Annotated in this window: 106 protein-coding genes, 1 pseudogene and 3 riboswitches (2 of these 110 cut by a window edge); of the genes and pseudogenes, 62 read left to right on the top strand and 45 right to left on the bottom strand. The window is 73.2% G+C overall.

Features of this window, described 5'->3' with window-relative positions; translation table 11 throughout:
* On the top strand, positions 1-23 hold the 3' end of the coding sequence (locus ACSSS0_RS12445; RefSeq protein ID WP_487228215.1) for an orotate phosphoribosyltransferase. The gene continues 559 nt to the left of window position 1, outside the view; 23 of the gene's 582 nt are visible here — the last part of the coding sequence; its start codon lies beyond the left edge, outside the window; it ends in the stop codon at positions 21-23.
* 141 nt (positions 24-164) lie between these two features.
* On the opposite strand, the gene ACSSS0_RS12440 is transcribed toward ACSSS0_RS12445, so the two are convergent.
* The 4 genes from ACSSS0_RS12440 to ACSSS0_RS12425 form a co-directional block, all read right to left on the bottom strand.
* Complete coding sequence (locus tag ACSSS0_RS12440; RefSeq protein ID WP_487228214.1) at positions 165-896, bottom strand: glycosyltransferase family 2 protein; 732 nt, start codon at positions 894-896, stop codon at positions 165-167.
* Between the two features lie 14 nt (positions 897-910).
* Positions 911-1723: a DUF5926 family protein gene (locus tag ACSSS0_RS12435; protein ID WP_487228213.1), complete on the bottom strand. Its 813-nt coding sequence runs from the start codon at positions 1721-1723 to the stop codon at positions 911-913.
* A 100-nt stretch (positions 1724-1823) separates the two neighbouring features.
* Positions 1824-3278, bottom strand: a complete 1455-nt coding sequence (locus ACSSS0_RS12430) for an LLM class flavin-dependent oxidoreductase (protein WP_487228212.1) — start codon at positions 3276-3278, stop codon at positions 1824-1826.
* 20 nt (positions 3279-3298) lie between these two features.
* On the bottom strand, positions 3299-3733 hold the full coding sequence (locus ACSSS0_RS12425; RefSeq protein ID WP_435987624.1) for an ATP-binding protein: 435 nt from the start codon (positions 3731-3733) through the stop codon (positions 3299-3301).
* A 396-nt stretch (positions 3734-4129) separates the two neighbouring features.
* Here ACSSS0_RS12425 and ACSSS0_RS12420 point away from each other — a divergent pair, with 396 nt between their 5' ends.
* Positions 4130-4840: a PadR family transcriptional regulator gene (locus ACSSS0_RS12420; protein WP_487228211.1), complete on the top strand. Its 711-nt coding sequence runs from the start codon at positions 4130-4132 to the stop codon at positions 4838-4840.
* A 45-nt stretch (positions 4841-4885) separates the two neighbouring features.
* Here the strand turns inward: ACSSS0_RS12420 and ACSSS0_RS12415 are convergent, their stop codons facing one another.
* Positions 4886-5392 carry a nitroreductase family deazaflavin-dependent oxidoreductase gene (locus tag ACSSS0_RS12415; protein WP_487228210.1) on the bottom strand — a complete coding sequence of 169 codons (507 nt, stop codon included), beginning with the start codon at positions 5390-5392 and terminating at the stop codon, positions 4886-4888.
* Between the two features lie 56 nt (positions 5393-5448).
* Between ACSSS0_RS12415 and ACSSS0_RS12410 the strand changes: the two genes are divergently transcribed.
* Both ACSSS0_RS12410 and cobF read left to right on the top strand, forming a co-directional pair.
* Positions 5449-6963, top strand: a complete 1515-nt coding sequence (locus ACSSS0_RS12410) for a cobyric acid synthase (protein ID WP_487228209.1) — start codon at positions 5449-5451, stop codon at positions 6961-6963.
* Positions 6960-8336: a precorrin-6A synthase (deacetylating) gene (cobF, locus tag ACSSS0_RS12405; protein WP_487228208.1), complete on the top strand. Its 1377-nt coding sequence runs from the start codon at positions 6960-6962 to the stop codon at positions 8334-8336. The genes ACSSS0_RS12410 and cobF overlap by 4 nt, the downstream gene beginning before the upstream one ends.
* Before the next feature lie 5 nt (positions 8337-8341).
* On the opposite strand, the gene ACSSS0_RS12400 is transcribed toward cobF, so the two are convergent.
* The gene (locus tag ACSSS0_RS12400) at positions 8342-8917 is read right to left on the bottom strand and encodes a dienelactone hydrolase family protein (protein ID WP_487228207.1); all 576 of its coding nucleotides are present in this window, start codon (positions 8915-8917) and stop codon (positions 8342-8344) included.
* A 61-nt stretch (positions 8918-8978) separates the two neighbouring features.
* Here ACSSS0_RS12400 and ACSSS0_RS12395 point away from each other — a divergent pair, with 61 nt between their 5' ends.
* From ACSSS0_RS12395 to ACSSS0_RS12380, 4 genes are all read left to right on the top strand, one after another.
* Positions 8979-9572, top strand: coding sequence for a helix-turn-helix domain-containing protein (locus tag ACSSS0_RS12395; RefSeq protein WP_435987630.1), 594 nt, complete (start codon positions 8979-8981; stop codon positions 9570-9572).
* Entirely contained in the window at positions 9569-9940 is a 372-nt protein-coding gene (locus ACSSS0_RS12390; protein WP_435987631.1) for a VOC family protein, read from the top strand. The genes ACSSS0_RS12395 and ACSSS0_RS12390 overlap by 4 nt, the downstream gene beginning before the upstream one ends.
* A 67-nt stretch (positions 9941-10007) precedes the next feature.
* Positions 10008-10499 carry a DUF2510 domain-containing protein gene (locus ACSSS0_RS12385; RefSeq protein ID WP_487228206.1) on the top strand — a complete coding sequence of 164 codons (492 nt, stop codon included), beginning with the start codon at positions 10008-10010 and terminating at the stop codon, positions 10497-10499.
* Between the two features lie 44 nt (positions 10500-10543).
* On the top strand, positions 10544-10684 hold the full coding sequence (locus ACSSS0_RS12380; protein ID WP_157610656.1) for a hypothetical protein: 141 nt from the start codon (positions 10544-10546) through the stop codon (positions 10682-10684).
* A 77-nt stretch (positions 10685-10761) separates the two neighbouring features.
* Here ACSSS0_RS12380 and cobN read toward each other — a convergent pair whose 3' ends face one another.
* The gene (cobN, locus tag ACSSS0_RS12375) at positions 10762-14421 is read right to left on the bottom strand and encodes a cobaltochelatase subunit CobN (RefSeq protein ID WP_487228205.1); all 3660 of its coding nucleotides are present in this window, start codon (positions 14419-14421) and stop codon (positions 10762-10764) included.
* A gap of 41 nt (positions 14422-14462) precedes the next feature.
* A riboswitch (cobalamin riboswitch) is annotated at positions 14463-14606 on the bottom strand.
* 20 nt (positions 14607-14626) lie between these two features.
* Here cobN and ACSSS0_RS12370 point away from each other — a divergent pair.
* From ACSSS0_RS12370 to ACSSS0_RS12330, 9 genes are all read left to right on the top strand, one after another.
* Positions 14627-15769, top strand: a complete 1143-nt coding sequence (locus ACSSS0_RS12370; RefSeq protein WP_487228204.1) for a precorrin-3B synthase — start codon at positions 14627-14629, stop codon at positions 15767-15769.
* On the top strand, positions 15760-16428 hold the full coding sequence (locus tag ACSSS0_RS12365) for a precorrin-8X methylmutase (RefSeq protein ID WP_487228203.1): 669 nt from the start codon (positions 15760-15762) through the stop codon (positions 16426-16428). The genes ACSSS0_RS12370 and ACSSS0_RS12365 overlap by 10 nt, the downstream gene beginning before the upstream one ends.
* Positions 16425-17954, top strand: coding sequence for a precorrin-2 C(20)-methyltransferase (locus ACSSS0_RS12360; RefSeq protein ID WP_487228202.1), 1530 nt, complete (start codon positions 16425-16427; stop codon positions 17952-17954). Before ACSSS0_RS12365 ends, ACSSS0_RS12360 begins: the two co-directional genes overlap by 4 nt.
* 285 nt (positions 17955-18239) lie before the next feature.
* Complete coding sequence (locus tag ACSSS0_RS12355; protein ID WP_487228201.1) at positions 18240-19871, top strand: DUF6056 family protein; 1632 nt, start codon at positions 18240-18242, stop codon at positions 19869-19871.
* Between the two features lie 53 nt (positions 19872-19924).
* A complete protein-coding gene (locus ACSSS0_RS12350; protein WP_487228200.1) occupies positions 19925-20350 on the top strand; it encodes a hypothetical protein in 426 nt (141 codons plus the stop codon).
* A gap of 36 nt (positions 20351-20386) precedes the next feature.
* Positions 20387-20812 carry a hypothetical protein gene (locus tag ACSSS0_RS12345; RefSeq protein ID WP_487228199.1) on the top strand — a complete coding sequence of 142 codons (426 nt, stop codon included), beginning with the start codon at positions 20387-20389 and terminating at the stop codon, positions 20810-20812.
* 9 nt (positions 20813-20821) lie between these two features.
* A complete protein-coding gene (locus tag ACSSS0_RS12340) occupies positions 20822-21040 on the top strand; it encodes a hypothetical protein (protein ID WP_487228198.1) in 219 nt (72 codons plus the stop codon).
* A gap of 158 nt (positions 21041-21198) precedes the next feature.
* Complete coding sequence (glsA, locus tag ACSSS0_RS12335) at positions 21199-22224, top strand: glutaminase A (protein ID WP_487228197.1); 1026 nt, start codon at positions 21199-21201, stop codon at positions 22222-22224.
* Positions 22225-22302: 78 nt separating this feature from the next.
* The gene (locus tag ACSSS0_RS12330; RefSeq protein WP_487228196.1) at positions 22303-22593 is read left to right on the top strand and encodes a DUF1905 domain-containing protein; all 291 of its coding nucleotides are present in this window, start codon (positions 22303-22305) and stop codon (positions 22591-22593) included.
* A gap of 9 nt (positions 22594-22602) precedes the next feature.
* Here ACSSS0_RS12330 and ACSSS0_RS12325 read toward each other — a convergent pair whose 3' ends face one another.
* The 5 genes from ACSSS0_RS12325 to cbiE all read right to left on the bottom strand — a co-directional run bounded on the left by ACSSS0_RS12325 (position 22603) and on the right by cbiE (position 26255).
* Positions 22603-23010, bottom strand: a complete 408-nt coding sequence (locus ACSSS0_RS12325; protein WP_487228195.1) for a hypothetical protein — start codon at positions 23008-23010, stop codon at positions 22603-22605.
* Entirely contained in the window at positions 23007-23759 is a 753-nt protein-coding gene (locus ACSSS0_RS12320) for a CbtA family protein (RefSeq protein WP_487228194.1), read from the bottom strand. The genes ACSSS0_RS12325 and ACSSS0_RS12320 overlap by 4 nt, the downstream gene beginning before the upstream one ends.
* Before the next feature lie 22 nt (positions 23760-23781).
* A complete protein-coding gene (locus tag ACSSS0_RS12315) occupies positions 23782-23988 on the bottom strand; it encodes a CbtB domain-containing protein (protein ID WP_487228193.1) in 207 nt (68 codons plus the stop codon).
* Positions 23989-24018: 30 nt separating this feature from the next.
* Positions 24019-24216, bottom strand: a riboswitch (cobalamin riboswitch).
* 30 nt (positions 24217-24246) lie between these two features.
* Entirely contained in the window at positions 24247-25029 is a 783-nt protein-coding gene (locus tag ACSSS0_RS12310) for a cobalt-precorrin-4/precorrin-4 C(11)-methyltransferase (protein WP_487228192.1), read from the bottom strand.
* Positions 25026-26255, bottom strand: a complete 1230-nt coding sequence (gene cbiE / locus ACSSS0_RS12305; RefSeq protein ID WP_487228191.1) for a precorrin-6y C5,15-methyltransferase (decarboxylating) subunit CbiE — start codon at positions 26253-26255, stop codon at positions 25026-25028. The genes ACSSS0_RS12310 and cbiE overlap by 4 nt, the downstream gene beginning before the upstream one ends.
* Before the next feature lie 143 nt (positions 26256-26398).
* On the opposite strand from cbiE, the gene ACSSS0_RS12300 reads away from it, so the two are divergent.
* The 8 genes from ACSSS0_RS12300 (at position 26399) to ACSSS0_RS12265 (ending at position 35080) form a co-directional block, all read left to right on the top strand.
* Complete coding sequence (locus ACSSS0_RS12300) at positions 26399-26908, top strand: hypothetical protein (RefSeq protein WP_487228190.1); 510 nt, start codon at positions 26399-26401, stop codon at positions 26906-26908.
* Positions 26905-27645 (top strand): hypothetical protein, encoded by a 741-nt coding sequence (locus ACSSS0_RS12295; RefSeq protein WP_487228189.1) that lies wholly within the window; start codon positions 26905-26907, stop codon positions 27643-27645. Before ACSSS0_RS12300 ends, ACSSS0_RS12295 begins: the two co-directional genes overlap by 4 nt.
* 30 nt (positions 27646-27675) lie before the next feature.
* A riboswitch (cobalamin riboswitch) is annotated at positions 27676-27796 on the top strand.
* A gap of 57 nt (positions 27797-27853) precedes the next feature.
* On the top strand, positions 27854-29947 hold the full coding sequence (locus ACSSS0_RS12290) for a magnesium chelatase subunit D family protein (protein WP_487228188.1): 2094 nt from the start codon (positions 27854-27856) through the stop codon (positions 29945-29947).
* The gene (cobO, locus tag ACSSS0_RS12285; RefSeq protein WP_435987652.1) at positions 29947-30558 is read left to right on the top strand and encodes a cob(I)yrinic acid a,c-diamide adenosyltransferase; all 612 of its coding nucleotides are present in this window, start codon (positions 29947-29949) and stop codon (positions 30556-30558) included. Before ACSSS0_RS12290 ends, cobO begins: the two co-directional genes overlap by 1 nt.
* A complete protein-coding gene (locus ACSSS0_RS12280) occupies positions 30555-32072 on the top strand; it encodes a cobyrinic acid a,c-diamide synthase CobB (protein ID WP_487228187.1) in 1518 nt (505 codons plus the stop codon). The genes cobO and ACSSS0_RS12280 overlap by 4 nt, the downstream gene beginning before the upstream one ends.
* Positions 32069-33130, top strand: coding sequence for an Rv2231c family histidinol phosphate aminotransferase CobC (cobC, locus tag ACSSS0_RS12275; RefSeq protein ID WP_487228186.1), 1062 nt, complete (start codon positions 32069-32071; stop codon positions 33128-33130). Before ACSSS0_RS12280 ends, cobC begins: the two co-directional genes overlap by 4 nt.
* Positions 33120-34130, top strand: a complete 1011-nt coding sequence (gene cobA, locus ACSSS0_RS12270; protein WP_487228185.1) for a uroporphyrinogen-III C-methyltransferase — start codon at positions 33120-33122, stop codon at positions 34128-34130. The genes cobC and cobA overlap by 11 nt, the downstream gene beginning before the upstream one ends.
* Positions 34127-35080, top strand: a complete 954-nt coding sequence (locus tag ACSSS0_RS12265) for a cobalamin biosynthesis protein (protein ID WP_487228184.1) — start codon at positions 34127-34129, stop codon at positions 35078-35080. Before cobA ends, ACSSS0_RS12265 begins: the two co-directional genes overlap by 4 nt.
* Positions 35081-35147: 67 nt before the next feature.
* Here ACSSS0_RS12265 and ACSSS0_RS12260 read toward each other — a convergent pair whose 3' ends face one another.
* Genes ACSSS0_RS12260 through ACSSS0_RS12240 form a run of 5 tightly spaced genes read right to left on the bottom strand, consistent with a single transcriptional unit; the run spans position 35148 to position 39571 of the window.
* Positions 35148-35582: an MOSC domain-containing protein gene (locus ACSSS0_RS12260; protein WP_487228183.1), complete on the bottom strand. Its 435-nt coding sequence runs from the start codon at positions 35580-35582 to the stop codon at positions 35148-35150.
* 10 nt (positions 35583-35592) lie between these two features.
* Positions 35593-37377, bottom strand: coding sequence for a SulP family inorganic anion transporter (locus ACSSS0_RS12255; RefSeq protein ID WP_487228182.1), 1785 nt, complete (start codon positions 37375-37377; stop codon positions 35593-35595).
* A gap of 29 nt (positions 37378-37406) precedes the next feature.
* Positions 37407-38174, bottom strand: coding sequence for a cobalt-precorrin-6A reductase (locus tag ACSSS0_RS12250; RefSeq protein WP_487228181.1), 768 nt, complete (start codon positions 38172-38174; stop codon positions 37407-37409).
* Between the two features lie 2 nt (positions 38175-38176).
* Positions 38177-39112: a MerR family transcriptional regulator gene (locus ACSSS0_RS12245; RefSeq protein ID WP_435987660.1), complete on the bottom strand. Its 936-nt coding sequence runs from the start codon at positions 39110-39112 to the stop codon at positions 38177-38179.
* A gap of 3 nt (positions 39113-39115) precedes the next feature.
* A complete protein-coding gene (locus ACSSS0_RS12240; RefSeq protein ID WP_435987661.1) occupies positions 39116-39571 on the bottom strand; it encodes an SRPBCC family protein in 456 nt (151 codons plus the stop codon).
* Between the two features lie 159 nt (positions 39572-39730).
* Here ACSSS0_RS12240 and ACSSS0_RS12235 point away from each other — a divergent pair, with 159 nt between their 5' ends.
* The 6 genes from ACSSS0_RS12235 to ACSSS0_RS12210 are packed head-to-tail and all read left to right on the top strand — an operon-like array spanning position 39731 to position 46580.
* Entirely contained in the window at positions 39731-41005 is a 1275-nt protein-coding gene (locus tag ACSSS0_RS12235; RefSeq protein WP_487228180.1) for an NAD(P)/FAD-dependent oxidoreductase, read from the top strand.
* The gene (locus ACSSS0_RS12230; protein WP_435987663.1) at positions 41002-41757 is read left to right on the top strand and encodes a DUF1365 domain-containing protein; all 756 of its coding nucleotides are present in this window, start codon (positions 41002-41004) and stop codon (positions 41755-41757) included. Before ACSSS0_RS12235 ends, ACSSS0_RS12230 begins: the two co-directional genes overlap by 4 nt.
* On the top strand, positions 41754-43043 hold the full coding sequence (locus tag ACSSS0_RS12225; protein ID WP_435987664.1) for a class I SAM-dependent methyltransferase: 1290 nt from the start codon (positions 41754-41756) through the stop codon (positions 43041-43043). The genes ACSSS0_RS12230 and ACSSS0_RS12225 overlap by 4 nt, the downstream gene beginning before the upstream one ends.
* Complete coding sequence (locus ACSSS0_RS12220; RefSeq protein ID WP_487228179.1) at positions 43043-44401, top strand: cryptochrome/photolyase family protein; 1359 nt, start codon at positions 43043-43045, stop codon at positions 44399-44401. Before ACSSS0_RS12225 ends, ACSSS0_RS12220 begins: the two co-directional genes overlap by 1 nt.
* Positions 44402-44428: 27 nt before the next feature.
* The gene (locus ACSSS0_RS12215) at positions 44429-45148 is read left to right on the top strand and encodes a CPBP family intramembrane glutamic endopeptidase (protein WP_435987666.1); all 720 of its coding nucleotides are present in this window, start codon (positions 44429-44431) and stop codon (positions 45146-45148) included.
* 4 nt (positions 45149-45152) lie between these two features.
* Complete coding sequence (locus ACSSS0_RS12210) at positions 45153-46580, top strand: tryptophan-rich sensory protein (protein WP_487228178.1); 1428 nt, start codon at positions 45153-45155, stop codon at positions 46578-46580.
* Positions 46581-46601: 21 nt separating this feature from the next.
* Here the strand turns inward: ACSSS0_RS12210 and ACSSS0_RS12205 are convergent, their stop codons facing one another.
* Entirely contained in the window at positions 46602-47831 is a 1230-nt protein-coding gene (locus tag ACSSS0_RS12205; RefSeq protein WP_487228177.1) for a lipase family protein, read from the bottom strand.
* Between the two features lie 171 nt (positions 47832-48002).
* The gene (locus ACSSS0_RS12200) at positions 48003-48965 is read right to left on the bottom strand and encodes a GlxA family transcriptional regulator (RefSeq protein ID WP_435987669.1); all 963 of its coding nucleotides are present in this window, start codon (positions 48963-48965) and stop codon (positions 48003-48005) included.
* Between the two features lie 91 nt (positions 48966-49056).
* On the opposite strand from ACSSS0_RS12200, the gene ACSSS0_RS12195 reads away from it, so the two are divergent.
* Positions 49057-49227, top strand: coding sequence for a hypothetical protein (locus ACSSS0_RS12195; RefSeq protein ID WP_435987670.1), 171 nt, complete (start codon positions 49057-49059; stop codon positions 49225-49227).
* Positions 49228-49248: 21 nt separating this feature from the next.
* Here ACSSS0_RS12195 and ACSSS0_RS12190 read toward each other — a convergent pair whose 3' ends face one another.
* Entirely contained in the window at positions 49249-50094 is an 846-nt protein-coding gene (locus ACSSS0_RS12190) for a PHP domain-containing protein (protein WP_487228176.1), read from the bottom strand.
* Positions 50095-50166: 72 nt separating this feature from the next.
* Between ACSSS0_RS12190 and ACSSS0_RS12185 the strand changes: the two genes are divergently transcribed.
* Positions 50167-50559, top strand: coding sequence for a VOC family protein (locus tag ACSSS0_RS12185; protein ID WP_487228175.1), 393 nt, complete (start codon positions 50167-50169; stop codon positions 50557-50559).
* Positions 50560-50585: 26 nt separating this feature from the next.
* On the opposite strand, the gene ACSSS0_RS12180 is transcribed toward ACSSS0_RS12185, so the two are convergent.
* From ACSSS0_RS12180 to ACSSS0_RS12170, 3 genes and pseudogenes are all read right to left on the bottom strand, one after another.
* Positions 50586-52043: an HNH endonuclease signature motif containing protein gene (locus tag ACSSS0_RS12180; RefSeq protein ID WP_487228174.1), complete on the bottom strand. Its 1458-nt coding sequence runs from the start codon at positions 52041-52043 to the stop codon at positions 50586-50588.
* Positions 52044-52106: 63 nt separating this feature from the next.
* Positions 52107-53062: pseudogene (locus ACSSS0_RS12175) on the bottom strand (IS1595 family transposase).
* A gap of 117 nt (positions 53063-53179) precedes the next feature.
* Positions 53180-54112, bottom strand: coding sequence for a DMT family transporter (locus ACSSS0_RS12170; RefSeq protein ID WP_487228173.1), 933 nt, complete (start codon positions 54110-54112; stop codon positions 53180-53182).
* 178 nt (positions 54113-54290) lie between these two features.
* On the opposite strand from ACSSS0_RS12170, the gene ACSSS0_RS12165 reads away from it, so the two are divergent.
* Together ACSSS0_RS12165 and ACSSS0_RS12160 are read left to right on the top strand one after the other, a co-directional pair.
* The gene (locus ACSSS0_RS12165; protein ID WP_435987676.1) at positions 54291-54788 is read left to right on the top strand and encodes a cysteine dioxygenase; all 498 of its coding nucleotides are present in this window, start codon (positions 54291-54293) and stop codon (positions 54786-54788) included.
* Positions 54785-55231, top strand: coding sequence for a rhodanese-like domain-containing protein (locus ACSSS0_RS12160; RefSeq protein WP_487228172.1), 447 nt, complete (start codon positions 54785-54787; stop codon positions 55229-55231). The genes ACSSS0_RS12165 and ACSSS0_RS12160 overlap by 4 nt, the downstream gene beginning before the upstream one ends.
* Here the strand turns inward: ACSSS0_RS12160 and ACSSS0_RS12155 are convergent.
* Positions 55131-56075 carry a LysR family transcriptional regulator ArgP gene (locus ACSSS0_RS12155; protein WP_487228171.1) on the bottom strand — a complete coding sequence of 315 codons (945 nt, stop codon included), beginning with the start codon at positions 56073-56075 and terminating at the stop codon, positions 55131-55133. The genes ACSSS0_RS12160 and ACSSS0_RS12155 overlap by 101 nt on opposite strands.
* A gap of 70 nt (positions 56076-56145) precedes the next feature.
* Between ACSSS0_RS12155 and ACSSS0_RS12150 the strand changes: the two genes are divergently transcribed.
* From ACSSS0_RS12150 to ACSSS0_RS12140, 3 genes are all read left to right on the top strand, one after another.
* Positions 56146-56742, top strand: coding sequence for a LysE/ArgO family amino acid transporter (locus tag ACSSS0_RS12150; RefSeq protein WP_487228170.1), 597 nt, complete (start codon positions 56146-56148; stop codon positions 56740-56742).
* Between the two features lie 145 nt (positions 56743-56887).
* Complete coding sequence (locus tag ACSSS0_RS12145) at positions 56888-57046, top strand: hypothetical protein (RefSeq protein ID WP_487228169.1); 159 nt, start codon at positions 56888-56890, stop codon at positions 57044-57046.
* A 38-nt stretch (positions 57047-57084) separates the two neighbouring features.
* Positions 57085-60057: a helix-turn-helix transcriptional regulator gene (locus tag ACSSS0_RS12140; protein WP_487228168.1), complete on the top strand. Its 2973-nt coding sequence runs from the start codon at positions 57085-57087 to the stop codon at positions 60055-60057.
* Positions 60058-60063: 6 nt separating this feature from the next.
* On the opposite strand, the gene ACSSS0_RS12135 is transcribed toward ACSSS0_RS12140, so the two are convergent.
* Positions 60064-61272, bottom strand: a complete 1209-nt coding sequence (locus ACSSS0_RS12135; RefSeq protein WP_435987682.1) for an MFS transporter — start codon at positions 61270-61272, stop codon at positions 60064-60066.
* A gap of 58 nt (positions 61273-61330) precedes the next feature.
* On the opposite strand from ACSSS0_RS12135, the gene ACSSS0_RS12130 reads away from it, so the two are divergent.
* The 5 genes from ACSSS0_RS12130 (at position 61331) to ACSSS0_RS12110 (ending at position 65235) form a co-directional block, all read left to right on the top strand.
* A complete protein-coding gene (locus ACSSS0_RS12130) occupies positions 61331-62320 on the top strand; it encodes an ArsR/SmtB family transcription factor (RefSeq protein ID WP_487228167.1) in 990 nt (329 codons plus the stop codon).
* A 98-nt stretch (positions 62321-62418) separates the two neighbouring features.
* Complete coding sequence (locus ACSSS0_RS12125; protein WP_487228166.1) at positions 62419-63417, top strand: peptidoglycan-binding protein; 999 nt, start codon at positions 62419-62421, stop codon at positions 63415-63417.
* A gap of 80 nt (positions 63418-63497) precedes the next feature.
* A complete protein-coding gene (locus tag ACSSS0_RS12120) occupies positions 63498-63818 on the top strand; it encodes a DUF2853 family protein (RefSeq protein WP_435987685.1) in 321 nt (106 codons plus the stop codon).
* Between the two features lie 86 nt (positions 63819-63904).
* Positions 63905-64909, top strand: coding sequence for a hypothetical protein (locus ACSSS0_RS12115; RefSeq protein WP_487228165.1), 1005 nt, complete (start codon positions 63905-63907; stop codon positions 64907-64909).
* Positions 64910-64992: 83 nt separating this feature from the next.
* Positions 64993-65235, top strand: a complete 243-nt coding sequence (locus ACSSS0_RS12110; RefSeq protein WP_487228164.1) for a hypothetical protein — start codon at positions 64993-64995, stop codon at positions 65233-65235.
* Here the strand turns inward: ACSSS0_RS12110 and ACSSS0_RS12105 are convergent.
* The gene (locus ACSSS0_RS12105; protein WP_487228163.1) at positions 65232-66176 is read right to left on the bottom strand and encodes a hypothetical protein; all 945 of its coding nucleotides are present in this window, start codon (positions 66174-66176) and stop codon (positions 65232-65234) included. The two genes, ACSSS0_RS12110 and ACSSS0_RS12105, sit on opposite strands and share 4 nt — an antisense overlap.
* 162 nt (positions 66177-66338) lie before the next feature.
* On the opposite strand from ACSSS0_RS12105, the gene ACSSS0_RS12100 reads away from it, so the two are divergent.
* Together ACSSS0_RS12100 and ACSSS0_RS12095 are read left to right on the top strand one after the other, a co-directional pair.
* Entirely contained in the window at positions 66339-67007 is a 669-nt protein-coding gene (locus ACSSS0_RS12100; protein ID WP_487228162.1) for a cobalamin B12-binding domain-containing protein, read from the top strand.
* 102 nt (positions 67008-67109) lie between these two features.
* A complete protein-coding gene (locus ACSSS0_RS12095) occupies positions 67110-67286 on the top strand; it encodes a hypothetical protein (RefSeq protein WP_487228161.1) in 177 nt (58 codons plus the stop codon).
* Here the strand turns inward: ACSSS0_RS12095 and ACSSS0_RS12090 are convergent.
* The gene (locus ACSSS0_RS12090) at positions 67270-68199 is read right to left on the bottom strand and encodes a LysR family transcriptional regulator (RefSeq protein WP_487228160.1); all 930 of its coding nucleotides are present in this window, start codon (positions 68197-68199) and stop codon (positions 67270-67272) included. The two genes, ACSSS0_RS12095 and ACSSS0_RS12090, sit on opposite strands and share 17 nt — an antisense overlap.
* Before the next feature lie 71 nt (positions 68200-68270).
* Here ACSSS0_RS12090 and ACSSS0_RS12085 point away from each other — a divergent pair, with 71 nt between their 5' ends.
* On the top strand, positions 68271-69560 hold the full coding sequence (locus ACSSS0_RS12085) for an MFS transporter (protein WP_487228159.1): 1290 nt from the start codon (positions 68271-68273) through the stop codon (positions 69558-69560).
* Complete coding sequence (locus ACSSS0_RS12080) at positions 69529-71724, top strand: acyltransferase family protein (protein ID WP_487228158.1); 2196 nt, start codon at positions 69529-69531, stop codon at positions 71722-71724. The genes ACSSS0_RS12085 and ACSSS0_RS12080 overlap by 32 nt, the downstream gene beginning before the upstream one ends.
* Here the strand turns inward: ACSSS0_RS12080 and ACSSS0_RS12075 are convergent.
* The gene (locus ACSSS0_RS12075) at positions 71714-72406 is read right to left on the bottom strand and encodes an SDR family NAD(P)-dependent oxidoreductase (protein WP_487228157.1); all 693 of its coding nucleotides are present in this window, start codon (positions 72404-72406) and stop codon (positions 71714-71716) included. The genes ACSSS0_RS12080 and ACSSS0_RS12075 overlap by 11 nt on opposite strands.
* Before the next feature lie 160 nt (positions 72407-72566).
* Between ACSSS0_RS12075 and ACSSS0_RS12070 the strand changes: the two genes are divergently transcribed.
* Complete coding sequence (locus tag ACSSS0_RS12070; protein WP_487228156.1) at positions 72567-72827, top strand: MerR family DNA-binding transcriptional regulator; 261 nt, start codon at positions 72567-72569, stop codon at positions 72825-72827.
* A gap of 104 nt (positions 72828-72931) precedes the next feature.
* Here ACSSS0_RS12070 and ACSSS0_RS12065 read toward each other — a convergent pair whose 3' ends face one another.
* Positions 72932-74254, bottom strand: coding sequence for an LVIVD repeat-containing protein (locus tag ACSSS0_RS12065; RefSeq protein ID WP_435987696.1), 1323 nt, complete (start codon positions 74252-74254; stop codon positions 72932-72934).
* Positions 74255-74430: 176 nt separating this feature from the next.
* Here ACSSS0_RS12065 and ACSSS0_RS12060 point away from each other — a divergent pair, with 176 nt between their 5' ends.
* From ACSSS0_RS12060 to ACSSS0_RS12040, 5 genes are read left to right on the top strand one after another with little or no spacing between them, the layout of a single operon-like run.
* The gene (locus tag ACSSS0_RS12060; protein ID WP_487228155.1) at positions 74431-75738 is read left to right on the top strand and encodes an SWIM zinc finger family protein; all 1308 of its coding nucleotides are present in this window, start codon (positions 74431-74433) and stop codon (positions 75736-75738) included.
* Positions 75735-77273, top strand: a complete 1539-nt coding sequence (locus ACSSS0_RS12055; RefSeq protein ID WP_487228154.1) for a DUF5691 domain-containing protein — start codon at positions 75735-75737, stop codon at positions 77271-77273. The genes ACSSS0_RS12060 and ACSSS0_RS12055 overlap by 4 nt, the downstream gene beginning before the upstream one ends.
* Entirely contained in the window at positions 77270-78367 is a 1098-nt protein-coding gene (locus tag ACSSS0_RS12050; RefSeq protein WP_487228153.1) for an ATP-binding protein, read from the top strand. The genes ACSSS0_RS12055 and ACSSS0_RS12050 overlap by 4 nt, the downstream gene beginning before the upstream one ends.
* 4 nt (positions 78368-78371) lie before the next feature.
* Entirely contained in the window at positions 78372-80612 is a 2241-nt protein-coding gene (locus ACSSS0_RS12045; protein WP_487228152.1) for a DUF5682 family protein, read from the top strand.
* Positions 80609-81775, top strand: a complete 1167-nt coding sequence (locus tag ACSSS0_RS12040; protein WP_487228151.1) for a VWA domain-containing protein — start codon at positions 80609-80611, stop codon at positions 81773-81775. The genes ACSSS0_RS12045 and ACSSS0_RS12040 overlap by 4 nt, the downstream gene beginning before the upstream one ends.
* Here the strand turns inward: ACSSS0_RS12040 and ACSSS0_RS12035 are convergent.
* The gene (locus ACSSS0_RS12035; RefSeq protein ID WP_487228150.1) at positions 81768-82181 is read right to left on the bottom strand and encodes a RidA family protein; all 414 of its coding nucleotides are present in this window, start codon (positions 82179-82181) and stop codon (positions 81768-81770) included. The genes ACSSS0_RS12040 and ACSSS0_RS12035 overlap by 8 nt on opposite strands.
* Positions 82182-82246: 65 nt before the next feature.
* Here ACSSS0_RS12035 and ACSSS0_RS12030 point away from each other — a divergent pair, with 65 nt between their 5' ends.
* Positions 82247-82882, top strand: a complete 636-nt coding sequence (locus ACSSS0_RS12030; RefSeq protein ID WP_487228149.1) for a uridine kinase family protein — start codon at positions 82247-82249, stop codon at positions 82880-82882.
* Here the strand turns inward: ACSSS0_RS12030 and ACSSS0_RS12025 are convergent.
* Together ACSSS0_RS12025 and ACSSS0_RS12020 are read right to left on the bottom strand one after the other, a co-directional pair.
* Positions 82877-83686 (bottom strand): alpha/beta hydrolase, encoded by an 810-nt coding sequence (locus tag ACSSS0_RS12025; RefSeq protein WP_487228148.1) that lies wholly within the window; start codon positions 83684-83686, stop codon positions 82877-82879. The genes ACSSS0_RS12030 and ACSSS0_RS12025 overlap by 6 nt on opposite strands.
* A gap of 237 nt (positions 83687-83923) precedes the next feature.
* Entirely contained in the window at positions 83924-84532 is a 609-nt protein-coding gene (locus tag ACSSS0_RS12020) for a thymidine kinase (protein WP_435987705.1), read from the bottom strand.
* Between the two features lie 165 nt (positions 84533-84697).
* Between ACSSS0_RS12020 and ACSSS0_RS12015 the strand changes: the two genes are divergently transcribed.
* The 3 genes from ACSSS0_RS12015 to ACSSS0_RS12005 all read left to right on the top strand — a co-directional run bounded on the left by ACSSS0_RS12015 (position 84698) and on the right by ACSSS0_RS12005 (position 93685).
* Positions 84698-86773, top strand: coding sequence for an FG-GAP-like repeat-containing protein (locus ACSSS0_RS12015; protein ID WP_487228147.1), 2076 nt, complete (start codon positions 84698-84700; stop codon positions 86771-86773).
* A 360-nt stretch (positions 86774-87133) separates the two neighbouring features.
* Entirely contained in the window at positions 87134-88036 is a 903-nt protein-coding gene (locus ACSSS0_RS12010) for an aminoglycoside phosphotransferase family protein (RefSeq protein ID WP_487228146.1), read from the top strand.
* A gap of 111 nt (positions 88037-88147) precedes the next feature.
* On the top strand, positions 88148-93685 hold the full coding sequence (locus ACSSS0_RS12005; protein ID WP_487228145.1) for an ATP-binding protein: 5538 nt from the start codon (positions 88148-88150) through the stop codon (positions 93683-93685).
* Between the two features lie 315 nt (positions 93686-94000).
* Here the strand turns inward: ACSSS0_RS12005 and ACSSS0_RS12000 are convergent, their stop codons facing one another.
* The 5 genes from ACSSS0_RS12000 to ACSSS0_RS11980 form a co-directional block, all read right to left on the bottom strand.
* Entirely contained in the window at positions 94001-94702 is a 702-nt protein-coding gene (locus ACSSS0_RS12000) for a hypothetical protein (RefSeq protein ID WP_487228144.1), read from the bottom strand.
* Between the two features lie 244 nt (positions 94703-94946).
* Positions 94947-95513, bottom strand: a complete 567-nt coding sequence (locus ACSSS0_RS11995) for an RNA polymerase sigma factor (RefSeq protein ID WP_487228143.1) — start codon at positions 95511-95513, stop codon at positions 94947-94949.
* A gap of 51 nt (positions 95514-95564) precedes the next feature.
* On the bottom strand, positions 95565-95891 hold the full coding sequence (locus ACSSS0_RS11990; RefSeq protein ID WP_487228142.1) for a DUF6510 family protein: 327 nt from the start codon (positions 95889-95891) through the stop codon (positions 95565-95567).
* A 13-nt stretch (positions 95892-95904) separates the two neighbouring features.
* Positions 95905-96660 carry a ferredoxin reductase gene (locus ACSSS0_RS11985; protein WP_487228141.1) on the bottom strand — a complete coding sequence of 252 codons (756 nt, stop codon included), beginning with the start codon at positions 96658-96660 and terminating at the stop codon, positions 95905-95907.
* Positions 96630-97229: a sulfite oxidase-like oxidoreductase gene (locus tag ACSSS0_RS11980; protein ID WP_487228140.1), complete on the bottom strand. Its 600-nt coding sequence runs from the start codon at positions 97227-97229 to the stop codon at positions 96630-96632. The genes ACSSS0_RS11985 and ACSSS0_RS11980 overlap by 31 nt, the downstream gene beginning before the upstream one ends.
* Before the next feature lie 117 nt (positions 97230-97346).
* Here ACSSS0_RS11980 and ACSSS0_RS11975 point away from each other — a divergent pair, with 117 nt between their 5' ends.
* Positions 97347-98150: an enoyl-CoA hydratase/isomerase family protein gene (locus tag ACSSS0_RS11975; RefSeq protein WP_487228139.1), complete on the top strand. Its 804-nt coding sequence runs from the start codon at positions 97347-97349 to the stop codon at positions 98148-98150.
* Positions 98147-99685: an acyl-CoA synthetase gene (locus ACSSS0_RS11970; RefSeq protein ID WP_487228138.1), complete on the top strand. Its 1539-nt coding sequence runs from the start codon at positions 98147-98149 to the stop codon at positions 99683-99685. Before ACSSS0_RS11975 ends, ACSSS0_RS11970 begins: the two co-directional genes overlap by 4 nt.
* A 14-nt stretch (positions 99686-99699) precedes the next feature.
* Here the strand turns inward: ACSSS0_RS11970 and ACSSS0_RS11965 are convergent, their stop codons facing one another.
* The 3 genes from ACSSS0_RS11965 to ACSSS0_RS11955 form a co-directional block, all read right to left on the bottom strand.
* On the bottom strand, positions 99700-100674 hold the full coding sequence (locus ACSSS0_RS11965; protein WP_487228137.1) for a YdcF family protein: 975 nt from the start codon (positions 100672-100674) through the stop codon (positions 99700-99702).
* Positions 100675-100740: 66 nt separating this feature from the next.
* The gene (locus tag ACSSS0_RS11960; RefSeq protein WP_487228136.1) at positions 100741-102756 is read right to left on the bottom strand and encodes an acyltransferase family protein; all 2016 of its coding nucleotides are present in this window, start codon (positions 102754-102756) and stop codon (positions 100741-100743) included.
* Between the two features lie 352 nt (positions 102757-103108).
* Positions 103109-103873: an HNH endonuclease family protein gene (locus ACSSS0_RS11955; protein WP_487228135.1), complete on the bottom strand. Its 765-nt coding sequence runs from the start codon at positions 103871-103873 to the stop codon at positions 103109-103111.
* Between the two features lie 147 nt (positions 103874-104020).
* Here ACSSS0_RS11955 and ACSSS0_RS11950 point away from each other — a divergent pair, with 147 nt between their 5' ends.
* On the top strand, positions 104021-104758 hold the full coding sequence (locus ACSSS0_RS11950; RefSeq protein WP_487228134.1) for a metal-dependent hydrolase: 738 nt from the start codon (positions 104021-104023) through the stop codon (positions 104756-104758).
* 49 nt (positions 104759-104807) lie between these two features.
* Here the strand turns inward: ACSSS0_RS11950 and ACSSS0_RS11945 are convergent, their stop codons facing one another.
* Together ACSSS0_RS11945 and ACSSS0_RS11940 are read right to left on the bottom strand one after the other, a co-directional pair.
* Positions 104808-105677 (bottom strand): peptidase inhibitor family I36 protein, encoded by an 870-nt coding sequence (locus tag ACSSS0_RS11945; protein ID WP_487228133.1) that lies wholly within the window; start codon positions 105675-105677, stop codon positions 104808-104810.
* 175 nt (positions 105678-105852) lie between these two features.
* Positions 105853-106770, bottom strand: a complete 918-nt coding sequence (locus ACSSS0_RS11940; protein ID WP_487228132.1) for a class I SAM-dependent methyltransferase — start codon at positions 106768-106770, stop codon at positions 105853-105855.
* A 48-nt stretch (positions 106771-106818) separates the two neighbouring features.
* Between ACSSS0_RS11940 and ACSSS0_RS11935 the strand changes: the two genes are divergently transcribed.
* The gene (locus ACSSS0_RS11935) at positions 106819-107403 is read left to right on the top strand and encodes a helix-turn-helix domain-containing protein (RefSeq protein ID WP_435987723.1); all 585 of its coding nucleotides are present in this window, start codon (positions 106819-106821) and stop codon (positions 107401-107403) included.
* A gap of 13 nt (positions 107404-107416) precedes the next feature.
* Here ACSSS0_RS11935 and ACSSS0_RS11930 read toward each other — a convergent pair whose 3' ends face one another.
* Both ACSSS0_RS11930 and ACSSS0_RS11925 read right to left on the bottom strand, forming a co-directional pair.
* Positions 107417-108373, bottom strand: coding sequence for an IS481 family transposase (locus ACSSS0_RS11930; RefSeq protein ID WP_487228131.1), 957 nt, complete (start codon positions 108371-108373; stop codon positions 107417-107419).
* A gap of 121 nt (positions 108374-108494) precedes the next feature.
* Entirely contained in the window at positions 108495-109763 is a 1269-nt protein-coding gene (locus ACSSS0_RS11925) for an ATP-binding protein (protein ID WP_487228130.1), read from the bottom strand.
* A 204-nt stretch (positions 109764-109967) separates the two neighbouring features.
* On the opposite strand from ACSSS0_RS11925, the gene ACSSS0_RS11920 reads away from it, so the two are divergent.
* Positions 109968-110459 (top strand): CHRD domain-containing protein, encoded by a 492-nt coding sequence (locus ACSSS0_RS11920; RefSeq protein ID WP_487228129.1) that lies wholly within the window; start codon positions 109968-109970, stop codon positions 110457-110459.
* 158 nt (positions 110460-110617) lie between these two features.
* On the opposite strand, the gene pdxY is transcribed toward ACSSS0_RS11920, so the two are convergent.
* Positions 110618-111384: the 3' portion of a pyridoxal kinase PdxY gene (gene pdxY / locus ACSSS0_RS11915; protein WP_487228128.1), read on the bottom strand. The gene runs 82 nt beyond the window's last position; only the last 767 of its 849 coding nucleotides appear in the window; its start codon lies beyond the right edge, outside the window; the stop codon is at positions 110618-110620.

Below are 111384 nucleotides of genomic sequence, written 5' to 3'. Positions count from 1 at the left end.
CCCGGGCGGTCGCGCGCCGCTGAGCCGCGACGACGGCCTTCCGCCCGGCCGACTGCTCCCCGACGGGATGACAGACGCGGTATGCCGTGTCGCTCGTGACGTCTCGGAGCAGTCGAGCGGGAGGCGCGCCCCCAGGCGGCAGGCCGGTGGCCGGCGGGGTGCTGTCAGCCGGGGCCGAGGCGGCGACGCAGCCGGCGGACGCCGAGCGCGAGCGCGACGTCGCGGTACTGCCCGGCTCGGTGCACCTGCGCTCGCCAGTCGGTGCCGGTGACCCGGTGCTGCAGGTCGCAGGGCACCTCGAGGATGGTGAGGCCGGCGTCGAGCACGTCGACGGTCATGCCGACCTCGACGCCCCATCCGCGGGCGAAGGGCGTGGCCGCGGCGATGGCGGCCGGCGAGAGGCAGCGCATGCCCGACAGCGGCTGCTTCGGCGACCACCCGGTGAGCTCCTCGATCCCGCGTCGGGCCAGGCCGACGACGAGCCCGTGTCCGCCGGCGCTGCCCTTCTGCTCCGGCAGGGTCGCGATCGTGAGGTCGGCCTCGCCGCGCGCGACGGGTCCGACGAGGGCGCCGACGGCCTGGGCCGACGCCTCGAGGTCGGCGTCGACGAAGAGGACCGAGGTGCTGGCGTCGAGGCGCCCGACGCGGCGCAGGCCGGAGACACGACCGAGCCCGCTCATCATCGCGTCGGCCTTGCCGTGGTTGCGGACGTGGCGCACGACCTCGGCGCCCTCGCGGGCGGCGATGACGGCGGTCCCGTCGGTCGAGCCGTCGTCGACGACGACGACCGCCGAGACGCCCGGGATGGTGCGGACGCCGCGGATCGTCTCGGCGATCCGCGCCGACTCGTCCTTGGCCGGGATGACGACGGCGACGGACAGCGGAGGCGTCATCATCGTCACCCGTCCTCTCAGCGCAGGGTGACCTGGCGGTTGGTGAGGCCGGCCTTGGCGCCGCGCTCGGCCGCGGTGAGCGGCTCCGTCGAGGCGGCCGCGGCGTCGATCTTCGTCTTCATCGCCGCGACGGCGTCCTCGAAGTCGGCGGCGGCGGAGCCGGGGTCGACCTCCCACACCGGGATGAGCAGACCGCTCGAGCGGAAGCAGCCGAGCAGGCGGCCGTCCTCGCCGAGGTGGCTCTCGCCGGCGGCGTGGAGGCGCGCGAGGGCACCGGTCGCGGTGTCCTCGTCGAAGGGCAGCACCCAGCGGACGTAGGTGCGCTCACCGATGCGGCACCAGAAGGCGGAGGGCGCGGCGAGCTTGACGGTCGGGATGGCCGACTCGTTGGCGCGCTCGAGCGACTCCTTGCCGTCGGCGTCGAGGTCGGCGTCGGCCACCCAGAAGTCGAAGCCCTCGTGCAGCTGCATCTCGAAGGCACCGTCGGTGTCGAGGATGTCCTGCAGGCGCGGCGTGTCGGCCATCGACACGGGCAGCGTCGTCACGGGCGAACCGGCCTCGGCGACGGATGCGAGCGCGATGGCCTGGGCGATGTCGCGGCTCGTGTCGCCGCTCGCGTTGCCGGACTGGATGCCGACGAGCACCTCACCGCTCTCGCGGTGCAGGCCCGGCCAGGCCAGGGGCAGCACGGTCGCGATCGTCACCTCGTCGGGCGCGCCCTCGGGGGCCTTGCCCTTCGCGAAGCGCACCGTGGCGGTCGCGGCCGGGACGATCTCGCGCATCGCGACCCAGTCGGTCTCGTTGGGCAGGCCCTCGAAGGGGCGGGCCACGAACGGGGCCGGAAGCGGACGTGCGGAACGGTCTGCGCGCTCGCTGCGCGGTCGACGTGATGCCTTACCCATGCGCGCCACCCTAGTGGCCGGGCCGGGGTCATCCGAACGCGGTCGCGAGCGGGGCGAGGGCCAGCACGTCGTCGGGACCGCCGAGCCCGACCGGTGCGACGAAGGCGGTCGTGATGCCGAGGTCGGCGAGGCCCGCGAGCCGGGCTGCGTGCTCGGTCGCCGTGCCGGCGTGGTGCCGGGCCGCGAAGGCCGCTGCGGGGGTGCGGCCGCGGTGTCGCTCGACGCGGGCCCAGACGTCGTCGCGGTCCCGTCCGACGAGCGGCAGGTCGAGGACCGTCGCGTGCACGGTCGCCGGGTCCCGGCCGGTCTGCCCCACGAGGGCCAGATAGCGCACCAGCTTGGCGAGTCCCACGTCGTCGGACGGGACGTTGCACCCGTCGCCGAGCCGGGCCGCGATGCGCAGCGTCCGGTCGCCGCCACCACCCACGATGACCGGGATGTCGCCGACCGGCCGAGGGTACGACGTCGTCTCGGGCAGCGAGACCCGCTGTCCGGCATACGGCTTGGTGCCGGGCGCCCAGAGCGCCTTCATCGTCTCGATGCCCTGCTCCAACGCGTCGAGTCGCGCTCGCGCAGAAGGGAACCCGAGGCCGTATGCCGCGTGCTCGCGTTCCCACCATCCCGCACCGACCCCGACGAAGGCCCTTCCACCCGTGAGTGCCGACAGCGTCGCCGCGGCCTTGGCGGTGACGCCCGGGGCGCGGAAGGTGACGGGCGTGACGAGGGTGCCGAGCTGCAGACGGGTCGTCGAAGCCGCCAGGGCGCCGAGAGTCACCCACGGCTCCGGGATCGGGTCCCACGCGCGGCCCACCTGCGGGATCTGGATGAGGTGGTCCATGAGAGCGAGGCCGGCGAGCCCGGCCTCCTCGGCGGCGGCAGCCATCTCGCGCAGCCACGTGAGCAGGTCACCTTCGGCGGGGAAGCGCGAGAGCTGGAGCACGACGCCGTGCAGACCCGAAGGCTCGGCGGATGCCACTGGCGCGCGGGCGGGTTCGGCCGTTGGACGGTCTGCATCCTGCCCCTCCGGCGCGACCCTCACGACCTGCCAACCCTCGCCCTCGAGCAGGTCGACCGTCGCCGCGACAGCGGCGAGCTGGCTCGTGAGGACGCGCGCCGGGACGGGGCGGTCCCGGGCCGCGTTGCGCGCACGGCATACGGCCGCGGTGGTGTCGATCACGACGGCGACGGCCGGGAGTCCCGCGGCCAGCGCGGCGTCCCGCCAGGCGCGGCGGCGGGCAGTGTCGGTGCCGAGGGTGTCGACGACGGTCGTCAGGCGTCGCCCGAGGCGGGCGGCGACGACCTGCTCGAGCAGCGCGAAGGCATCGGAGGAGGCGTCGAGGTCGTGCTCGCCGCTGCCGACGACGGCTCGCAGCGCATCGGACGAGACCACCTCGGCGGCGCGGTAGTGCGAGGCCGCCCACGTCGACTTGCCCGAGCCGGAGGCGCCGACGAGCACGACGAGCGCCGGGTCGGGGAGGGACACGGCGCGGACAGCCCGTCGGCTCAGTGCGAGCGGCGGCGCGAGGGGCCGCCGAGCGAGGCCCAGACGGTGCGGCCGTGGGGCTCCTCGATGACGCCCCACTCGTGCGCGAGCGAGCGGACGATGCGCAGCCCCCGGCCACCGGGGGCCCACATGGTCGGCGGGGCGGGGCGCGGGGCGGTCGGGCCGCCACCGTCGGAGACCTCGACCTCCACGACGTTGTTCTTGACCTTCCAGTGGATGCGGATCGCACCGTCGGAGAGGGGTTTTGCGTGGCGGATGGCGTTGGCGACGAGCTCACTGACGACGATCTCGGCCTCGTCGATGACCTCCGGCGAGACCTCGCGGGCCACGAGGTCCTCGACGAGCTCCTTGCGGATCCGGGGAGCCGCGGATGGGGCCCACTGGATGCGGACCGTGCGCTTCTCGCCCAGCGGAACGGCTGGGACGTTGCTCATGGATCTCCTCGCGATCGCGTTGGCTCGTCGGGCGTCCACGGTGATGTGGGACGCCGAGCCGCTCCCCTGTGTGCTCGCCACGTCAGTCCTCCTCACGGGCGATTCGCATGCCCCCGTCGTCGAACGCTAACGAAACCAGCGCCGTACCTCAATGAAGTGTGAGTTTTTCCCGTGGCGCTGACCTGCTGATTCGTCCGTATCCAGCTATCTAGCGAATGTCGTAGAGGCCCGGATACGGCCGAAGCCGTGGACTCGCGCTTCGGGAGCTCGCACACCCACCCACGCCCTTACCCACTCGAGGGCGTCTGCTACAGAGGCTTGCACGGTGAACAGTCGCGATATATCGTCGACCTATCGCGACTGTTCGTGAGTCGCGTTCGAAGAAGGAGAATCACCATGCACGGACACCACCACCACCGACGTGAGTCCGGCTGGGACGGCAGCTGGGGCGGCAGCTGGGGCGGCCAGGGCAACGGCCCCGGCTTCGGACCCGGTCGAGGCCCCTGGGGCGGTCCCGGAGGACCTGGCCCCGGCGGCCGTGGCCGACCCGGCCCACCCCCGTGGGTCGCCGACCTCGTCCGCCACTTCGGCGGACCCGGCTTCGGCGCCGAGTTCGGCGGACGCCGCGGACCCCGCGCCCGACGCGGCGACGTCCGCGCCGCCATCCTCGACGTCCTCGCGGGCGACGAGATGAACGGCTACCAGCTCATCCAGCAGATCTCCGAGCGCACCGGCGGCGCGTGGAAGCCGAGCCCCGGCTCGGTCTACCCGACCGTCCAGCAGCTCGAGGACGAAGGCCTCGTCGAGGGCCGCGACGTCGAGGGGCGGCGGCTGCTGCGCCTCACCGACGCGGGTCGCACCTACGTCGAGGAGAACGCCGAGGAGATGGCCGCTACCTGGCGGCCCTTCGAGGAGTCCACCGAGGAGGAGGCGCCCCGGCCGTCCGGCGGCACCAACGACCTCATGCCCCTCGTCGGCCAGGTCATGGGCGGCATGTGGCAGGTCGTCACGACCGGCACGTCGCAGCAGCGGGCGGAGGCGGCGGAGATCCTCACGGAGACCCGGCGCAAGCTCTACCGCCTGCTCGCCGACGGCGACCCGGAGTAGGCCGAAGCGGCACTCGGGACGCCCGACCCTGCACCCCGAGCGCGTTCAGTCGCGCTCGGGGTGCAGCACGAAGAAGCCGAGGTCGCGCCCACCCGCGCGCTCCTCGTATGCCGTGTAGCCGCGATAGAAGTCGAGCGCCGCCTCGCGCACGCGCTCCTTCTCGGGCCCCTGCACCTGCTCGGCCCGGACGCGGTGCGTGACGCCGTCGACCTCGAGCGAGGCCTGCGGGTGGGCGCGGAGGTTGAAGTACCACGCCGGCGGCTTCACCGAGCCGTAGTGCGAGGCGATGACGCCCCAGCCGTCGTCGAGGGGCACGACGAGCAGCGGCACGGTGCGCGGCTGTCCCGAGCGGGCACCGGTCGTCGTCAGCATCCCGACGGGCACGGCGGCGAGCCACTGGCTCGGCGCGGTGCGCCCGGGCGCGACCCGGCGGGCCAGCAGGTCGAGGCGGTGCAGCGTGCGCCTCGAGAGCCAGGCGCCGGGCCTGGACGCGACGACGCGCCGCAGGGCCCGCTGGGCGCCGTTGGCCTCGTCGTGGTGGCGCAGCTCCATGCCTGCAGCGTAGGACCCGTCGGTGTCGGGCGGTCCTCGTCCGGCAGGATGGTCAGGTGCCCTCGCCCGCCGCCTCCGGCCTCCTCGTCGCCGGCACGTCGTCCGACGCCGGCAAGTCCGTCATCGTCGCCGGCCTGTGCCGCGCCCTCGCACGCCGCGGCGTGCGGGTCGCCCCGTTCAAGGCGCAGAACATGTCGAACAACTCGATGGTCTGTCTCGACGGCGGAGAGATCGGCCGGGCGCAGTGGCTCCAGGCCGTCGCGGCCCGGGTCGAGCCGACGACGGCGATGAACCCCGTCCTGCTCAAGCCCGGCACCGACCGCCGGTCGTTCATCGTCGTGCGCGGTGAGCCGGCCGGGACGCTGGAGGCGGGGCAGTATGCCGCCGGGCGGGCCCACCTGGCCGACGCCGCCTTCGCGGCCTACCGCGAGCTCGCCGACGCCTACGAGCTCGTTGTGTGCGAGGGCGCGGGCTCCCCCGCCGAGATCAACCTCCGCTCGGGCGACTACGTCAACATGGGGCTGGCGCGCGAGTTCGGCCTGCCGGTCGTCGTCGTCGGCGACATCGACCGCGGCGGCATCCTCGCCTCGCTCTACGGCACGTGGGCGCTCCTCGACGAGGACGACCGCGCACTCCTGAAGTCCTTCGTCATCAATAAGTTCCGCGGCGACGTGTCGGTGCTGGAGCCGGGACTCGACAGCATCACCGACCGCACCGGCGTGCCGTTCCACGGGGTCATCCCGTGGCTCCTCGACGTGTGGCTCGACAGCGAGGACACCCTCGAGGTCGGTCACTGGCGGGCCTCGACCGCACTGTCGGCGACCTCGCGGGACCGGCTCAAGGTGGCCGTCATCCGGCTGCCCCGCATCTCGAACGCCACCGACGTCGACGCCCTTGCTGCCGAGCCCGGCGTCGACGTCCTCGTGACGATCGACCCGGCCGTCGCCGACGCGGCAGACCTCCTCGTCCTGCCCGGATCCCGTTCGACCGCAAGCGATCTCGAGTGGCTGCGCGAGCGCGGCCTTGCCGAGGTCGTCGACCGCCGCGTCGCGGCCGGACGCCCCGTGCTCGGCGTGTGCGGCGGCTACCAGATGCTCGGGCACGAGATCGAGGACGACATCGAGGGCCGCGTCGGGGTCGTGCCGGGCCTCGGACACCTGCCCGTGCGCGTCGAGTTCGGCGCGTCGAAGGTGCTCGCGCGGCCCGCCGGGGCCTGGGGCGACCACGCCGTGGACACGGCCTACGAGATCCACCACGGCATCGCACGACGCCTGCCCCTCGACGACGTGCGAGCGACGGATCCCGCTGTGGCACAGGGCTTCCTGGACGGTTGGAACGTCGGCCAGGTGTGGGGCACGATGTGGCACGGTGCCTTCGAGAGCGACACTTTCCGTCGTGCCTGGCTCGCGGAGGTCGCCCGCGCGGCAGGATCGGAGTGGCAGCCGCACGCCGACGCCCCGGGCTTCGCGGAGCGACGGGAGCGGATGCTCGACACCCTCGCCGACGCCCTCGAGGAGCACGTCGACATCGACGGCCTCCTCTCCTTCACCCGGATCGGAGCGACCCCGTGATCGAGCGCATCCGCGTCATCGGGATCGGCATGGGCGACCCCGGTCACGTGACCGGGGAGGCGGCCCGTGCCCTCGCCACCGTCGACATCTTCCTCGTCGCCGACAAGGGCGACGTGAAGTCCGACCTCGTCGCCGCCCGGCAGGCCGTGTGCGACGCCCTCATCCCGGCCGACCACGCGTACCGCGTCGTGGAGGTCACCGACCCGCGACGCGGGCCGGACGCCGAACGCGACGCGACGGCATACGACCGCGGGGTGCGGGACTGGCACGCGGCACGGGTCGACGCGTACGCGGAGGTCATCGACGGGCTCGACGCCGGTGAGACGACCGTCGGCTTCCTCGTGTGGGGCGACCCGGCGTTCTACGACTCGACGATCCGGGTCGTCGACGCGCTCGTCGAGCGGTACGCCGCAGCCGGGATCACCGTCGAGCACGACGTCATCGCCGGGATCAGCGCGCCGCAGCTGCTCGCTGCGCGCCACCGGATCCCGCTCAACCGCATCGGCGCCCCGATCCACATCACGACCGGCCGGCGGCTCGTCGACGAGTACGACCCGGCGCTCGGCGACGTCGTCGTCATGCTCGACGGGCACCTCGCCTGCGCGGAGCTCGCCGGCGTCTTCCCCGACCTCGAGCTCTGGTGGGGCGCCTACCTCGGCACGCCCGACGAGCTGCTCGTGCACGGCCGTCTGGCCGACGTCGTCGACGGGGTGCGCCGGCTGCGTGCCGAGGCCCGCGAGCGCCACGGCTGGGTCATGGACACCTACCTGCTGCGGCCGCCCGTGGACATGCCGGCGGGGCCGGGACCGAGCGCCTTCCCGGAGACGGCGCCGATGGGCGACGGGGTGGTGACGGTGCGGCCGATCACCGCTGCCGACTGGGAGACCGTGCGGGACGAGCACAACAACGAGGAGTCGCTGCGCTGGGACTTCGCGGGCCGGCCGCTGACCGACGACGAGGCGCGACGCAGGACGGCCTCGGCCGCGATCGAGTGGCGCCGCGGACGGGCGGCGCGCTTCGTCATCGTCGACGCCGCCTCCGGTGAGGGCGCGGGCGTCATCGGCATCATGCGGATGGGCCCGCCCGGCACCGGCCTCGTCGGCTACGGCGTGCTGCCCGCCTTCCGCGGGCGCGGCTTCACGACCCGGGCCCTGCGGCTCGTGTCGCGGTGGGCGCTCGAGGAGACGGGGCTCGCCCGGCTCGAGCTCGGGCACAAGGTCGGCAACGAGGCCTCCGGCCGGGTGGCCGCGAAGGCCGGCTTCCGGGCCGAGGGACGGCTCAGCGGTCGCCTGCCCAACCCGGACGGCACCCGGTCCGACGAGATCTACTTCGCCTTGACGCGCGAGGCCCTCCGGGCCGAAGCCCGGAACTGACCTCCTCAGACCCGGGCGAGGAAGTCGAGGACGCGCTGCTGCACGAGGGCGGCGGCCTCGGGGTCGTAGGCCGTCGAGCTCGCGTCGGCGAAGAGGTGGCCGCAGCCGGCATACGTGAAGAGCTCGCCGTCCTCGGCCGCCGCGACGACGGCACGGGCCGCGTCGACGTCACCCTCGTCCATGAAGAACTCGTCGGCCTCGCCGCCGTGGATCTGGACGGGGACGCCCGCGGGCCAGTCGGGCGCGAACTCGCCGAGCGGGATCGCCGAGTCGAGCAGGATCGCGCCGCGGGCACCCGGTCGGGTCTGGGCGAGCCGCTGCGCGGCCATGACCCCGAGGGAGAAGCCGGCGTAGACGAGGTCGTCGGGCAGGCCGTCGGCCGCGGCCACTCCCTGCTCCTGGAGGGCTCCGAAGCCGATCGACCGCGCCTTGGCCATCCCCTCGTCGAGGGTCGCGAAGCTCTCCCCTCCGTAGAGGTCGGGCGTGTGGACGGTGTGGCCCGCGGCGCGCAGGGCGTCGGCGAAGGCGAGGAAGCCCGGGGTCTGGCCCTGGGCGTGGTGGAGGAGGAGGACGTCGGCCATGCTTGCTCCTGTGCTCGATGGTTTCCCTGCTGTTGATCCAACAATCTAGACTGATCCAACAATGTCGATCAATAGCCCGCAGCTGCCTGACTACGAGCTCCCCGACGCGGTGGAGCTGACGACACCTGCCCAGCTGCGGGCGATCGCCGACCCGCTGCGCTCCTCGCTCCTCGACCTCGTGCTCGAGCGGGCGGCCACCGTGGCCGAGCTGGCCGCCGCCGTCGGTAGGCCCAAGAGCACCGTCGCCCACCACGTCGGCGTGCTCGTCGACGCCGGGATGTTGCGGGTCGTGCGGACCCGCCGCGTGCGTGCCATCGACGAGCGCTACTACGGACGCACCGGGCGCACCATCACCATCGGCGTCGCCCGCCACCCCGGCGACCCGACGGTCCCCGTCTGCGTCAACGGTCTCTCGGTCGCCGCTGCCGAGTCGGTGCCTGCCCACGAGGACGACACGCTCTACTCGACACTTCGGCACGTCCGGATCCCCAGGGAGAGCGCGTCGGAGTTCTGGCGCCGCGTCGAGGGGCTCGTGCGCGAGTTCACCGCCCTGCCGCGCTCCGGCGACACGGTCTACGGCCTCGCCGTCGGCCTCTACCCCACCGACCAGCCCGTCCTTCCCGAGGCGGCGCCGACCGACGAGGAGAAGTCATGACGGACCGGCCACGCCCCCTTCGGGTCAGCGCCGTGTCGCTCGACTGCGCCGACCATGGGGCGCTCGCGGCGTTCTACGCAGAGCTCTTCGACGGCACCGTGCTCTGGTCGCACGACGGCGCCTCCGCCGTCGACGTCGGCGGCCTGGTCCTCGTGGCCCAGGCGGTCGGAGACCATCACGAGCCGACGTGGCCCGACCACTCGATCGTGCACCTCGACGTCACCGTCGACGTCGAGGACCTCGACGCCCAGACCCAGCGCGCCGTGCGCCTCGGGGCACGCCGTGCGGACCCGCAGCCCGACGACCGCTGGCGCGTGCTGCTCGACCCCGCCGGCCACCCGTTCTGCCTGACGCCCTTCGCTCCCTGACAAAACGCGCAGACGTGGGCGCGTCCCGACATACGCTCGGACTCTCACGATGCTGAGGAGCTCGAGCATGAACGAGGGACCTTCCGCTCCCCCCGGCTGGTACCCGGCCGGTGAGGGCGAGCGCTACTGGGACGGTCGCGCCTGGACACCCCACACCCGCCCGCCCATGGACCCGCCGGTGGCGGCGACGGACGCCCACGGGCTGCCCCACAGCACGGCGAACGCGCCCTGGGGACACGCCGACTGGCCGCCCCCGTCGCCCCCGTCGCGCCCGTCCGGTCCGGCCGCCCCGGCCGGCACACCGGTCTACTACACGCAGGTCGCCCCGAAGAACCCGGCCGTCGCCGTCCTCGCGTCCTTCTTCATGCCCGGTCTCGGCAGCATGATCAACGGTGATGTCGCCAAGGGGGTCGGGATCCTCATCGGCTACTTCGTGAGCTGGCTGTTCGTGATCGTCCTCGTCGGGATCGTCGGGGTGCTCGGCTTCTGGGTCTGGGGCATGGTCGACGCCTACCAGGGCGCACGGCGCTGGAACGCCGCCCACGGCATACTCAGCTAGCGCGATTCGCTGCCGCAACGGCGCCGCCGGAGGAGACTCGGAGGATGGCGCGACGAAACCTCAAGTGCCTCATCCTCGGCCACCGCTACACGCGGTTGAAGCTGAAGGGACGCACGATCCTGACCTGCAAGCGGTGTGGCGACGTCGACGTCGTCGAGCACGACATGCGCGGCCTGCAGTTCTGACCCCCGACGCTCGGGACCGCCCGACGCGGGCACGGCCGACGTCCCCGCCGGGCCCGCCGCAGGTCGAGCCGGCCACGTCAGTCCTCGAGGTCGCCCTCGACGTCGAGGTAGACCTGCTGCAGGTCCGCGAGGAGCCCGGGGTCCGGCTCCTCCCAGAGCCCGCGATCGACGGCCTCGTGGAGCCGCTCGATCATCCCGTGCAGCGCCCACGGGTTCGCGTGTTGGAGGAAGTCGCGGTTCTCCTTGTCGAGCACGTACGTCTGGGCGAGCTGCTCGTACATCCAGTCCGTCACGACGCCGGCCGTCGCGTCGAAGCCGTAGAGGTAGTCGACGGTTGCCGCGAGCTCGAAGGCGCCCTTGTAGCCGTGCCGCCGCATCGCCGCGATCCAGCGCGGGTTGACGACGCGCGCGCGGAAGACGCGCGCCGTCTCCTCGGTGAGGCTGCGGGTGCGCACCGAGTCCGGCGTCGTCGAGTCGCCGACGTACGCCCTCGGCTCGCGCCCGGTGAGCGCGCGCACCGTCGCGACCATGCCGCCGTGGTACTGGAAGTAGTCGTCGCTGTCGGCGATGTCGTGCTCGCGCGTGTCGATGTTCTTCGCGGCGACGTCCATCCGCGCGTACGTGCGCTCCATGTCGGCCCGAGCAGGTATGCCGTCCAGCTCGCGCCCGTAGGCGAAGCCGCCCCACGTCGCGTACACCTCCGCGAGGTCGGCGTCCGAGCGCCAGTTGCCCGACTCGATGAGCGGGAGGATGCCGGCGCCGTAGGAGCCGGGCTTGCTGCCGAAGATCCGGGTCGTTGCGCGGCGGGCGTCGCCGTGCTCGGCGAGGTCGCCCGCGACGTGCGCCCGGAGGTAGTTGTCGTCGGGTGTCTCGTCGAGGTCGGCGACGAGCTGCACGGCGTCGTCGAGCATCGCGATGACGTGCGGGAAGGCGTCGCGGAAGAAGCCGGAGATGCGGACCGTGACGTCGATGCGCGGGCGTCCGAGCTCGGCGAGCGGGATCGCGTCGAGGCCGACGACCCGGCGCGACATCTCGTCCCAGCGGGGCCGCACGCCGAGGAGCGCGAGCACCTCGGCGATGTCGTCGCCCGACGTGCGCATCGCCGACGTGCCCCACACCGAGAGGCCGACCGAGCGCGGCCACTCGCCCGTGTCGGCGCGGTGCCGGGCGAGCAGGTCGTCGGCGAGGTGCTGCCCCGTCTCCCAGGCGAGTCGGCTCGGGATCGCCTTGGGGTCGACGGAGTAGAAGTTGCGGCCGGTCGGCAGCACGTTGACGAGGCCACGCAGGGGCGACCCCGACGGACCGGCCGGCACGTAGCCGCCGTCGAGCGCATGGAGCACCGCGTCGATCTCGCCCGTCGTGGCGCGCAGCCGCGGGACGACCTCTCGGCACGCGAAGGCCAGCGAACGGCATACGCCATCGGTGTCGACCTGCGGGTCGGGACCCAGCCGGTCGCGCACGATGCCGGGCACGGCGGCCTCGTCCCAGCCGGCCTCGGCGAGAGCGGCGACGAGCGCGCTCGCCTGCTCCTCGGCATCGTCCACGGACGAGCGCTCGGCATGCCCCTCACTCAGGCCGAGCGCCGTCCGCAGTCCAGGCACCGCGCCGACCGCGCCGGCGAACACCTGGTTGGCCCGCAGGATCGCGAGCACGAGGTTGGCGAGGCCCTCCCCCGTGGGGGCCTCGCCAAGGACGTGGAGGCCGTCCCGGATCTGGACGTCCTTGACCTCGCAGAGCCAGCCGTCGACGTGCATGACGAACTCGTCGAACTCGTCGTCGCCGGGGCGCTCGTCGAGACCGAGGTCGTGGTGCATCTGCGCGGACTGGATGAGGGTCCAGATCTCGGCCCGCAGCGCCGGCGCCTTCGCCGGGTCCATGACGGACACGTTGCCGTACTCGTCGAGGAGCTGCTCGAGTCGGGCGATGTCGCCGTAGGACTCGGCGCGCGCCATCGGCGGCACGAGGTGGTCGACGATCGTCGCGTGGGCGCGGCGCTTGGCCTGGCTGCCCTCGCCGGGGTCGTTGACGAGGAAGGGGTAGACGAGGGGGATCCCGCCGATCGTCGCGTCGGGCCCGCACGCTGCGGACAGCGCGAGGTTCTTGCCGGGAAGCCACTCGAGGTTGCCGTGCTTGCCCATGTGGACGACGGCGTGGGCACCGAACTCCCTTGCGAGCCAGTCGTAGACGGCGAGGTAGTGGTGGGTCGGCGGCAGGTCTGGGTCGTGGTAGATCGCGATCGGGTTCTCGCCGAAGCCGCGCGGGGGCTGGACGAGGACGACGACGTTGCCGGCGCGGATGCTCGCCGCGACGAGCTCGCCGTCGGGGTCGGTGTGGCGGTCGACGAAGACCTGGCCGGGCGCCTCGCCCCAGTGCTTCGCGACGGCGGTGCGCAGCTCGTCGGGCAGCGCGTCGAAGTGCTCGCGGTAGCGGGCGGCCGGGATGCGCACCGGCTGGCCGCTCAGCTGCTCCTGGGTCAGCCAGTCCTCGTCCTGCCCACCGGCCTCGACGAGCGCGTGGATGAGGGCGTTGCCCGCGGTCGTGTCGGGCGTCTCGCCGTCGACGGGCTCGAGCGGTCCGGTGCCGGGGATGTCGCCCGGCTCGCCGAGGTCGTAGCCGGCGTCGCGCATGGCCCGCAGCAGCCGGATGATCGAGACGGGGGTGTCGAGGCCGACGGCGTTGCCGATGCGCGAGTGCTTCGACGGGTACGCCGAGAGGACGATCGCGATGCGCCGCTCGGCGGGCGGGGTGTGGCGCAGGCGGGCGTGGTTGACGGCCAGCGTCGCGAGGCGCGCGCAGCGCTCTGGGTCGGGCACGTAGTGCGGCAGGCCGTCGGCGTCGGTCTCCTTGAAGGAGAAGACCCCTCCGATGATGCGACCGTCGAACTCCGGCACGGCGACCTGTGTCGCCACGTCGAGCGGGCTCATCCCGTCGTCGCTCGCGTCCCACTGGTCGCGGCTCCACGTCAGGCAGAGGCCCTGGATGATCGGCACGTCGAGAGCCGCCAGCGCCTGCACGTCCCAGGCCTCGTCGTCCTCGCCGGCACTCGCCGTGCCCGGCTTCGTGCCGCCCGCCGCAAGGACGGTCGTGACGAGCACGTCGTATGCCGTGAGGTGCTCGAGCAGGTCGGCCGGGGCGTCGCGCAGCGAGGACACGTGCACGGGGACTCCGACGCCGCCGGCGGCGTCGACGGCGTCGGCGAGGGCGTGGACGTACGCGACGTTCTCGGCGGCGAACTGGGCGCGGTAGAAGAGGATCCCGACGCGAGGACGGGAGTGGCCGCTGACCGCCGGCTCGGAGTCGGGTTCGGGACGGTCGAGGACTCCCCACGTCGGCAGGGCGACGGGCGGCTCGAAGCCCTCGCCCGTCATGAGGAGCGTGTCGCCGAGGAAGGCGTGCAGCTCCCGGAGGTTGGCGGCGCCGCCCTCGGCGAGGTAGCGATGGGCCTCGGCGACGACGCCGGGCGCGACCGTCGAGAGCTCCATGAGCGCGGCGTGCGGCGTCTGCTCACCACCGAGCACGACCATCGGCGTGTCCGTGGCCCGGATCCGGCGGAAGCCCTCGCAGAGGTCCTGGGGGCCGCCGAGGATGCGCGCCACGACGATGTCGGCGGCCTCGATGGCCTCGGCCATCGAGGTGTGGCCGGGCCGTGACGGGTTGGCCAGCAGGTAGTCGGCGCCGCTCCCGCGGGCACACAGCAGGTCGGTGTCAGACGTCGAGAGCAGCGCGATGCGCGTCACTGGAACTCCTCGGCGGGGTGTCCACGCCCCGCGGTCGAAAGGAAAGAGAAGCGCTGTCGGCAGTTCCTGACTCACCGCCTCCCTTTCGGGTGGCGGCTCACAGTGGCGGGACCGTCCCGGATTCTCACCGGGTTCCTGGGTCGACGACGCTGGGCCCACCATAGCCCGAGACGGCCGTCTTGCACTCGCGGGGCTCGGGCCTAGCATGTGCCGCGTGACCGCCCCGTCGAGCCGAGAGCACCGGGCAGGCGACGCCTGTCCCGGTGTGAGCCGACCCTTCGTGGCGGTCGACGGCTCGATCGTGCGGCTCCGTCCTGCTGGTCAGCCGGTGCGCATCGACGCACTGTCCACCCTCATGGATGTCGTTGCGGGACAATCGGATCCGTCCATCCAGCTGACCTCTCGCGGAGCACTTCAGCTGCGCGGGCTCCCCGACCCGCTGACGCCGCGGATCCATGAGTCGATCCGGGCGACCGGGCTCGTCCCATCGGCGAGCCATGAGCTCGTGCGCAACGTCGTCGCGTCACCGCTCTCGGGCCTCGACGGCGCCGGGCACTGTGACCTGCGTCCCGTGACCCGCACCCTCGACGCCGCGCTGTGCGCCGATCCGGACCTCGCCCATCTCGGCGGTCGCTTCCTCTTCGTCCTCGACGACGGGCGTGGTGACGTCGTGGGCGAGTCCTTCGACCTCGGCCTGATGGCCACCGGCCCGGGTCGCGGCGTCGTGCTGGCCGGGGGCACGGACCGGGGCTGGGAGGTGCCGCTGGCAGCCGCGGTGCCTCGGCTGGTCGCGCTCGCTCACGAGTTCGTCCGGCAGTCTGGCGGCGACGAAACCGTCTGGCACGTCAGCGATCTCGCGGCGCCGCTCGGACCCGAGCCCACGGTCGGGCTCGGCCTGCCGCGTCGACCGGAGCGACCCCTCGGGGCCGTCGGCGACCACGCCGTCGTCGCCGTGCCCCTGGGTCTGCTTCGACCCGACCACGTCGCCACGCTCGCGCAGGTCACGGATCGCGTGCTCGTCACCCCCTGGCGCTCGCTTGTCATCGAGAACGCCGCTGCGGCGCTGGCCGAGCTCGAAGCGGCCGGCCTCGTGACCCGCGCCGACTCCCCCTGGACGCGACTGCACGCCTGCACCGGCCTCCCCGGCTGCGCACGGTCCGCCCTGGACACCCGAGCCCTGGCCCGCGACCTCGCCCCCGTGCTTCCCGGCGGGCACCTCCCCGTGCACGTGAGCGGGTGCGAGCGCCGCTGCGGCACGCCCGCGACGGCATACGTCGACGTGCTGGCCCCACGCTCCACCGATGACGCCTTGTCCACCATCGCCCAGCAGGAGTCCTCATGGACGTGACCACCGAGACACGGCAGGCGCCGACGCGGCGCTACGACTACGTGACGGACGGGGAGGAGATCTACCGACGGTCGTTCGCGACGATCCGGGCCGAGGCCCGCCTCGACCACCTGCCCGAGGACGCCCGAGTCGTGGCCGTGCGGATGGTCCACGCGAGTGGCGACGTCGACCTCACCGAGCACATCGCCGTGCACCCCCGGCTCGTCACGGCCGCGCGGACAGCGCTGCGGGCCGGCGCCCCGATCCTCACCGACGCGCACATGATCGCCTCCGGGATCACGCGTGCCCGCCTGCCTTGGGACAACGAGGTCATCTGCACGCTGCGCGACGAGCGGGTGCCCGCACTCGCGAAGACCTGGGGCACCACTCGATCCGCGGCCGCCGTCTCGCTCTGGGGCGACCGCCTCCAGGGCGCCGTCGTCGCGATCGGCAACGCACCCACGGCCCTCTTCCACCTCCTCGAGACCATCGCCGACGGCGGACCGCGCCCGGCTGCCATCGTCGGGATCCCGGTCGGCTTCATCGGCTCCGCGGAGTCGAAGGTCGCCCTGGCCGATAACCCCTTCGACATCCCGTGGCTCGTCGTCCACGGTCGGCGTGGCGGCTCCGCCCTCGCGGCGTCCGCTGTCAACGCGCTCGCCCGCGAGGAGGAGCTGTGACCGGCTGGCTCCGTGGCGTCGGCGTCGGGCCGGGCGATCCCGAGCTCGTCACGGTCAAGGCTGCGCGGCTCATCGGCGAGGCCGACGTCGTCGCCTTCCACAGCGGTCCGCGGGGCGACTCGATCGCGCGCCGCATCGCTGCCTCGTACTTCCGTGAGGGAGTCGTCGAGGAGCTTCTCGCCTACCCCGTCACCACGGGCACGACGGAGCACCCCCTCGGCTACCACGGCCTCATGGCCGACTTCTACGACGAGTCGGCCGATCGCCTTGCAGGACATCTGGACTCGGGTCGCAACGTCGTCGTCCTGGCCGAGGGCGACCCGCTCTTCTACGGCACGTACATGTACCTCCACGACCGTCTCGCCGACCGTTACGACACCGCGGTCATCCCGGGCGTCACGTCGGTCAGTGGGTCGGCGGCCGCCGTCGCAACCGGACTGTGCCGGCACGAGGACGTGCTGACGATCCTGCCGGGGACGCTCCCGGTGCCGGAGCTCGCACGGCGGCTCGCCGACACCGAGGCCGCCGTCGTCATGAAGCTCGGTCGCACGTTCGAGAACGTCCGGGAGGCCCTGCGCCAGGCCGGTCGCCTCGACGAGGCGCGCTACGTCGAGCGGGCCAGCTCCGAGGCCGAGCGCGTGCTCCCCGTCGCCGACGTCGACGCGTCGACCGTGCCGTACATGTCGATGGTCGTCGTCCCCGGTCGCGACCTGCGCGCCGATGCCGCCGGCCGTGCGGTGACCTCAGTCACCGTCGATACTGCTGTCCCGCAAGGAGACCCGGAGGCGGATGTCCGCGGCGAGGTCGTCGTCATCGGTCTGGGCCCGGGTCCCGACCGCTGGCTCACCCCGGAGGCGTCAGCCGCTCTCGCCGAGGTCGGTCACGTCGTCGGCTACGCGCCCTACGTCAACCGCGTCCCTCAGCGCGAAGGTCTGACGCGCCATGCGTCAGGCAACACCGTCGAGGTCGACCGCGCCCGGGACGCGCTGGAGCTGGCCCGCAAGGGCGAGCGCGTCGCCGTCGTCTCGGGCGGCGACGCCGGCGTCTTCGGGATGGCCTCCGCCGTCTTCGAGGCCGCCGAGACGTACGGCTACGCCGACGTGCCCGTCCGCGTCCTGCCCGGCGTCACCGCCGCGCAGGCCGTCGCCGCGCGTGCCGGCGCACCGCTGGGCGGCGACTTCGCGATCATGTCACTCTCCGACCGGCTCAAGCCGTGGGCCGTCATCGAGAAGCGTCTGCGGGCGGCGGCGTCGGCCGACCTCGTCGTCGCCCTCTACAACCCCGCCTCACGCAGCCGGACCGAGCAGGTGTCCCGCGCCCGCGAGGTCTTCCTCGAGGAGCGCGACCCCGCGACCGTCGTCGTCGTCGGACGTGACGTCGGCCGAGCCGAGGAGTCGCTCACGGTGACGACCCTCGCCGAGCTCGACCCGGCAACGATCGACATGAAGTGCCTCATCATCGTGTGCGCCTCCGGGACCCGCGTCACCGACACCGGCCAGGTGTGGACACCGCGATACGTCAGCTGACCTCCAGACGTCGAGCCGCTCCAGACGGCCTTTCCTGCCGATGACCGGATTGTTCGCGAGCTACAGCGCGATTCAGCTGCGTTCGTATGCCCAGGGCGATGGAACACACAGGCACGACTTGCGTGACATCGCGCTCGGCACGGCTGGGGCGGCGGTGTCGCTGGTGACGCAGACAGATCGCTGGTCATCTCGACGCTGAGGCGTTCACGGGCCGCCGCACGTCGCCGAGGAGTAGCATGTCTGCCGGTTCATCCGTCACGTCGTGCTCCTGCCGCAAGTCCGTCGATGGGTACCGATCTGATGAGTCCTTCTGCCTTCCCCGAGGCCGAGCACGCCACAGAAACGTCGGTCGCCCACGACGAGCGGCCATCAGGCCGAGGCCGGCGGCGGCCGTGGCTCTGGGCGCTGCTGATGCTTCCGCCCGCCGTCGTCGCTGTGCACCTGCTCGCGCTGGGCGCGTTCGCAGGCCCGGCCGTTCGCCTGGCGGCGGACGACTGGTGCGCGGCGGCACGGATCCGCCACTACGGCTCACTGGGGTTCATCGACTACTACTACTTCAAGGTGAACGGGCGGCTGGCCTACCACGTGGGCCAGGTTCTGGTCTTCGCGGACGGGCTCCGTGGCGCACGCGTGCTGCCGTTCGTCCTGATCATCACGCTGACGCTCGGGATCTTCACCGTGTTGTTCCTGACCCTGCGCCACCTTCGATGGCGATGGCCCGCGGCGGCGGCTGGGCTCCTGGCGGTCGTCGTGTCGGCGCTCACGTTCTTCGCCGGCAACGAGGTGTACCAGATCCTCTTCTGGCCCGCTGCCACCGTCACGCACACGCTCCCGGTGATCCTGGGCATCTGGAACGTCATCATCCTCATGCTCGCGGCACGCAGCCCGCGGCGGTGGGTGCGAGTCACGGCTGTCGTGCTCGCGTCGCTCATGGGCTTCGTGATCGGATCCCTCGGCGAGGCCTTCTTCGTGGTCAGCAGCGTCTATGCGGGGACGGCCCTGCTGCTTGCCCTGCTGGCCAGGCGCGACCGCCGGGCGCGCTTGCCGATCACATGGCTCGCCGTCTGGCTCGTGGGCATGCTCGCCGGATTCGCCGTCCTGTACTTCTCGCCCGGCCAGCGCCTCCGGACCACAGTGGCGTACACGCACGAACAGCCGTCGTTGTTGTCGGCCCGCGGCCTCTCGGAGGCCGTTCACGGATGGCTCGGCTCGTGGGAGATCATCCTCTCCCAGCCCGCCTACTACGCCGCGATCGTCGCCGGGCTCCTGGTCGGTCTGCTCGCCAGCAGCACTGCTCTGCGCCGGACGTCTCTGCCGTTCGCCGGCGGCTCGTGGACCCTTCCGCGCAAGCTCCTCGTGGTCGTACTGCCAGCCGTCCTGGTGGTGATCGCATCGTTCGGCGTCATCGCGGGATTGCGACATGGCTACGGGCCCAACGGCTGGACGTACCAGCGCGCCTGGACGAGCTTCCTGATCCCCGCCATCGTGACGGCCGCCCTCTACGGTGCCGCGGCCGGTTACTGGCTGGGCCGCCGCGTCAGCGGCTGGCAGTGGAGAGTGGCGGTTCCGGCCATGGCGGCGCTACTCGGAGTGTCGGCCCTGTCCAGCACGGTGTTGCTGGGGTCCATCGTGCCGCGGAACACCGCGCTCGTGCACGAGATGACCGACCGCGCGAAGGCCTGGGACAAGAACACCGCAGCCGTAGTGCAACAAATCCGCGAGGGCAAGCGCATCGTGCGTTTCACGCCTACTCCCATCGCCAAGTCGACCGAGCCGTTCCGCTACACCACCTCGCCCGACTGGGCCGGCAACTGCGCCGCCGTCTACTACGGCGTCGACCGACTGATCCCTTCCGAGGAATGGCTGTCGACCCCGGCCTCGGACGCCTGGCGGGAGAAGCACCCCGGGACGAGATGAACCCGACGGCTCATCTGTTGCGGTGCCGCAGTTACTGCGCCTAGGGTGGGTGGATGAGCGACGAAGCACGACGGTCTCTCCCGGCCGAGACGGAGCAGTCCCTGCGTACGACGATCGACGCCGCGCGCCAGGCGCTCGACCGTGCGGACGCCTCCCGCCCCCTCGACGCGCTGCCGCTTCTGCGGGCCGCCCAGGAGCACCTGACGTCCGCTGTCGACGAGGCGATGGCGGCGGTCCTCGTGGCCGAGGGCGGCACCATCCGGACTGCTGGTGCCCTGGCCGGCCTGTCGGAGAACGCCGTCGGGCCGCGCCTGGCCCGCACGAGCCTGCTCGGCGCCTACGGCTCCGAGGCCGGACGTGTCACTGCCGCCGGTGTCGAGCGTGCCCGCTACGACCTCGAGGAAGGACGCCACCGGCCCGCGCCCGAGGCGTCGGATCCCCCGATCCGCTTCCGCGCCCGCCGCAGCAGCAGCACCTGAGGACCACCAGCCCAGCCCGACCACGAAGGAGACGCCATGACAGACCCGAACCTCACGCACCTCTACTTCCTGCTCGACCGCAGCGGGTCGATGCAGTCGATCAAGGACGACACGGAGGGCGGCTTCGACGCGTTCATCGCCGAGCAGCGCAGCCAGCCCGGCGACTGCAGGGTCACCCTGGCGCAGTTCGACGACCGGTACGAGGAGGTCTACCAGGACGTACCCGTGGCCGACGTGCCGCCGCTCACCCTGTCACCACGCGGGTCCACCGCACTGCTCGACTCCATCGGACGCCTCCTGGGCGAGGCGGGCGGCCGCCTCGCCGCCCTGCCCGAGCACGAGCGGCCCGGCGTCGTCATCGTCGGCATCATGACCGACGGCCACGAGAACTCCTCGCGCGAGCTCACCCACGCCCAGGTCAAGGCGCTCATCGAGCGGCAGACCTCCGAGTACGCGTGGTAGTTCCTCTACATGGGCGCCGACCAGGACGCCATCGAGGTCGGGTCGAGCCTCGGCGTCGCGGCCGCACACTCGATGACCTACGGCCGAGGCCGGGTCGCCGCAGCCATGGCCGCCACCTCGCGCAACATCGGGCTGACCCGTTCGGCCGTCGCCGCCGGCGCCTCCGCCAAGGAGGCAGCCGTCCACCTGGCCTTCGACGACGAGCAGCGTCGAGCCGCCACCGAGTGACACGTCGGGGGATCACCGGGAGGCACGCCAGACCGGATCGCCCTCCGCGGTCCTGCAGTCTTTCGTACGAGCTCTCGCACCCGGGCCGGAGATCTGAAGGCCCTGGCGGCGCCCCAGGCGTGTCATAGGCTTCGCACATCCAGCGTTGGAGGCGCGCCATGAGCAAGCTGTCGATGCACGAGCAGCTGCCGTTCGACGAGGAGGCGGCCAGGTCGTCGATCTCGACCGGTGAGCTGCCGGAACCGGACGACGTCAGGGCCGCGGTCACCGAGGCGTACGAGCGGTACCGGGCAAACCGCGAGGGTGCCGTGGCCGACTACATCCCGGTCCTGGCCGAGGCGTCGCCGGACTGGTTCGGCATCTCGGTGGTGGGAGCTCGAGGAAGGTCGTTCGAGATCGGAGACGTCGAGACGACGTTCTCGATCCAGAGCGTGTCGAAGCCGTTCGTGTTCGCGCTGGTCTGCGAGGCGGTCGGAGGCGTCGACGCGCGCCGCCTGCTCGGGGTCAACAGCACCGGTTTCCCTTTCGACTCGCTGGTGGCGGTCGAGCTCAACCTGGACAGGACGATGAACCCGTTGGTCAACGCGGGCGCGATGGCGGCCACGAGTCTGGTGCCGGGGAGCACGGCGGCGGAGAAGTGGGACCGGATCAGGGACGGCCTCTCGCGCTTCGCCGGCCGTGAGCTGAGCCTGAACGAGAGGGTCTACGCCTCGGAGTCCGCCACCAACCTGCGCAACCAAGGCATCGCCCACCTGCTGCAGAGCTACGGCCGTCTCTACTTCGACCCCGACGAGGCCACCGACGTCTACACCCGCCAGTGCTCTCTCGACGTCAACGTCCACGACCTCGCGGTCATGGCGTCCACGCTCGCCAACGGTGGCGTGAACCCGGTGACCGGAGAGACGGTCGTCGGGCGCGGCGTGTGTCGGCGTGTTCTGGCGGTGATGGCGACAGCCGGCCTGTACGAGCTGTCCGGCGACTGGCTCTACGAGGTCGGGGTCCCCGGCAAGAGCGGGGTGAGCGGCGGCATCGTCACCGTCGCACCCGGCAAGGGTGGCCTGGCCACGTTCTCCCCTCCCCTGGACGTGGCGGGCAACAGCGTGCGCGGTCAGCTGGTCACCAAGTACCTGGCGGAACAGCTGGGACTCAACCTCTTCGCCTCGGTGACGGTCTCGAAGGACTAGGGCGCCCGGTCTGGCGGGTCCGGCACGAGGCGCGGTCGGTGTCGCGAACCACCCGCTGATCGGTGCCATCCTGTGGCCATGGAGCTGGAGTTCACGGCCGAGGTCTGGGAGTGGCGGGGCCCGTCGCCCTACTACTTCGTCACCGTGCCCGAGGACGAGTCCCAGGCCCTCCACGACGTCGCCCACATCAGCTACGGCTGGGGCATGATCCCGGTCACGGCTCGCATCGGGCGCACGCGCTGGGCGACGTCGCTGTGGCCGAAGGACGGTGGCTACGTCGTCCCCCTCAAGGTCGCCGTCCGCCGCGCCGAGGACGTCCAGGAGGGCGACACCGTCGAGGTCGGACTGGACGTCCGCGCCGACTCGTGACGGGCCGCGTCAGACCGCCGTCCACGTCAGTGACAGGCCGCTCGGGGCGAACACCTGCTCCTCCAGCCCCGCGGGCACGTCCGCGACGCCCGGGCCACCGAGCGCGACCCACCCGGTGATCGCGTCGACCGCCTCGTCGTCGAGCACGGCGCGCACCCACACGGGTCGCCCACCAGCCCGGCGGCCCTGCACCGACGGTGTCACGACGACGACGTTCGACTCGTCGCACGCCAGCAGGCACGCGCTCCGCAGCACGCGGGCACTCCCCCGGGTGCCGACCTCGAGCCGGGCCAGGAGCCCGTCGTGGTCGACCCCGGGGTGCTTGCGTTCCGTGCCGCAGCAGCAGTCACGGCACACACGGACGATGCACGAGCCCGCGGGATCACTGTCAGCAGAGGCGTTCTCGTATGCCGTCACGCCGCCACGGGCGCGAGCGCAGGCTTGGGCGCGGCGACCCGTTCGAGGAGCAGTCCGAAGGCGAGGCCGAGGGTCAGCCACATCGTCGCGAGCTGCGCCAGCGACGCGAGCCGGAAGTCCCAGAGCAGCGCCGCGGGCACGTCGGCCGGCACCGCGTCGGGCGAGCCCGGCACGAGGACCAGCACGAGCACGACGAGCACCACGGTGGCGACGACGTCGACGGCCCACCGCGTGGACGCCACCGTGCCCCGCGCCGCGAGGCGCTGGTCGAGCACCGGCACGAGCAGCGCGATCGCGATACCGAGGAGGAGGACGACGGCGTACAGCATCGTGCGCTGCCCGACCGTCTCCGGATCGCCGACGGCCGGCGGGTTCGACGGGATCTTCAGTGCCGGAAGGAGACTCACGGACGCGAAGCCGATCGCGGCGAGCACCATCGAGCGACCGAAGTCACCCCGGCCGGGGAGCCGCTCACGCATCCTGGCGAAGACGACGGCGAAGATGACCCCGACGGCGACCCCGACGAGGACCGCCGTGACGGCACCGCCGACGACCTGCGCGGCCCGGGACACGAGCGGCTCCTCGCCGCCGTGCGTCGGCAGGCCCGTGGGTGCGGACTGCCCGCCATGGAGCGAGCGGGCATCCTCGACCGCGAGGGCGCGGCGGATGACCGGCTCGACGACGAGCCAGATGACGACGGCGGCCGCGAGGCCCGCGGACACGCCGGCAAGGACCCCGCGCCGAAGCACGGAGCCGAAGCTCAGGCCCACCTCAGTGGCAGGGGACGCCGAGAGCGTGACGCGCGTCGTGCGTCAGCTCGTGGAGCATCTGCGCAGCGGGCGCGCTGAGCAGCGCACCGTTCTCCTGCGAGACGAAGTAGAGCGCGAAGACCGCGAACGCGAGAAGGGCCCACGCCCAGACGGGGACGCGGACGCGGGTGGACGGGGAGACGGCAGACGCCGATGCAGCAGTGGTCATGGCAGATTGACCCTTTCGTTCCATGCCTCGTGGACAGATCGCGCCGCAGCCGGTCTCCTGGCTTCCAGATCGTCACGCCTCCCCAGCCTTCCCAGCGACTCAGCGTCGGACTCGCGTCAACCTGAGGTCACCAGTGGCGAATGGTGGGGACTTGCTCCTTGGTCACAGTGGCGAGGACCACGTCGGAATCACACCGACTTCCCGTGCACTGCGGCACTCGCATCCTGACACAGCCCGTCCGGGCACGCCACGGGGACCCTAGGCGCCCGGCGTGTTTCGCGTGTCTCGCGTCGCCCCGCTGATCCGCGTGCCGTAGAGGTGCGACTCGACGAAGTCGTCGGTGTCCCGGGCCGCGAGCGCGCGGCCCACGAGGATGACGGCGGCCTGGCGCAGGCCGGCCGCCTCGACCTGGTCGGCGATGTCGGTCAGCGTGCCGCGCAGCACGAGCTGGTCGGGCTGCTCGGCGTTGGCGACGACGACCACGGGGCAGTCGTCGCCGTAGTCGCCGACGAGCGAGGCCATCAGCTCACGCGTGCGGCGGATCGCGAGGTGCAGCACGAGCGTGGCCCGTGAGCGGGCGAAGTGGGCGAGCGACTCGGTCTCGGGCATCTGCGTCGAGTCGCGGTGCGCCCGGGTCAGCACGACCGACTGGGCGACCTCGGGCACCGTCAGCTCGCGGCCGATGAGGGCTGCCGCAGCGGCATACGCGGGCACGCCGGGGGTCACGTCCCACGGCACGCCCGCGCCGTCGAGCCGTCGGGTCTGCTCGGCGACGGCGGAGTAGAGCGACGGGTCGCCGGAGCACAGCCGCGCCACGTCGTGACCGGCTTCGTGGGCGCGGACACAGTGCTCGGTGATGGCGCCGAGGTCGAGGTGCTGGGTGTCGACGAGCTCGGCCCCTTCGGGGCAGTGCGCGAGCACCTCGGAGCCGATGTAGGTGCCCGCGTAGAGACACACCTGCGACTCACCGACGAGCCGCACCGCACGGAGCGTCAGCAGGTCGGCGGCTCCCGGGCCGGCACCGATGAAGTGGACCGTCATGAGTGGGTCTCCGAATCCGTTGGTGGCACAGGCTTCTCCACCGACCACTGCACGATCGACCGTGCCGGCTTCCAGCCGTGGAGCGATCCGATGGTGTCGAGGTCCTCGACGGCGATCCGGGTCATCGAGCCACCGAGTCTCGCCCGCACGTCGTGGAGCAGCACCTCGGTCTCGACGGTGACGCCGTGGACGACGAGCCGTCCCCCCGGCGCGAGGGCGTCCCAGCAGGCGTCGAGCAGCGGGCCGGTGGCCCCACCGCCCACGAAGACGGCGTCCGGCCGGGGCAATGAGGCGACGACGTCGAGCGACGCCGCCTCGACGACCTGCACCCCGGGCACCCCGAGCGCGCGCGCGTTGCGCCGCGCCCGCTCGGCCCGCTCCGGGTCGCGTTCGACGGCGTGGACCTCGTTGCGGGGGTGATGCCGCGCGAACTCGATCCCGACCGACCCGGCGCCGGCACCGAGGTCCCACATGACGTCCCCGGGCTGCGGCGCCAGGTGGGCCAGCGCGGCCGCGCGCACGACGCGCTTCGTCAGCTGCCCGTCGTGGTCGTATGCCGTCTCGCCGAGTCCCGGCACGAGCGACCTCGCGCTCCGGGCCGGGTGGGGGTCGCACTCGATGCAGACGAGGTGCAACCGAGGGGCGGGACGGCCGTCCCACGATGCGGCCACGCCCTCGGTGCGGGACTCGTCCGGGGAGCCGAGGTCACCGAGCACCGTGAGGCGGCTGCCGGCATACCCCTCCTCGACGAGCAGGGAGGCGATGCGGGCGGGGGCGTCGTCGCCCGACGTCAGCACGACGAGCCGGGCCCGCGGCGCCAGGTCGCGGCGGAGCCGGTCGACGTCGCGCCCCACGAGGGTGACGACGTCGGAATCCTCTGCGGCCCAAGACATCCGGGCTCGGGCGAGGGCGACCGACGAGACGGCCGGATGGATCCGCACCGCGTCCGCACCGAGCTCGCGCACGAGGGTCGACCCGATGCCCGAGACGAGCGGGTCCCCGCTCGCGAGCACGACGACGCGACCCGTGCCGGCGTCGTCCAGCACCTGCCGCAGGGCCGGGAGCAGCGGCGACGGCCAGGGCACGAGGCGACGGCCGGGACGGGCATCGAGCATGGCGAGATGGCGTTCGCCGCCGACGACGACCTCGGCCTCGTCGACGAGCCGGCGGCCGTCCGGGCCGAGGGACTCCAGCCCGGACGCACCCACGCCGACCACCTCGATCACAGCGGCGACCCTAGCGCGACGATCCGAGGACATTCGTTATGACCGTTCCGGCCCGATACGCCCCGTCTCGGCCCCATGATGTCTATCGCACGTCGTCGGGGGACGGCTGGCAACCAGATGGCGACGCAGGGGAGGACACCCAGATGACTGACGTCCACCGGGGGGCGGGGCAGGACCCGACGCCCCGACTCACCACGATGAGCACGCGCGGGGGCAGCGTGTCGTTCGCCGTGCCCGAGCACTGGGACGCGATCGAGCTCTCGCCGGACGGAGACGTCGTCGCCGCCGTCGAGCCGGACGACTCCGACCGCTTCCGGACCAACGTCGTCCTCACGTTCGCCGAGGTTCAGGGCTCGCTCGCCGACTGGCAGCGCACGACGCAGCAGCGGGAGTCGCAGGAGCTCGACGGCTACCTCCTCCTCGACCACGAGCACGTCACGGTCGGCGGCCGTGCCGGGCTGCGCCGTCTCACGACCCACTCGACCCCGGCCCACGAGTCCGTGACCACCGAGTCGTGGACGACCCTCGTCGACGGCACGGGCGTCACCCTCACCACGCGGGTCGGCACCCTGCGACTCGGCCAGCTGGGCCCCGTCCTCGACGCCGTCGCGGCGAGCCTCGTCATGCGCACCGACGGCCTGGTGCCCGCATGAGCGTGACGTTCGACGCCACGACCACCCGACTGCGCCTCGACGCCGACGCCTTCATCACGCTCGTCGAGTACGCGACCGACCCCGAGGGTGCGTGCGAGGACGTCGTGGAGCGCCTCAGCGACGCCGGTGCCGTGGCCGACGGGGCGCCGCACCCCGTCCTGCGCAACGCGCTGGCCGCGGTCACGACCTCGCTCGGCTCGCTCCAGGTGCTCGTCACCGGACCCGACGGCGTCCGCCTCCACCAGGCCTGGGTGGCCTTCGTCAGCGCGATGCTCACCGACCTCGCCGACGGCACCTACGACTTCGCGGCCGTGAGCACCGAGTTCGTGCCGACGACCATCGCGCAGCTGACGAGGCTTCAGGCGCGCCCGCGCCTCGACGCGACGTCGGCCGTCGTCGACGAGTCCCTGCTCGACGACCTCGCCTCGAACTCCGCGTCAGCCCGCACCGCCGGCAGCGAGGCCCTCGCCGACCTGCTCGCCCCGTGGCCCCCGGCCTCCGCCGCCGTGCGTGCCGGTCGGTGGCAGCTCTCGGTCGTCGACATCGCCTTCCGGGCCCGGCAGCGCACCGTCGTGCGACGGCTCGCGTGGGTCGACGTGGACGCCGGCCTGCTCCGGGTCGAGGCCGACGAGCACGGGCCGACCCTGGTGCCGACGACGTCGACCGCCCTGTGGCGGGCCATCGTCTCGATCCTGCCGACCGACGCCGAGACGGACGCCGAGGCGCAGTCGGCCTGAGCCACCGGGCGCCGCACCCCGGCGACGTGGCAGACTGCCGCTGGCGACTGGGAGAGGAATCCGGTGCGAATCCGGAGCGGTCCCGCCACTGTGAACCTCCGACCACGCGGTCGGCGGAAGCCAGGGCATCTCCCGTCGCTGGTCGCGTCCGCCGGGCGCGTCCGGTCCACCGACGCGGGCGCGGCACCCGCAGGAGGCACGCAGTCACATGCGCGACGGCTCGAACGACGTCCCCAACGACGTCTCGGACAACCCCGACCAGCACGGGTCCCCACCCGGCACCTTCCCCTTCTCGGCCGTCGTCGGCTCCGACGACCTGGCCCTCGCCCTCGTCCTCACGGCCGTCTCGCCCGAGGTGGGCGGCGTGCTCGTGCGCGGTGAGAAGGGCACGGCCAAGTCGACGATGGTGCGCGGCCTCGCCGCCGTGCTCCCCCGCCAGCAGGTCGTCGCCGGCTGCCGCTTCGGCTGCGCACCGGGCGACGGAGCCGGGTGCCCCGACGGACCGCACGACCCGGACGCCGAGGCCGGCACCCGCGCGGCCCGCCTCGTCGAGCTGCCGATCGGCGCCACCGAGGACCGCGTCGTCGGATCGCTCGACCTCGAGCGGGCGCTGGGACGCGGCGAGACGGCATACCAGCCGGGCCTGCTCGCGGCCGCGAACCGCGGCATCCTCTACGTCGACGAGGTCAACCTCCTCCACGACCACCTCGTCGACCTGCTGCTCGACGCGGCGGCCATGGGGCGCAACACCGTCGAGCGCGACGGCGTCTCGGTCTCGCACGCCGCACGGATCGTGCTCGTCGGCACGATGAACCCCGAGGAGGGTGAGCTCCGCCCACAGCTGCTCGACCGCTTCGGGCTGACCGTCGAGGTCGCGGCGCCGCGGGAGCCTGCGCTGCGTGCCGAGGTCGTACGCCGCCGACTGGCCTTCGACGCCGCGCCGGGTGCGTTCGCGGCCCGGTTCGAGGACGATCAGGAGGCGCTGCGTGAGCGGATCGCCGACGCGCGGTCGCGGGTCGGCGCGGTCGTCCTGACCGACCAGGTGCTGACGAAGATCGCGACCGTGTGCGCTGCGTTCGAGGTCGACGGCCTGCGCGCCGACATCGTCACGGCGCGCGCCGCCGTCGCCCACGCGGCCTGGTCAGGCCGCACCGTGGTCACGGTGGCCGACGTGCGGGCGGCCGCACGTCTGGCCCTGCCGCACCGCCGGCGCCGCAACCCGTTCGACTCCCCCGGCCTCGACGAGGACCTCCTCGACGAGCTCCTCGGCGACGACGAGCCGGATCCCGAGCCCGACCCGGACCCGGGTGACGGCGGCGAACCGGAGCCCGGTGGTGACGAACCCGCCCGCGACGACGGCGAGGCGCGTCCGAGCACGTCGCCGGAGACGGCACGGACCGACGGGCAGGAGTCGCCACGAGAGCCCCGGCCCCAGCGCGCCGAGGTCGAGCCGGGACCCAGCGAGAGCGGGGTTCCCGCGGCTTCGGCGGTGAGCGCTGCCGACGAGCCCTACCGCGCAAAGCTGTTGCGCGCCAAGGGGATCGGTCAGGGTGACCCCGGCCGACGGTCGGTCGCCCTGACGAGCACCGGGCGCCGCGTCGGCTCGACGAACAGCCACACCGGGCCGGTCCACGTGCCCGCGACGATCCGCGCGGCCGCCGCTCGCGGCACCACCGGCGACCGGTCGGGACGCCTGCGCGTGCTCCCCGGTGACCTGCGCCGCGCGGTCCTGCAGGGCCGCGAGTCCAACCTCGTGCTGCTCTGCGTCGACGCCTCCGGGTCGATGGCCGCCCGCAAGCGCATGGAGGCCGTGAAGTCGGCCGTCCTGTCGCTGCTCCTCGACGCCTACCAGCGGCGAGACAAGGTCGGCCTCGTGACCTTCCGCGGGTCCGGCGCCGAGCTCACCCTCCCGCCGACCGGCTCCGTCGACATCGCGGCCCGCCGGCTGCGCGACCTGCCCCACGGCGGACGGACGCCGCTCGCGGAAGGCCTCGGGACGGCATACGACACGTTGCGCGTCGAGCGCCTGCGCGACCCGAACCGGCGCGCCCTCCTCGTCGTCGTCACGGACGGCCGGGCGACGAGCGGTCCGGACGCGCTGGGCCGGGCCGCGCGGGTCGCCACGCAGCTGCGACACGAGGGCGTGGAGAGCGTCGTCCTCGACTGCGAGTCGGGGCGCTTCCGGATGGCCCTGGCGGCCCGGCTCGCCGAGCACCTCGGCGCCGAGCACCTGCCCGTCGGCGAGCTCGCCGCATCGGCCATCGTCGGCGCCGCCCACGCCTCCCGCGAGCGGGCCGCCTGATGCGCGGGCAGCCGACGACCGTCCCCGAGGACGGCCTGACGACGCGCCAGCGCCGCAACCGCCCCCTGCTCATCGTCAACACCGGCGACGGCAAGGGGAAGTCGACCGCCGCCTTCGGCCTCGCCCTCCGCGGCTGGAACCAGGGCTGGTCGGTCGGGGTGTTCCAGTTCGTCAAGAGCGCGAAGTGGCGCATCGGCGAGCAGACCGCCGTCGAGACCCTCGCCGAGCTGCACCGCGAGACCGGCAGGGGCGGTCCGATGGAGTGGCACAAGATGGGCGCCGGCTGGTCCTGGACGCGCAAGGAGGGCACTGAGGACGACCACGCCGAGGCGGCCCGCGAGGGGTGGGCCGAGATCAAGCGTCGGCTCGCCGCCGAGACGCACGCCGTCTACGTCCTCGACGAGTTCACCTACCCGATGGCCTGGGGGTGGATCGACGTCGACGACGTCGTCGCGACCCTGCGCGACCGTCCGGGCCACCAGCACGTCGTCATCACCGGGCGTCGCTGCCCCCAGGCCGTCCTCGACCTCGCCGACCTCGTGACCGAGATGACGAAGGTCAAGCACCCGTTCGACGCGGGCCAGAAGGGACAGCGAGGGATCGAGTGGTGAGCGCCTTCAGCAGCGCGGTCGACGCGGCCGTCAGCTCGGCGGTCGGCACCGCCCTCGGGCGGCTCCCGGCCCAGCCCGACGGGCCCGGTGCCACCGCCCTCCCGCGCCTCGTCGTCGCCGCCCCCGGCTCGGGCCACGGCAAGACGACCCTCGCGACCGGGCTCATGGCCGCCCTGCGCGCCCGGGGCCTCGGCGTCTCGGGGTTCAAGGTGGGGCCGGACTTCATCGACCCCGGCTACCACGCGCTCGCCACGGGTCGACCGGGGCGCAACCTCGACCCCTTCCTCTGCGGACAGGACCAGGTGGCGCCGCTGCTCGTGCACGGCGCGGCCGCGAGCGGACCGACCGACGTCGCCGTCGTCGAGGGCGTCATGGGGCTCTTCGACGGGCGCATCGGCGGCGACGGCTACGCGTCGACGGCGCACGTCGCGACCCTGACGCGTACGCCGGTGGTGCTCGCCCTCGACGTCAGCCACATGACGCGCACCGCTGCGGCGATCGTCCACGGCCTGGCGACCTTCGAGCCCGGCGTCCACGTGGCTGGCGTCGTGCTCAACAAGGCCGCGTCGGGTCGGCACATGCGCGAGGTCTGGTCGGCGCTCGAGGCCACCGGGGTCCCGGTCCTCGGCGTGCTGCCGCGCGACGCCGGCATCGAGGCGCCCTCACGACACCTCGGGCTCGTGCCCGCCGCCGAGCGCGAGGAGGCGGCCCGCTCGGTGCGGCTGCTCGCCGAACGCGTGGCCGAGCACGTCGACCTCGACGCGGTGCTGTCGATCGCCCGGTCCGCTCCCGACCTCGAGGTGCCCGGATGGGACCCCACCACCGCCCTCGGCGAGGCTGCGCGTCCGACCCCCGGTGGACGGCGTCCTGTCGTGGCCGTCGCGGGCGGGCGCGCCTTCACCTTCCGCTACGCGGAGACCGACGAGCTGCTCCGGGCCGCGGGTCTCGAGCCGGTCGTCTTCGACCCGCTCCACGCGCGGTCGCTGCCCGCGGGCACGGCCGGGCTCTACCTCGGCGGCGGCTTCCCCGAGGTCCATGCCGAGGACCTGTCGGCGAACTCCCTTCTGCGGCAGGACATCCTGGACGCCGTGCGTGCGGGACTGCCGACCGTGGCCGAGTGCGCCGGGATGCTCTACCTCTCCGAGTCCGTCGACGGCCACGAGATGGTCGGCGCCATCCCGGCGGTCGGGTCGATGGGGCCGCGCCTGACGCTCGGCTACCGCACCGCGATCGCTCCCGGCGACTCGGTGCTCGGGGTGGCCGGCACCCGCGTGACGGGGCACGAGTTCCACCGGACCACCGTCGCCGGCGACCACGGGTCCCGCACCGCGGCCTGGCTGCTCGACGGCACCCCCGACGGCTTCGCCCTCGACCCCGCCGGGACCGGCCGCCCGACCCTCCACGCCTCCTACCTTCACACCCACTGGGCGGGACACCCCCGGCTCGCCGGGCGCTTCGCCGATGCTGTCCACGCGTATGCCGTCACGGCCGCCGCGCGCAGGAGGGCGTCGTGAGCGGGCGCGTCGACCTGCACCACCACGGCGACCGTGACGCAGCCCCCGGACTGGTCGACCTCGCCGTCAACGTCCGGCTGCCTGCACCGCCGCCGTGGCTCGCCGACGTCATCGCGGACTCGCTGCGCGACCTCGGCCGCTACCCCGACCCCGCCCCGGCGGTCCTGGCCATCGCGGCGCGACACCGCGTCGACCCGGCGTGCGTGCTCCCGACCGCAGGCGGGGCCGAGGCGTTCACGCTCGTCGCCCGGGCCGTCGCCGGCACCCGCCCGGTCGTCGTGCACCCGCAGTTCACCGAGCCCGAGGCCGCCCTCGCCGCTGCCGGCCGCCCGGTCGAGCGGTGCGTGCTGCGGCACGAGGACGGCTTCCGTCTCGACCCGGCCGCCTTCTCGCCGTCGGGCGAGCACGCCGAGGCCGACCTCGTCGTCGTCGGCAACCCGACGAACCCGACCGGCGTCCTGCACCCGGCCGGCGACCTGCGGGCGCTGCGCCGAAGCGGGCGTGTCCTCGTCGTCGACGAGGCGTTCATGGATGCCGTGCCGGGTGAGCCCGAGTCGCTCGTCGGCCGGGACCTCGAGGGTCTGCTCGTCATCCGGTCGCTGACGAAGACGTGGGGGCTGGCCGGCTTGCGCGCCGGCTACGTCGTGGGAGATCCCGACCTCGTCGCAGCCCTGCGCGGCGTGCAGCCGCCGTGGTCCGTCTCGAGCCCGGCGGTCGCCGCCACGGTCGCGTGCCTGTCGGAGCGCGCCGTCGCCGAGGCGGAGGCCGCGGCCGTGGCGTTCGCCGCCGACCGCGCGACCCTCGTGCGCGAGCTGGCCGCCGTCGGTCTCAGCACCGCGGCCCCCTCGTCCGCCCCCTTCGTCCTCGTCGACACGAGCCCGCTGGGCGACTCCTCGGTCCGTGAGGACCTCGCCCGGCTCGGTGTCGCCGTGCGGCGGGGCGAGACGTTCCCCGGCCTCGGGCCGACGTGGATCAGGCTCGCCGTCCGCGACCCCGAGACCTCCCGCACCGTCGCGGCGGCGCTCGACGACCTGAGGAGACTGCGCCATGTCGCCTGAGCTGAGCTTCTCCGGCCTCTCGGTCCTCGTCGCGCGTGTCGCCGCGCACTCGGTCGCGACGGTCCACGCGCTGCTGCGCGATGGCGCCCGCGTGACCGTCGCCGCCGCGCTCGACGACCTGCCCACGTCGCTGCGCGACCTCGCCGAGCGCGGCCTCGTCACGCTCGACCCCCGGGCCGACCCGACGGCCTTCGACGTCGTGCTCCGCGGCGACCCGACGACGTCCCCGGCCCCGGAGCCGGACCCCGTCGTCGCAGAGGGCCACCCGGTGGTCGGGACGGTGACGCTCCTCGGGGGTGGCCTCGGCGACCCCGGCCTGCTGACGGTCGCCGGGATCGAGGCGATCCGACGGGCCGACGTCATCGTCCACGACCGGCTCGCGCCGCTCAGCGCACTGCGCCACGCACGGGACGACGTGCACGTCATCGACGTCGGCAAGATCCCGCGCGGCGACTTCACACCCCAGGAGCGCATCAACGACCTGCTCGTCGAGCACGCCCTCGCGGGCCGGAACGTGCTGCGCTTCAAAGGCGGCGACAACTTCGTCTTCGGCCGCGGCGGAGAGGAGGCCGAGGCCTGCACGGCCCGGGGCATCCCCGTCGTCGTCATCCCGGGCATCTCGTCGAGCATCGCCGCACCCGCCCTCGCCGGCATCCCCGTCACGCACCGCAGCCTCGTGCAGGGCTTCACCGTCGTCAGCGCACACGTGCCCCCGGGCGACCCGCGCAGCACGCTCGACTGGGGGGCCATCGCGCGGAGCCGCACGACGATCGTCGTGCTCATGGGCGTCGCGACGCTCGGAGCGGTCGCCGAGACCCTCGTCGCGGAGGGCCTGTCCCCGTCGACGCCGGCTGCGGTCGTCGCGGACGCCGGACTGCCGAGCATGCGCACGGCCCGGGCCCCGCTCTCGCAGATCGACGCCACGGCCAGACGTCAGGGGCTGGGGGCGCCGGCCGTCGTCGTCATCGGCGACGTCGCCGCGCTCGACGTCCTGCGATGAGCCGCGCCCTCGGTCTGGTCCTCGGCTGGGCGCTCGACCAGGCGCTCGGCGACCCCCGCCGCTGGCACCCTGTGGCCGGGTTCGGCTCGGCCGCAACGGCGCTCGAGCGGAGGACGTATGCCGTCCGGCGCGCCCACGGGGTCGCCCACGTGGCGATGCTCGTGGGCGCCACGGCGGGCCTCGGCGTCCTGGCGGAGCGGTCGACCCGGCGCGGCAGCGTCGCCCGCACCCTCGTGACCGCCGCGGCGACGTGGGCCGTGCTCGGCGGTCGGTCACTGACCCGGGAGGCGTCGACCATCGACGCCCAGCTGGCTCGCGATGACCTCGAGGCCGCCCGCGTGCAGGTGCGCAACCTCGTCGGCCGGGACACGACGCGGCTCGACGCCGACGGGATCGCCCGCGCGTGCATCGAGTCGCTCGCCGAGAACTCGTCCGACGCCGTCGTCGCGCCGCTCCTGTGGGGCGGCCTCCTCGGCGTCCCCGGCCTGCTCGGCTACCGCGCCGTCAACACCCTCGACGCGATGGTCGGCCACCGCACCGACCGCTACAACGAGTTCGGCTGGGCCGCGGCGAGGCTCGACGACGTCGTGAACTGGGTGCCTGCTCGCGTGGCCGCCGCGCTGACTCTCGCGAGCGCCGGGTCGAGGGAGCGGGCCACTCGGGGCTGGGTCGCCGTCCGTCGCGACGCCCCGGCCCACCCGAGCCCGAACGGTGGCGTCGTCGAGGCGGCCTTCGCCGGCGTGCTCGGGGCCCGGCTCGGCGGCTCGAACGTCTACGACGGGGAGATCGAGGACCGCGGCACCCTGGGCACCGGCCCGGTGGCGAGGGCCCACGACATCGCCCCGGCCGCCCGCCTCGCGCGACGCGTGAGTGTCGGCTCCCTCGTAGTCGCCGTCGCGACAGCGGCCGCCACGACAACGCGCCATCTGGTGCGCCGTCGCGGGGCCTGACGCCTGCCGACCGCGACAACCCGCAACGTGGCGTGTTGTTGCGGCCTGGCGCACACCGGGACCGCCCTCAGGGGCCGAGGTCGACCTCGTCGCCGACGCTGATCGTCCCCGACGTCAGCAGCCGGAAGACCGTCCCCGCCCGGGCGTGCAGGGCCCGCGCTGCTCCCGGGCCGAGGTTGTCGTCGAGGAGGCGGCACGGTGCCGCGATGCGCACGACCTCGAGCTCGACGTCGCCGATCGTCATGCGGTCGCCCGGTCTCGTCGGGATCGTGCCGCCGGAGATCGTCAGGTTGCGTCGCGTCAGCCTCGGGTCGACCGGACGCCCGAGGTCGGCGGCGGCGGCCTCGAGGTCGGGCAGCGACTGGATCGTCACGTGGCGGTGCCTGCTGCCGTGGTAGCGGTCACCGACGAGCCCGGCGCCCGCCTCCGCCTCGACGCTCTGCACCGAGCGCGTCGGCAGCCGGCGCCCCTTGGCGACGTGGATCATGACGACGGTCTCCATGCCGTCAAGGCTAGGTGTCCGGCTCCGGCTGGGCCGGCACGGGTGGGATGCGCAGCCCGGGCGGCCCCGAGCCGTGCTCGCGCTCGTACCACGCGGCATACGCGGCGACGGCGGTCGGCAGGGTCGGGAAGATGAGGTCGGCCCCGACCTTCTCGACGAAGCCGCCCGCCTCGAGCGAGAGCCGCATGTCCTCCTTGACCCGCGCCATGGCGAAGCGGATCTCCCGGTCCGCGAGCGTGGAGCGCAGGGTCTCGAGGGCGTCGACGGCCGTGAGGTCGATCTCGGTGTTGGCCTCGGCGTTGAGCAGGAACCACTCGACCCGGCCGTGCCGCGTCGCCTCGTCGACGACCTGGAGCGCACGGCTGGCGAAGTCGTCGGAGTTGGCGAAGAAGAGCGGCGAGTCGTAGCGGTAGACGACGAGCCCGGGCACCTGGACGGCGTTCGGGTGGTCGTCGATGTCGTGCATGCCCGCGACGTCGGGGACGTAGCCGAGCACGCCGTCGTGCGGGTGGACGATGCGGCGCAGCAGGTCGAGCACCGACAGCGCGATCGCGACTCCGATGCCGGGCAGCACCCCGAAGAGGAGGACGGCGGCCGTCGTCGCGAGGGCCAGCACGAGCTCGCTGCGCCGGAACGCGCCGATGCGCCGCATCTCCGCGATGTCGACGAGGCGGATCGCCGCGTAGACGACGACGGCGCCGAGGGCCGCGGTCGGGAAGGCGGCGATGACCGGCCCGAGCCACAGCAGGGTCGCGACGACGAGGAGGAGCGAGACGAGCGAGTGCAGCTGGGTGCGGGCGCCCATCGAGTCGGCGATGACGGTGCGGCTCCCGCTCGAGCTGATCGGGAAGCCCTGCAGCAGCCCGGTCGCGACGTTGGCACCGCCGAGCGCGAGGAACTCCTGGTCGCTGTCGATGGTCTCGCGGTGGCGCCCCGCGAAGGCCCGCCCGGTCAGCACGTTGTCGGAGTAGGCGACGACCGCGACGCCGAGGGCCGCCGGGAGCAGGGCCCACACGTCCACGTCGGAGACGCTGGGCACCCGGAACGCCGGCAGCCCCTGGGGCACGGGACCGACGAGCGTGATCCCGTAGCGGTCGGCGAGGTCGAGCACGGCGACGACCACCGCCGACCCGAGCATCGCGATGAGCGGCCCCGGCCAGCGCGGCGCGAAGCGCTGGAACGCGAGGAGCACCAGGAGCACGCCGACCGAGAGCAGCAGGGTGGGCACGTGGACGTCCCCGAGGTGCGTGACGGCATACCTCACTTCCTGGAGGAAGGAGTCCCCCTCCACCTCGAGCCCGGTCACCTTCCCGATCTGGCTGACGATCATCAGCGCAGCGATGCCGGCCATGTAGCCGACGAGCACGGGCTTGGAGAGCAGGTCGGAGAGGAAGCCGAGCCGCGTCGCGAAGCCGACGATGCAGATGAGGCCGACGGCGATCGCCATGAGCGCAGCCATCTCCTGCCGCATCGCCATGCCGCCGCCGGCCGTCACGAGCGCACCGACCCCGGCCGCGGTCATGAGCGCGGTCGTCGACTCCGGCCCGACGGACAGCTGCCGCGACGACCCGAGCACCGCGTAGACGAGCAGCCCCGGTCCCACGGCCCACAGCCCGCTCACGGCGGGCAGCCCGGCCACCTCGGCGTAGGCGAGCACCTGCGGCACGAGGTAGGCGGCGACCGTGATCCCGCCGAGAACGTCGCCGCGCAGCCACACCCGGTCGTAGCAGCGCAGCACCGCGACACCCGGGAGCAGCCGCTCCCAGCGCGCCCGGTGCTCCAGGTCCGCCGTCACGTCACGAACGTACGCGAGGGCGTATGCCGTCAGGCCGGTTTCGCGGCGATCGTGGGCTTCGCGCCCATAGCGCCCACCGCGCTCAGGACCTCCCCCACCGACTCGACGACGGTGACGCCGTCGGGGACCGGCGGACGGCGCACGACGACGACGGGCACTCCGAGGTCGTGGGCGGCGGTGAGCTTGGCCTCGGTCAGGGCGCCACCGGAGTCCTTGGTGAGGAGCACGTCGACGGCGCGGCTCTCGAGGAGGTCGCGCTCGGCGGCGTAGGAGTAGGGCCCGCGGGCCCGCAGCACCTCCCAGGACGAGGGCACGTCCCAGTCGGGTGGGTCGACGACGCGGGCGAGGACGTAGCGGTCGTCCCAGGCAGCGAAGGACTCGAGCTGCTGGCGTCCGGTCGTGAGGAAGGGCCTGACCCCGAGCGCCTCGGCCGCGACCCGCGCGGCCTCGACGTCGTCGACCCAGGTGAGCTCCCCCGCGAGCGGGTGGCGCGACCACCCCGGCCGCTGGAGCCGGACGAGCGGCACCCCGACCGTGGCGCAGGCGGCGACCGCGTTGCCGGTGATCTGCGCGGCGAAGGGGTGGGTCGCGTCGACGACGAGGTCGTAGCCGTGCGACACGAGGTGGTCGGCCAGGCCGTCGACACCGCCGAACCCACCGGTGCGCACCTCGCCGACCGGCAGGGCCGGCGCGCTGACCCGACCCGCGAGGCTCGACACGACGGTGTCACCGCGCTCGACGAGGCGGCCCGCGAGATCGCGCGCCTCCCCCGTGCCCCCGAGGACGAGGACGCGCACGGTCAGGCGGGGATGCGCAGTCGGCGCGTCATCTCGCCCACGGCGACGGTGATCGAGTGGCCGAGGTGCACGCAGGAGCCGTTGATCTCGTTCTGCTGACTGCCACCGAGCCCGATGACGACCTCCGGGTGGACGCGGGCCACGGTGTCGACGATCTCCTGCGCGGCCGTGATGTCGATGTCGCGCGGCACGGCCATGACCATGCCCGTGGCACCGCGGGCCTCGATGGCCCGCAGCCAGTCCTCGACGGGCAGGTCGGCGCCGACGTAGACCGTCGCGAAGCCGGCGCGCCGCGCGGCCACGGCAAAGGCGAGCAGGCCCAGCTCGTGGCGGGCGCCGGGCGGCAGGCCGATGAGCAGGGTCGGGCCGTCGACCCGACCCGACGCGGCCTCGTAGGCGGCCGCGAGACGGCGCTGGACGGCATACGACACGAGGTGCTCACCGGCGACGGTGAGGCGGCCGTGCGCCCACTCCTCGCCGACGAGCTGGAGGGTCGGCATGAGCCAGTCGTCGACGACGTGCTCGAAGGTGCCGAGGGCGAAGCGGGCGTCGAGGACGGCCGTCGCCGACGCGGAGTCGAGCCGCTCGGCCGCCCGGACGAAGGCCTCGGCGTCCTCGGACTGGTAGCGGCCGCCGGGGCGCAGCGGCGCGACGCGGGAGCTGCGGCTCTCGCGGTCGGCGCGACCGAAGGGGGCCTCACGGCCGGCCGGGTCGCGGCTCGAGAGCCGTCGGGTCGTCTCGGCGGCGGCCTCGCGCGCCGACCAGCCCTCGTTGACGAGGGAGTTCATGATCGCGAGGGCGCGCACGTCCTCGGGGCCGTAGAGGCGGTAGCCACCGTCGGAGCGCTGCGGGCTGACGACGCCGTAGCGTCGCTCCCAGGCGCGCAGTGTGGCGACGCTGATCCCGGTCAGCTCCGCGGCACGTTTGATGGTGTACACCGGCTACCCCAACCTGCTCAAGGCGTCTCGCATGCCCCGCTCGGCCTCGTCGCCGAGCTTCTTGAAGGCCGGCGCGAGCAGCGGGGCGGCGAGCTTGGCGATGCCCTTGAACTCGAAGTCGGCGCGGTAGGTGACCGTCGTGCCCTCACCGGTGGTGGCTCCCGAGCCGGTCACGGTGCGCACGAAGGTCATCGTGTCCTTGGCGACGACCGTCGCGTTCTCACCTCGCAGCGCGAACCGCTCGCCGGGGACGTGCTCGATGACCATGTAGTCGAGCTCGGTCTCGCGGCCGAGGAACTTCGACACGTTGTGGTAGCGGGTGCCGAGTCCGCCGTCGCCCGACACGCGCTCGGTGCGGACGGTCCCCGGGTCCCACTCCGTCGTGTTCGTGAAGTCGCTGAGGTAGGCGAAGACGCGGTCGACCGGGTGTGCCACCGTGACGCTGCGCTCGATCTCCATGCGTTCTCCAACCTTTGACAGACCTTGAACAGCCACTCTACGGTGTGGACGAAGGATGGACAACGCACGACGCGGCCACCATCACTTCGAACCCTCTCGAACCATCCGGTCGGGGCTCCGCGCCGAACCACACGGGACCACATCAGCCAGGAGGCCTCGGTGACTCGACCGAACCACACGACCCGACCCACGGCAGCCGTCATCGGCGCCGGCGTGTCCGGTCTCACCGCCGCGCACGTGCTCAGCGCCACCCACGACGTCACGCTCTACGAGAGCGACGCGCGCTTCGGGGGCCACGCGCACACCCACGACGTGGCGGGACGCGACGGCAGCCTGCGCATCGACAGCGGTTTCATCGTCCACAACGAGAAGACCTACCCGCACCTGCTCCGCCTCTTCCGCGACCTCGAGGTGCCGACCCAGCCGACCGAGATGAGCATGAGCATCACGTGCGAGGGCTGTGGCCTGTCGTATGCCGGAGGGCGCGGCCCCAAGGGGATGTTCGCCCAGAAGCGCCGCCTCGCCGACCCGCGCTTCGTCAAGATGCTCAGCGACGTCCCGCGCTTCCACAAGGCCGCGCAGGCACTGCTCGCCGACGAGTCCCAGGACCCGACGTGGGGCGAGTTCCTCACGGCACACGGCTTCTCGACGTACTTCCGGCGCCACTTCGCCATCCCGCTCGTGGCCTGCGTCTGGTCGTGCGGCGACCTCGACGCCTCGTCCTACCCGGCGCGGCACCTCTTCCGGTTCCTCGACCACCACGGCATGCTGACGGTGACGGGGTCGCCCACGTGGCGCACCGTCACCGGCGGGTCGGCGACCTACGTCGACCGGCTCGTCGAGCGTCTGCCCGACGTGCGCAAGGAGAGCCCGGTGACCGCCGTGACGAGGCACGACGACGGTGTCGACGTGCTCGTGCGCGACGGCCAGACCGCGACCTTCGACCGCGCCGTCGTCGCCACGCACGCCGACCAGGCCCTCGACCTGCTCGCCGACGCGACGCCCGACGAGAAGCGCGACCTCTCGGCGATCCGCTACTCGCGCAACGAGACCTGGCTGCACCGCGACTCCTCGGTCCTGCCGAAGCCGCGCCAGGCCAAGGCCTCCTGGAACTACCGCATGCACGCGTGCGACGCCCCGGCCCCCGACGTCACCGTCAGCTACTGGATGAACCGCCTCCACGGCATCACCGACGCCGACGACCACGTCGTGACGCTCAACCCGGCCGGCAGCATCGACGAGTCGCTCGTGACGGCGCGGATGTCCTACGACCACCCGATCTTCACGCGTGAGGCCGTCGAGGCCGCCTCGCGCTTGCGCGAGGCGGGCGGCGAGCGCCTGGCGTTCGCGGGGGCGCACCTCGGCTGGGGCTTCCACGAGGACGGGTGCCGCTCCGGCGTGGAAGCCGCAGAGTCCTTCGGGGTGCGCTGGTGACGGCCGTCCTGACGCCTCCGGAGGTGCCGGCGCTCGTCGACGGCACCGTCGCCCACTCGCGCCGGACGCCGCTGCACCACAGCTTCACCCACGGCCACTACCAGTGGCTCGTCGACATCGACGACCTGCCCCGGCTCCCTTGGCCCACAAGGCTCCTCGCGCGCTTCGACGTCCGCGACCACCTCGACGGCGGCCGGCTCGGCGGCGGCATCCGCGGTGACGTCGAGCGTTTCCTCGCAGCGCGCGGCGTGACACTCGCCGCCGACGACCGTGTCCTCATGCTCGCCAACGCGCGGGTGCTCGGCCACACGTTCGACCCCCTGTCGGTCTTCTGGTGCCTGCGCCCCGACGGCTCGCTCCTCGCCGTTGTCTTCGAGGTGCACAACACGTACGGCGAGCGCCACGCGTACCTCCTCGACGTCCACGACGACGGCACGGCAACCGTCGACAAGGCCTTCTACGTCTCCCCCTTCAACGACACGAGCGGGGAGTATGCCGTCCGCCTCGTCCTCGAGCCCGGCGCCGTCAGCGTCACGGTGGCGCTCGACCGTGACGGCGAGCGCATCATGACCGCCGTCACGCGCGGCACACCGGAGCCGGCCACGACCCGTGCGCTGCTCCGCCTCGTGCGCCGTCACGGCCTCGTCACGCAGAGGGTCACGACCCTCATCCGGGTACACGGCATACGCCTGTGGTTGCGCCGTCTGCCCGTCATGCCCCGCCCCCGACACCCCGAGGAGGCCGTCCGATGACCGCCCAGTCCCCCGCCGCGCTCCAGAACATGGCCCAGCCGCTGTGCCTGCGCCGACCCACCCTGCGCGTGCTGTGCGTGCGCGCCCGCCTGGCCCGGAGCATCCTCGCCCAGGTCGCCAAGCGGGTGCCGGTCGACGTCGTCATGCCGGACGGCTCGCTCCTCGGCGGTGGCACGCGCCGCACCGACCGTCCCGGGCTGGAGATCGTGCGACCGACCGCGGTCTTCGAGCGGCTCGCCCACCACCCGAAGATCGGCATCGGCGAGGCCTACATGGCCGGTGACTGGAAGGCGGCCGAGGGCACCGACCTCGCCGAGCTGCTCATGCCGTTCGCCGAGCGCATGACCACGGCCGTCCCCGAGGGCTGGCTGCGCCTGCGCGGCTTCGTCGACCGTCGCATCCCGAGCATCCAGAACAACTCGCTGCTCGGCTCGCGACGCAACATCGAGGCGCACTACGACCTGTCCAACGACCTCTTCGCGACCTTCCTCGACGAGACGATGAGCTACAGCTCGGCGATCTTCGACGAGGACCAGCCGCTGCGCACGCAGTCCTTCGAGGAGGCGCAGCTGCGCAAGGTGCACGCCATCCTCGACATGGCCAAGGTCGGCCAGGACACCCGCGTCCTCGAGATCGGCACCGGCTGGGGCACGCTCGCGCTCGAGGCCGCCCGCCGTGGCGCCACCGTGACGAGCGTGACGCTCTCCAAGGAGCAGGCGGCGCTCGCCCGTCAGCGCGTGGCCGACGCCGGGTTCACCGACACGGTCGACATCCGGATCCAGGACTACCGCGAGGTCGAGGGTGTCTACGACGCCGTCGTCAGCGTCGAGATGATCGAGGCCGTCGGCGAGGAGTACTGGGAGACCTACTTCCGCACCATCGACGAGCGTCTCGCCCCGGGCGGCATCGCAGCCGTCCAGGCCATCCTCATGTCGCACGAGCGGCTCATGGCCACGAAGCACTCCTACGGCTGGATCCAGAAGCACATCTTCCCCGGGGGCCTCATCCCGAGCCTGCAGGCGATGAGCGAGACGACCGACGCCGCGACGACGCTGCGCATGTCGGCCGTCGAGGCGTTCGGCACCGACTACGCCGAGACGCTGCGGCGCTGGCGCGAGACCTTCCAGGCCCGCTGGCCCGAGGTGCACGCGCTGGGCTTCGACGAGACCTTCCGCCGCAAGTGGGAGTTCTACCTCGCCTACTGCGAGGCGGGTTTCGCGACCGGCTACCTCGACGTGGCCCAGGTGCGCTTCGAGCGGGAGGGCGCCGCGGCCGCGGCCTCGTGATGGCCCCGTCGACGACGTCGATCCTGTGGTTCCGCCGCGACCTGCGGCTGAACGACCACCCGGCACTGCTCGCGGCGGTCGACGCCGCGAGCCACGTGCTGCCCGTCTTCGTCCTCGACCCGCGCCTGCTCGAGACCGACACGCCCCGGACCCGGCGGCTGCTCGCCTCCCTCGCCTCGTTGTCGAAGGACACCCGTGGGGCGCTCGTCGTCCGACGCGGTGACCCCGTCGACGTCATCCCCGAGCTCGCCGCGCAGGTCGGCGCGCAGCAGGTGCACGTCTCGCGCGAGACGACGCCCTACGGCCGCCGCCGCGACGACGCCGTCGAGAAGGCCCTCGCCGACGACGGGCGCGAGCTCGTCGCGACCGGCACGCCGTATGCCGTCGGGCCGGGTCGCATCGTCAACCAGTCGGGCTCGCCCTACAAGGTCTTCACCCCGTTCTCCAAGGCGTGGCACCAGCACGGCCGCCCCGCCCCTGCGGCCCGGCCGAAGCGCATCCCGTGGCTGCGCGACGACGTCCACAGCGACGCCCTGCCGAAGGTGCCGCCGATGGAGGCCGGCGAGGCCGCCGCGCTCAAGCGGTGGGAGCGCTTCCTCCACGACGGGCTGACGGCATACGACCGGGAGCGGGACCGGCCCGACCTCGACACCACCTCCCGGCTGTCGGCGCCCCTCAAGTACGGCGAGATCCACCCGCGCACGATGCTCGCCGACATCGCGGCGCACTCAGCGGGGCGGTCGCAGGCCGCGAGCACCTACGTCACCGAGCTGATCTGGCGCGAGTTCTACGCCGACGTGCTGTGGCACCACCCCGACTCGGCCTGGCACGACCTGCGGCCCGAGCTCGCGAAGCTGCCCTACGACTCGGGCGACGAGACCGACCGGCTCGTCGACGCGTGGCGCGAGGGGCGCACCGGCTACCCGATCGTCGACGCCGGCATGCGCCAGCTCCTCGCCGAGGGCTGGATGCACAACCGGGTCCGGATGATCACGGCGAGCTTCCTCACCAAGGACCTCCACGTCTGGTGGCCGGTCGGGGCGCAGCACTTCCTCGACCACCTCGTCGACGGGGACATCGCCTCCAACAACCACGGCTGGCAGTGGGTCGCCGGCACGGGGACCGACGCGTCTCCCTACTTCCGCGTCTTCAACCCGGTGACGCAGGGCAGGAAGTTCGACCCCGACGGGGAGTACGTCCGGCGCTGGGTGCCGGAGCTCGCCCACCTGACGGGTGGCGCGGCGCACGAGCCGTGGAAGCATGACAACGGGTACGACCATGAGTATCCCCAGCGGGTCGTCGACCACGACGACGAGCGCAAGGAGACCCTGGCCCGCTACGAGCGCGCCCGACGCTAGCCGTCCGACGAGCCGAGGAGACGAGAGATGCGGGGCCCCGTGACCGAGCTGCGCGCGTTCGTCAACGCCGCGCTCATCGAGAAGGTGGAGCGCGACCACCGCGACCCCGACGACGTCTTCCGGCGCCGTCAGGTCGTCGTCGCGCTCACCTTCGTCGTGGGCACGGCGGTGCTGGCGTGGGCGCTGCGGATCACGCCGGGCGACCCGCTCTTCTACGTCGCCACCCTCGCCCTCGCGGCGGTGTGGCTCGTCGGCGCCCTGCTGTCCGGTCCCCTCCACGCGGGGATGGGGCACACGCGTCGCGGCGAGAAGGCCCGGCCCATCGTCCAGTCCCTCGTGCTCGGGGTGCTGCTCCTCGTCCTCTTCCTCGTCGGTGCGCTCGTCGTCGCGCGGATCCCCGTGCTGCGCGAGCCGGTCGACCAGCTGCTCGACCACGCCCGCTTCGGGGCCTTCACGGCCGTGCTCGCCATCACCTTCGTCAACGGCGTCGTCGAGGAGCTCTACTTCCGCGGCGCCCTCTACGCCGCCTTGCCCCGCCACCAGGTGACCCTGACGACGGTGCTCTACGCCCTGACCACCGTCGGCAGCGGCATCCCGCTGCTCGTCCTGGCCGCTGCCGTCATCGGTCTCGTGACCGCCCTGCAGCGCCGCGTCACCGGTGGCTTCCTCGGGCCGATCATCACGCACGTCGTGTGGTCGACCGGGATGCTTCTGCTCCTCCCACCCGCCCTCGAGCTCACCAGGTGACCCCATGACTCCCACCCCGAACGCCTCCACCACCGACAGCACCCGGCGACGCGCTCTCGTCACCGGCGCCTCCGGCTACGTCGGCGGGCAGGTCGTGCCGCGGCTGCTCGACGAGGGCTGGACCGTGCGGGTGCTGACCCGCCGCCGGGCCTCGATGGACGACAAGCCGTGGGTCGACCGGGTCGAGGTCGCCGAGGGAGACGTCGCCTCCGCCGACGACATGCGCCGCGCGCTCGAGGACGTCGACGCGGCGTGGTACCTCGTGCACTCGATGGACGACCAGCCCGACTTCCAGGAGCGCGACCGCGAGGCGGCGACTCACTTCTCGGAGGCGGCGAAGGAGGCCGGGGTCTCGCGCATCGTCTACCTCGGCGGCCTCCACCCGGACGACGAGGTGCTTTCGCCGCACCTCGCCTCACGCGTCGAGGTCGGGCGCATCCTGCTCGACTCGGGCGTGCCGACCGCGGTGCTCCAGGCAGCCGTCGTGCTCGGTGACGGGTCGGCGTCCTTCGACATGCTGCGCTACCTCACGACCCGCCTGCCGGCGATGGTCGCGCCGAAGTGGCTCGACAACAAGATCCAGCCGATCGCCATCGACGACGTCGTGACCCTGCTCGTCGGCGCCGGCAGCCTGCCGCCCGAGGTCAACCGCACCTTCGACATCGGCGGTCCCGAGGTGCTGACCTACCGCGAGATGATCGCCCGCTTCTCCGACGCGACGGGACGCCGTCGACCGGTCGTCGTGACCGTGCCGGTGCTGACCCCGCGTCTCGCGAGCCACTGGGTCGGTCTCGTCACGCCGATCTCGGCGGGCCTGGCCAAGCCCCTCGTCGGCAGCCTCGTCCACGAGGTCGTCGCCAAGGAGAACGACATCCGCGACCACGTCGACGTGCCCGGCGGCTTCATCGACTTCGACACGGCGGTGCGGTCGGCGATGCGCACGGCCAAGCCCGACACGGCGATGCGCAACCTCGCCCTGACGAGCGCCGCGACGGTCGCGAGCGCGGTCGCGGGTTCGCTTGCCACGCAGCCCGACTCACGCTGGTACCGCTCGCTCGACCTGCCGGACTGGCAGCCCCCGACGCTCGCCTTCCCCGTGGTGTGGACCGCGCTCTACGCGGACATCGCGGCGACGTCGGCGACGGCGCTCAACGCGTACGACAAGGCCGGTGACACCGAGGGGCGCAACGCCTACCTCAAGGCCTTCGGGACCAATCTCGCCCTCAACACGGCGTGGAGCGTCCTCTTCTGGCGCGTGCGCAAGCCGTGGGTGGCGGCCGCGGAGGCCGCCCTGCTCACGGCGAGCTCGGCCGACCTCGCCCGCCGCGCCGGCACGGTGAGCAAGGGGGCCGGGATCGCCCTGTCGCCGTATGCCGTGTGGTGCGGATTCGCGACCGCGCTCTCGACCGCGATCGCCCGCCGCAACCGCTGAGCCCGGCTGCCCGAACGCGACTCAGAGCCACCAGCAGTCGGAGACCTGCGGGAGACCGGCGACGCGCGCCTCGAGGAAGGCGTACTGCTTCGCGAACGACGGCACCGCCCCACCGACGTGGGTCGGGGTGATGTTGGCCGAGAAGGCGACGTTCGCGCCGCGGGCGCACCAGTCGTGGGCGAGACCGCGCCCGACGGCATACGGGATGACGTCGTCGAGGACGGAGTGGGTGACGAGCACCGGGACGGCGGGCCGGAGGCGGCCGATGCGCTGCTCGGCGATGATCGAGCGGAAGGGCTCGGCGGCGGCGAGCTCGGTGAGGGTGCGGCCGTCCTTGGTCAGGTCGCTCGAGCGGGTGAACGCGTGCAGGGCGATCGACTCGCCGACGCACTCGCCCTTGACGGCGGCGATGACCGATGTGCCGCGGGCGCTGAGGAACGCGTCGAGGTCGAGGCCGTAGGCGGCGGACTGGCCGGCGACGGCGTAGAGGGCGAAGGCGGAGTAGAGGCTGCCGTCGAGGTGGTCCGCGACGGCGCCGAGCTCGGCAGGGACGGCACCCGCGACCGCGCCGGTGAGCTTCAGCTCGGGGGCGTAGGTGGGTGCGAGCTCGACGGCTGCGGCACTCGCACCGCCACCCTGGCTGTAGCCGGCGAGCATCACCGGGCCGGCGCCCGGCAGGCCCGTGCCGGGGAGGCGCTGGGCGGCGCGGACCATGTCGAGGACGGCGTGCGCCTGGGCCTCGCGGACCATGTACGTGTGGGTGCCGGGCGTGCCCAGGCCCTCGTAGTCGGTCATGGCGACGGCGTAACCGCGGGTCAGCAGGCCCGAGATGAAGGCCCCTTCGTACTCCGAGCCGGCCGCGAGCTGGCGGCTCGGCGCGCACTGGTCGCCCATGCCCTGGGTGCCGGCGGCGTAGCCGATGACGGGGCGCTGTCCGGGGCCGAACCACGGGACCGGCGGCACGAGGACCGTGCCCGTGACGGCGAGCGGGGCACCGCTGCGGTCGCGGGTGGCGTACATGACGCGGGTGGCGCGCGCCGTCGAGGGGACGGCCCTGAGGGGGTCGAGGTAGAACGTCATCGGCTCGGCCCTGAGCACGGTCCCGGGCGCGGCGGTGACCGTCGCGGGCGGGTCGTAGAACCCCGCCGCCCGGGCGGTCGTCACCGGCGACATGACCGCGGCGGCGATGGCGAGCACGATGACGCCGATGACGCGACGGGTGCGGGACAGGCGGTGGGTCGAACGAGGCATGGCGGCGTTCTCCTCAGGCGGCGGGACGACGTCGGTGGCGTCCACTGGCCAGTAACCTACTGGCGGTAACCACGCCTGTCGCGCTGAGATCCCGGCGGCTCCTCGGCCTCTGGCGCCGTCTTCGGTCGTCTAGCGCCGAGCCGATAGTCCGCCAGACGGCGCTCGCGAGGGTCAGGCCGAGGCGGGCTGCTTCGTGAAGGCGCGGCGGTAGGCGACGGGCGGGATGCCGATCTCGCGCTGGAAGTGGTGACGCAGGACCGCGGCCGTGGCGAAGCCGCTCTCGCGGGCGATCCGCTCGATGTCGAGGTCCGTCGACTCGAGCAGGTGGCGGGCGCGGAGCACCCGCTGGCTCGTCAGCCACTTGTGCGGGGTCGTGCCGACCTCGGCGGTGAAGCGGCGGGCGAAGGTGCGCTCCGACATGGCGGCCCGCTTGGCGAGCGACGGGATCGAGTGCTCCTCGTCAAGCCGCTCGGCCACCCACTCCATGACGTCCTGGAGGCCCTCGCACGGTTCGGACGGGACGGGCGTCTCGACGAACTGGCGCTGCCCGCCGGAGCGGTGGGGCGGGACGACCATGCGGCGGGCGATGCGGGTCGCGACCTCCGAGCCGAGCTCGGTGCGCACGATGTGGAGGCACGCGTCGATGCCGGCCGCCGTGCCCGCGCTCGTCAGGACCGGGCCGTCCTCGACGTAGAGGACGTCGAGGTCCACGCAGGCCCGCGGGTGCTCGTCGGCCAGCCGGGCGGCATACCTCCAGTGGGTCGTGCACTCGCGGCCGTCGAGCAGGCCGGCCGCGGCGAGCTGGAAGGCACCGGAGCAGACGGACAGCACGCGGCCGCCGTTGCCCGCGGTGTCGCGCAGGATGTCGAGGACCTCCGGGTCGTAGGGACCGTCCACCGCTCCACCCGGGATGGCGACGAGGTCGGCGCCACGGGCGGCCTCGAGGGGGAAGGGCGCGACGATGCTCAGGCCGCTCGTCGTGCGCAGCACCTCGCCGGGGCGTGCCGAGCAGACGCGGAAGTCGAAGGCCGGGACGCCGTCGTCGGTGCGGTCGATGCCGAAGACCTCACAGAGGACGCCGAGCTCGAACATGGCCACGGGCTCCTGGGCGATGACGGCGATGGTGCGCAGCATCCGGCCAGCATGACACCACTGGCAGGATCTTGTCGAACATCGACTGTTCTGCCACTCGTGGCGGGATCATGATGAGCGCAGGCTTTCTGCCATGGACATCATCTTCTTCATCGCCATGATCGTCGCCATCGTCGCAGCCCTCGGGCCGCACCACCGCCGGACGTTCTCGCTGCCACGCGCCCCCTTCGGCGCCGACGCCGAGGCCGACCGCGACATCGAGCGCGTCCTGCACGACGTGCCCACCACCCCCATCCCCCGCTGAACCCCTGCCGGCCGGGCGCCGTCAGTCGGTGCGCGCCCAGAGGTCGTGCGGGTCACCGCCGGGCCGGAAGCCGCAGGCCTCGGCGAGGTGCCGGGCGTCGCGGAACCGACGCGCCAGCGATGCGGGATCGTGCGCGTCGCTGCCGAAGCTCACCGCACCACCGCCGACGTCGTGCCACCAACGCACGACCGTCGGGTGCAACGGCAGGACGGTGTTGATCTCGAGGGCCTTGCCGGCTCGTGCCACAGCCTCCAGGGCGTGGCGGAACTCGGCCTCGAACTCCGCCGGGTCGAAGGGGCCGTCCGCGGTCTCGTCCCACGAGCGGACGGGGTAGTCGACGTGGGCGAGGACCTCGAAGGTGTCATCGACCGCGACCATGGCTGCGACATCGCCCAGGTAGGTGCGGACGATGTCCGCGGCCGGCCTGCGGCCGAAGAGCTCGCCGGGCTCGGTCCAGCCGTCGCCGTCGGGCAGGCAGTGCAGGGAGCCGAGGATCCGGTCGAAGGTGCCGGCCGCCAGGACGCGGCCGACGGCCTCGGCGTGCAGGTGCGGCTCGCCGAGCTCGAGCCCACTGAGGATGCGCAGGCCGGGGTAGCGCTCCCGGCACTGCGCGACGGCCTCGAGATAGCCGGCCGCGTCGAACGGGCCGGGGGTCACCAGGCCGTCGGACGACGTGAAGGTCTGCAGGTGCGCATCCTCGTCCACGTGCGAGCGGTCGAGCGACCAGACGGTGTGGTCGACGTGCTCGGTGAACGCCACGGCCGGCAGCCCCAGCTCGAGCGCTCGTGCGCACGTGCGGTCCATCGACCCGTGCGCCGCATCCCACGACCACTCGGTGTGCACGTGACTGTCCGCCGGGAGCGTCATCCGGCCACGCTAGGCCCACCCGCCACCATTCGGTGGGTCAGGACCGTCCGAGCCGGGTGACAGGGTGGCCGCATGACTTCTCCCACACCGCCACCCGTCGGCCGACTCGCCTCCGTCTCGCTCGACTGCCCGGACCCGTCGGCCCTCGCCGACTTCTACGCGGGGCTGCTCGGTCTCCCGCGCGCCTACGAGAGCCCGGACGGCGGGGTCGTGTCACTGTCGGACGGCGGGCTCGCCGTCACGATGATGCGCGCCGCCGACCACGTCCGGCCGACCTGGCCGGGGCCCGGACAGCAGCAGCAGGTGCACCTCGACATCCTCGTCACCGACCTCGATGACGGCGTGGCGCGCGCCGTCGCGCTCGGCGCGGCCGAGGCCACTCACCAGGCGGCCCCCTCGGCATGGCGGGTGCTCGTCGACCCCGCCGGTCACCCCTTCTGCCTCACGACAGTCACCGGCGACTGACACGTCGCCCGCCGACGCAGGTCAGGTCAGAAGGGCGGCGGATCGGCGGCGGGAGGGGGCGCGTGAGGAGGCACGGGGACGAGCGGTCGGGGCGGGCCCGAGCCGGGATCGCGGAGGGCCTCGCGCCAGTCCCTGGGATAGGTGATGTAGTCACGACCGGCGAGCGAGGACCACGCGATGCCGTCGTCGCGGACCCGCTCGACCTGCCAGACCCCGGCGGTCTTGCCGTTGTGGCAGCCCCGGCTCAGCGAGTCGGAGTTGGAGACGTGGGTCGGGCCGGTCGGCCATGGGACGAGGTGGTCGAGGTCGCACCGGTCGGCCGGGACCTGGCAGCCGGGTGCGCGGCAGACGCCGTCGACGGCGCGCACGTGCTCGACCATCGCGGGGGTCGGGCGGTAGCGGTCGGTGGAGAGCTCGAGGGCTCGGCCGGTGTCGACGTCGACGGCGAGGGGCTGCCAGACCGAGCCCGGTGCGGTCATGATCTGCCGGGCGTGGGCGGCAGTGACCCAGCCATGGCCGGGCAGCTCGCACGCGGCGTCGGACGTCCCGACGGCGACCTCGAACGGCACGACGATGCGGACGGTCGCGGGCGCGGCGTCGGACAGCAGGCCGGCGCACGTCGGCCCCTCGTCGACACCGACACCCGTGCCGGACGGCACGACACCGAAGAGGGCGAGGTCGCAGAGCAGGTCGCTGCGCAGCTGGTCGATGCTGCGGTCGTCGCCGGCCGCTCGGGCGGTCCGGGCGAGGGCGTCGACCCGGTCGAGCACGCCGACGACCCGCTCGGCCGGCGCGACGACTGTGAAGAGGCCCATGCCGTCCTCGACGAGGCGGCCGTACGCCGTGCGACGCAGGCGCGAGGACCGGCGGCGCTCCTCGGCGGCGCGGGAGTCGGCCGAGCGGACACACCGCTGCAGCCGCGTGGCGAAGAGGCGCGCCGAGGCGACCGAGCCGTCCGGCGCCGGCGCGAGCACCGTGGCCTCGAGGTCGGGGAGGACCTCGTCGCCCAGCGCCCGCGTCTCGACGACGACACGCAGGGCTCGCTGGAGACTGACGGCGCCGGCCCGCAGCCGCTCACGCAGCACCCGGTGACGCCGGGGTGCGGTGGCGAGCTCGAGCCGGCGGGCGACCTCGGTCGCGCCCACGCCGGTCGCACAGGCGATCTCCTGCGCGGCGACCTGGTCGGCCGTGATCGGGACCGGCGTGCTCGTCGTCAGTCGGGCGAGCTGCTGCTCCTCGACGGAGTGCAGCGCTGCGTAGGCGTCGACGAGACGACCCTCGAGACGAGCCTTCTGGACCTCGAGGCGCTCGATCTGCGACAGCACCGCGTCGGCCGTGTCGTCCAACGTGAGCGAGGCGCTGTGCTCTCGGGCACGCTCGGCGTCGGCCTTGGCCTGACCGAGCAGCCAGACCGCGCGAGGGTTGAGGCTGCCGCCCCCGGCTGTCGCGTCGGGCGCCGGACGCCCGGTGTCGAGGAATGGCACGAACTCACTCCTCCCACCCGGGTCGCCGACTCCTCCATTAGAACACATGTACTGCATATCTGCTTAGGTGAAGTCCGGTATGCCGGTTTCTGGCTTGAGGAGGTCCTTCAGCGGATGCGGGGTTGTGTCGACGGCTTGCTCGAGCAGGCGATAGAAGAGGAGGCCGCGTGACTTGGCGTTGCGGCGGTTGAACCGGAAGGTGTACTCGTCGAGGTAGTAGGGCAGGTGCGCTTCCTCGACGCGGAAGTGCAGGGTGCCGATGAGCCAGCGCTTGAGCAGCGATGCGACCAGGTGTACGCCGGGCAGCACGCTGGCCTTGTCGGGGGCGGAGTAGCCGAGGGTGAACTCGTGGGTGTAGCCGAGGTCGGCGAGCCGGCGCAGGGTGCGGGCGCCGTCGGTGCGGATCGTGGAGCCGGGCTCGATGACGGTGGTGGCGAAGTCGACGAGCTGGGCTGTTCCGGGGTGGTCGGCGACGGCGAGCCGCACCCGGCCCAGACGATGAGTCTCGTTGCGCTCTATGGCAATCATGACCGCGACCTTGTCGCCGTAGCCCCCACCGCTGTTACGAGTGGCGCCACCGATCATCGTCTCGTCGAGCTCCACGATGCCGGAGAGCTTGTCGCGTTCAGGCCGGACCATGGCCCGGCGCAGCTTGTGCATCCACGCCCACGCCGTCTCGTACGAGCCGAACCCGAGGACCCGTTGCAGCCCCAGCGCGGACATCCCGTTCTTCTGCGAGGTCAGGAACCAGATCGCCGCGAACCAGGTCGACAACGGCGTCCGCGTCCGGTCGAAGATCGTCCCTGCGGTCACCGACGTCCGCCGCCCGCAGGCCCGGCACATCCACAACCCGGCACCCGTGCGCCAGAACTCGCGCTGCTCACACTTGGGGCACACGAACCCGTCCGGCCACCGCAGCCCGGCCAGGTGTCCAGGCACGACTCGTTGTCCGGGAACCACTCCAGCAGCTGCTGATACGTCGACGGATAATCCACACCCCGAACCGGATTCGCGGTCATCCACAGATCCTACTTCACCCAAGCAGATATGCAGAACACATGTTCGACTGGCTGTGAAGACCCATCCACACCCTGATCCAGTCCGATCCCCTTGCGTCGCAAGGCGATCGGAACCGCTCACTCCTCCGCGGTCGAAGCCACTCGGGGCTTGCGCCGCGTCAGCAACACCCCGGCGATGCACAGCGCCCCACCGACGAAGGTCAGGGGCGGTGGCACCTCGGAGAGCAGCGCCCAGGCGATGAGCGTCGCGATGAAGGGCACGAGAAAGGTCGTCAGGGTCAGCGTGCCCGCGTCGCTGCGTGCGAGGACGTAGGCCCACGTCGAGAAGGCGATCGCGGTCGGGAAGATGCCGAGGTAGGCGATCCACCACAAGGTGCTCGGGTCGCTGTCACGCACCACAGTGACGAGGTCGCCGCTCCACGGCAGGCACACGGCGGCGCCGATGATGCAGGCGAGCCAGGTGACCTCGGGACCCGGCAGCCGCCCGAGGAGAGGCTTCTGCGCGAGGACGCCCACGGCATACGTCACCGCGGCGAGGACGGCGAGCCACACGCCCACCATGTCACCGGAGTCGCCGGCGGAGAAGCCGCGCGCGATGACGACGACGCCGGCGAAGCCGACGGCCATGCCGATGAGCAGCCAGCGGGTCATCTTCTCGCCGAGGAAGACCGTGGCGAGGAGCGCGACGATGATCGGCCCGATCTGCACGATGAGCGCGGAGGTGCCGGCATCGATGCGCCGCTCCGCCTCGTTGAGCGCGAGGTTGTAGATGCCGAACCAGCCGACGCCGCAGAGCAGGAGCAGGGGCCAGTCGCGACGGGCCGGCCACGTGCGCGGCCGACGGAAGACGAGCACCCCGAGGGCGACCGACGCGACGAGGAGACGCCCGAGCGACAGCGCGCCCGGCGGCACGTCGCGGCCGAGGTGGCGGATGGCGACGAAGGCGGACGCCCACAGCAGGAGCGTCACGGCCACGGCCGCGAGGACGAGCCACCTCGTGCGACGAGCGTCGGTCGGGGCCTGGGATGCGGTGCGGGAGTCCACGGTCACCCGAAGACCGTAGGCGCCTGCACCGACAGGGCGCCGCCGGTTTTCCGGTCAGATGTCCCCCACATCCCGCCACCACGAGCTCGCCTTGCTGCTCACGGCATACATAAGTTAGCGTTTGTCTTATAGCAAGACTTGGTTATGTTTTACCTTCAGGCCCCACCTCCCGAAAGGCTCGACCATGTCCCGCGGCGCACAACGCACCACCGTCGACCTCGCCGACACCGCCCGTCGGCTCGCCCGTCAGCGCGCCCTCTGGCAGGGACTCGTCGACTTCGACCCCATCACGCGCTACTACGCGCGGCTCCTCGCCGACCACGACCACGAGGCCTGGCTGCTCACCTGGCTGCCCGGCCAGGGCACTCCGTGGCACGACCACGGCGGGAGCGCCGGCTCGTTCGTCGTGCTCCAGGGCGTCCTCACCGAGGAGGTCGCGGGCTACCGCTCGGCCGTCGACCTCGACAACGTCCGGCGCGTCACCGGACCGGGCGTCCGGCTCACACCGGGCGACCAGCGCACGTTCGGCACCCGCCACCTGCACCGCGTGACGAACGCCGGGTCCGACCCCGCCGTGAGCCTGCACGTCTACGGGCCCAGACTGACGACCATGACGAACTACCGCGCCGTGGACGGCGTCCTCGAGGTGGAGGAGCAGGCCGAGGTCGGGGTCGACTGGTGACCCGAGCGGCCCGACCCCGACCCCGCACCATCGACGAGGTCCTCGCCGAGGCCCGTGGTCGCCTCCCACGACTCACGCCCCAGCAGGCCGAGGCAGCCCGTGCGGACGGCGCGCTCGTCGTCGACATCCGCCCCGCCGCCCAGCGCGCGGCCGAGGGTGAGCTGCCCTTCGCGACGGTGATCGAGCGCAACGTCCTCGAGTGGCGCCTCGACCCGTCGAGCGACGCGTCGCTGCCCGTCGCGAGCCACGACCTCGAGGTGGTCGTCCTCTGCCAGGAGGGCTACACGTCCAGCCTGGCGGCCGCCGCGCTCCAGGACCTCGGCATCCACCGCGCCACCGACGTCATCGGGGGGTATGCCGCGTGGCGGGCCTGGCTGGCCGATGCGCCGTCGAGCTCCGTGCCGTCGGGCGACGGGGCGCGGCCGACGCAGCAGCCGACCTGACCGACTCGCTCAGCCGGTCGAGGTGCGCGGACGGCAGCCGCCACCGCTGCCAGTAGAGCTGGACGTCGACGTGGTCACGCGACCCGAGCCGCACGAGCTCTCCTGCATCGAGCAGCGGCCCGAGCTGCGTCGTCATGAGCGCACCCCAGCCGAGCCCGGAACGGACCGCCGTCACGAAGCCGCCACCGTCGGGCACCTCGTGCGTCGGCGGCGCACCGGTCACCCGGTGCCGTTCGAGGATGCGCTGCTGGATGTCGTCCTTGTCGTTGAACCGCACGAGAGGCATCGAGGCCCAGTCGATCCCGCGCCCGATGCGATGGCGGTCCACGAGCTGGGGCACCGCCGCCGGCACGTAGCGCATCGTCACGAGGGGCTCGGTCGAGCAGCCCTGGACCGGCGTCGGGTCGGACGTCACCGCTCCGAGCACCTCACCGGACCGGAGCAGCCGGGCCGAGTGGTCCTGGTCCTCGACCCGCAGGCGCAGCACGACGTCGTCCCACGCGGCCGCCTCGGTCAGCACCGCACCGAACCACGTCGACATCGAGTCCGCGTTGACCACGATCGGCAGGTCGACCCGGGACCGGCCGTCGGTGACGAGACCCGCGAGTGCCTCAGACTCGAGCAGCCTCTGCTGGCGGGCGAGCCGGACGAGCGCCTCACCGGCACTCGTGGCGCGACAGGGGGTGCTGCGCACGACGACGACCTGGCCGACCTCGGCCTCGAGCGCCTTGACCCGCTGGCTCACGGCCGACGGCGTCACGTGCAGCCGCCTGGCCGCCGCGTCGAAGGTGCCGGTGTCGACGATGGCGAGCAGGGTGGAGAGGTGCTCGGGCTGGAGCCGCATGAAGCCATGCTAATGATGCTGAAGAAACCTTCGCTTCACTGAAGGCCACCGTCCCTCTACCGTCGAGGGCGTGACCTCCCTCCTGCCCGGCTTCCTCACGATGGCGTCGCTCATCGTGGCCATCGGCGCGCAGAACGCCTACGTGCTGCGCACCGGTCTCGCGCGCCACCACGTCGGGCTCGTCGTCGCTGTCTGCGCCGTCAGCGACGCGGTCCTCGTCCTGGCCGGGGTGATCGGCGTCGGGGGTCTGGTCACGGCCCACCCGGAACTGCTGACGGTCGTGCGGTGGGTCGGGGCGGCATACCTCGTCGGCTACGGACTGCTGTGCCTGCGCAACGCGCGCCACCCCACGGGTCTCGAGGCCGGCGGCACCCAACGGTCCCGCAACGGCGTGCTCGCGACCGTCCTCGCACTCACGTGGCTCAACCCGCACGTCTACCTCGACACCGTGCTGCTCGTCGGGTCGCTCGCCAACCAGCACGGACCCGAGGGTCGCTGGTGGTTCGCCGCCGGCGCCGCCCTCGCCAGCGTCGCGTGGTTCACCTCGCTCGGCTACGGCGCCCGCCTGCTCGCCCCGCTCTTCGCCCGCCCCGGCACGTGGCGCGTCCTCGACGTCGCGATCGCCCTCGTCATGTTCACCATCGCCGCCACCCTCCTCCTCGGCTGAGCTCCTACCTCAGACGGTCCACACGGCATACGCCATCGGATCTGAGGTAGCCGGCGGGCAGGGATAGGGCGGTCGTCCGATGTGGGGGTCTACCTCAGCAGCCGAGTCTGGAGGAGTCCAGAAAGGCACGAGCAGAGGAAAGACCATGACCACCCAGTACGTCGACTTCCGCACCGTCCAGGTCGAGATCGAGTCCCGCTACCCGCAGCGTCGTCGCGTCCGCCGCGACTCGTCGCTCGAGATCATGCGCCGCACCCTGGCGCGGGTCTCCCGAGAGGAGAACAACCCGGGCCGCACGCGGTGACGACGGCGACGCGACCCGTGTCGCCGACCGTCCCGCTGATGTCGGCGGAGTACGCGATGATTCCGCGTATGCCGCTCAGCACCGGGCCCCTCATCGGGCGGGACACCGACCTGTCCCGTCTCGCCGACGCCATCGGACTGCGCCCCACCCCGGGTGCCCGGCCTGGTGGCGTCGTCGTGCTGTCCGGCGACGCGGGCATCGGCAAGTCACGGATCGTGGGGCACCTCGTCGACGAGGCCACCGCAGCCGACTGGTTCACCGCCGTCGGCCACTGCGTCGGGCAGGCGGGCAGCAGCCTCGCCTACCTCCCCTTCGTCGAGCTCGTCGGCACCATCGACGCGGGCCACCCCGACGTCGTCGAGCGCGTGCTCGACACGCATCCCAGCCTCGGGCACCTGCTGCCGGGCCGCGCCGACGCACCCGACGGAGACCGCTCCGGACGCAGCACCGACCCCGGACAGGTCGCCGAGGCCGTGCACGCGCTGCTGTCCGCGCTCGGCGACACGCAGCCGTCCCTCCTCGTCATCGAGGACGTCCACTGGGCCGACCACTCCTCGCGCGACCTCATCACCCTCCTGCTGACCCGCGGCTTCACACGCGCGGTCGGCCTCGTCGTGACCTACCGCTCCGACGACCTCTACCGCCGCCACCCCCTCCACGAGACGCTCGCCGTGTGGGCGCGCATCGCGGGGCTCGAGCACGTCGACCTCGCCCCGCTCCCCGACGACGCCGTCCGAGAGCTCGTCTCCGGTATCGAGGGCGCCCCCACCGACGCCGCGACGAACGCCGAGATCGCCCGTCGCTCCGAGGGCAACCCTTTCTTCGCCGAGGAGCTCGTCGCGAGCGCCGCGGCCGGCCAGGCCCTGACCGGCGGACTGAGCCGCGTGCTCCGCGCCCGCGTCGAGCAGCTCGACGAGACCGCTCAGCGCGTGCTCCGGGCCATCGCCCTCAAGGGCGGCCAGTACATCGGCCACGACCTCCTCTCCCGCGTCGTCGACCTCCCCGACGAGACGCTCGAGGCCGCGCTGGCCGCCGCCGTCGAGCACCACGTGCTCGAGGCCCGCTGGCCCCCGGCCTACACCTTCCGCCACGCCCTCCTCGGCGAGACCGTCGCCGACAGCCTCCTTCCCGGCGAGCGCCTCCGGCTCCACCGGGCGTATGCCGCCGTGCTGGCCGAGCGCCCAGAGCTCGCCCCCGCGTCCGAGCTCGCCCGCCATGCCGCCGCCGTGGGCGACCTGCCGACGGCGGTCCGCGCCAGCCGGGCCGCGGCCGAGTCGGCCATGGCCGTCGGTGGTCCGCAGGAGGCGCTGCTCCACCTCGAGCGGGCGCTCACGTGGCTCGACGAGGACGACCCCGAGCGCGACGAGGTGACTCTCCGGGCGTCGCGTGCGGCGATGGTCGCCGGCGAGCCGATCCGCGCCATGGACCTGCTGCGCGACCGGCTCGACCACCCCGGCACGGCCCAGGAGCCGGGTGCTCGCGCCGACCTGCTCTCGACGCTCGTCATCCGTTCGCGCATCCTCGACCTGCCCATCGACTCCATCGCGCTGACCGACGAGGCGCTGTCGCTCATCGGCGAGGAGGCCGACGAGCGCCGGGTGCGTGTGCTCGTCGCGCGGGTGCAGGCGCTCGTCGACCACGGCTCCTTCGTCGAGGCCGCCGTCGTCGGCAACGAGGTGTCCCTGCTCGCGGAGCGACTCGGCCTGGGTGGTGCGCTCGCCGAGGTGCGCACGATCATGGCGCGCATCCTCGAGGCGCAGGAGGACTTCGACTCGGTCGAGACGCACCTGCGCTCGATCGTCGCCGACATCGACCCCGACGACCCGCTGCTGCTCCGCGCCCTCCACCAGCTCGCGTCGCTCGCGCACCGCCGAGGCGACCTGCCCGGGTCGCTCGCGCTCTACGACCGCGGCGCCGACGTCGCTCGGCGGATGCACCGTGAGTGGGCACCGTGGGGGCAGGAGTGCCGCCTCCTCGGCGGGCTCACCGCCTACGAGCTCGGCGACTGGGACGGCGCGGCTCGGCGCCTCGACCTCGGGGGTCGACCGGCCCCCCAGCCGGGCCGCACGATCTTCACCGGCGCCGCGCTGCTCGTGCACGCCGGTCGCGGCGACCCCGTCGACCCCGACCTCGTCGACGCCCTGCGGGAGTGGTGGCCCGTCGACGGCCTCTGCGTCGTGCTGACGACCATGCCCGCCGTCGACGTGCTCGGGCAGGCGGGCGACCTCGGCGGGATGCTCGACCTCACCGAGGAGGCCGTACGCGTCCTCGACGCCACGTGGGGCGAGTACCACGCCGTCGTGCGCCTCGCCGCGCTCGTGGCCGGGCAGGCGGCCTCGCTCGTGCCGCGTGCCGACCCCGACCTGCGGGCCCGGGCCGTCGCCGTCGTCGACGACCTCGCCGAGCGCGGCCGGCGCATCAGCGAGCTGCGTCCCGCGGTCGAGAAGGCGAGCCGCCCGAAGTTCGAGCGCGCGGCGGCCGAGTCGCTCGAGGACACGAGCCGCGAGACGTGGGCGTGGACCGCGCGGCTCGAGGCCGAGGTGCTGCGCCTGCGCCGGGTCGCCGGGGTCGAGGAGCCGCCGCCCGTGGCCGAGCTCGTCGACGCCTGGCGCGAGAGCGTCGCGGCGTTCGAGCGCTACGGCCACGTCTTCGAGGCCGCACGCTCACGGGCCCGGCTCTCCGAGGCGCTGCGGGCCGCGGGCGACGACGCCGGGTCCCGCACCGTCGCCGAGCAGGCCCGCGAGGTCGCGGTCCGGCTCGAGGCCAAGCCGCTGCTCGCCGAGCTCGACGCCGTGCGCCCCGGAGGCGCGACGGTCGAGCTCACCCCGCGCGAGCTCGAGGTGCTGGCGCTGCTGGCGCAGGGCCTGACCAACGGCCAGATCGGCAAGCAGCTCTACATCAGCACCAAGACCGTGAGCGTCCACGTCTCCAACCTCCTCGCCAAGCTCGGCGCCTCCGGACGCACCGAAGCGGCCGCCATCGCCCGACGCCGGGGTCTCGTGACCGGCTGAGGTCGGTCAGGCCGCGGCGCCCTCGAGCACGGCGGCCCCGGGCCGCGACCGGCGCAGACCGGGCGTGAGCGCGATCGAGACGACGACGGAGGCGACCGCCATGACGCCCATCGCGTGCGCGGCCGCGACCGGCCCCATCCCCAGCGCGCTCGCCACGACGCCGCCGAGGAGCGCCCCGAGGGCCTGGCCCACCATGAGGCCGGTGCCCTGCAGCCCGAAGACCTGGCCCCGCGCCTGCGCATCGGTGTGCGTCACCAGCCGCTCCTGCAGCGGGAGGCTCGCGGAGTAGCCGACGGACGCCACGAAGGCCAGCGCGGCGGCATACGGCAGGGACGGGACGGCGAAGAAGGCGAGGTAGGGCACGGCGAGCAGCAGCCGCAGCGGGCCGATGAGCCGGTCGCGCACGGCCACGGCGAGGAACCGCCCCACGACGACGTCGCCGAGCAGCATCCCCGCGGCCGTGACGGCGAAGAGGTAGCCGGCGCGCTCGCCCGCGAACGGCACGAAGAGCGCCTCGCACCCGACGATGAGGCCGTTGGGGACCCACATCGTCAGGTAGAGCGGGCGGATGACGCGGGACCCGAGCAGCGCACGGTTGACCTCGCGGGTCCGGCGCACGAGGGAGGCGCCCGCGTGCCGCGGCGGGTGGTCCGCCAGGCCGAGGCGGAGCAGCACCACCGCCACGAGGAGCGCGGCCGCGGAACCGAGGAACAGCTCGGTCGTCGTGAAGGTGATGAGGAGCAGCCCGCCGATGCCGTAGCCGACGATCTGCATGCCGCCGACCGCGATGTTCATCGTCGCCCGACCGAGGATGAAGCCGTCGGGCGGGAGGATGTCGGAGACGAGCGCCATCATGCTGCCGCCGAGGGCCGAGGTGATGAGCGGGCCGACCGCCAGCAGGGCGAACCGCCAGCCCCACGCGAGTCCCGGGATCGCCTGGAGCAGGTCGCTCACCATCGTCGTCGTGAAGACGAGCACCAGGGCCGTCCGGGGCCGCACGAGGTCGGAGCCGGAGCCGAAGAGCGTCTGGCCGACGATCCGCATGAGCGGCGCGCCGAACATCGCGAGCGCCGTGAGGACCGGCGACCCGGTGGCCGCGAAGGTGATGGTGCCGAGCGCGAGGGACGCGACGGCATACGCCCCGATGTTGATGCACTGGACGAGGAAGAGGACCCGGAACTCACGGATGGCGAACAGCTGTCGGTAGGTCTTCACCCGATCCACCCTGACGGCCGGTCGATGTCGACGCTAATGTTTCGGCAGGAGGCGAAACATGGGGACGTGGCAGATCTCGGCCGACCTGCTGGCCCGGAGCCGCTTCGTCGTGTCGCCGCGCATCGAGACGGTCGGCGCGCTCAACGACCTCGTGCGGCCCTCCGACCCCGAGGGGCGCGCCCTCGCGGCTGCCCACGGGGAGGCGTTCCGGGCGATGCTCGACGCCCACCCGGTGCGGCGCGCCGTCCTCGACCACAGCTGGAAGCCGCAGTGGATCTCGGACTGGCTGTGCCTGCCCCCGGCCTCGGGTGGACGGACCTTCGCCGAGGAGCTCGACGACGTGCGCGCCCTCGGTGACGACCTGATGCGTGACTGCCTCGCCGAGAGCTCGCCGACCCGCGATCTGCCCGACGCGCTCCTCGCCGACGGCCTGACCGAGCACGGTGTCGAGCTGCTCGAGTGGGTCTGGACGCATGCCCTCGCCACCGACTGGGCCCGCCGGGAGCGGATCCTGCGTGCCGACATCGTCGCCCGCACGTCGCGCCTCGCCACCCAGGGATGGGCGGCGGTGCTGCACGACCTCGGCCGCGACCGCGAGTGGGTCGGCGACGGCCATCTGCGCATCAACAACTACGACCTGCCCTCGCGGGTGCTCCCGGACGACGCCGACCTCTTCTTCGTGCCCGTGAACCACCGCGCTCGCTGGGTGGGCTGGCTCCTCCCGCAGAGGTATGCCGTGTACTACCCGGTCGCCGGAGCGCTCGCTCGCGTCGACGCCGGGGCTCCCGACGGCCTCGAGCGTCTCGTTGGGCGCAACCGCGCCCGGCTCCTCACCGCTCTCGAGTCACCCTCCAGCACAATGGGTCTCGCGGCCACCACGGACCTCGCGATCGGGTCGGTCGGTGACCATCTCAAGGTGCTCCTCGCCGCGGGCCTCGTGCTCCGTCGGCGGTCAGGGCGCGAGGTGCTCTACTGGCGCACGGCCGTGGGCGACGCGCTCGTGGCGTCCGGTTCGGGGTCGCCCGGTGACGGCGTCCCCGCCGGCTGAGGGGAGTTCTCCCCATGTACCGCAACGACGCCCACCCCTAGCGTCGGCGCTGCGGACGCGCCCGCGCCCGCACCACCGACACACGCTCAGGGGTCGTCATGTGTGAGCTCCACGAAACCGCCAGTCCCGCCGTCGGCCGCCGCACCCTGATCCGTGGCGCCGGGGGCCTCCTCATCGGCGGCGGACTCGTCGCCGCCACGGCCACCGCTGCGCAGGCCGCGACGTCGCAGAACGGCTGGCCCGCCGGCTCGTCGTCGACCGTACCGCTCGGCACCCTGTCGGTCGGCGCCGCGACCTTCCCCGCCGGAGTGCGTCGCGGCGACGTGCACATCGTCCTCGGCTACGTCGCCCGCCGTTTCGACCACGAGGTTGAGGCGCTCGTCAAGGGCTGGTGCTGGGGCCACAGCTACCGCCCCATCTCGGGCAGCACCACCCTGTCGAACCACTCGAGCGGCACGGCCATCGACCTCAACGCCCCGCGCCACCCGCTCGGCAAGTCAGGCACCTTCACGGCGACGCAGCGCTCGCACATCCGCTCGATCCTGGGCTCCTGCAACGGAGTCGTGCGCTGGGGCGGCGACTACTCGGGCCGCAAGGACGAGATGCACTTCGAGATCAACGTGCGGCCCGGCGACGCCCGCCTCGCAGCCCTCGCCAAGCGCATCGGCGGGGGCGGCACCACCCCGGCGCCAGCCCCGATCGCCTGGACCACGGTCAAGCGCGGCGCGAGCGGCTTCCGCGTCACGGCGATCCAGCACCTGCTGCGCCAGCGCGGGCTCAGCCTCACCGTCGACGGCTCGTTCGGCCCGACGACCCAGAGCCGCGTCATCTCCTTCCAGCGCTCCAAGGGCCTCGCCGCCGACGGCGTCGTCGGTCCCAAGACGTGGTCGGCGCTCGTCGTCACGGTCAAGCGCGGCTCGAACGGCCAGGCCGTCGTCGCGACACAGAAGCTGCTGACCCACCGCGGCTACAGCCTCACCGCCGACGGGGTCTTCGGCGCCATGACGGCCACGAAGACGCAGGCGTTCCAACAGTCCCGGGGCCTCACGGCCGACGGGGTCGTGGGAGCCCGCACCTGGGCCAGGCTCACGGCCTGAGCGCCGGGCCCTTCTCACGGCGCCTTCTGGGGTTTAGCGTCGCTCGTGTTCCAGCCATTCAACGAAGAGGGGCACGGCACATGGCAGAAGACTGGGCAGCAGACGTCAGGAAGTACTCCCCCGACGCCGACGACGCCGCGATCAAGGGCATCGTCCGGCACTGCGGCATCGCGCTGCAGAAGCGTGACTCGGCACTCGTGTCGTTCAGCGACAAGACCGAGACCGACCGCGTGCGTGACGGGTTCATGAAGAAGAAGCTCGGCCTCACCGACTCCGACGCCGACCTCGACGCCTCGCTGGCAGAGGTCGGGCAGACGCTCAAGGGTGACCGCACGAAGAACCGCGTCACCGTCTACTACCTGCTCGCCGAGAAGCACGGGAAGCTCGACCTCTTCCGCTGACCTCGTCCTCTGGACGCGGACGCACGACCCTCGACAACGCTCGACCGGCCCTTCCGGACACCGCGGTCGTGTGCGCAGGATGGGGAATGGACACTCACACGCCCAGCCCCCGCCCCCTGCCCCACCCGACGCGCCGAGCCGTGCTGACGACAGCAGCCGCCGGCGCCTTCGTCGCCCTCGCTGCACCAGCGGCGTCCGCCGCCCCGGCCCGGCGCTCGCCGGCGCCCGAGACGGTGGCCCTGCCCGACGGCATACGCCCCGAGGGCATCACGTCCGGACCCGGCACGACCTACTACGTCGGGTCGCTGGCCGACGGGCGGATCGTCACCGGCGACCTGCTCACCGGCACCGTCGCCACCCTGCTCGCCGGCGCACCCGGACGCGCGCTCCGCGGTCTCTTCCACGACGACCACTGCGGTGTCGTGTGGGCCGTCGGCGGTGTCACGACCGCCGGCGTCACGGAGGGACACGTGTGGTGCGTCGACGCCACGACCGGTGCCGTCATGCACGACGTCGTCGTGCCGGGCGCCGTCTTCCTCAACGACCTCGTCGTCACCGAGTCGGCCGTCTGGGTCACCGACTCGCGCGTCGACCGGCTGACCGTCGTCGGGCACGACCACGCGACGATGTCGGTGAGCGGTCCGACCTTCGTGCCACTCACCGGCGCGTGGCCCGCCGGTGACGGGGTCGCCAACAACGCCAACGGGATCCGACTGCTACCCGATGGCGACATCGTCCTCAACAACAGCCGCGTCGGCGGCCTGTGGCAGGTGGCGCCGACCACCGGGACGACCCGGGCGATCCCGGTCAGCGGCGGCCCCGGCATCGTCGGCGGCGACGGGCTCGAGACCGACGGGTCGGTGCTCTACAACGTCCGCGGCAGCGGCCAGTACGAGGTGTCCGTGCTGCGGCTCGCCCCCACGGCCACCGGATGGTCGGCGAAGTGGGCGGGTGCCCGCACCGACGAGACGCTCGACATCCCGTCGACGGCCACGCTCGCCGGTGGCTGGCTGTGGGCCGTCAACGCGCGCTTCGGCGTCGCGTCGCCCGGCACCGCGAGCTACTGGATCACGCGCCTCCCGGCCGTCTGAGAGGACGTGTGCCGTCGGGTCCCCGGCGCACAGGGGTGCACAGGGCCATGGACCCGGCGGCGGCACGGGCGCACACTGGACGGATGGACACGCGCCGCAGCAGGTTGACCCGTCGCAGCGCCCTGACCGCCGTCGCGGGCTCGGCACTCGTCGCCCTCACGGCCCTGGCCGGATCGACGGCCGTCGCCGCACCACGGGCGGCGACGCCCGCCCCCCCCGTCGTCACCACGTCGCTCGCCGAGGTGCGCCTGCCGTCCGCGTCGACCCCGCACCACGTGCCGACCCGGGCCGGGTCGTGCTCGGTCTCGATGATGGACGACCTCTAGGGCCACCCGTCGAGCCACGTCGAGCGCGCGCTGACGTAGGGAGCGATCAGCTCGACGAGTCCCGGATCCGCTTCTCCCGCCAGGACGTGGGAGGCGATCCGCCTGGCCGCGCCGGCGAGGAAGTCGGCCAGCTGCACGCGCGGGTCGTCCTGTGAGTCGACGAAGCTGATGCCCTCGAGCACGTCCGACGACCCGTCCGCTCGCGCCCCGACCGCCGTGCGGATCGCCGCGTCCGTGAGCGTCGCCTGCACGTCGTGGACCACCCAGAGCGGACGACCGGCCGCTCCCCAGTGGCGCAGCACCTCGGCGAGCGCCGGCACGATCGGGTCGAGCGCCCCCCGACCGCGGGCCACGAGCGCCAGCAGCCCCTCGGGATCGTCAGGGATGCCGGCGGGCAGTGACGGCGCGAGGTCGACGAGATCGGAGAGGCCGCCGCGGAGGACGGCCCCACTCGCCGCCGCCTCGTCGAGCGAGCGGGCGCGGACGACGTCGTTGAAGGCGGCGAGCAGGGACTCCCAGCCGACCCGGCCCATCCGTCGCGTCGCCACCCGGTGCAGCACCTCGGCCCGGCGGCCCCGATCCGTGGCCGCAGCAGGCTCGCCGTCGAGCAGGACGACCATGCGTCCCGTCAGGTGCAGCGCCTTGTCGGTGAGGTGGACGTGGGCGTGACCGAGCAACGGCCCGTCGTCGCCGAGCAGCCACTCGAGCAGGCGACGGTTCTGCGGCCGCAGCACGACGCTCGCCTTCACCTCCGTGGCCGGCGAGCGCGCCTCGACACGCACCCGCTCGATCGTGGCCAGCGCGACCTCGGTCGCCACGTCGACGCTCGCGTGCGCGAACGTGTCGGTGCTGCCGCGGACGAGCTTCTCGCCCTCCGACCCGGACTCGTCGCACGCCACCTCGAGGAGGGCGGTGGGGCGCGGCGGCGCGGCGGGCGGCATACCCCCATCCTGTGCGTGCGCGCCGGGCGCGCCAAGCGACTTTGCCCCGCAACAGCACGATTCGGTCACGGCCGGTGAGGACGAGGGCCCCACTGGGTACGTCGCGTCAGTTCGGACCCGGGTCACGTCACGGGTCGAGGTCCCGTCTGCGAGGAGCACGCCATGACGACGCCGCGCCGCACCACGCCCCGAGAGTGGATGGACCACCTCGAGCAGACGCTCGAGGCGTTCGACGAGACCGGCGGCCACCGCGTCCTCACCCAGGTCTTCGACGAGCTCGACGTCGAGGACGCCCTCTCGCACGTCGTGCTCCCCTACCTCCAGGAGGTCGGCGAACGCTGGTCGGCCGGGTCGATCGGTGTCGCGCAGGAGCACTTCGCGAGCAACGTCCTGCGCTCGCGGCTCTCGGTGCTCATGGGCGCCGACGAACGCCCCGAGGGTCCGCTCGCCGTCCTCGCCTGCATGCCGGGCGAGCAGCACGAGTTCGGCCTCATGGCGACCTCGATCGTGCTGTCGCGCCTGGGGTGGCGCACCTGCTACCTCGGCGCCGACACGCCCACCGCCGAGCTCGCCATGACCTGCCGGACCCTCCAGCCCGAGGCCGTCGTCGTCGCGGCACGACGGGCCACCGCCTTCGCCGCCCACGCACCCGCCCTGCGCCGCGTCGCACGGACCACGCCGGTCCACCTCGCGGCGTCCGGCGCGAACGACGACGTCGTGCAGCTGTGCCACGCGACCCTGCTCGAGGGTGACCCCGTCCAGGGCGCGCACACCCTCCACGGGACCCTCGGCGAGTCCGCCTCGGACCTCGACGAGTCCACGGCCGTCTGACGACGCACGCCGCTGCGCACCGTGCGCGTGACCTCCACGGCGATAGGCTCGTTTGCCGTGCCCCGGCACCGTGACCCGCAGGACCCGACCGATGGAGCTTCCATGAACGCAGGACCGAACGGCCCGCAGCACCTCGTCGAGCAGGTCGGGTCGGAGCCCACGGGGGGTCCGGGCCGCAGGGGGCGCGACCAGCGCATGGGGCTCGTTTTCGCCGGCATCGCCGCCGCGGCCCTCCTCGTCGCGGGACTCATCGCGCTCGTGCTCACGATGGCCGACTGAGCGCGGCGAGCGCCACCGAGCGCCCCGACCGGCCCACGAACTCCTCGAACGCCGCGACCGTCGGGTCGTGCGCGGGGTTGCGCACGATCGCGCCGATGGTCCGCCGCGCCTGCGGGTGGTCGAGCCGGACGGGCACGACGTCTCCCTCCGGCGCGAAGTCCGGCAGGATCGCGACGCCGAGGCCGGCACCGACGAGTCCCCTTGCGGTGTGGACGTCCTCGGCCTCGAAGGCCACGCGCAGTGGCACGCCGGCATCGGCATAGATCTCCTCGACGCGGCCACGGAGGCCGAAGCCGGTCTTGAGGACGATGAGCTCGTCGCCTCCGTCGGCGGCGAGGCGCTCGACCGAGACCGAGCCCGCCCCGGCGGCCGGGTGCGACCGGTGCACGGCGACGACGAGGGGCTCGTCGTAGAGGACCGTCGTCGACGCGCCGGGCAGCGCCGGCGGCGAGGCGACGAGCGCGACCGAGCAGCGACCGGCCTCGAAGTCGTCGAGCGCCTTCTGCCGCGACCCCTGCGCGAGCTCGAACCGCACCCCCGGGAAGCGGTCGCGGAAGCGGCAGATGAGGGCGGGCACGACCGCCTCGCCGAGGAGCGTCTGGAACGACAGGCCGACGGTGCCGTGCCCGACGACGCTCGAGCGCGTGACGACGTCGACACCGCGCTCGAGCGCGCCGACCCCCTCCTGCGCGAAGGGCAGCAGGGCCCGACCGGCGGCGGTCAGCGCGATGCCCCGCCCGTCCCGCTCGACGACCGGGGTGCCGAGGAGGTCCCCGAGACGGGCCAGGGCTCGGCTCACCGTCGGCTGCGGCATGCCGAGGACGGCGGCCGCGGTCGTCACCTGGCCGACCTCGGCGACGACGACGAAGACGGGCAGGAGCCGGACGACCGCTCGGAACTCGGCGGGTTTCATGCCTCGATCGTATGAGTCACGCCGCTGGTATGCATTGGTGCACCTTCCGCTCGAGGCCTAGCGTCGAGCGCATGACCTGGGCCGGACACCTCCCCGCGAGCCGCGAGTACCGCCGCATCCTCGTCGGGCTCGGCGCTGCCGGCATCGCGACGTTCGCGCAGCTCTACTCCCCGCAGGGGCTGCTGCCCACCCTCGCCCGGGGCCTCGAGGTCAGCCCCGCCGACGCCGCCCTGTCCGTCTCGCTCGCGACCCTCGGCGTCGCCGTCGCGGTGCTGCCGTGGTCGTGGATCGCCGACCGCGTCGGTCGGCTGCGCGCCATGCAGGTGGCCATCGTCGCCTCGACCGTGCTCGGGGTGGCCGTCGCGCTCGCGCCCGGGATCGAGGCCCTGCTCGCCCTGCGCCTCGTCGAGGGGATGGCCCTCGGCGGGCTCCCCGCGCTCGCCGTCACCTACCTCCACGACGAGGTGCACGCCCGCCACACGGCAGCCGCGGCCGCGGCCTACATCTCCGGCACGACCATCGGCGGAGCGGCCGGACGACTCATCGCCGGACCCCTCGCCGGCGTCGTCGGCTGGCGCCCGGCCCTGCTCACGGTCGCCGCCGTGTGCGCCGTCGCGTCCGTCGTCTTCCTGCGCCTCATGCCGCGGGCGCGCGGCTACCGCCCGACGACCGCCGCCACCGCGCGGACCGTCACCGACGGCATACGCACGAGCCTGCGGGACCCGGCTCTGCTCGCGCTCTACGCCCAGGGCGCGCTCCTCATGGGCGGCTTCGTCGCGGTCTACAACTACCTCGCCTTCCGGCTCGAGGGCCCGGAGTTCGCGCTGCCCGCGACGGTCGGGTCGCTGATCTTCGCCGCGTATGCCGCCGGGACCGTCAGCTCGCGCCTCACGGGCCGCTGGGTGCCGCGTCTCGGGCGGCGCCGCGTGCTCGTCGGCGGGACCGTGGCCATGGTCTGCGGCGCATTGCTGACGCTGTCGGGCGCGCTGCCCGTCGTCGTCCTCGGGCTGCTCGTGCTCACGGCCGGCTTCTTCGCCGCCCACGCGACGGCGTCCGCCTGGGTGGGGGCCCGCGCGACGACCGGACGGGCCCAGGCGACCGCGCTCTACAACGTCACCTACTACAGCGGCTCGGCCCTCGTCGGCTGGCTGCTCGGCTACGCCTGGTCGGGCCCGGGGTGGGTCGCCGTCGTCGGAGCCGTCGCCGTGCTCGCCGGGGTCGCGTTGGCGCTCGCCCTCACCGCCCTGCCCGGCCGGTCTCCGGCACCCGAGGCGAACGGGACCGGCGTTATGCCCTCACCGGACGCTCGAGCGGTGCATGCTGGCCCGCATGAGCGACGGTCCGGTGGGGGGACCGCGTAGGGCGGACATCCAGGGCCTCCGGGCCGTGGCCGTGACCGCCGTCATCGCCTTCCACCTCTTCGGCTGGCCGAGCGGCGGCTACCTCGGGGTCGACGCCTTCTTCGTCGTGTCCGGCTTCGTCATCACCGGGGTCCTCGTGCGCGAGAGGGAGCGCACGGGACGGATCTCCTTGCGCGCCTTCTGGATCCGCCGGGCTCGACGCATCCTGCCGCTCGCGCTGCTCGTCATCGCCGCCGTCGTCGCCATCGCGCCGTGGGCGTGGGCAGGCGCCAAGGTCGCGTCGATCCACACGGACGCACTCTGGGCGATGCTCTTCGCCGCGAACTGGCACTACGCCGCCCGCGCCGACACCTACTTCGACGCCGGGTCCGCGCCGTCGCCGCTCCTGCACTACTGGTCGCTCGGGGTCGAGGAGCAGTTCTACGTCGCGTGGCCGCTGCTCGTCGTGCTGGCCGTCGCCGTCGCCGGCGGCGTGCGCCGACATCGGGTGGCGATCGGCGTCCTCGCCGCGGCCGTCGGCGTCGCGTCCCTCGTGTGGGCCGCCGTCCAGACCTCCTCCGACCCGACGACCGCCTACTACTCGACGCTGACCCGCGCATGGGAGCTCGCGCTGGGCGCCGCCCTCGCCACCGTGCCCCGGAATGCCGTCAGCCTGGCTCCCGCGGCCCGCGCCGCGCTGTCGTGGGCGGGGCTCACGACGGTCGTCACGGCATACGTCCTCGTCACGCCGGACACGGGCGTCCCCTGGCCGGCAGCGCTCGGGGTCGCCGTCGGGACGGCGCTCGTGCTCGTCGCGGGGATCGGTGCGCCGGCACCGGGCGCGGTGCTGCTGACGAACCCGGTGAGCAGCTACCTCGGCGACATCTCCTACGGGCTCTACCTCTGGCACTTCCCGCTCGTCGTGCTCGCCCCGGTCGTCCTCGCGACCACCGGGGCCGCGAGCGCGGCCGTCGTCCTCGCCGGGACCCTCGTGCTGGCCGTCATCTCCCACCACCTCGTCGAGCGGCCGGTCCTCGACGCGCCACGGGTCCGACGCCGCAGCATGCTGGCCGCCGCGATGGCGCTCGTGCTGCTCGTCGTCGGGGTCGGCGGGGCGGCGTCGGCCCGGCCCGACCTCTTCGCCGGTGGGAGCGTCGTCGCGGCCGACGACCCTGACGGCGCCGTCCCGCCGCCGGCCGGCGAGGTGCCCGAGACGACGACGAGCGAGGTGACGACTCCGGCGACGACCGGGCCACCGACGCCCGCCCCGACGGCGACCCGGACGGTGACACCGACACCGACCCCGACCCCGACGGCCACCGGCTGGACGCCGGTCCCGCTGGGCACCACCGGGACCCGCATCCAGGACGGCCTCCGCGGCGCTCTCGCGTCGGGGTCATGGCCCGCCGACCTCAACCCGTCACCCGACGAGTGGCAGACGACCGCCGACCAGCGCGACGCGATGAGCGCCTGCGCCGCGACCGACGCCGAGGACCCCGAGTCGTGCACCTTCGGCAAGCGCTCCGGCCCCGAGATCATCGTCTACGGCGACTCCATCGGCTTCCCGCTCCTCGCGACCGTCGAGAAGGCGTACGGCAAGAAGTACAAGGTGCGCGGCATGACGAAGATCGCGTGTGCCGTCAACGGCGTCGACGCGAACTACGGCAAGGACGAGTGGGCGGTCCCGTGCGTCGACCACCGGAAGATGGTGCTCGACTACGTGCGGCGGGTGAGGCCGAAGGTCCTCATCATGACCGAGACGTACTCGTGGGCCGTGCGGCTCAGGTCCCACGCCAAGGGAGCCGCGTCGGCGAAGGAGTGGCTCGCCGCCGACCAGGCCTTCGTCGACGCGGTGCGCGGGAGCGTCGGCACCGTCGTCATCGTCGCGCCGTCGATGCCCGGCGTCGCCTTCCTCGACTGCTACCGGCCGGGCGCATCGCCGGGACGGTGCGTCACCGGCATCCCGACGTGGTGGGCGCGGACGCGTGACGTCGAGAAGAAGGTGCAGCACGCCGTCTTCGTCGACACGACCCACTGGTACTGCGTCGACGGACGCTGCCCCATCTTCACGACGACCACGGGCACGGTGCTCAAGGGCGACTACCTCCACACCTCGGTGCAGTACGCCCGGCAGCTCGCCCCCGACCTCGCCTACCTGCTCAGGGCCTCCGGCGTCAGGCTGTGAAGGCCGTCGACGGGAGGTCGCGCTCGTCGTCGGCGAGAGCGCGCACGACGCGCTCGGCGACGGCCGCGGGATCGAGGCCCTGCGGCAGGCGCGGCGCCTCGCCCGCGACCGGACGGGTCGCCAGTCCCGTCTCGGTGTGCGGAGGACGGACGTCGAGGACGCGGATGCGCCGTCGCCGCAGCTCGGTCGCGAGCGCCGCGTCGAACGCGGTGAGCCCCGCCTTGGCCGCACTGTAGGCGGCCATCCCGGGCATCGCCTTCTCGGCCACGACGGCGCTCACCTGGGCGAGGAAGCCGCCCTCGGGGATGACGCCGAGGGCCGCCCGAGCGAGGCGGATCGGCGCGACGAGGTCGAGGAGCAGCACCTCGTCGAGGGTGTCGTCGTCGAGGTCGTCGACGGCGCCGAACGCGACGACACCGGCCGCGTTGACGACACCCGTGAGGGCCGCGGCACCACTCGCGGCGCGCACGACCGACGCGGGTCCGTCGGGCATCGTCAGGTCGACGGCGACGGTCGTCACGACGGCGCCACCCAGCTCGTCGGCGAGCGCCTGCAGCCGGGACGCGTCCCGGCCGGAGAGGGTGACCCGGGCGCCGGACGACACGAGCCGTCTCGCGATCGCGCTGCCGAGGCCCCCCGTGGCGCCGAGGACGAGGACGTGCGCTGAGGCGAGGTCGGTCACCCCGCCATCATCACCCGGCGGGTGCCCCTCCGGAAGGTGCGCTCGATCCTCCCCGGTTCGACGATCGGCGACCCCGGAGACGGGTATGTTGAGGGCGACCGCGCCGGGGGGCGCGGCCTACGGGGGACCGTGGGACACCGGGGGACACGGGGGCAGCACCATGGCACAGACGCATTCGTCCGGCGACGGCGACAGGGACGACCACCGCGACAGGGAGCTCATGGCTCCGCACGAGGTCGCCCGGCTCTTCCGGGTCTCCCCTGCCACCATCACCCGCTGGGCCCGCGTCGGTCTCCTGCCGTCGACCCGGACGCCCGGCGGCCACCGACGGTTCGAGCGAGCCAACGTGCTGGCACACCTGGAGCGGCTCGTCCGCGAGGGGGACGCCGACCGCACCCGCAGCGCGACCGGCGACGCCTGACCGCACGCGTCGACACGGCATACGCCCTTCCCTCGCGCGGAGCGGGGCCCCCTCCGGTGGGGAGGACCCCGCTCACCTGCCACTCGACAGGAACGCCTCCACGCTCAGTCGAGCAGGTAGTCCTGGGTCTGCGGGTTGAGCCACGGCAGGTGCTTCGCGCCCGCCACGGCCTTGTTGCTGAACCGGAGCGTGTCGACGCCGCGGGAGATGTCGTTGGCGACGATCAGGCCGTTGTACCAGTAGGTCGACCACTGGTTGGAACGCATGTCGTAGTAGCCGATCTCCTTGGGGGACGAGGGGTTCGTCAGGTCGACCACAGAGGTCCCCGAGCCGTACGCGGACGCGACGAGGACGTAGCGGTCGGCCAGGGGGACGTAGTTGAAGTTGTGGTACGTGTTCGGCTCGGCCCGCGGGATCCGCAGGTGGCTCAAGGCCTTCGACGGGTCGGCGGTCGAGTAGGTCCACAGGGCGCCGAAGGGCTCCTTCGCCGGCCCGAAGTACTCGTCGCCGAACGTGACGTAGCGACCGTCGGGCGTGAAGGCGGCCGAGTGCCAGATGTCCACGTCCGGTGTGTCGATGTCGGCCGTGACCACCGGGTGCAGCGGGTCGGAGATGTCCCACAGCTGACCCTGCGAGAGGCAGGCCGCTGCAGCGAGCTTCTTCGGCGACAGGACGGTGATGTCGTGGCAGGCGAAGAACGGCGTCACCCCCTGGGCGGCACCGAAGAGGTCGACACCCTTGATGGTCGGCTCGCTGACGACCCGGGCCCCTGCCCCGGCCGCTGCGTCGTCACCGTCCACCTCGATGACCGAGATGTGCTCGAACGGGGGCTGGCAGTCGGGACCGATGTTGCTCGCCGACAGCGGGTAGGACGCCACGTAGACGTACGCCGTGTCGCCCTCGCCGGGGACCAGGGTGTTGGTGTGCGACCCACAGTCCGTGCGCACACCCTTGATGAACGTCGGGGAGGCGGGGTCGCTGATGTCGAAGACGCGGATGCCCTCGAAGGCGCCGGGCGTGCTGGCCGTGACGTTCCTCGAGCCTTCGCAGCCCACGGTGCTCTGCGGGGTGTCGACGGACAGGAAGAGCAGGTCGCCGTGGACGGTGACGTCGCCCTGCGGTCCGTTGCAGTGGACGTCGGCGAGCTCGACCGGCGCACCGGGCTCGGCGAGGTCGATGACGCGGAAGCCGCCGTAGTGACCGGCGAACGCGAGGCTGCCCTTGAAGGCGAGGTCGGAGTTGACCCCACCCGTGTGGGCTGCCGTGCTCAGCAGGTGCATGTCCCTGCTGTAGCCGTCGGCCGCACTGGCTGGTGGAGGGGGTGGGATGCTGCCGTCGTCCCACGGTTCGTGGGCTGCTGCCGGCAGGGCCGTGGCGAGGGCGACGGTCGCAGCGGCGACCGCGACGAGCGTACGGATGTGTCGCATGGGTGAGCCTCCTGGAAGGACCGCTCTCCCCCCGAGTCGGGAGCGATCGGGACTGCCGGGAGCCGGTCGGCTCCGGCTCGGCCATGCTGGCACGAAACGGTCATATCGGCGCGTCGAGGCAGCACGTGCCCCATCAGCCCCCGGGTGTGGGAGGTGTCGGTCATGATGTGCGGGTCATGACGCGATGGACTTCCCAGCAGGTGGCCGGCCTGGCTCCCGACGCCTCGTCGCTGGCCGCTGCCCGCAGGCTCGCGCGCCCGGGCCCGTGGTCCGACACGGGGTCCACCGAGACGCTGCTCTGGGGCAAGTGCCAGGGCTCGGGCAAGACGCCCTACCATGTGAGCATCGACCTCACCGGACCCGCGTTCCGCTGCTCGTGCCCGAGCCGGAAGTTCCCGTGCAAGCACGGGCTCGCGCTCCTGCTCCTCTGGGTCGACGGGTCGGGGTCGGTGGCTGACGCCGCCGAGGCCGCAGGGTTCGCGCAGGAGTGGGCGGCCGAGCGCTCGGCGCGGGCCGAGGCGAAGGCCGCCGGTGACGCCGCCCGTCCCGCGCGGACACCCGACCCCGCTGCGGCGGCGAAGCGGCTCGAGGAGCGGCTCGCCCTCATGGACGACGGCATGGACGACTTCGCGCGCTGGCTCACCGACCTCGCGCGCACCGGCACGGCGGCCGCCCGGCACCAGTCCTACGCGTGGTGGGACGGCACGGCGGCGCGCCTCGTCGACGCGCAGCTGCCCGGCCTCGCCGACGACGTGCGCTCGGTCGGCGGCGCCGTGAGCGGTCGCGCCGACTGGGCCGAGCGGCTGCTCGTCGCCCTCGGCCGGTGGTGGACGGCCACCCGGGCCTGGTCCGCGCGCGAGTCGCTCGGTGAGGCTCGGCTGGGCGACCTGCGTGCCTATCTCGGCTGGTCGACGAGCACCGAGTCGGTGCGTCGCGCCGACGCCGTGGCTGACCGCTGGCTCGTCCTCGGCGCCCACCGCAGCGACGACGGCCGCCTCCAGCAGCAGCGCACGTGGCTGCGCGGGACGTCGACCGGCGAGACGGTGCAGGTGCTCGACTTCGCGGCCGGCGGCCAGGTGCTGCCGGTCGCGCGGGTGGTCGGCTCGAGCCTCGACGCCACGCTCGCCCGCTACCCGGGCGCCGCCGTGCGCCGTGCCCTCTTCGTCGACGAGCCCACCGTCTCCGACGGCGACGTGCGTATGCCGTCCGGCGCGTCCCTGGACGACGCGCGGTCGGCGGCGGCCGAGGCCTGGGGCCGCAACCCGTGGGCTCGGCGGATCCCCGTCGTCCTCGACGACGTGCGCGTCGGCGTCGACCGGGTCGTCGACGCGGACGGGGCGAGCGTCGCCCTCACCGACGACGCCGACGTGTGGTCGCTGCTCGCTCTGACCGGGGGCAATCCCGCGCGCGTCTTCGGGGAGCTCGAGGAGGCGCGGCTGCGGCCGCTGACCGTCGTGGTCGACGGCGAGGTGGTGGGGCTGTGAGCGACCTCGACACGTGGTGGCGCGACGTCGGCAACGCCGCCCTGCTGGGCACGGCCCGCCGGCCGGCGCCCGCCCTCCCGGACCTCGGCCGGGCCGGCGTGCTGGGCCGTCCGGGCGGCCCGGGCGGCCCGGGCGGCCCGTCCCGGGAGGAGGCCCTCCTCGACGCCGCCGCGCTGGGTGGCGCGGCCCTGCGCGCGGGGCGCCGCCTCGACCACGCCGACCCACCCGACGCCGCGCCCGACGACAGCCGTCCGGTCGCGCCGCGGCGAGCCGTCCAGCTGCTCGAGCTCGTCATGACCCAGCCCCCCGCCGGGGCCCAGCAGCGCACCGGCCTGCTCGTGCACTGGCTGCGGGCCGCCGACGAGGCCGGCTGTCGCGTGCCACACGCCCTGTTGCCGACGCTGCTGGCGCTCGCCACCGGGACGCGCGAGCTGCGCCCTCCGACGGCGGCCGTCCTCGACGAGCGCGGACGCTGGCTGGCCGGCCTGCGCGACGAGTGGTCGTGGGTCGCCGACGCCTCCGCGGGCGCCGAGGCGCGCGCCCTATCGCGCACGGAGGGCGCGGTCCGCGACCCGCACGACTGGGCACGGCTGCCCGCGACCGACCGGGTCGCCGTGCTCGCCGCCGTGCGGGCCCACGACCCGGCCGCCGCGCGCGAGCTCGTCCGCTCCACGTGGGCCACCGATGCAGCGCGCGACCGTCGCGCCCACCTCGACGCCCTGCGCGTCGCCCTCGGTCCCGACGACGAGCCCCTCCTCGAGGACGGCCTCGACGACCGTGCCGGCACCGTGCGCGAGGCCGCGGCCGAGCTGCTCGACGCCCTGCCGGGCTCGGCCCGGGCCGCCCGCATGGCCGCGCGGCTGGGACCACTCGTCCGGCGCACCGGCCTGCTCGGCCGCGGCGTCGAGGTGACCCTGCCCGACGAGCCGGACGCGGCAGGCGTGCGCGACGGCCTCGGCAAGCCTCCACCGCGGCGCTCGGCCCGCGGGTGGTGGCTCGAGCAGATCTGCGCGGGAGCACCGCTCGAGGTGTGGGCCCAGCTGACCGGCGCCGGCCCGTCGGCGACGGTGGGGCGCCTCACCGACGCGCAGGCGACCGACGCGCTGGCCGGCATACGCCGTGCCGTGCGGGCCCGCCGCGACCCCGAGTGGGCAGCGGCCCTGCTCGAGCGTGGCTGGGACGCTGCGCTCGTGCCCGCCCTGCCCCGCGAGCTCCGCGAGCGCGTCGTCCTCCGGCGCGTCGACGCCACGACCGAGCGCGTGCACGAGATCGCGGCGGTCGTCGGCTCCGTCGACCCACCGTGGTCGCCCGACTTCAGCGTCGCGCTCGTGTCGCGGCTGCGCGCGTCGAAGGTCGGCTCGGCCATGGTCGTCGCGTCGATGCCGCACCTGCTCGTCGGGCTGCACCCCGCAGCGCTCGACCCCCTCGAGCGCTGGATCGAGTCGACCGGCGCCGACCAGACCCTGACGACCAACCTGCGCAACCTGCTCCAGTTCCACTCCGTCCAGCGATCGATCACCGAGGCCTTCAGATGAGCGAGTCCCCCTCTCCCACCACGGTCCTGCGGGCCCACGCCGAGCACGCGTATGCCGCCGAGCTGGCTGCGCTCGCCGCCTCCGACGACCGGCCCCGCCCGCCGCGCTGGCGGCTCTCGCCGTGGGCCGTCACGACCTACCTGCTCGGCGGCACGCTCGACGACGGCACCGAGATCACGCCGAAGTACCTCGGGTCGCGGCGGCTCATGGAGGTCGCGGTCGCCTCGCTCGCCACCGACCGCGCCCTGCTCCTCCTCGGCGTCCCGGGCACGGCCAAGACGTGGGTCAGCGAGCACCTCGCGGCCGCCGTCAGCGGCTCGTCGACGCTCGTCGTCCAGGGCACGGCGGGCACGCCCGAGGAGTCGCTGCGCTACGGATGGAACTACGCGCGCCTGCTCGCCGAGGGGCCCACGCGCGGGGCGCTCGTGCCGAGCCCGGTCATGCGGGCCATGCAGACGGGCACCCTCGTACGCATCGAGGAGCTGACCCGCATCCCGGCCGACGTGCAGGACGCCCTCATCACGATCCTGTCCGAGAAGCACCTGCCGATCCCCGAGCTCGACTCCGAGGTGCAGGCGCAGCAGGGCTTCAACGTCATCGCCACCGCCAACAACCGCGACAAGGGCGTCAACGACCTCTCGTCCGCGCTCAAGCGCCGCTTCAACACCCTGGTGCTGCCCCTGCCCGACACCCTCGCGCAGGAGGTCGAGATCGTCCGCACGCGCGTCGACTCGCTGGGCCGCTCCCTCGAGCTGCCGCCCGGTCTCGAGTCGCTGGCCGAGATCGAGCGCGTCGTCACGATCTTCCGCGAGCTGCGCTCGGGGGTCACCGCCGACCAGCGCACGACCGTCAAGTCGCCGTCGGCCACGCTGTCGACCGCCGAGGCCATCTCGGTCATGACCAACGGGCTGTCGCTCGCGGCCCACTTCGGCGACGGCGTCGTCCGCGCCGACGACGTCGCGGCCGGCCTCGTCGGCGCGGTCGTCAAGGACCCGGTCCAGGACCGCATCGTCTGGCAGGAGTACCTCGAGACGGTCGTCAAGGACCGCACCGAGTGGACCGACCTCTACCGCGCGTGCCGCGAGCTCGGCTGAGCGCGTGAGCAGTCCCGCGAGAGACGTCCGCGTCGAGGTGCTCGGCGTCCGGCACCACGGTCCGGGCTCCGCGCGGTCGGTCGCGCGCGCCCTCGACGAGCTGCTGCCCGACGTCGTCGTCATCGAGGGCCCCCCCGAGCTCGACGCGCTCGTGCCGCTCGCCGCCGATCCCGACCTCGTACCGCCCGTGGCCGGTCTCGTCTACGCCGTCGACGAGCCGAGGCGGGCGGCCTTCTACCCGTTCGCCGTCTTCTCCCCCGAGTGGGTGGCGCTGCGCTGGGCGCTCGAGCACGGGGTCGACGTCCGCTTCGCGGACCTGCCCGCGACACACCACCTCGCCGACAGCCCCGACCCTGCCGACGGCCCGGACGACGCGCCGCGGCGACCGACGCGCAGGCTCGACCCGATCTCGGCCCTGGCGTCGGCCGCGGGCTACGACGACCCCGAGCGCTGGTGGGAGGACGCCGTCGAGCACCGCCGCACCTCGTCCCTCGCCCACTTCGCGCACCTGCGCGAGGCGATGCACGGAGTCCGTGGCGACCTCGAGGTCGACGACGACGCGCTGCGGGAAGCCTTCATGCGCAAGGCGATCCGCGCCGAGATGCGCGGCGGCCGCCAGCGCATCGCCGTCGTGTGCGGCGCCTACCACGCCCCCGCCCTCGACCCCGCCTCCTTCCCGCCCGCCAGCCGTGACAACGCGCTCATGAGAGGGCTGCCCAGGATCAAGGTGGCGGCCACGTGGGCCCCGTGGAGCTCAGAGCGCCTGTCGTATGCCAGTGGCTACGGCGCCGGGGTCCGCTCGCCCGGGTGGTACCACCACCTCTTCGTGACCCCCGACGAAGAGGTCGTGCCGTCGTGGTTCGTCCGCGTCGCGCGAGCGCTGCGCGGCGAGGACCTCGACGCGTCGACGGCGTCCGTCGTCGAGGCAACGCGGCTCGCGGGCGCGCTCGCCGCCGTGCGCGGCCGGCCCTCGGTCGGGCTCGCGGAGCTGACGGACGCTGCCCGGGCCGTGCTCACCGAGGGGTCCGACCTGCCCCTACGGCTCGTCGACCGCACCCTCGTCATCGGTGAGCTGCTCGGCCGGGTGCCCGAGTCGACCCCGATGGTGCCGCTCGCCGGCGACCTCGCGAGGCAGCAGAAGACCTTGCGGCTCAAGGCGTCCGCCACCGCCACGGTCATGCAGCTCGACCTGCGCCGCGAGTCGCAGCTCGCCCGCTCGGTGCTGCTGCACCGCCTCGCGGTCCTCGACGTGCCGTGGGGCACGCAGGTCGACGCCGGCCGCACGACCGGCACCTTCAAGGAGGCCTGGGAGCTCGAGTGGACACCCGAGCTTGCCGTGGCCGTCATCGAGGCCAGCCTCCACGGCACGACGGTCCGCAGCGCCGCCGAGTCCCGCATCGCCGAGCAGGCGCGCGAGGCCGCCGACCTCGGGGTGCTGGGGCGGCTCATCGAGGAGTGCCTGCTCGCCGACCTGCCCGAGGGGCTGCGCGCCGTCGTCACCGCGCTCGCCGAGCGCACGGCCCGACAGCACGACACCCGGGCCCTGCTCGAGACCGTCGAGCCGCTCGCGCGCACGTGCCGCTACGGCGACGTGCGCGGGGTCGACGTCGCCGACGTGGCGCACGTGCTCCAGACCGTCGTCGTGCGCGCGTCCGTCGGGCTGCGCGCCGCGTGCTCCAGCCTCGACGACGACAGCGCGGCCGCCATGCGCACGGCCGTCGAGGCGGCGCACCGCGGCGTGGCGCTCGTCGACCGCGACGACCTCCGCGACCCGTGGACCGAGGCGCTCGTGAGCGTCGGTCGCGACGAGGCCGTCCACGGCGGCGTCGCAGGGCGCGTCAACCGCCTGCTGCTCGACGGCGGGCACCTCACGCACGACGAGGCGGCAGCTCGCCTCAGCCGCCGGCTCTCCCCCGGCACCCCGGCCCCCGCTGCCGCGGCGTGGCTCGACGGCTTCCTCACCGGCGAGGCCCTGCTCCTCATCCACGGCGACGACCTGCTCGCGATCATCGACGAGTGGCTCGTCGACGCGTCCGAGGAGGCCTTCGAGGACCTCCTGCCCCTCGTGCGCCGCACCTTCTCGCGCTACCAGCCCGCGGAACGGCGCCTCATCGGGACGCACCTGCGCGACCTCGCGAGCGGCACGCACACGACCCCGTCGTCGACGGACTCGCTCGACCTCGACCGGGCCGCCCCGGCCATCGCCGCGGTCGCCCGCCTGCTCGGGATGGAGGTCGCGTCATGACCGACCGCGACCGGCTCACCCGGTGGCGGCTCGTCCTCGGCGGCGAGCAGTCCGACGGCATCGGCGAGGGGGCGACCCTCGACGCCGACGACCTCAAACGCGACGAGGCACTGCGCGAGCTCTACGACGGCGAGCGCCGCAGCGGCCTCGGGGCGTCCGCGCCACGGGTGGCCCGGTGGCTCGGCGACATCCGCGGCTACTTCCCGTCGTCGGTCGTGCAGGTCATGCAGCACGACGCGATGGACCGCCTCGGGCTGACCCAGCTGCTCCTCGAGCCAGAGCTGATGGAGGCCGTGCAGCCCGACGTCAACCTCGTCACGACGCTCGTCGGGCTCGGCCGCGTCATCCCCGAGCGGTCCCGCGCCACGGCGCGGGCGGTCGTCCGCGTCGTCACCGACGAGCTCGAGGAGCGGCTGCGCTCCGAGACGGTCCAGGCCGTCAGCGGCGCGCTCAACAGGGCAGCCCGTACCCGGCGCCCCAAGGCCTCCGACATCGACTGGAACCGCACCATCGCGGCCAACCTCAAGCACTACCAGCCCGAGCACGGGACGGTCGTGCCCGAGCGGCTCGTCGGCCACGCCCGGCGGGCGCACCGCGTCGAGCGACGGATCATCCTCTGCATCGACCAGTCCGGCTCGATGGCCGAGTCCGTCGTCTACTCCAGCGTCTTCGGCGCGGTGCTGGCCTCGCTCCGGTCGGTCGAGACGCGGCTCGTCGTCTTCGACACCGCCGTCGTCGACCTCACCGACGAGCTCGACGACCCCGTCGACGTGCTCTTCGGCGTGCAGCTCGGCGGCGGCACCGACATCAACCAGGCGCTCGCCTACTGCGAGGGCCTCATCGAGCAGCCGGGCGAGACGATCCTCGTCCTCATCAGCGACCTCTACGAGGGCGGCATCGCCGAGGAGATGGTGCGTCGCGCGTCCGCGATCGTCGCGTCCGGCGCGACGATGGTCGCGCTGCTCGCGCTCAGCGACTCGGGGCGCCCGAGCTTCGACGCCGACCACGCCGCCGCCCTCGCCGCCGTCGGGGTGCCGGCCTTCGCGTGCACCCCTGACAAGTTCCCCGACCTCATGGCGACGGCCATCGAGAAGCGCGACATCACGGCGTGGGCCGCCGCCAACGACATCGTCACCACCCACGAGGCCGACCCGGCTACCTGAGTGCGGCGACGGCCTCGATCTCGACGAGCTGGTCGGGGTAGCCGAGGACGGTGACGCCGTGCAGCGTGCTCGGCACCTCGTGCTCGCCGAAGGCGTCGTGGACGACGGTCCACGCCGCCACGAGGTCCTCCCGGACGGTCGTCGCCACGAGGACGCGCGTGTAGGCGACGTCCCCCAGCGTCGCGCCGGCGGCCTCGAGAGCGGTCACGAGGTTGTCCACGCACTGTCGGGCCTGGGCCGCGATGTCGCCGGGCGCCACGGTCGCACCGGACCCGTCGAGGGGGCAGGCTCCCGCCGTGAAGACGAGCCGGGCTCCGGCGTCGGTGGTCGCGGCGTACGCGTAGGGCGCGATGTCGGTCAGGGCGGCGGCCCTGACGAGGCGGACGGCGCTGATGGGTCGGCTCATGGGCAGGACGCTAGTGCGCGAGCCGACCTGACGTGGGCGGCGCGATCGGACGGCATACTCACGCCATGCGACTGCACCCCGAGGAGACCGAGGCCGGCCCGTGGAGCCCCGTCGACGACGGAGCGCTGGCGGCGCTGCTGGGGAGCCTGCTCCCCGCCGGGCGGGGCGTGCTGCTCGTCGACGGCCGGTCGGGGTCGGGCAAGACGACCTTCGCCGAGCGGGCCGCGGCGCTCCTCGGCGGGGCGGTGGTCCACACCGACGACCTCGCCTGGCACCACGACGCGGTCGCGTGGGACGACCTCGCCCTCGAGCACGTCATCGGGCCCTGGCGGCGCGGCGAGGTCGTCGACCACCGCCCGCCGGGGTGGGTCGCGAAGGGGCGCGACGGGTCGGTCACCGTCCCCGAGGGCGTATGCGTGCTCGTCCTCGAGGGGGTCGGCGCGGGCCGCGCGTCGCTGGCCCCGCACGCCGACGCGGTGGTCTGGGTGCAGGCCGACCGTGACGAGGCGCGCGAGCGCGGGCTGCGCCGCGACGTCGAGCTCGGTCGCACCCGAGAGGAGGCCGAGCGCTTCTGGGACGAGTGGATGACGGCCGAGGAGCCCTTCCTCGCCGACGACCGGCCGTGGGACCGCGCCGACCTCGTGGTCCGCGGCGACGCAGGCGGCTGGGTGGCGGTGGCACGGGGCGGTCCTCCGTCATGACTGCAGGGCGCGCTCGAGCGTGCTCCTGATCATCGTGGGCCAGTCGTCGGGCTCGGGCACGACCCGGAGCTCGGCCGGCGACGACATCGCGAGCACCCGGCGCTGGTACTGCCGCCAGACCCCGTCGACCCTGTTCGCGTCGACGGCTGCCGGCCAGGACTGCACCTGCGCCTCGACGAGGTCGTAGAGCGGCGTCGTCATCGCGGGCAGCCGCTCGTAGGCCGTCCACGAGGCGGGGTCGAGGCTCTCCTTGTTCGTCGCCATGGTGTTGTAGCGGTCGAGGTCGGCCCAGAGGGTGCTCAGCTCGGGGTCGCCCGGGTCCTTGGGCGGCAACAGCCCGATGAGGGCTCCGGTGGGACCGAAGAAGCCCGGAGGGACTGGGTCGAGGAGCACGACCGCCCGGGCGTCGGACTCGTGCCGGCTCACCCACGTCAGCGCGATCGGGGCGGCCATCGCATGCCCCACGACGACGACGGGCCGGCTCAGCCCGAGCCCGGCGATGACGCCGTCGAGGTCGTCGGCGAGGGTGGCGAAGGTCTGGCGGTCCGGCACCGAGTCGCTCCGGCCGATCCCGAGACGGTCGTAGACACAGACGCGGCTGCGCGCCGCGAGGCTCTGCGGGATCGTGCCCCACGCGTCGTCCATGGCCCGCCCGTAGTCGGCCACGAGGACGACCGACGGGCCGCTCCCGGCGCAGCGGGCCTTGAGGTGGTGACCGGCCACGACGACGTCACGCTCGGGCTCGAGCGTCGGGGTGGTGGCTGCGCTCGGGGCCGTGGCTGCGCTCGCGGTCGTCGGGCTCACGAGGCCGCCCGCGGAGGTACAGCCCGAGAGGGCTGGTCCCAGCGCGATCAGAGCCGCGGCGGTCAGCCACCTCAGCCCATCTCCTGCTCCGGTGCGGCGCGAGTGTCCGGTCGTGGTTCCCATCTCGGCCTCCCTCTGCGAGAGCGAGGGCGTTGCGTCCTCGACCCGAGGATGACCGTTCGCCGGGACGATGTCTGTGCGCGCGGCGACACCCGGCCGCTGCTGCGCGTCGCCGGGTCAGGACGACGCGGGCCGGACGAAGCAGGAGCGGCAGCGCGCCTCGTAGGTGAAGGTGCCGTCGTCGGGCAGCGCCTCGGAGCCGCCGAGGTGGTCGAGGAACGGCTCGCCGGAGCGGAGCACCTGCGTGTGCGTGGCGCTGAAGTCGCGGCACTGGTCGCACACCGCGCGGCGGTAGGTCACGGTGTCGGGCCCGAGCTCGAGCAGCGCCCGGACCGGCGCGAAGAGCTCGCCGCGGTGGTCGAGGTCGATGCCCGCGACGACGACCCGGGTGCCGCGACGCAGCAGCCGGTCGACGACCGCGACGTCGTCGAGGTCGAACATGTGCACCTCGTCGACGGCCACGACGTCGAGCTGCTCGTCGAGGGCCTCGTGCAGGCTCGTGACCTTCGTCGTGGCGAGGACGCCACCGCTGCGGGAGGTGACGCCGGTGTCGCGGACGTGCCGCTCCGACTGGTAGACGCGGTGCCGCACGCGCGTGAACTGCAGGGGTGACAGCAGCGAGATGAGCGCGAGGCTCTTGCCCGACTTCATCGGCCCGAGGACGACGTCGAGCGACACCTCGGACGCGGTGCGGACGGCCTGCCTGACGTCGTCGATCGTGGTCACCGCGGAACCGTACCGACTCGGGCCGACAGCCCGACGACGGACCCGCCGCACGAGAGCCCGGGCCGCCGTGCTTTCGACGCGGTTCCCGAGACGTCACCGTGTCGCCGCGGGATGCTGGGTCGCATCGGGGGCACTGTCCGGACCACGGACAGGATGAGCCCTTCCGTGAGGTCAGCCATGCCGATGAAGCGCATCGCACCAGCCCTGCTCGTCGGGGCACTGGCGGCACCAGCCGCGTGCTTCGCCGCGGCGCCCGCCGCCGCTGCCTCCGAGCCCGGCGCGACCACCCAGGCGAGCGTGAGCGTCCTGGGCGCAACGCCGGTGGGCACCTTCTCCACGCCGCGGTTGCAGGGCGACATCGTGTTCGCGTCGACGGCCTCCGCACTGACCCCAGGGGACACCAACGGGGTGTCGGACATCTTCCTGCGCTACGACGGCCGCACGAGGCGCGTTCCCGGGTTCCAGCTCGACGGGGCGAGCAGCCAGCCGGCGCAGGGCCACGGCCTGATCGTCTTCTCGTCTCTGGCGACGAACGTCGAACGCGACACGAACGGCGTGCAGGACGTCTTCCTGTGGCACGAGGAGGCGGAGAGCGCCTTCCGGGTCAGCGTCTCCGACACCGAGGGACAGGCCGACGGACCCAGCGGAGAGCCGTCGGTCAGCGGCGGCAACCTCCTCTTCGACCCCGTGTCGGTGGCGTTCACGTCGACGGCCACGAACCTCGTCGCCGGAGACACGAACGGCTCCGCGGACGTCTTCGTCAGGGACCTGAAGAGCCGGCGGACGACGAGGGTGAGCGTGGCCGGCGACGAGAGCCAGGCCGACACCGGAGCCAGCTCCCACCCCGCGATCAGCTCGGACGGACGCTACGTCGCCTTCACGTCGACGGCGTCCGACCTCGTCGCCGGTGACACGAACGGCAGGGCCGACGTCTTCGTCCGCGACCTCACGGCCGGGACGACGAGCCGGGTCAGCGTCGACGACGCCGGCGGTCAGGCGAGCGGAGCCAGCACCGACCCGAGCATCAGCTGGGACGGCCGCTACGTCGCCTTCGCCTCGACGGACCCGGCTCTGGCCGACGGCGTGGGCACGAGCACGTCGGACGTCTACGTCCGTGACCGCGTCACCGGCACGACCCGCCGGGCGAGCAGGTCGAGCTCGGGCCAGCCCGCCGACGGTCCGTCGACACAGCCGGCCCTGAGCGGCGACGGGCTCCACGTGGCCTTCACCTCAGCCGCCGACAACCTCGTCGCAGGCGACACGAACGGTCGCAGGGACGTGTTCCTGCGCGCCGTCACGACCAACACGACGACGAGGGAGAGCGTCTCCTCCACGGGGGTCCAGTCGCGCAGCGACAGCCACTCCCCGTCGGTGGAGTTCACGGGCAGGTCGGTGGCCTTCGTGGCCGACGCCGGCGGCGGGCTCGTCCCGGGCGACACGAGCCAGGGCGTGCTCGTGCGCGAGGACCAGGCTCCGCCCACCCCCTTCGGCGACTTCGACGCCGACGGCCTCTGCGACGTCGTCGCCCGCACCGCCACCGGCCAGCTCAACCTCTACCGCGGCACGGGCTCGGGGCTGGCCCCGCCCCTGCGCATCGGCGCGTCGGGGTGGGGCGGCATGAGCGCGGTGACGAGGCTCGGCGACGTCGACGGCGACGGGTTCGAGGACGTCCTGGCCCGCGAGAGCGCCACGGGCCGGTTGTGGCTCTACCCCGGCAGGCGGACGTCCTTCGCGCCGCGGGTCCTCGTCGGTGCGAGTGGCTGGAACGGGATGCGCGAGATCACCGCGGTCGGGGACCTCGACGTCGACCACCGTGCCGACGTCCTCGCGGTCCAGTCGTCGACCGGCGACCTCTACCTCTACCCCGGCAGGGGCTCGGGGTACGCGCCCCGTCGCCTCGTCGGTCACGGGGGCTGGAACGCCATGGACGAGCTGACCGGCGTCGGGGACCTCGACGGCGACGGTCGCAACGACCTCGTCGCTCGCCGCCCCTCGACCGGAGAGCTGTGGCTCTACCCGGGCAACCTGGCCGGCACCGGCTTCGCTCCACGGCAGCGGATCGGGCTCGGTTGGAACGGGATGCGCGACCTCGTCGGCATCGGGGACTTCCGCCGGACCGGGAACGTCGACCTCGTCGCGGTCCAGAACAACACCTCGAAGCTGTACGTCTACGACTGGGGACAGTTCCGGAGCCAGCCGTCCGGGAGCGGCTTCACGTCGGCCCTGCGGCCGCTGCTCTGAGCGGCGCGGCGCGGGTCAGCGGCCGTAGCCGTTGGCGCCCCGGATCACGTTGTCGGTGCACGCGTCGACGGTGCCCGACGTCGTCACCTGCCCCACGAGCACCGGAGCTGCTCGTCCTGCTGGTGCGCACCCCAGCTCGGGCCGCGAGCGTGCCGACGGACGACCGTTGGTGGTGAAGACCCCGCGACACGCCGACGCGACACGCGGCTGGCGCGGTCGGGCACGACCAACGGTCGTCGGGCGGGGACTTCGGGGGGCCGCAGCACAAAGCCGCCGTCGCGCTTCGTCGACGACTGCCGGGGTCGGCCCCTGGCCGGAAAGCAGTCGCGACAGGCACGACTCGCGGCCTAGCGTGCCGGGATGCCGATGCACGACGACGAGGTCCGCGCGACGCCCGAGCTGGTCGAGCGGCTGCTCGCCGAGCAGTGCCCGCAGTGGGCGGGGCTGCCCGTGACGGCTCTGCCCGACGACGTCGAGGGCACCGACAACGTCCTCTTCCGGCTCGGCGACGCCCTCGTCGTGCGGATGCCGAAGGTCGAGTGGGCCGCCCAGCAGGCCGACTCCGATGCCCGGTGGCTGCCCCGGCTCGCCCCGCACCTCCCGGTCACCGTGCCGGTGCCCGAGCACGTCGGCCGCCCGTCCGACGACTACCCGTGGGCGTGGTCGGTCGTCCCCTGGGTCGAGGGCGAGACGCCGCCGCGCCTCGGCTCCGACGACGTCCCGCTCGCCCGTGACCTGGCCGCCTTCGCCCTCCGGCTGCGGCAGATCGACGCCACGGGCGGCCCCACCAAACCACCGGGCTCGCGCGGCACCCCGCTCTCCCACGTCGACGACGCGGCGCGCGCCGGCCTCGAGCGACTGCGAGGCCACGACGACGGCCTCGACCTCGACGCCGCCGAGCGCGCCTGGGACACGTGCGTCTCGGCTCCGGACTGGGACGGCGACCCGGTGTGGATCCACGGCGACCTCCAACCCGGCAACCTCGTCGTCGACGGTGGGCACCTCGCCGCCGTCATCGACTGGGGCGCGCTCGGCGTCGGCGACCCGGCCCCGGACGTCGCCGCCGCGCTGTGGACCTTCACCGGTGCCGCGCGAGCGGCCTACCGTGACGCCGTCGCCCCCGACGACGCCACGTGGGTGCGGGCCTGCGGCTGGGCGCTCGCCCCGTCCCTCACCGGTATCGACTACTACCGCCACACCTTCCCGCGGATGGCCGAGCACGGCCGACAGATGGTCCGCGCCGTCGTCGCCGAGCTCGCCTGACCGAGCGACCGGACCACGCACCCGACGACTCCGCGCCTGTCTACTCGCCGGTCACCGGGCAGGCGTGGAAGGCTGCAGGGTGCGACACCACCCCCGTCTGAAGGAGCACCGATGATCTCGCGCATCGCCATCGTGAACCGAGGCGAGGCCGCCATGCGGCTCATCCACGCGGTGCGGGACCTCAACGCCGCCGCGGGCCGCGACGGCCACCGCATCGAGACCATCGCCCTGCACACCGAGGGCGAGCGGCGGGCGATGTTCGTGCGCGAGAGCGACCACGCATACGACCTCGGGCCGGCGTCCGCGCGTCCCTACCTCGACCACGCCGTCCTCGAGCGCGCCCTGCGCGAGACGAAGGCGGACGCGGCGTGGGTCGGCTGGGGCTTCGTCGCCGAGGACCCGGCCTTCGCCGAGCTCTGCGAGCGTGTCGGCGTCACCTTCATCGGCCCGAGCCCCGACGCGATGCGCAAGCTCGGCGACAAGATCGGCAGCAAGCTCATCGCCGAGGAGGTCGGCGTGCCCGTCGCGCCGTGGAGCCGCGGCGGCGTCGACACCCTCGAGGACGCGACGGCCGCGGCCGCGCGCATCGGCTACCCCCTCATGCTCAAGGCGACCGCCGGCGGTGGTGGCCGCGGCATCCGTCGCGTCGACTCCGACGCCGACCTCACCGACGCCTACGAGCGCACCCGTGACGAGGCGCAGCGCGCGTTCGGCTCGGGCGTCGTCTTCCTCGAGAAGCTCGTCACCGGCGCCCGCCACATCGAGGTCCAGGTCATCGCCGACGGCCAGGGCAGCGCGTGGGCCGTGGGCGTGCGCGACTGCTCGGTGCAGCGCCGCAACCAGAAGGTCATCGAGGAGTCCGCCTCGCCCGTGCTCAGCAGCGAGCAGGAGGACGAGGTGCGCACGAGTGCCGAGCGCCTCGCCATCGCCGTGGGCTACGCCGGGGCCGGCACCGTCGAGTTCCTCTACCACCCGGGCGAGCGCTTCTTCGCCTTCCTCGAGGTCAACACCCGCCTCCAGGTCGAGCACCCGATCACCGAGGTCGTCACCGACACCGACCTCGTCAAGCTCCAGATCCACGTCGCGAACGGCGGCCGCCTCGACGACCTCCCCGGCGGGCGCCCCACCCAGCGGGGCCACGCCGTCGAGGCCCGCCTCAACGCCGAGGACCCCGACCGCGACTTCGCGCCGAGCCCCGGCCACATCAGCCTGCTCCAGTTCCCCGCCGGCCCCGGCATCCGCGTCGACACCGGTGTGGGAGAAGGCGACTCGATCCCCGCCGACTTCGACTCGATGATCGCCAAGATCATCGCCCACGGCCGCGACCGCGACGAGGCGCTCGCCCGCCTGCGCCGGGCCATGGCCGAGACGACCGTCGTCATCGACGGCGGCTCGACGAACAAGAGCTTCATCCTCGACCTGCTCGACCAGCCCGAGATCATCGACGGATCGGCCGACACCGGCTGGATCGACCGCGTCCGCGCCGAGGGCCGCCTCGTCTCGCACCGCCACTCCGGCGTCGCGCTCGTCGCCGCCGGCATCGAGGCCTACGAGGACTCCGAGGCCATCGAGCGGGCCCGCCTGCTCGAGTCGGCCCGCGGGGGCCGCCCGCAGGTGCAGCACACGGTCGGCCGCGCCATCGACCTCAAGCTCCGCGGCACGGCATACAAGGTCATGGTGCTGCGCACGGCGTCGCACCGCTACCGCGTCTCCATCACGAACGGCGGCGACGAGCACGTCGTCGACGCGACGCTCGACCGCATCGACGAGTATGCCGGCCGCATCGTCGTCGAGGGACGGGCGCACCGCCTCGTCACCGCCACCCACGGCCCCGTCCACCTCGTCGAGGTCGACGGCGTCACCCACCGCGTGTCGCGCGACGAGGGCGGCGTCGTGCGCTCGCCCGCGCCCGCGCTCGTCGTCGCGACCCCCGCCGCCGTCGGCGACGAGGTCGCCGCCGGCGCCCCGGTGCTCGTCCTCGAGTCGATGAAGATGGAGACGGTCCTCCCGGCCCCCTTCGCCGCGCGCGTGCGCGAGCTGCTCGTCAGCGTCGGCAGCCAGGTCGAGACCGGCGCACCCCTCGTGCGCCTCGAGCCCACCGGCGACGAGGCCGAGGTCGCCGAGGCCGCGGCCACCGAGACGGTCGACCTCGACCTGCCCGACTCGAGTGCCGGGCACGCGAGCGTGGGCGAGCGTGTCGACCGCGGCATCGAGGACCTGTCCGCGAGCGTCCTCGGCTTCGACGGCGACCCGAGCGGCGACCGCCGGATGCTCAGCGGCTACCTCGCGGCGCGCGACGAGCTCGCCGCGAGCGGCACCATCCCGCTCGCCGAGGAGATCGCCGTCCTCGACCTGCTCACCGACTTCGCCGAGCTGAGCCGCAACCGCCCGGCCGCCGAGGAGCGCCACACCGAGCTGCTCGTGCACAGCCCGCGCGAGCACTTCCACTCCTACCTCCAGAGCCTCGACGTCGACCGGGCCGGCCTCTCGGCCGACTTCCGCGACAAGCTCGCCCGCGTCCTGCGCCACTACGGCGTCACGGACTTCGAGCGCACGCCCGACCTGGAGGAGGCGGTCTTCCGCATCTTCCTCGCGCAGCAGCGCTCGGCGCCCGAGGTCCAGCTCGCGACGTCGATCCTCCAGCGCTGGCTCGCCGAGCCCATCCCGGTGGCGCCGCTCGACGCCGCAGCCCGCGAGGCGCTCGACCGGCTCGTCGTCGCCACCCAGCTGCGCTTCCCCGTCATCGGCGACCTCGCCCGCAGCGTCCGCTTCCGCTGGTTCGACCAGCCGCTCGTCGACGAGGAGCGCCAGAGCGTCCTCGCCGGCGTCCGCGACAAGCTGGCCTCCCTCGCGGCCGAGCCCGAGGCGCCGGACCACACGGCCCGCATCGACGAGCTCGCCGCGATCCCCGAGCAGATCGTCCGCTTCCTCACCGAGCGCCTCCACGAGGAGGCGCCGGAGCGGCTGCCCGAGCACGAGCCGATGCTCGAGGTGCTCATCAAGCGGCACTACCGCGAGCACGAGCTGCACGGCCTGCGCACCTTCTCCGAGGGCGACCGGCCCTTCGCCGTGGCCGACTACACGCTCGACGGGCGTCCGACGCACCTGACGTCGACGATCGGCGGGGTCGACGAGCTCGTGCCGGGCAGCCCGCTCGACGCCGCCGTCTCCAACGACGTGTGGTCGCGCGCCACCGGGCTCCAGTCCGTCGTCGACCTCTACCTGCGCTGGCCGCAGGAGCCCGAGTCGCCCGACGCCGCGAGCGAGCAGCTCGGCGCGCTGCTCCAGCAGCTGCCCTTCGCCCAGGACGTACGCCGGGTCGCGGTCGCCGTCAGCGCCGGCCAGGGGCGCCCCGTCGGCTACTTCACCTTCCGCCCCGTCGACGGCACGCTCGTCGAGGACCGCCTCGTCCGAGGCGTGCACCCCATGGTCGGCCGCCGCCTCAACCTCTGGCGCCTCACGTCCTTCGACGTGACGCGCCTCGAGGCGCCCGAGGACGTCCTGCTCTACGAGTGCATCGCCAAGGACAACCCCGACGACCACCGCCTCGTCGCCCTCGCGCAGGTGCGCCAGATCGTCGTCGTGCGCGACGAGTCCGGCCAGGTGTCGGGCCTGCCGCACGTCGAGCGCGCGATCGCCAACTGCCTCGAGGCGATCCGCCGGGTCCGGGCGAGCCGCGGCGCCAAGGGCTCCCGGCTCGACATGAACCACGTGTGGGTGCAGATCTGGCCGACCATCGAGGCTGACCTCGGTCAGCTGACGGCGCTCCAGAGCAAGATCGCCCCCGTCACCGCCGGTGCCGGCATCGAGGAGGTCCTCGTGCAGGCGCAGGTGGCCGGCGCACCCGGCGAGGCCCCCGCCCCGATCGCGGGCCGCTTCTTCTACCAGCCCGGATCGGGCGTCACCGGCTCTCTCGGCGCACCGCCCACCGAGCCGCTCAAGCCGCTCGACGACTACGCGTCCAAGGTCGTCCGGGCCCGGCGCCGCGGGCTCGTCTACCCCTACGAGCTCCAGTCGATGATCGCCGGCGACGGCGGCACGGTCGTCGAGCACGACCTCGACGACTCGGGCACGCTCGTGCCGGTCGACCGCCCGCAGGGCCTCAACAAGGCGGGCATCATCGTCGCCGTCGTCAGCTCGCCGACGGTGCGGCACCCCGAGGGCGTCACCCGTGTCGTCCTCTCGGGCGACCCGCTCCGCTCGCTCGGCTCCGTCGCCGAGGCCGAGTGCGCCCGCGTCATCGCGGCCATCGACCTCGCGGAGCGCCTGCAGGTGCCGCTCGAGTGGTACTCCCTCTCCGCCGGCGCGCGCATCTCGATGGACTCCGGCACCGAGAACATGGACTGGGTGGCCCGCGCCCTCAAGCGGATCATCGAGTTCACCCAGGCGGGCGGTGAGATCAACATCGTCGTGGCCGGGATCAACGTCGGTGCACAGCCCTACTGGAACGCCGAGGCGACGATGCTCATGCACACCAAGGGCATCCTCGTCATGACGCCCGACAGCGCCATGGTCCTCACCGGCAAGCAGTCCCTCGACTTCTCCGGTGGCGTCTCGGCCGAGGACAACTTCGGGATCGGCGGCTACGACCGCGTCATGGGTCCCAACGGCCAGGCGCAGTACTGGGCGAAGGACCTCGCGGGTGCCCGCGCCATCCTCATGGCGCACTACGAGCACGCCTACGTCAGCCCGGGCGAGTCCGGTCCGCGCCGGGTCACGACGAGCGACCCGTCGCACCGCGACGTGACGCTCTACCCGCACGAGCTGGCCGACTCCGGCTTCAAGACCGTCGGCGACATCTTCAGCTCGCTCACCAACCCGGACCGCAAGAAGCCCTTCGACATCCGCACCCTGATGCGGGCCGTCAGCGACCAGGACCACGAGCCGCTCGAGCGCTGGGCCGGCATGGCCGACGCGGAGACGGCCGTCGTGCAGGACGCCCACCTCGGTGGCATCCCGGTCACCCTCATCGGCATCGAGTCCAAGTCGGTGCCGCGCCGCGGCTTCCCGCCCACCGACGGCCCCGACACCTACACGGCCGGCACGCTCTTTCCGCGGTCGAGCAAGAAGGTGGCGCGCGCCATCAACGCCGCAAGCGGCAACCGGCCGGTCGTCGTCCTCGCGAACCTCTCGGGCTTCGACGGCTCACCCGAGTCGATGCGCAGCCTCCAGCTCGAGTACGGCGCCGAGATCGGCCGGGCCATCGTCAACTTCGACGGCCCGATCGTCTTCACCGTCGTCTCCCGCTACCACGGTGGTGCGTTCGTCGTCTTCTCCAAGACGCTCAACCCGCGGATGACGGTGCTCGCCGTCGAGGGGTCGTTCGCGTCGGTGCTCGGCGGTGCCCCGGCGGCCGCTGTCGTCTTCTCGCGCGACGTCGACGCCCGCACGGCGTCCGACCCGCGCGTCACCGAGCTCGAGGCCGCGCTGGCGCAGGCCACGGGGGTCGAGCGCGCCCGCCTCGCCACCGAGCTCGCCGAGCTGCGCACCTCGGTGCGCGCCGAGAAGCTCGGCCAGGTCGCCTCGGAGTTCGACGCGGTGCACAGCATCCACCGCGCCGTCTCGGTCGGCTCGGTCGACGCCGTCATCGACGCGCACGACATGCGTCCGCGCATCATCGCCGCCATCGAGGCAGGCCTGCAGGGCTGACAGGGGTGTGTGGGCGTGCGCGAAGTCGCGCGCGCCCACACCGACACGCAGGGGAGCACATGAGCAGCATCACGCAGGAGTTCGTCGACCGTGCCCGCGCAGCAGCCGAGGGCACGCCGTAGGCCGTCGCGGAGCGTCCCTAGGTACGGCATCACCGACGTCAAGCAGGGGGCGGCCTCGTCGTCGGCATCATCGCCATCGTCCTCACCGTGGGCGTCATCGCGGCCATCGGCATCAACGCCCTGCTGCGCTGAGCCGCCGGCGACTGGGCGTGCGCCGAGCCCCCTCGGCACACGCCCAGCACCCTCCTCGGTCTCAGCGACCGACGGTCCCACCCGGCTCAGCACTCCCGGCGCTCGGCGGCACCGGCGTGCCGGTGGTCGCTGACGTCGTCGGTGACGTGGTCGCGGCACCGGACGTCGGTGTCGCGGACCCCTGGCCGTTCGGGGCCGGGCTCGCGCTCCCGGTGGACGCTCCGCCGGGGCTCCCGGTCTCCGTGCCGCTCGGCTCGTCTCCCGGCTCGTCTCCCGGCTTGTCGGGCTTGACGGGCTTGACGGGCTTGTCGGGCTTGTCGTTGGGTTGCTTCGTCGGCTTCCCGGTCGCGTGGCCGGTGGTCTTGCCCGCACCCTTGCCCGCACCCTTGCTGCCCGAGGCACCCGGGGCCGGGATGTCGGCGCAGAACGCCGCAACCTTGCTCGCGCCGCCGGCGGTCCTGACGAGGTTGGTGAAGGCCACCGACCCTTCCGCGTTGCCCTGCGCGCCGGGGTTGTGGGACCGGGCCTTCCAGGCCGTGCAGAGGCCGCGCCTGGCGGGCCCGTTCGCGTCTGGCCCCTGAGGGGTTGCCGTCGTGCTGACCGCGGCCGGCCGCGGCTGGGCAGGTCCGACGACACCTGCCGGAAGCTGGGCTCCGCTCGGCACGTGCGTGGAGACGAGCACGACCGTGCCGACGCCGACGAGCCCTGCGGCCACTCCACCCAGGGTGGCGCCGAGCTTGGCGCCGAAGGCTGTCGCGAACATCGTCCGTCTCCTCGTTCTCGTCCGCTGGTGCGCGACCCGGGACCGGAGCTCGACCAGCGCCGGGCCCATGCCCTCGAGCTCACGCTCGGTCGGCTCGGCCGTCAACGCCCGGATCACCGGGGCGAGCGGGAGGTCGCGCAGTCTGTCGCGTTCCTGCTCGTCGCGATGCGGTCCGGTCAGCGACCCGGGAGCGCCCTCAGAGCGCTCTCGTCGGTTCCCTCGGTGCCACCAGTTCGTGCCCATGTCACTCACGAAGCGCTGCGACGTCGGCCGGCGTTACACCTGCCGGGGCGACGAGGTCGGCGAGCGTGCGCAGACCCCGGTGGCAGGCGACCCGGACGGCACCGGGCGTGCGCCCCAGCACCTCCGCCACCTCGCTCACGGGCAGGCCGGCCACGACCCTCAGCAGCACCACCTCGGCCTGCAGCGGCGGAAGCTGCCGCACGAGCGCCACGGCGTCCTTGGTCGACAACGAGTCGACGACGACGTCCGCGCAGTCGGGGACCGTCACGATCCATGCGGTCGGCCGCCCGAGCCGGGCCTCCCGTCCCCGTCTGCGGGCAGCATCGACCGCCCTGCGGCGTGCCGTCGTGAAGACCCAGGCACGCCATCCCGTCTCGTCACCCGTGAAGGTGTCGAGTCCCCTGACGACGGTCAGCCACGTCTCCGCGGCGACCTCGTCAGCGGCGTCTCCCCCAAGACTCAGGTAGCGCAGCAACGGTGGGTTGAGGTCGCGCCACAACCGTGCGAACGCGGCCTCGTCACCGTTCCGTGCGCCGGCGAGGACGTTCTCGAACTCCGCGCCGATCACGCCAACAGTGTGGACCGCGCCAGAGACGGGTGACCCGGTTTCACCGGAATGTCACGGACGACCGGGATCCCGCGCCGCGGGGACGGAAGGCGGACGCGGGGCCGGCACGCGCAGCGACGTGACACCGCCGAGGTCGAGCCACACCGCGTCGGGGGTGCGCACGACGCGGACGAGCACGTCGTCGCAGCCCGGGCACCGACCGACGAGGCCCGGCTCGGGCCCGTAGACCCGCAGCGTCGCGACCTCCGAGTCCGCTCCGCAGCCGCAACATCGGACGACGGCCACGGTCACGTCGAGAGCGAAGAGCTCCGAGAGCGGGCCGGCCATGAGGTTGCCGTCGTAGTCCGCCGTAGGCCCTGGTCCACCGGGGGTCGTCATGGGAGGTTCTCCTTCACGGGCCGCTCGGCCCGAATCGCTCTGTCCTGATGCGGTCGGCCGCGTGTCCGAGCGCGACGAGCAGGTCGGCCGCGCTCTCGACGAAGCCGGTCGGCCCGCACACGTAGCAGGTGGGCGCGTCCTCCCGCGCCCAGCCGGGAGCGACGAGGTCGGACGCGTGCAGCCGACCGACGGGACGTGCGTCACCGTCGGGGGCCCGGCGCGTGTGGACGAGCCGGACCTCGATGCCGTCGGTGGCGGCGAGTGCCGCGAGCTCGTCGCGGTAGATGACGTCGTCGGGCTCGCGGACCGAGTAGACGAGGCGGAAGGGGGGCGAGCCACCGTCCCGCGCCCGGAGCATCGCCATGAGCGGGACGATCCCCGAGCCACCGGCCACGAGCATCACCGGCTCGGGCTGCCCTGTGCGCCAGACGAACCAGCCACCAACCGGCCCGCGCAGGCGCACGGCGTCGCCGACAGCCAGCCCGTCGGCGAGGAAGGTCGACACCTCCCCGTCGGGGACCCGCTGGACGGTCAGCTCGACGCGGGCGCCGCGCTCGGGCGCCGAGACGGAGTAGCTCCGCGTGGCGGTGTAGCCGTCGGGCGCCGTGAGCCGCACGTCGACGTGCTGCCCCGGCAGGTGCCCGGGCCACCCGTCGACATCGAGGACGAGCGTCACGGCGCTGTCGGTCTCGGGCCGCCGCTCGACGAGCGTGGCCTCCCGCCAGGCGCGCCGGGCGCTCAGTCCCCCTGGTACCGCTGCTCGCGCCATGGGTCGCCGTAGTCGTGGTAGCCGAGCTGCTCCCAGAAGCCGGGCGCGTCCTCGAGCATCAGCTCGATGCCGCGCACCCACTTGGCCGACTTCCAGAAGTAGAGGTGCGGCACGAGCAGCCTTGCGGGGCCGCCGTGCTCGGGCCGGAGGTCGTCGCCGTCGTAGCCGTAGGCGACCCAGGCCTGCCCGTCGAGGAGGTCCTCGAGCGGCAGGTTCGTCGTGTAGCCGCCGTAGCTGTGCACGAGCGCGAAGTCCGCGGCGGTATCGACGTCGGCGAGGAGCGTGTCGAGCGAGACACCGCGCCACTCGGTGTCGAGCTTGGACCAGCTCGTCACGCAGTGGATGTCGACGGTGACGGTCTCGGCCGGGAGGGCCATGAGCTCGCTCCACGACCACGTGTGGCGAGTGCCGTCCTCGGTCGCGACCCACAGCTCGAACTCGTCGTGGTCGACGTTCGAGGTCGGCCCCGCCGAGAGCACCGGGAAGTCCCCGGTGAGGTACTGCCCAGGAGGCAGCCGCTCGTCACGGCCGCGCGGGCGACCCTGGAACCCTCGCGTCACGAAGTCCATGCCCAGTCACTGTACGGGCCCTCGGACCGGGCCGGACGGCCTACGCGAGCGGTCGTCCGAACGGGCGTCCGGGCGACGCCCCTCCCCAGGACGGCTCCCGCGAGGCAGGATGAGCCCGTGACGACGACGGTGCCGCTCCTGTCGGTGTCGGACGGCGTGGCCACGATCCGGCTCGCGCGACCCGACGCCGGCAACGCCGTGGACCTGCCGACCGCCATCGCCCTGCGCGACGCGGTCGGCGCCATCGCGAGCGCCGCCCCGCACGTGCACGTCGTCGTCCTCCGGGCCCCGGGGCGGCTCTTCTGCGCCGGCGGCGACGTGCGCGCCATGGCTGCCGCACCCGAGCGCCGGGCTTTCGTCGCCGAGCTGGCCGGCGTGCTGCACGCGGCTCTCGACGCGCTGCGCGCGCTGCCCGTCCCTGTCGTCGCCGTGGTCCAGGGTGCTGCGGCCGGTGCGGGCGTGGGCCTCGTCCTCGCGTCCGACATCGTGCTCGCGGCCGACCACGCGACGTTCGTCGCGTCCTACGCCGGCGTCGGCCTGTCGCCCGACTGCGGCGTCAGCGCCCTGCTGCCCGGCGCCGTCGGCGCGCGACGGGCCGCGCTCTTCCTGCTGACCGGCACGCCGATCGACGCGGCGACGGCGCTCGACTGGGGTCTCGTCTCCGAGGTGTGCACCGCCGAGGACCTCGACGCCCGCGCCGGTGAGGTCGTCGCCGCCATCGCCGCCCTCCCCCGCGAGGCCGTCGGCGAGACGGCCCGCCTGCTGCGCCTGGCCGGTGAGCGGCCGTATGCCGTCCAGCTCGCCGACGAGGCAGCGACCATCGCGCGGCTCGCCGCGGGCGCGGAGGCCGGCGCCCTCCTCGCGTCGTTCGCCGCGCCGGCCCGACCCCACGACCCCCCGACCCCGGGAGACACCCCATGAGCGTCACCACGTCCAGCACCGTCGACGACATCGTCCGCCGCAGCGCGTCCCGGCACCCCGAGCGGGTGGCGCTCGTCTTCGAGGACCGCACGTGGACGTATGCCGCCCTCGACGACGCCGTGTCCCGCGCGGCGGCGCACCTGCTGGGTCTCGGGTTGGCCGCCGGCGACCGGGTCGCGACGGTCGGGGTCAACTCCGACGCCTACCTGCTCGCCTACCTCGGCTGCGCCCGCGCCGGGCTCGTCCACGTCCCGGTCAACTACGCGCTCACCGGCCCCGAGCTGACCTACCTGCTGCGCGACTCGGGCGCCCGGGTCGCGCTCGTCGACGTCGCGCTGCGCGCCGGCGTCGAGGCCGTGCGCGCCGACACCGACCTCGAGCAGGTGCTGCTGCTGCACGGCGGCGACGACGCCGTGCTGCCGGGCTGGAGCGAGGGCGACGTGCCCGTGCTCGACGTCGAGACGCGCGACACCGACCTCGTCCAGCTGCTCTACACGTCGGGCACGACGTCCCAGCCCAAGGGCGCGATGATGACGCACCGCGCCCTCGTCCACGAGTACGTCTCGTGCATCGTCGGTCTCGACCTGCGCGAGGACGACGCCCCGCTGCACTCGATGCCGCTCTACCACTCCGCCCAGATGCACGTCTTCCTCCTGCCCTACCTCGCGGTCGGCGCGACGAACCACCTGCTGACGCGGCCCGACGTCGCGACGATCCTCGAGCGCGTCGCCGCCCACGGCATCGGCTCGCTCTTCCTCGCACCCACGGTCTGGGTGCCGCTCTCGAACCACCCGGCCCTCGACACGGCTGACCTCAGCTCGCTCCGCAAGGCGTACTACGGCGCGTCGATCATGCCGGTGCCGGTGCGCGACCGGCTCCAGCAGCGCCTGCCCGGTCTCGGCTTCTGGAACTGCTTCGGCCAGTCCGAGATCGGCCCGCTCGCCACGGTGCTGCGGCCCGAGGAGCACGCCGAGCGCCCCGAGGCGTGCGGCCGCACGGTGCTCTTCGTCGAGGCCCGCGTCGTCGACCCTGAGGGCACCGACGTCGCCGCCGGCGAGCCGGGCGAGCTGCTCTACCGCTCACCCCAGCTGTGCACCGGCTACTGGGGCAAGGGCGACGCCACGGCGGAGGCCTTCCGCGACGGGTGGTTCCACTCCGGCGACCTCGTGACGCGCGACGAGGCCGGCTACCTCACCGTCGTCGACCGCATCAAGGACGTCATCAACACCGGTGGCGTCATGGTCGCCTCGCGCGAGGTCGAGGACGCGCTCTACACGCACCCGGCCGTCGCCGAGGTCGCCGTCATCGCGACGCCGCACGAGCGCTGGGTCGAGGCCGTCACCGCCGTCGTCGTCCTGCGCGACGGCCAGACCGTGACCGAGACCGAGCTCGTCGACCACGCCCGCGCGACCCTCGCACCCTTCAAGCTGCCCAAGGCGATCCACTTCGTCGACGAGCTGCCCCGCAACCAGAGCGGCAAGCTGCTCAAGCGGGTGCTGCGCGACGATCTCGCGCAGGAGGCCACCACTGCCTGAGGGGTGCGGTCCGCTCAGCCGGGCAGGACGGCATACGCGAGGTATGCCGTCCAGGCCACCCACGCGGCCAGGCCGGCGAGGTTGGTGCGCGGGTGCAGCGTCAGCGCGGCGAGGAACTCGCGCAGGAAGGCGCTCGGCAGGAAGTACCACGCCGTCGGGCCGCCGGTGACGTCGGCGTCGATGCCGAGGCGGCGGGCCAGCAGTGCCGCACGCCCGACGTGGAAGTTGCTCGTCACGACCCGCAGGTGGTGCTCGACGTCGAGCCCGCGGGCGCGCAGGATCTCGCGGGAGAGCAGGAGGTTCTCCTCCGTCGTCGTCGCGCGGTCCTCCGTCGCGAGCGACGCCGGGGGTATGCCGTGGGCCACGAGGTAGGCGGTCATGGCCACGCCCTCGGCCATCGGCTCGTCGTCGCCCTGGCCGCCGCTCGGGACGAGGAGCACGTCGTGGCCGCGGTCGCGCTCCTCGCGCCACGCATCGGCCGCGGCGTCGAGCCGGTGGGCGAGAAGCCGCGGGACCGTGCCGCCGACGAGACCGGAGCCGAGGGCGACGACGGCCGCCGGGTCGGGACGCGGGCGGTGCCGCCGGTAGGTGAGGCAGTAGAGCGCGAAGCTGACGAAGGCGAGCCCCGGGTAGCCGGGCAGGAGCAGCACGACGACGGCGGCGGGCGTCAGGGTCGTCGGCGGCGCGCCGAGCAGCCCGACGCCGAGCACCGTCGCGGCCAGCATCGCGACGCCGATGACGAGCGCGACGACGTTGAGGAGGCCGCGAGCCTGGGGCAGCACCATCCGGACGCCGTTGCCGACGAAGAGGAGGCCGAGCACCGCCGCCCCGAGCCACGGCAGCAGCAGGACGTGCACGAGCGACGTCGCCGCCCACAGCGCTCCGAGGAGCAGCACGCCGATGCGCCAGCGGCGCGGTTCGGTGCGCGAGAGACGGACCGCGAGGGCCAGGAGCGCCGCGACGAGGACGAGGTCGACGAGCGGGCGCATGCGACGAGCATGCCCTCCCGGGTGCCCCGTCACGAAACCGACTGGTGCCCGGGGTGTCCGGACGTGTCAGTCGCCCGAGCGGACAAGGCACTCCTGAGCCGGTTGCCCGGTGGCCGGGAAGGCCCGGGCCAGGGCATCGGCCACCCTCCGCGCGCGCTCTACGTAGCCCTTCGTCGTGAAGTGGATGCCGTCGTCGACGAACCACGACCGCCGCACCTCGGCGCGCCAGTCGTAGACGCGCAGGTTCGGGTAGCGGGCGCACGCCTCGAGCAGGGCCGCGTTCCACTTCTCCATCTCGCGGTCGGCGTACGGACCCGACGTGTCGGTGGTGCGCACCGTCAGCCACAGCACCGGGTGTTTGCCGATGGGCCGCATCAGCCGGTCTATCCGGTCGGCGAGCGGCACGACACCCCCGACGTACTGGTTCGCCACCTCGTTGGTGCCCATGGCGAGGACCCAGCACCCGGCATACCCCTGCGTGGTCCTCGAGGTCACGGCGCTCTCGGCGTTCGGCTGGCCCCGGAAGGTCTCGACGATCGAGCGCGCGCCGAGGATGTCGGGGACGAAGCTCGTGACCCCGACGCGGGCGTACTGCGCGGGCAGGCGCGTCGCTGCACGGGGTTGGTATGCCGGGTCGACGAGACCGACGGACGTCGAGTCGCCGACGTGGACGAGTGACGTGCACGAGGTCCGCGACGGGGTGCGCGTGGGCGCGGCGGTCGGTGGCGTCGCCGTCGATGACGCCGCCGATGACGCCGCCGATGACGTCGAGGAGGACGCCGACGGTGTCGAGGTCGCCGCGGTGGCCGGCGGCACGGGAGGGTCGCCCGGGTCGGCTCCGGCGTCGTCCGTCCCGCCGCGACCGACGAGCGCCGCCGCGCTCAGCGACGTGACGGCCACGAGGGCCAGGGCGATGGTGCCCGCGGCGACGACCGGCATCGACGGGACGACGCGCGGCAGGTCACCGGGCTGGGGACGTCGCGGGCGCAGGGCGCGTCGGAAGCCGCGACGCCGGATCGGGTCCTCGACGAGGTTCCACGACAGCGTCGCGAGCAGCAGCGTCAGGCCGAGCTGCAGGGCGCCCCGGGCCGCGTCATGACCGCTCAGCACGGCCGGCCCGGTCAGAGCGACGACGGGCAGGTGCCAGAGGTAGATGCCGTACGACCGCTCGCCGACCCAGCGCAGCGGTGCGACACCGAGCAGGCGGCCGAGTCGGGACCGCGGGTGCGACACGACGGCGACGAGGCCGGCCGTGGCCAGCGACAGCAGGAGCAGTCCCCCGCGATAGAGCGTCAGCGAGTACTCGTCCGTGAGCGTCAAGAGGGCGAGGACGACGACGAGGCAGGCGAGACCGAGGCCGTCGAGGGCGCGGCGGCCGCGGCGGTCGTCGAGGGGCGGCAGCGAGCCGCGACGCCAGACGAGGGCCACGGCCGCACCGACGAGCAGACCTCCGGCCCTGGCGTCCGTGCCCTCGTAGGCCCGCGTGTTGTCGAAGCCCGGCACGGCGAGCAGCCAGAGGAGCACGAAGGACGCGACGGCGAGCGCCGTCGTCAGCGTCGCCGCGCCGCGCAGCCGACCCCGCACGAGGACGACGAGCGCCAGCAGCAGCACGGGCCACACGACGTAGAACTGCTCCTCGACGGCGAGGGACCACAGGTGGTCGAAGGGTCCGGGACCACTGAACCGCTGGAAGTAGGACTCGCCGTCCGTGATCGTCTTCCAGTTGCTGACGTACAGCAGGGCGGCCACCGACTCTGCGAGCCGCTCGCCGGCGTGCTCGGGCTGGGTGACGACCGAGACGAAGGAGACGACGACGAGGAGCACGACGACAGCGGGCAGCAGACGGCGGGCCCGGTGCACGTAGAAGCGGCGCAGTCCGACCGTCCGGGTGCGCTCCCAGCCGGAGACGAGCACGCCCGTGATGAGGAAGCCGCTGAGCGTGAAGAAGACCCCGACCCCGAGCAGTCCGCCGCTGAGGGACGGGACACCGAGGTGGTAGCCGACGACAGCCACCACCGCCAGCGCGCGAACTCCGTCGAGCCCCGGCACGTAGGCGGTCGGGCGTTCAGTCGGTCTGGGCATCGGTCCGCCAGGGGTCGCCGGGATGCCGAGGACCCCGGATGCCAGCAGGCTAGGACGGCTCGGACCGATGGGCGCCGAGGTGCTCGTCGAACGCCGATACGGGCGATTCCGGGAAAAGGTCGCACTCCACCCCCTCGGCACATGAGACGGACGAACGACACATTCCAGCCCGGATCGCCGGATTCGGCGGCTCCTTCGCCCCCACCAGGCGCCCCTCGTCCCGTAGCGTGTCCTACTGGAAGGGCCGGGATTGACTGCCACTCCACCCCTCCCTCACGGCTTGGCAGTCAGGTGGGGTCCGGCCCTTCCACCTTCCCGGAGCCAGCCCGACGTCAGCGCAGCAGCAGCGCCGTCAGCGCGCTCGCGAGCATCCGGTGAGAATCCGCGCGATCTGCGCCTTCTCGGCGGCCGTGACCCACAGGTGGTAGCGCAGCTTCACGGCGACCTGGCGCGCGACGTACGTGCAGCGGTACGCCTTGTTCGGCGGGAGCCACGACGCTGCGTCGGCGTCACGCTTGGCGCTGTTCGTCGGCCCGTCGACGGCGAGCAGGTTGAGCGGGTCGTTCGCGAGCGTCCTCCGCTGGGTCGGGCTCAGCTGCTGCGCGCCCGTCACCCACGCGTCGCCGAGGGCGACGACGTGGTCGATCTGCACCTTCGACGACGTCGCGCGTCCCCGGACGAAGGTGATGGTGCGACCCGTGTAGGGATCCGCGAGCGTGCCTGAGACGACGACGCATCCACGCGTGCCGGGTTTCAGCCGCTCGGCGACGAGGTCCCGCCGCAGGACGTCGTTGCGGGTGTCGCAGCCGTTGTGGCCGAGACTGAGGTCGACGTCGTCGCTCCAGGCCGGACCGAAGGCGTCCCGGTCGTAGCCGGTCCTCGGCGCCCGACCCTTGACCGAGAGGATGTCGAGCGAGGTGAGTGCAGCCCGCGCCTGAGCGGGTGTCAGCGTGGGGACGGGCGCGGGCCGGGAGCTCGGGTCGACTCCGCCTGCCGACGCGCCGGGCACGACGCGCGTCGAGGCGTGCGGGCCGCCCGCCCCGGGCGACGGGAGCGGGAGCCCGCACCCGGCGAGCGCCACGCCCGCCGCGCCCGCCGCGAGGAGAACGGCTAGCAAGCGAGTCAACGAGCGAACGGGCACGGTCGGCAACCTTGCCACACAATGGAATTCGGATGCGACCGGCTCGCCGTCGACGTGCTCCCCGGTGTGGGGCTCGCCGCACCGGCTGGCTAGAGTCTGCGGTCGTGCGATGGATGGCCAGCGGTGCTCGGTAGGACACATGCACTGTCAGGGGCGGTGGCCGTGCTCGCCCTCACGCCGCTGCTCCGCGACCACGGCGTCACCGTCGAGGCCTGGGCGGTCCCGGTCGCAGCCGTGACGGCGGCGGGCGCGGCAGTGCTGCCGGACATCGACCACGCCCACGCGACGCCGGCACGCTCCCTCGGGCCGGTCACGGCCGGACTCGCCTGGTGCGTGGGCCTCGTCAGCGGTGGACACCGCAACGGCACCCACTCCTTCGTCGGACTGGCTGCCTTCACCGGGCTGGCGGCCTACGTGACCGGCGTCGGCGGCCTGCCCCTCGGCCTGTTCCTCTCGTTCCTCTTCGCCCTCGCGGCGGCCGCCCTGCGCGTCAACATGGTCCGGGCGACGGTGGGGCACACGCTCCTCTGCCTGCTCATGGGCGCGATGCTGACCCGCGGGGCTGTCCTCGACTCCTTCCCCGTCGAGGTCGTGCCGTGGGCGGTCGCGATCGGGGTCACGGTCCACCTGCTCGGCGACATGGCCACGGTGCAGGGCTGCCCGCTCTTCTGGCCCGTCCACGGCCACCGCTACAACTACCTGGCACTCAGCACCGACCACGCCGTCGAGCGCTACGTCGTCGGGCCCGCTCTCACGCTGGCGGCTGCCTGGCTCGTCGTGACCATGGCCGGTGGCGTCGACGTCATCGGACCGGCGCTCCGCACGACCTGGCGCACCGTCCAGCTCGTGGTGCCCGGCTGAGGACACGCGGTCGGGGTGTGGCCGACGGCGTCGGCCAGACCCCGACGCGTCACTGGCAGCAGGCGTTGTAGCCGCGGTCCATCCAGAACTGGGTGGGCACCGGGTTCACGAGGGTCGTGTCGCTGCTGAAGGTCGCCGCGGTCTGTCGCCCAGGGCGCATCTCGACGTGGGTGTGGGTGGCGGGCGCACCGCGCGCCGCCTCGTCACCGACCTTCTGGCCCTTCGAGATCGACTGCCCCACAGCGAAGCCCAACGGGTTGAGGTGGAGGTAGACGACGGTCTTGTCGTACGTCGCGTTGTAGACCGCGAGCGTGGACAGCGCGTCCGTCGCGTCGCTGCCCTCGGTCACGCGGGTCACCGTGCCGCCGAGGACGGCGAAGACGTCGGCACCCGACTGGTAGGCGACGTCGATGCCCTCGTGCCGCCCCGGGGTGTTGAGGTAGCCGTCGAACCACGCCGTGACGCGGGCGCCGGCAGCGTGGTAGACGCCGTACTCGAACGTGTCGTTGGTGGCGACTCCGACGATGTGGCCGGCGTCCTCGTTCTTCAGCTCCGGCCGCAGGTCCGCCTTGACGCCCGCGTCGACCGAGTCGATGGCCCCGGAGTAGCCGCTCCGGTAGAAGACGGTCGCGACGGCGGCCTCGCGGTTCCAGACGGACGCGGCGTTGTTCTTGACGCACTGGCCCTGACCGTTCCCCGCCGAGACGAAGGTGACACACCCGGCCCCGGTGCCGTAGTCCGACTGGCTGTTCGCGAGGTCGACGAGGGACCCGCCGTTGCCCGAGTTGTAGTAGAGGCAGAACTCGCCCGACTCGCACACGCCGTTGCGCGACGTGGCGGCCTGGGCCGTGGGCGCCGATGCCACGACGGCTCCGGCGAGCGCCGCCGCGGCTGCGGCGAGCGCGATCATCTTCTTCATGGTGTCCCCTGTGCGGTCGTGGGGCCGTGGCCCCCGGGCCCGCCGGGCGGTCGCGCCGGCGTTGGTCCCGGATCCGACGCTAGGGCAGCGTGCCAGGGCCCGGCGCGCCGAAAACCGGGGAGCACTCCCCATCGGCTCGCCACCCTCGGCCCGGCCAGGTCCAGGGCGGGGTCGGTCAGCGGCGAGCGATCGTCAGCGTGCGGACTCCGTGCAGGTGCAGGTCGCTGCGGCGGAGCAGCGCGTGCGGGCCGTCGTCGTCGAGCAGGGCCTCGAGAGTGTGCAGGTCCTCGGCGTCCAGCTGGTCGGTGAGACCGTGCGAGAGCCGGTCGAACCAGGCTCGGGCGTAGCGGCCGGCGAGCGGGTGGTCGGGCGAGCGCTCGTCGATGACGACGTCGTGCTCGTCGACCACGGTCCAGCCCGCCTCGCCGAGCATCTCGGCCCACGACGCGCCGATGGTCGGCAGCGCGTCGGCGTGCACCGCGGAGAGCACCTCGAGCGCGCGGGTCTCGAAGCCGGGTCGACCGACGCCGAGGTCGTCGGGAAGGAAGCGCAGCGGCTCGTCGAACTCCGCGACCGCGACGAGTCCCCCGTCGCGGGTGGTCCGACGAAGGTCCGAGAGCGCCCGCGTCGGGTCGGCGAGGTGGTGCAGCGACATCGAGGCCCACGTGAGGTCGATCGGGGCGAGGTCGGGCCAGCCGGCGTCGAGGTCGGCCAGCAGGGTGCGGACCCGGTCGGCGAGCCCGGCAGCGCGCGCCTTGGCGGCGATGCGGGAGAGCGCGAGATCGGAGACGTCGACGGCGACGACCTCGGCGTCGGGCAGCCGGCGCGCCAGACCGAGCGAGCCGGTGCCGGTGCCGGCACCGAGGTCGACGACGCGGGCCTGCCGCGTGGTGGGCAGCGAGGTCATGGCCGCGGTCACGCGGTCGAGAGCGATGTCCCAGTAGCCCCGGAGCACCTCGCCGTCCAGGTCGAGGAGGTCGGCTCCCCCGGACTCGGACGCCGCGTCGTCGTGGCCGTGCTCGCCGTGGCCGCGGCCGTCGTGGTCCAGGTGTCCGTGGTGGGCAGGGGTGTCTGCGTGGTGTGGGTGCGACATGACGGCCACGGTACGACTCCCTTGCGCACACGGCATACGATCTTGCTGATGACGCAAGAACTCGACCTCGACGCCGTGATCCGCGCCCGCATCCGCGGCCTCCGACTCGCCCGCGGATGGTCCCTCGACGCCCTCGCCGGCCGGTGCGGGATCAGCCCGTCGACGCTGAGCCGGATCGAGACCGGCCACCGTCGGATCGCCATCGACCAGCTGGGTCCCATCGCCCGCGCGCTCGGCACGAGCATCGACGAGCTCGTCGACCTCGCGAGCGACGACGACGTCGTCATCCACCCGCGACGCGACACCGCGCACGGCCGCACGACCTGGCTGCTGACGCGTGAGGACGAGCCGCACGGTCTCGTCGTGGCCAGGATGCGGATCACGGCCACCCGCCACGACGGACGCCTCGGCGTGCACCCCGGTCACGAGTGGTTCACCGTGCTGTCCGGCACGGCCCGGCTGCACCTCGGCGAGCGCGTCGTCGTCGTCGAGGAGGGCCAGTCGGCGCAGTTCTCGACGATGGTCCCGCACGCCATCACCGCGGACGACGAGCCGGTCGAGGTCATCCTCGTGCTCGACCGCGACGGGCGGCGCGCCCACCTCGACGTCGCCGCGGGCGAGTCGCCCGCCTAGCTGTACCCGGCCATCAGGTTGGTTGCAGTCGGCTGACTGGAGGGTGACCTCGTAGGGCGCTGTGGCGGCGTTCAGTGTTGTAGTGCTCGAGCCATGGCGCAAGAGCGGCGACGCGTTCGGCGTTGCTGGCGTAGGCCGTGCGGTAGGCCCACTCGGTGGCCAGGGTGCGGTTGAGTCTTTCGACCTTGCCGTTCTGCCACGGGCAATGCGGCTTGATGAACTTCTGGGTGATGCCGTGCTCGGCACACACGGCTCGTAGCGAGTACCGGTAGGCCCACGCGTTGTCGGTCATCAGCCGCTCGATCCGGGGGATGCCGTGATCAGCGAAGGCAGCGATCGCGCGTTGCAGGAACTGCGCGCAGGTCACGCCCTTCTCGTCGGGCAGGACCTCGCTGTATGCCAGGCGGGAATAGTCATCGACGAGCGAGTGGACGTAGTCGTAGCCCGGGCCGTTGACCCGGTCACGGGCGATGCCGCGACCGTGCACGCGCCAGCCACCGCCGTCAGGGATGCGGCCGATCTTCTTGACGTCCATGTGCACCAACTCACCGGGCCGTTCGCGTTCGTAGCGCACGGCGGTCTGCTTCGAAGACCGGATCACCTCACCCGTGATCGGGTCACAGTCGCGCAGGTAGGGCACCCGGTGTCGGCGCAGGATCCTTGACACCGTCCGGGCCGGCACCCCGACCTTCGGGGCGATCACGTCCGGGCCGTCCCGATGCGTGGCGCGGGCAGCCAAGACCTTCTGCTCGAGCTCCTCGCTGGTCCTGGTGGGCATGTGGTGAGGCCGTGACGAGCGCGTGATCAGACCGGCTTCGCCTTCAGCGGCGTACCGATCGATCCACGTCTTCACACACTTGCGCGAGATGCCCATCGCGGCCGCGATGTGGGCCTGGGGCCAGCCGGCCTGGTGGCGTTGGACGATCAGGCGCCGACCATGGACGGTCAGCCGGGCACTACCGTGGGACACGAGAACCTCCGGGTTGGAGTGGGCCTTAGACAAGCCACATCCCATTCGGAGGTTCTCGTTCGTTCAAGCAGGCTCGCTGCTACCAACGTCATGGCCGGGTACACCTAGCGCTTCCCGGGGGTCAGGACTGCGTGCGCAGGTAGCGGCCGAAGTGCGGCACGGTGAAGGCGATGAGGCCGCGCTCGCCGGAGTAGATGAGGCCCTTCTTGATGAGGGCGTCGCGGGCGGGCGAGAGCGACTGCGGCTTGCGCCCCAGCACCTCCGCCACGGCGGACGTCGGCACCGCCTCGCGCTCGGTCACCCCGTCGCGGACGTATGCCGCCTCGTCGCCGTCCACGGGCACGTCCCGTTCCGGGTCCCCCTCCCCCGCGAACGGGTTGACGAGCGCCGCGTCGGCCATCGCCCGGAGGTACTCGCGCTCGGCGGGCGTCGCCCGCTCGAAGCGTGAGCCGAAGAAGCCGACGGCGAGCTCGGACTCGGCCTCGGGCACCGCGACGCGGATGTCCTGGGCCGTGACGGGCGAGGAGGGCGCGACGTCCCACACGACCTTGCCGTAGGCCTGGATGAAGTACGGGTAGCCGGCCGTGACGGCATACATCTCGTCGAGGGCCTCGGGCGTGAACTCACAGCCCTCCTCGGTGGCCGGGCCGACGAGCGCGCGATCGGCGGAGTCGCGGGGCAGCCGGTCGATGCGCGAGTAGCGAAAGAGCCTCTCCGAGTACGACTTCGAGGCCGAGAGCACGGCCGGCAGGTGCGGCAGGCCGGCGCCGACGACGATGACCGGCAGGCCCGACTGCGAGATCTCGTGGCAGGCCGCGCAGAGGGCCGACACGTCGTCGGGGTCGAGGTCCTGCATCTCGTCGATGAAGAAGGCGATGCCCTTGCCGACGTCGGCGGCCAGTCCCCCGATGTCGGTGAAGAGCTCGACGAGGTCGATCTCGATGTCACCCGAGTCGGCCCGCCCGGTGACGGCCGGGACGTCGATGCCGGGCTGCCACCTGTCGCGCAGCTTGGCTCCCGTCGGAGCGTCGCGCAGCGCGAAGGCCTTGATGATGCCGAGCACGTGGTCGACGTCCTCGCCGCGCGGGTGCCCCAGCTCGCGCACGGCCTGGTGGGCGGCCGCGGCCAACGGACGGCGCAGCCGCTGGTCAGGGCGCGCCTCGAACTTGCCGGTGCCCCAGTCGGCCCGCACGGCCGAGCTGCGCAGGGCGTTGAGCAGCACGGTCTTGCCGACCCCGCGCAGTCCGGTCAGGACGATCGAGCGCTCGGAGCGTCCGCGGGCGATCCGCTCGAGCACGACGTCGAAGGTGCGCAGCTGTTCGTCACGGCCGGCGAGCTCGGGCGGGCGCTGGCCCGCGCCCGGGGCGTACGGGTTCGTGATCGGGTCCACGATCGGAGGCTATACGCATCTCTACCGCAAACCTGAGACATCCCGATCGGTCCCCATCGGCGCGTCACCCGAGCCCCAGCGGGCGAGCTGGCCGGCGGGGCTGGCTGGCGTGCTGGCTGCGCGACGCAATCCGGGAGGAGGAGCCGTGACGAACGAGGTACGTCAGGGGCAACTCACCTCGGGGGCCAACCGAAAGGCACCACCATGCGCTCCAAGCAACGCACGCTCGCCGTCGCCGCGGCCTGCGCCTCGGTCGTCCTGCTCGTCCCCCTCGCCCCCGCCTTCGCGGGTCACACGAACACCGTGCTCGAGGCCGACCTCACCGGTCGCGCCGAGGTCGGCACCTCCAAGGCGATCGCCGGGGACCCCAACGGTCGCGGTGAGGTCTACGTCAACGGCATCGACGGGGACCCGACGACGCTCTGCTACGTCCTCACCGTCGGCAAGATCGCCCCCGCCCAGGCGGCGCACATCCACAAGGGCGCGGCCGGCACCAACGGCCCCGTCGTCGTCAACCTGGCCGCCCCGGCCGACGGAAACGCCGCGGACTGCCTGACCGAGGGCGAGGCCGGCAAGTTCGTGAGTGGCCAGACCGTTGCGGACATCCTCGCCAACCCGGAGGACTACTACGTCAACGTGCACAACGCAGAGTTCCCGGGCGGCGCGATCCGCGGCCAGCTCGCCGCTCAGCACTGAACCGCACGCCGGTCGCTCGCGCACCGACTCGATGGAAACCGAAGTGATTTGATTCGGATTCCACTGAATTGAGGCATGAAAAAGCGCCGCTCCGCACGGTCAGGGGTGGTCATGCGGAACGGCGCGTTGCGACTATAACGCGGTTCGGGGCGAAACGGTCAAGCGATCGAAGAGATTTCAAAAATCTCGTCAGGATGGGCGATCGCGTCCTGCTCGGCCACGAGCAGCATCTCGTCCGAGCCGCTCGCGTGCGTGCGCTCCAGCACGGCATACATCGTCGCCGCGGTGCGGCTCAGGGCCACCTCGGGACCGTCGGTCAGGTAGTGCGCGAGGAAGACCGCGGCGGTCACGTCGCCGCCCCCGCGGACCGTCATCGGCAGCATCGGGGTCGTCACGACCCAGGCGTCGTCGGCGGTGACGCACGCCATCTGGATCGTGCCCTCGGGGGTGTCGGAGATCAGCGCGCTCGTGACGAGGACCGCCGTCGGACCCTGCGCGACGAGCTCGCGGGCCGCGGCGACGAGCTCGGACTGCGTGGACACCGGGCGGCCGACGAGGAACTCGAGCTCGAACTGGTTGGGGGTGACGATGTCGGCCTTCGGCACGACGTGGTCGCGCATGTACTCGGGGATGCCCTCGCGCACGAAGAAGCCGCGACCGATGTCGCCCATGACCGGGTCGCAGCAGTAGACGGCCGAGGGGTTGGCCGCCTTGACCCGCGCGACGGCGTCGAGGACGACCTCGCCGACGGCCTCGGCGCCCTGGTAGCCGGAGAGCACCGCGTCGATCGCCGGGAAGGCGCCCCGCTCCTCGACACCGTCGATGACGGCCGCGACATCGGAAGGAGCAATGAGCGGGCCACGGGTCGAGCCGTAGCCCGTGTGGTTGGAGAAGGTCACCGTGAGCACGGGATAGACCTCGTGCC

This window comes from Terrabacter sp. R4-6, from assembly GCF_057529065.1.
The sequence above is the reverse complement of the archived record's forward strand: the minus strand, read 5'-3'. Positions and strand labels throughout refer to the sequence as shown.

Excerpts from the sequence above, each read along its gene's own strand:
- ACSSS0_RS12050 (WP_487228153.1), top strand. The coding sequence starts at position 77,270 with ATGAGCGAGTCCCCCTCTCCCACCACGGTCCTGCGGGCCCACGCCGAG.
- ACSSS0_RS11945 (WP_487228133.1), bottom strand. The coding sequence starts at position 105,677 with ATGAAGAAGATGATCGCGCTCGCCGCAGCCGCGGCGGCGCTCGCCGGA.
- ACSSS0_RS12065 (WP_435987696.1), bottom strand. The coding sequence starts at position 74,254 with ATGCGACACATCCGTACGCTCGTCGCGGTCGCCGCTGCGACCGTCGCC.
- ACSSS0_RS12185 (WP_487228175.1), top strand. The coding sequence starts at position 50,167 with ATGACTTCTCCCACACCGCCACCCGTCGGCCGACTCGCCTCCGTCTCG.
- ACSSS0_RS12370 (WP_487228204.1), top strand. The coding sequence starts at position 14,627 with ATGTGCCGCGTGACCGCCCCGTCGAGCCGAGAGCACCGGGCAGGCGAC.
- ACSSS0_RS11920 (WP_487228129.1), top strand. The coding sequence starts at position 109,968 with ATGCGCTCCAAGCAACGCACGCTCGCCGTCGCCGCGGCCTGCGCCTCG.
- ACSSS0_RS12340 (WP_487228198.1), top strand. The coding sequence starts at position 20,822 with ATGGGCGCCGACCAGGACGCCATCGAGGTCGGGTCGAGCCTCGGCGTC.
- ACSSS0_RS12140 (WP_487228168.1), top strand. The coding sequence starts at position 57,085 with ATGTCGGCGGAGTACGCGATGATTCCGCGTATGCCGCTCAGCACCGGG.
- ACSSS0_RS12085 (WP_487228159.1), top strand. The coding sequence starts at position 68,271 with ATGACCTGGGCCGGACACCTCCCCGCGAGCCGCGAGTACCGCCGCATC.
- cobA (WP_487228185.1), top strand. The coding sequence starts at position 33,120 with ATGTCGCCTGAGCTGAGCTTCTCCGGCCTCTCGGTCCTCGTCGCGCGT.
- ACSSS0_RS11985 (WP_487228141.1), bottom strand. The coding sequence starts at position 96,660 with ATGGCGCGAGCAGCGGTACCAGGGGGACTGAGCGCCCGGCGCGCCTGG.
- ACSSS0_RS12210 (WP_487228178.1), top strand. The coding sequence starts at position 45,153 with ATGACTCCCACCCCGAACGCCTCCACCACCGACAGCACCCGGCGACGC.
- ACSSS0_RS12330 (WP_487228196.1), top strand. The coding sequence starts at position 22,303 with ATGGAGCTGGAGTTCACGGCCGAGGTCTGGGAGTGGCGGGGCCCGTCG.
- ACSSS0_RS12080 (WP_487228158.1), top strand. The coding sequence starts at position 69,529 with ATGAGCGACGGTCCGGTGGGGGGACCGCGTAGGGCGGACATCCAGGGC.
- ACSSS0_RS12125 (WP_487228166.1), top strand. The coding sequence starts at position 62,419 with ATGTGTGAGCTCCACGAAACCGCCAGTCCCGCCGTCGGCCGCCGCACC.
- ACSSS0_RS11940 (WP_487228132.1), bottom strand. The coding sequence starts at position 106,770 with ATGTCGCACCCACACCACGCAGACACCCCTGCCCACCACGGACACCTG.
- ACSSS0_RS11960 (WP_487228136.1), bottom strand. The coding sequence starts at position 102,756 with ATGCCCAGACCGACTGAACGCCCGACCGCCTACGTGCCGGGGCTCGAC.
- ACSSS0_RS12105 (WP_487228163.1), bottom strand. The coding sequence starts at position 66,176 with ATGCCGCCCGCCGCGCCGCCGCGCCCCACCGCCCTCCTCGAGGTGGCG.
- ACSSS0_RS12290 (WP_487228188.1), top strand. The coding sequence starts at position 27,854 with ATGCGCGACGGCTCGAACGACGTCCCCAACGACGTCTCGGACAACCCC.
- ACSSS0_RS12205 (WP_487228177.1), bottom strand. The coding sequence starts at position 47,831 with ATGCCTCGTTCGACCCACCGCCTGTCCCGCACCCGTCGCGTCATCGGC.
- ACSSS0_RS12345 (WP_487228199.1), top strand. The coding sequence starts at position 20,387 with ATGACAGACCCGAACCTCACGCACCTCTACTTCCTGCTCGACCGCAGC.
- ACSSS0_RS12415 (WP_487228210.1), bottom strand. The coding sequence starts at position 5,392 with ATGGAGCTGCGCCACCACGACGAGGCCAACGGCGCCCAGCGGGCCCTG.
- ACSSS0_RS12395 (WP_435987630.1), top strand. The coding sequence starts at position 8,979 with ATGTCGATCAATAGCCCGCAGCTGCCTGACTACGAGCTCCCCGACGCG.
- ACSSS0_RS12260 (WP_487228183.1), bottom strand. The coding sequence starts at position 35,582 with ATGGAGACCGTCGTCATGATCCACGTCGCCAAGGGGCGCCGGCTGCCG.
- ACSSS0_RS11970 (WP_487228138.1), top strand. The coding sequence starts at position 98,147 with ATGAGCGTCACCACGTCCAGCACCGTCGACGACATCGTCCGCCGCAGC.
- ACSSS0_RS12265 (WP_487228184.1), top strand. The coding sequence starts at position 34,127 with ATGAGCCGCGCCCTCGGTCTGGTCCTCGGCTGGGCGCTCGACCAGGCG.
- ACSSS0_RS12380 (WP_157610656.1), top strand. The coding sequence starts at position 10,544 with ATGGCGCGACGAAACCTCAAGTGCCTCATCCTCGGCCACCGCTACACG.
- ACSSS0_RS12035 (WP_487228150.1), bottom strand. The coding sequence starts at position 82,181 with ATGAGCCGACCCATCAGCGCCGTCCGCCTCGTCAGGGCCGCCGCCCTG.
- ACSSS0_RS12095 (WP_487228161.1), top strand. The coding sequence starts at position 67,110 with ATGAACGCAGGACCGAACGGCCCGCAGCACCTCGTCGAGCAGGTCGGG.
- ACSSS0_RS12145 (WP_487228169.1), top strand. The coding sequence starts at position 56,888 with ATGACCACCCAGTACGTCGACTTCCGCACCGTCCAGGTCGAGATCGAG.
- ACSSS0_RS12315 (WP_487228193.1), bottom strand. The coding sequence starts at position 23,988 with ATGACCACTGCTGCATCGGCGTCTGCCGTCTCCCCGTCCACCCGCGTC.
- ACSSS0_RS12110 (WP_487228164.1), top strand. The coding sequence starts at position 64,993 with ATGGACACGCGCCGCAGCAGGTTGACCCGTCGCAGCGCCCTGACCGCC.
- ACSSS0_RS11965 (WP_487228137.1), bottom strand. The coding sequence starts at position 100,674 with ATGCGCCCGCTCGTCGACCTCGTCCTCGTCGCGGCGCTCCTGGCCCTC.
- ACSSS0_RS12115 (WP_487228165.1), top strand. The coding sequence starts at position 63,905 with ATGGACACTCACACGCCCAGCCCCCGCCCCCTGCCCCACCCGACGCGC.
- ACSSS0_RS12040 (WP_487228151.1), top strand. The coding sequence starts at position 80,609 with ATGACCGACCGCGACCGGCTCACCCGGTGGCGGCTCGTCCTCGGCGGC.
- ACSSS0_RS12220 (WP_487228179.1), top strand. The coding sequence starts at position 43,043 with ATGGCCCCGTCGACGACGTCGATCCTGTGGTTCCGCCGCGACCTGCGG.
- glsA (WP_487228197.1), top strand. The coding sequence starts at position 21,199 with ATGAGCAAGCTGTCGATGCACGAGCAGCTGCCGTTCGACGAGGAGGCG.
- ACSSS0_RS12295 (WP_487228189.1), top strand. The coding sequence starts at position 26,905 with ATGAGCGTGACGTTCGACGCCACGACCACCCGACTGCGCCTCGACGCC.
- ACSSS0_RS12005 (WP_487228145.1), top strand. The coding sequence starts at position 88,148 with ATGATCTCGCGCATCGCCATCGTGAACCGAGGCGAGGCCGCCATGCGG.
- ACSSS0_RS12310 (WP_487228192.1), bottom strand. The coding sequence starts at position 25,029 with ATGACGGTCCACTTCATCGGTGCCGGCCCGGGAGCCGCCGACCTGCTG.
- ACSSS0_RS11980 (WP_487228140.1), bottom strand. The coding sequence starts at position 97,229 with ATGGACTTCGTGACGCGAGGGTTCCAGGGTCGCCCGCGCGGCCGTGAC.
- ACSSS0_RS12190 (WP_487228176.1), bottom strand. The coding sequence starts at position 50,094 with ATGACGCTCCCGGCGGACAGTCACGTGCACACCGAGTGGTCGTGGGAT.
- ACSSS0_RS12215 (WP_435987666.1), top strand. The coding sequence starts at position 44,429 with ATGCGGGGCCCCGTGACCGAGCTGCGCGCGTTCGTCAACGCCGCGCTC.
- ACSSS0_RS12355 (WP_487228201.1), top strand. The coding sequence starts at position 18,240 with ATGGGTACCGATCTGATGAGTCCTTCTGCCTTCCCCGAGGCCGAGCAC.
- ACSSS0_RS12165 (WP_435987676.1), top strand. The coding sequence starts at position 54,291 with ATGTCCCGCGGCGCACAACGCACCACCGTCGACCTCGCCGACACCGCC.
- ACSSS0_RS12070 (WP_487228156.1), top strand. The coding sequence starts at position 72,567 with ATGGCACAGACGCATTCGTCCGGCGACGGCGACAGGGACGACCACCGC.
- ACSSS0_RS12100 (WP_487228162.1), top strand. The coding sequence starts at position 66,339 with ATGACGACGCCGCGCCGCACCACGCCCCGAGAGTGGATGGACCACCTC.
- ACSSS0_RS12225 (WP_435987664.1), top strand. The coding sequence starts at position 41,754 with ATGACCGCCCAGTCCCCCGCCGCGCTCCAGAACATGGCCCAGCCGCTG.
- ACSSS0_RS12425 (WP_435987624.1), bottom strand. The coding sequence starts at position 3,733 with ATGAGCAACGTCCCAGCCGTTCCGCTGGGCGAGAAGCGCACGGTCCGC.
- ACSSS0_RS12240 (WP_435987661.1), bottom strand. The coding sequence starts at position 39,571 with ATGGAGATCGAGCGCAGCGTCACGGTGGCACACCCGGTCGACCGCGTC.
- ACSSS0_RS12090 (WP_487228160.1), bottom strand. The coding sequence starts at position 68,199 with ATGAAACCCGCCGAGTTCCGAGCGGTCGTCCGGCTCCTGCCCGTCTTC.
- ACSSS0_RS12200 (WP_435987669.1), bottom strand. The coding sequence starts at position 48,965 with ATGCTGCGCACCATCGCCGTCATCGCCCAGGAGCCCGTGGCCATGTTC.
- ACSSS0_RS12130 (WP_487228167.1), top strand. The coding sequence starts at position 61,331 with ATGGGGACGTGGCAGATCTCGGCCGACCTGCTGGCCCGGAGCCGCTTC.
- ACSSS0_RS12390 (WP_435987631.1), top strand. The coding sequence starts at position 9,569 with ATGACGGACCGGCCACGCCCCCTTCGGGTCAGCGCCGTGTCGCTCGAC.
- ACSSS0_RS12030 (WP_487228149.1), top strand. The coding sequence starts at position 82,247 with ATGCGACTGCACCCCGAGGAGACCGAGGCCGGCCCGTGGAGCCCCGTC.
- ACSSS0_RS12385 (WP_487228206.1), top strand. The coding sequence starts at position 10,008 with ATGAACGAGGGACCTTCCGCTCCCCCCGGCTGGTACCCGGCCGGTGAG.
- ACSSS0_RS12365 (WP_487228203.1), top strand. The coding sequence starts at position 15,760 with ATGGACGTGACCACCGAGACACGGCAGGCGCCGACGCGGCGCTACGAC.
- ACSSS0_RS12195 (WP_435987670.1), top strand. The coding sequence starts at position 49,057 with ATGGACATCATCTTCTTCATCGCCATGATCGTCGCCATCGTCGCAGCC.
- ACSSS0_RS12155 (WP_487228171.1), bottom strand. The coding sequence starts at position 56,075 with ATGCGGCTCCAGCCCGAGCACCTCTCCACCCTGCTCGCCATCGTCGAC.
- ACSSS0_RS12400 (WP_487228207.1), bottom strand. The coding sequence starts at position 8,917 with ATGGCCGACGTCCTCCTCCTCCACCACGCCCAGGGCCAGACCCCGGGC.
- ACSSS0_RS11990 (WP_487228142.1), bottom strand. The coding sequence starts at position 95,891 with ATGACGACCCCCGGTGGACCAGGGCCTACGGCGGACTACGACGGCAAC.
- ACSSS0_RS12000 (WP_487228144.1), bottom strand. The coding sequence starts at position 94,702 with ATGTTCGCGACAGCCTTCGGCGCCAAGCTCGGCGCCACCCTGGGTGGA.
- ACSSS0_RS11935 (WP_435987723.1), top strand. The coding sequence starts at position 106,819 with ATGACGCAAGAACTCGACCTCGACGCCGTGATCCGCGCCCGCATCCGC.
- cobO (WP_435987652.1), top strand. The coding sequence starts at position 29,947 with ATGCGCGGGCAGCCGACGACCGTCCCCGAGGACGGCCTGACGACGCGC.
- ACSSS0_RS12010 (WP_487228146.1), top strand. The coding sequence starts at position 87,134 with ATGCCGATGCACGACGACGAGGTCCGCGCGACGCCCGAGCTGGTCGAG.
- ACSSS0_RS12350 (WP_487228200.1), top strand. The coding sequence starts at position 19,925 with ATGAGCGACGAAGCACGACGGTCTCTCCCGGCCGAGACGGAGCAGTCC.
- ACSSS0_RS12300 (WP_487228190.1), top strand. The coding sequence starts at position 26,399 with ATGACTGACGTCCACCGGGGGGCGGGGCAGGACCCGACGCCCCGACTC.
- ACSSS0_RS12440 (WP_487228214.1), bottom strand. The coding sequence starts at position 896 with ATGATGACGCCTCCGCTGTCCGTCGCCGTCGTCATCCCGGCCAAGGAC.
- ACSSS0_RS12120 (WP_435987685.1), top strand. The coding sequence starts at position 63,498 with ATGGCAGAAGACTGGGCAGCAGACGTCAGGAAGTACTCCCCCGACGCC.
- ACSSS0_RS12420 (WP_487228211.1), top strand. The coding sequence starts at position 4,130 with ATGCACGGACACCACCACCACCGACGTGAGTCCGGCTGGGACGGCAGC.
- ACSSS0_RS12060 (WP_487228155.1), top strand. The coding sequence starts at position 74,431 with ATGACGCGATGGACTTCCCAGCAGGTGGCCGGCCTGGCTCCCGACGCC.